93 protein-coding genes, 2 tRNA genes and 1 riboswitch (2 of these 96 cut by a window edge) are annotated in these 115,343 nt (G+C 62.3%); of the genes, 70 read left to right on the forward strand and 25 right to left on the reverse strand.

The genetic code is table 11. The features are described from left to right. The 3 genes from NTD80_RS07915 to aceE all read right to left on the reverse strand — a co-directional run. Nucleotides 1-2,042: the 5' portion of a putative bifunctional diguanylate cyclase/phosphodiesterase gene (locus tag NTD80_RS07915; protein WP_065900016.1), read on the reverse strand. The gene continues 652 nt to the left of window position 1, outside the view; only the first 2,042 of its 2,694 coding nucleotides appear in the window; the start codon lies at nt 2,040-2,042; the stop codon falls past the left edge of the window. Nucleotides 2,043-2,359: 317 nt separating this feature from the next. Beyond that, complete coding sequence (aceF, locus tag NTD80_RS07920) at nt 2,360-4,012, reverse strand: dihydrolipoyllysine-residue acetyltransferase (RefSeq protein ID WP_262133030.1); 1,653 nt, start codon at nt 4,010-4,012, stop codon at nt 2,360-2,362. 11 nt (nt 4,013-4,023) lie between these two features. After that, nucleotides 4,024-6,669, reverse strand: a complete 2,646-nt coding sequence (gene aceE / locus NTD80_RS07925) for a pyruvate dehydrogenase (acetyl-transferring), homodimeric type (protein WP_065900019.1) — start codon at nt 6,667-6,669, stop codon at nt 4,024-4,026. Nucleotides 6,670-7,052: 383 nt separating this feature from the next. On the opposite strand from aceE, the gene glnE reads away from it, so the two are divergent. The 12 genes from glnE (at nt 7,053) to NTD80_RS07985 (ending at nt 22,118) form a co-directional block, all read left to right on the forward strand. Beyond that, nucleotides 7,053-9,992, forward strand: a complete 2,940-nt coding sequence (glnE, locus tag NTD80_RS07930; protein WP_262133031.1) for a bifunctional [glutamate--ammonia ligase]-adenylyl-L-tyrosine phosphorylase/[glutamate--ammonia-ligase] adenylyltransferase — start codon at nt 7,053-7,055, stop codon at nt 9,990-9,992. 188 nt (nt 9,993-10,180) lie between these two features. After that, nucleotides 10,181-11,215 (forward strand): lipopolysaccharide heptosyltransferase II, encoded by a 1,035-nt coding sequence (gene waaF, locus NTD80_RS07935; RefSeq protein ID WP_065900023.1) that lies wholly within the window; start codon nt 10,181-10,183, stop codon nt 11,213-11,215. Between the two features lies 1 nt (nt 11,216). Beyond that, nucleotides 11,217-12,278, forward strand: coding sequence for a lipopolysaccharide heptosyltransferase I (gene waaC, locus NTD80_RS07940; protein WP_065900026.1), 1,062 nt, complete (start codon nt 11,217-11,219; stop codon nt 12,276-12,278). Then, a complete protein-coding gene (locus tag NTD80_RS07945) occupies nt 12,278-13,402 on the forward strand; it encodes a glycosyltransferase family 4 protein (protein ID WP_065900028.1) in 1,125 nt (374 codons plus the stop codon). Before waaC ends, NTD80_RS07945 begins: the two co-directional genes overlap by 1 nt. Then, a complete protein-coding gene (gene rfaP / locus NTD80_RS07950) occupies nt 13,399-14,205 on the forward strand; it encodes a lipopolysaccharide core heptose(I) kinase RfaP (protein ID WP_262133032.1) in 807 nt (268 codons plus the stop codon). The genes NTD80_RS07945 and rfaP overlap by 4 nt, the downstream gene beginning before the upstream one ends. Then, nucleotides 14,205-14,939, forward strand: coding sequence for a lipopolysaccharide kinase InaA family protein (locus NTD80_RS07955; RefSeq protein WP_065900030.1), 735 nt, complete (start codon nt 14,205-14,207; stop codon nt 14,937-14,939). The genes rfaP and NTD80_RS07955 overlap by 1 nt, the downstream gene beginning before the upstream one ends. Then, entirely contained in the window at nt 14,936-15,688 is a 753-nt protein-coding gene (locus NTD80_RS07960) for a lipopolysaccharide kinase InaA family protein (RefSeq protein ID WP_262133033.1), read from the forward strand. The genes NTD80_RS07955 and NTD80_RS07960 overlap by 4 nt, the downstream gene beginning before the upstream one ends. Further along, nucleotides 15,688-17,124, forward strand: coding sequence for a lipopolysaccharide kinase InaA family protein (locus tag NTD80_RS07965; protein ID WP_262133035.1), 1,437 nt, complete (start codon nt 15,688-15,690; stop codon nt 17,122-17,124). The genes NTD80_RS07960 and NTD80_RS07965 overlap by 1 nt, the downstream gene beginning before the upstream one ends. A 588-nt stretch (nt 17,125-17,712) precedes the next feature. Next, nucleotides 17,713-18,693, forward strand: coding sequence for a sugar ABC transporter substrate-binding protein (locus NTD80_RS07970; protein ID WP_262133038.1), 981 nt, complete (start codon nt 17,713-17,715; stop codon nt 18,691-18,693). Next, nucleotides 18,693-20,216 carry a sugar ABC transporter ATP-binding protein gene (locus tag NTD80_RS07975; protein WP_262133039.1) on the forward strand — a complete coding sequence of 508 codons (1,524 nt, stop codon included), beginning with the start codon at nt 18,693-18,695 and terminating at the stop codon, nt 20,214-20,216. The genes NTD80_RS07970 and NTD80_RS07975 overlap by 1 nt, the downstream gene beginning before the upstream one ends. Beyond that, a complete protein-coding gene (locus NTD80_RS07980) occupies nt 20,209-21,195 on the forward strand; it encodes an ABC transporter permease (protein ID WP_262133040.1) in 987 nt (328 codons plus the stop codon). Before NTD80_RS07975 ends, NTD80_RS07980 begins: the two co-directional genes overlap by 8 nt. Beyond that, on the forward strand, nt 21,192-22,118 hold the full coding sequence (locus NTD80_RS07985; RefSeq protein ID WP_262133041.1) for an ABC transporter permease: 927 nt from the start codon (nt 21,192-21,194) through the stop codon (nt 22,116-22,118). Before NTD80_RS07980 ends, NTD80_RS07985 begins: the two co-directional genes overlap by 4 nt. A gap of 151 nt (nt 22,119-22,269) precedes the next feature. Here NTD80_RS07985 and NTD80_RS07990 read toward each other — a convergent pair whose 3' ends face one another. Continuing rightward, nucleotides 22,270-24,354, reverse strand: coding sequence for a TonB-dependent receptor family protein (locus NTD80_RS07990; protein ID WP_262133042.1), 2,085 nt, complete (start codon nt 24,352-24,354; stop codon nt 22,270-22,272). 175 nt (nt 24,355-24,529) lie between these two features. Here NTD80_RS07990 and NTD80_RS07995 point away from each other — a divergent pair, with 175 nt between their 5' ends. The 8 genes from NTD80_RS07995 (at nt 24,530) to NTD80_RS08030 (ending at nt 33,123) form a co-directional block, all read left to right on the forward strand. Beyond that, on the forward strand, nt 24,530-24,907 hold the full coding sequence (locus tag NTD80_RS07995) for a YceK/YidQ family lipoprotein (RefSeq protein WP_410017408.1): 378 nt from the start codon (nt 24,530-24,532) through the stop codon (nt 24,905-24,907). Between the two features lie 142 nt (nt 24,908-25,049). Beyond that, nucleotides 25,050-26,807: a carbamoyltransferase gene (locus NTD80_RS08000; protein WP_065900046.1), complete on the forward strand. Its 1,758-nt coding sequence runs from the start codon at nt 25,050-25,052 to the stop codon at nt 26,805-26,807. Then, nucleotides 26,791-27,921, forward strand: a complete 1,131-nt coding sequence (locus tag NTD80_RS08005; RefSeq protein ID WP_262133046.1) for a glycosyltransferase — start codon at nt 26,791-26,793, stop codon at nt 27,919-27,921. Before NTD80_RS08000 ends, NTD80_RS08005 begins: the two co-directional genes overlap by 17 nt. Continuing rightward, a complete protein-coding gene (locus NTD80_RS08010) occupies nt 27,921-28,817 on the forward strand; it encodes an antimicrobial resistance protein Mig-14 (protein WP_120447476.1) in 897 nt (298 codons plus the stop codon). The genes NTD80_RS08005 and NTD80_RS08010 overlap by 1 nt, the downstream gene beginning before the upstream one ends. Continuing rightward, nucleotides 28,814-30,211 carry a PIG-L deacetylase family protein gene (locus NTD80_RS08015; protein ID WP_262133049.1) on the forward strand — a complete coding sequence of 466 codons (1,398 nt, stop codon included), beginning with the start codon at nt 28,814-28,816 and terminating at the stop codon, nt 30,209-30,211. Before NTD80_RS08010 ends, NTD80_RS08015 begins: the two co-directional genes overlap by 4 nt. Before the next feature lie 11 nt (nt 30,212-30,222). Further along, on the forward strand, nt 30,223-31,179 hold the full coding sequence (locus NTD80_RS08020; RefSeq protein ID WP_262133051.1) for a glycosyltransferase: 957 nt from the start codon (nt 30,223-30,225) through the stop codon (nt 31,177-31,179). Nucleotides 31,180-31,230: 51 nt separating this feature from the next. Next, entirely contained in the window at nt 31,231-31,995 is a 765-nt protein-coding gene (locus tag NTD80_RS08025) for a glycosyltransferase family 2 protein (RefSeq protein ID WP_262133052.1), read from the forward strand. A 42-nt stretch (nt 31,996-32,037) separates the two neighbouring features. Next, entirely contained in the window at nt 32,038-33,123 is a 1,086-nt protein-coding gene (locus NTD80_RS08030; protein ID WP_262133053.1) for a glycosyltransferase, read from the forward strand. Here the strand turns inward: NTD80_RS08030 and NTD80_RS08035 are convergent. Continuing rightward, nucleotides 33,112-33,678 carry a toluene tolerance protein gene (locus tag NTD80_RS08035; protein ID WP_177343918.1) on the reverse strand — a complete coding sequence of 189 codons (567 nt, stop codon included), beginning with the start codon at nt 33,676-33,678 and terminating at the stop codon, nt 33,112-33,114. The two genes, NTD80_RS08030 and NTD80_RS08035, sit on opposite strands and share 12 nt — an antisense overlap. A 149-nt stretch (nt 33,679-33,827) precedes the next feature. On the opposite strand from NTD80_RS08035, the gene NTD80_RS08040 reads away from it, so the two are divergent. The 6 genes from NTD80_RS08040 to NTD80_RS08065 all read left to right on the forward strand — a co-directional run bounded on the left by NTD80_RS08040 (nt 33,828) and on the right by NTD80_RS08065 (nt 40,738). Next, on the forward strand, nt 33,828-35,006 hold the full coding sequence (locus NTD80_RS08040; protein ID WP_262133054.1) for an O-antigen ligase family protein: 1,179 nt from the start codon (nt 33,828-33,830) through the stop codon (nt 35,004-35,006). 9 nt (nt 35,007-35,015) lie between these two features. Beyond that, nucleotides 35,016-36,824, forward strand: coding sequence for a lipid A export permease/ATP-binding protein MsbA (gene msbA, locus NTD80_RS08045; RefSeq protein ID WP_065900061.1), 1,809 nt, complete (start codon nt 35,016-35,018; stop codon nt 36,822-36,824). Nucleotides 36,825-36,976: 152 nt separating this feature from the next. Next, nucleotides 36,977-37,681, forward strand: a complete 705-nt coding sequence (locus NTD80_RS08050) for a sulfotransferase family protein (protein ID WP_262133055.1) — start codon at nt 36,977-36,979, stop codon at nt 37,679-37,681. Next, nucleotides 37,674-38,282: an adenylyl-sulfate kinase gene (gene cysC, locus NTD80_RS08055; protein ID WP_065900065.1), complete on the forward strand. Its 609-nt coding sequence runs from the start codon at nt 37,674-37,676 to the stop codon at nt 38,280-38,282. The genes NTD80_RS08050 and cysC overlap by 8 nt, the downstream gene beginning before the upstream one ends. Nucleotides 38,283-38,385: 103 nt before the next feature. Continuing rightward, the gene (gene hldE, locus NTD80_RS08060; protein ID WP_262133057.1) at nt 38,386-39,810 is read left to right on the forward strand and encodes a bifunctional D-glycero-beta-D-manno-heptose-7-phosphate kinase/D-glycero-beta-D-manno-heptose 1-phosphate adenylyltransferase HldE; all 1,425 of its coding nucleotides are present in this window, start codon (nt 38,386-38,388) and stop codon (nt 39,808-39,810) included. After that, entirely contained in the window at nt 39,803-40,738 is a 936-nt protein-coding gene (locus NTD80_RS08065; RefSeq protein WP_262133059.1) for an NAD-dependent epimerase/dehydratase family protein, read from the forward strand. Before hldE ends, NTD80_RS08065 begins: the two co-directional genes overlap by 8 nt. A 108-nt stretch (nt 40,739-40,846) precedes the next feature. On the opposite strand, the gene NTD80_RS08070 is transcribed toward NTD80_RS08065, so the two are convergent. From NTD80_RS08070 to NTD80_RS08085, 4 genes are all read right to left on the reverse strand, one after another. Further along, the gene (locus NTD80_RS08070) at nt 40,847-41,806 is read right to left on the reverse strand and encodes a metal ABC transporter ATPase (RefSeq protein WP_065900069.1); all 960 of its coding nucleotides are present in this window, start codon (nt 41,804-41,806) and stop codon (nt 40,847-40,849) included. Between the two features lie 41 nt (nt 41,807-41,847). Then, the gene (locus NTD80_RS08075) at nt 41,848-42,660 is read right to left on the reverse strand and encodes an aldo/keto reductase (RefSeq protein WP_065900070.1); all 813 of its coding nucleotides are present in this window, start codon (nt 42,658-42,660) and stop codon (nt 41,848-41,850) included. Beyond that, nucleotides 42,657-43,832, reverse strand: a complete 1,176-nt coding sequence (locus NTD80_RS08080) for an NAD(P)/FAD-dependent oxidoreductase (protein ID WP_262133060.1) — start codon at nt 43,830-43,832, stop codon at nt 42,657-42,659. Before NTD80_RS08080 ends, NTD80_RS08075 begins: the two co-directional genes overlap by 4 nt. 66 nt (nt 43,833-43,898) lie before the next feature. Next, on the reverse strand, nt 43,899-44,234 hold the full coding sequence (locus NTD80_RS08085; RefSeq protein ID WP_065900074.1) for a DMT family transporter: 336 nt from the start codon (nt 44,232-44,234) through the stop codon (nt 43,899-43,901). Nucleotides 44,235-44,356: 122 nt separating this feature from the next. Between NTD80_RS08085 and NTD80_RS08090 the strand changes: the two genes are divergently transcribed. Then, nucleotides 44,357-45,247, forward strand: coding sequence for a LysR family transcriptional regulator (locus NTD80_RS08090; protein WP_065900076.1), 891 nt, complete (start codon nt 44,357-44,359; stop codon nt 45,245-45,247). Nucleotides 45,248-45,270: 23 nt separating this feature from the next. Next, nucleotides 45,271-46,548: a lipid IV(A) 3-deoxy-D-manno-octulosonic acid transferase gene (gene waaA / locus NTD80_RS08095; RefSeq protein WP_262133063.1), complete on the forward strand. Its 1,278-nt coding sequence runs from the start codon at nt 45,271-45,273 to the stop codon at nt 46,546-46,548. Between the two features lie 59 nt (nt 46,549-46,607). Here waaA and NTD80_RS08100 read toward each other — a convergent pair whose 3' ends face one another. Continuing rightward, complete coding sequence (locus tag NTD80_RS08100) at nt 46,608-48,047, reverse strand: TolC family outer membrane protein (protein ID WP_065900078.1); 1,440 nt, start codon at nt 48,045-48,047, stop codon at nt 46,608-46,610. Nucleotides 48,048-48,243: 196 nt separating this feature from the next. Then, nucleotides 48,244-48,349, forward strand: a riboswitch (TPP riboswitch). 148 nt (nt 48,350-48,497) lie between these two features. Here NTD80_RS08100 and thiC point away from each other — a divergent pair. After that, on the forward strand, nt 48,498-50,402 hold the full coding sequence (gene thiC, locus NTD80_RS08105) for a phosphomethylpyrimidine synthase ThiC (protein WP_065900079.1): 1,905 nt from the start codon (nt 48,498-48,500) through the stop codon (nt 50,400-50,402). 150 nt (nt 50,403-50,552) lie between these two features. Beyond that, nucleotides 50,553-51,842, forward strand: a complete 1,290-nt coding sequence (cytX, locus tag NTD80_RS08110; protein WP_262133065.1) for a putative hydroxymethylpyrimidine transporter CytX — start codon at nt 50,553-50,555, stop codon at nt 51,840-51,842. Here the strand turns inward: cytX and NTD80_RS08115 are convergent. After that, on the reverse strand, nt 51,811-52,557 hold the full coding sequence (locus tag NTD80_RS08115; protein ID WP_065900081.1) for an RsiV family protein: 747 nt from the start codon (nt 52,555-52,557) through the stop codon (nt 51,811-51,813). The two genes, cytX and NTD80_RS08115, sit on opposite strands and share 32 nt — an antisense overlap. A 193-nt stretch (nt 52,558-52,750) precedes the next feature. On the opposite strand from NTD80_RS08115, the gene NTD80_RS08120 reads away from it, so the two are divergent. From NTD80_RS08120 to NTD80_RS08155, 8 genes are all read left to right on the forward strand, one after another. Beyond that, nucleotides 52,751-53,368, forward strand: a complete 618-nt coding sequence (locus tag NTD80_RS08120; RefSeq protein WP_262133068.1) for an NUDIX domain-containing protein — start codon at nt 52,751-52,753, stop codon at nt 53,366-53,368. Further along, nucleotides 53,359-53,808 carry a DUF1249 domain-containing protein gene (locus NTD80_RS08125; protein WP_017526444.1) on the forward strand — a complete coding sequence of 150 codons (450 nt, stop codon included), beginning with the start codon at nt 53,359-53,361 and terminating at the stop codon, nt 53,806-53,808. The genes NTD80_RS08120 and NTD80_RS08125 overlap by 10 nt, the downstream gene beginning before the upstream one ends. A gap of 98 nt (nt 53,809-53,906) precedes the next feature. Next, nucleotides 53,907-54,722, forward strand: a complete 816-nt coding sequence (gene cpdA, locus NTD80_RS08130) for a 3',5'-cyclic-AMP phosphodiesterase (protein WP_262133071.1) — start codon at nt 53,907-53,909, stop codon at nt 54,720-54,722. 135 nt (nt 54,723-54,857) lie between these two features. After that, nucleotides 54,858-55,466 carry a YqiA/YcfP family alpha/beta fold hydrolase gene (locus tag NTD80_RS08135; protein WP_065900087.1) on the forward strand — a complete coding sequence of 203 codons (609 nt, stop codon included), beginning with the start codon at nt 54,858-54,860 and terminating at the stop codon, nt 55,464-55,466. A 44-nt stretch (nt 55,467-55,510) separates the two neighbouring features. Beyond that, nucleotides 55,511-57,418, forward strand: coding sequence for a DNA topoisomerase IV subunit B (gene parE / locus NTD80_RS08140; protein ID WP_065900089.1), 1,908 nt, complete (start codon nt 55,511-55,513; stop codon nt 57,416-57,418). Then, nucleotides 57,418-58,413 (forward strand): esterase-like activity of phytase family protein, encoded by a 996-nt coding sequence (locus NTD80_RS08145; RefSeq protein WP_262133073.1) that lies wholly within the window; start codon nt 57,418-57,420, stop codon nt 58,411-58,413. Before parE ends, NTD80_RS08145 begins: the two co-directional genes overlap by 1 nt. Nucleotides 58,414-58,486: 73 nt before the next feature. Further along, the gene (gene parC, locus NTD80_RS08150; RefSeq protein ID WP_106805323.1) at nt 58,487-60,751 is read left to right on the forward strand and encodes a DNA topoisomerase IV subunit A; all 2,265 of its coding nucleotides are present in this window, start codon (nt 58,487-58,489) and stop codon (nt 60,749-60,751) included. 177 nt (nt 60,752-60,928) lie between these two features. Continuing rightward, nucleotides 60,929-61,636, forward strand: a complete 708-nt coding sequence (locus NTD80_RS08155) for a membrane integrity-associated transporter subunit PqiC (RefSeq protein WP_065900095.1) — start codon at nt 60,929-60,931, stop codon at nt 61,634-61,636. A 205-nt stretch (nt 61,637-61,841) separates the two neighbouring features. Here the strand turns inward: NTD80_RS08155 and NTD80_RS08160 are convergent, their stop codons facing one another. Continuing rightward, nucleotides 61,842-63,368: an AhpA/YtjB family protein gene (locus NTD80_RS08160; protein ID WP_262133075.1), complete on the reverse strand. Its 1,527-nt coding sequence runs from the start codon at nt 63,366-63,368 to the stop codon at nt 61,842-61,844. A 133-nt stretch (nt 63,369-63,501) separates the two neighbouring features. Between NTD80_RS08160 and serB the strand changes: the two genes are divergently transcribed. Beyond that, a complete protein-coding gene (gene serB / locus NTD80_RS08165) occupies nt 63,502-64,716 on the forward strand; it encodes a phosphoserine phosphatase SerB (protein WP_262133076.1) in 1,215 nt (404 codons plus the stop codon). A 142-nt stretch (nt 64,717-64,858) separates the two neighbouring features. Here serB and asd read toward each other — a convergent pair whose 3' ends face one another. The 3 genes from asd to NTD80_RS08180 are packed head-to-tail and all read right to left on the reverse strand — an operon-like array spanning nt 64,859 to nt 68,144. Next, nucleotides 64,859-65,719, reverse strand: coding sequence for an archaetidylserine decarboxylase (gene asd, locus NTD80_RS08170; RefSeq protein WP_065900098.1), 861 nt, complete (start codon nt 65,717-65,719; stop codon nt 64,859-64,861). Between the two features lie 16 nt (nt 65,720-65,735). After that, on the reverse strand, nt 65,736-66,551 hold the full coding sequence (locus NTD80_RS08175; protein ID WP_262133079.1) for a rhodanese-like domain-containing protein: 816 nt from the start codon (nt 66,549-66,551) through the stop codon (nt 65,736-65,738). A 57-nt stretch (nt 66,552-66,608) separates the two neighbouring features. Beyond that, nucleotides 66,609-68,144, reverse strand: coding sequence for an HDOD domain-containing protein (locus tag NTD80_RS08180; protein ID WP_262133081.1), 1,536 nt, complete (start codon nt 68,142-68,144; stop codon nt 66,609-66,611). Between the two features lie 167 nt (nt 68,145-68,311). Here NTD80_RS08180 and motA point away from each other — a divergent pair, with 167 nt between their 5' ends. Continuing rightward, entirely contained in the window at nt 68,312-69,163 is an 852-nt protein-coding gene (gene motA, locus NTD80_RS08185; protein ID WP_065900103.1) for a flagellar motor stator protein MotA, read from the forward strand. Nucleotides 69,164-69,166: 3 nt separating this feature from the next. Continuing rightward, on the forward strand, nt 69,167-70,189 hold the full coding sequence (gene motB, locus NTD80_RS08190) for a flagellar motor protein MotB (protein ID WP_262133082.1): 1,023 nt from the start codon (nt 69,167-69,169) through the stop codon (nt 70,187-70,189). 584 nt (nt 70,190-70,773) lie between these two features. Here the strand turns inward: motB and rsgA are convergent. Further along, on the reverse strand, nt 70,774-71,805 hold the full coding sequence (rsgA, locus tag NTD80_RS08195) for a small ribosomal subunit biogenesis GTPase RsgA (RefSeq protein WP_025858074.1): 1,032 nt from the start codon (nt 71,803-71,805) through the stop codon (nt 70,774-70,776). Nucleotides 71,806-71,913: 108 nt separating this feature from the next. Between rsgA and orn the strand changes: the two genes are divergently transcribed. Then, nucleotides 71,914-72,456, forward strand: a complete 543-nt coding sequence (orn, locus tag NTD80_RS08200) for an oligoribonuclease (protein WP_010213620.1) — start codon at nt 71,914-71,916, stop codon at nt 72,454-72,456. A gap of 191 nt (nt 72,457-72,647) precedes the next feature. Beyond that, nucleotides 72,648-73,265, forward strand: coding sequence for a trimeric intracellular cation channel family protein (locus tag NTD80_RS08205; protein ID WP_174555870.1), 618 nt, complete (start codon nt 72,648-72,650; stop codon nt 73,263-73,265). Here NTD80_RS08205 and queG read toward each other — a convergent pair. After that, on the reverse strand, nt 73,262-74,326 hold the full coding sequence (queG, locus tag NTD80_RS08210) for a tRNA epoxyqueuosine(34) reductase QueG (protein ID WP_065900109.1): 1,065 nt from the start codon (nt 74,324-74,326) through the stop codon (nt 73,262-73,264). The two genes, NTD80_RS08205 and queG, sit on opposite strands and share 4 nt — an antisense overlap. A gap of 63 nt (nt 74,327-74,389) precedes the next feature. Between queG and NTD80_RS08215 the strand changes: the two genes are divergently transcribed. The 12 genes from NTD80_RS08215 to NTD80_RS08270 all read left to right on the forward strand — a co-directional run bounded on the left by NTD80_RS08215 (nt 74,390) and on the right by NTD80_RS08270 (nt 88,739). Continuing rightward, nucleotides 74,390-75,250 (forward strand): NAD(P)H-hydrate dehydratase, encoded by an 861-nt coding sequence (locus NTD80_RS08215; protein ID WP_262133084.1) that lies wholly within the window; start codon nt 74,390-74,392, stop codon nt 75,248-75,250. Continuing rightward, nucleotides 75,238-75,708 (forward strand): tRNA (adenosine(37)-N6)-threonylcarbamoyltransferase complex ATPase subunit type 1 TsaE, encoded by a 471-nt coding sequence (gene tsaE / locus NTD80_RS08220; RefSeq protein WP_065900112.1) that lies wholly within the window; start codon nt 75,238-75,240, stop codon nt 75,706-75,708. Before NTD80_RS08215 ends, tsaE begins: the two co-directional genes overlap by 13 nt. 3 nt (nt 75,709-75,711) lie before the next feature. Beyond that, nucleotides 75,712-77,145 carry an N-acetylmuramoyl-L-alanine amidase gene (locus NTD80_RS08225; RefSeq protein ID WP_201143427.1) on the forward strand — a complete coding sequence of 478 codons (1,434 nt, stop codon included), beginning with the start codon at nt 75,712-75,714 and terminating at the stop codon, nt 77,143-77,145. Further along, nucleotides 77,145-79,052, forward strand: a complete 1,908-nt coding sequence (gene mutL, locus NTD80_RS08230) for a DNA mismatch repair endonuclease MutL (RefSeq protein WP_410017409.1) — start codon at nt 77,145-77,147, stop codon at nt 79,050-79,052. Before NTD80_RS08225 ends, mutL begins: the two co-directional genes overlap by 1 nt. Continuing rightward, nucleotides 79,052-80,023 carry a tRNA (adenosine(37)-N6)-dimethylallyltransferase MiaA gene (gene miaA / locus NTD80_RS08235; RefSeq protein WP_065900118.1) on the forward strand — a complete coding sequence of 324 codons (972 nt, stop codon included), beginning with the start codon at nt 79,052-79,054 and terminating at the stop codon, nt 80,021-80,023. The genes mutL and miaA overlap by 1 nt, the downstream gene beginning before the upstream one ends. Before the next feature lie 93 nt (nt 80,024-80,116). Further along, a complete protein-coding gene (gene hfq / locus NTD80_RS08240) occupies nt 80,117-80,377 on the forward strand; it encodes an RNA chaperone Hfq (protein WP_003188059.1) in 261 nt (86 codons plus the stop codon). A 12-nt stretch (nt 80,378-80,389) separates the two neighbouring features. Further along, nucleotides 80,390-81,691 carry a ribosome rescue GTPase HflX gene (hflX, locus tag NTD80_RS08245; RefSeq protein ID WP_065900120.1) on the forward strand — a complete coding sequence of 434 codons (1,302 nt, stop codon included), beginning with the start codon at nt 80,390-80,392 and terminating at the stop codon, nt 81,689-81,691. 96 nt (nt 81,692-81,787) lie between these two features. Next, nucleotides 81,788-82,963, forward strand: coding sequence for an FtsH protease activity modulator HflK (gene hflK, locus NTD80_RS08250; RefSeq protein ID WP_028615515.1), 1,176 nt, complete (start codon nt 81,788-81,790; stop codon nt 82,961-82,963). Next, the gene (gene hflC / locus NTD80_RS08255) at nt 82,963-83,829 is read left to right on the forward strand and encodes a protease modulator HflC (RefSeq protein ID WP_065900122.1); all 867 of its coding nucleotides are present in this window, start codon (nt 82,963-82,965) and stop codon (nt 83,827-83,829) included. The genes hflK and hflC overlap by 1 nt, the downstream gene beginning before the upstream one ends. Nucleotides 83,830-84,132: 303 nt before the next feature. Continuing rightward, a complete protein-coding gene (locus tag NTD80_RS08260) occupies nt 84,133-85,320 on the forward strand; it encodes an ATP phosphoribosyltransferase regulatory subunit (protein WP_262133089.1) in 1,188 nt (395 codons plus the stop codon). Between the two features lie 54 nt (nt 85,321-85,374). Further along, nucleotides 85,375-86,664 carry an adenylosuccinate synthase gene (locus NTD80_RS08265; protein ID WP_120447494.1) on the forward strand — a complete coding sequence of 430 codons (1,290 nt, stop codon included), beginning with the start codon at nt 85,375-85,377 and terminating at the stop codon, nt 86,662-86,664. Nucleotides 86,665-86,804: 140 nt separating this feature from the next. Then, nucleotides 86,805-88,739: a methyl-accepting chemotaxis protein gene (locus NTD80_RS08270; protein ID WP_262133091.1), complete on the forward strand. Its 1,935-nt coding sequence runs from the start codon at nt 86,805-86,807 to the stop codon at nt 88,737-88,739. Nucleotides 88,740-88,847: 108 nt separating this feature from the next. Here the strand turns inward: NTD80_RS08270 and NTD80_RS08275 are convergent, their stop codons facing one another. From NTD80_RS08275 to NTD80_RS08290, 4 genes are all read right to left on the reverse strand, one after another. Continuing rightward, nucleotides 88,848-90,413 (reverse strand): ABC transporter permease, encoded by a 1,566-nt coding sequence (locus NTD80_RS08275; protein WP_262133093.1) that lies wholly within the window; start codon nt 90,411-90,413, stop codon nt 88,848-88,850. After that, the gene (locus NTD80_RS08280; RefSeq protein ID WP_065900132.1) at nt 90,413-91,438 is read right to left on the reverse strand and encodes an iron ABC transporter substrate-binding protein; all 1,026 of its coding nucleotides are present in this window, start codon (nt 91,436-91,438) and stop codon (nt 90,413-90,415) included. The genes NTD80_RS08275 and NTD80_RS08280 overlap by 1 nt, the downstream gene beginning before the upstream one ends. 159 nt (nt 91,439-91,597) lie before the next feature. Continuing rightward, nucleotides 91,598-91,684: transfer RNA gene (locus NTD80_RS08285), tRNA-Leu, on the reverse strand. Nucleotides 91,685-91,837: 153 nt separating this feature from the next. Then, nucleotides 91,838-91,924, reverse strand: a tRNA-Leu gene (locus NTD80_RS08290). A 225-nt stretch (nt 91,925-92,149) separates the two neighbouring features. Here NTD80_RS08290 and rnr point away from each other — a divergent pair. The 13 genes from rnr (at nt 92,150) to NTD80_RS08355 (ending at nt 110,521) form a co-directional block, all read left to right on the forward strand. After that, nucleotides 92,150-94,783, forward strand: coding sequence for a ribonuclease R (rnr, locus tag NTD80_RS08295; RefSeq protein WP_262133094.1), 2,634 nt, complete (start codon nt 92,150-92,152; stop codon nt 94,781-94,783). Then, complete coding sequence (rlmB, locus tag NTD80_RS08300) at nt 94,780-95,535, forward strand: 23S rRNA (guanosine(2251)-2'-O)-methyltransferase RlmB (RefSeq protein ID WP_065900136.1); 756 nt, start codon at nt 94,780-94,782, stop codon at nt 95,533-95,535. Before rnr ends, rlmB begins: the two co-directional genes overlap by 4 nt. 306 nt (nt 95,536-95,841) lie before the next feature. Then, nucleotides 95,842-96,264: a 30S ribosomal protein S6 gene (rpsF, locus tag NTD80_RS08305; protein WP_003236224.1), complete on the forward strand. Its 423-nt coding sequence runs from the start codon at nt 95,842-95,844 to the stop codon at nt 96,262-96,264. Between the two features lie 28 nt (nt 96,265-96,292). Further along, nucleotides 96,293-96,523: a 30S ribosomal protein S18 gene (gene rpsR / locus NTD80_RS08310; protein WP_002551829.1), complete on the forward strand. Its 231-nt coding sequence runs from the start codon at nt 96,293-96,295 to the stop codon at nt 96,521-96,523. Nucleotides 96,524-96,559: 36 nt separating this feature from the next. Then, nucleotides 96,560-97,453: a hypothetical protein gene (locus NTD80_RS08315; RefSeq protein ID WP_065900138.1), complete on the forward strand. Its 894-nt coding sequence runs from the start codon at nt 96,560-96,562 to the stop codon at nt 97,451-97,453. An 18-nt stretch (nt 97,454-97,471) separates the two neighbouring features. Beyond that, the gene (gene rplI, locus NTD80_RS08320) at nt 97,472-97,918 is read left to right on the forward strand and encodes a 50S ribosomal protein L9 (protein ID WP_003171376.1); all 447 of its coding nucleotides are present in this window, start codon (nt 97,472-97,474) and stop codon (nt 97,916-97,918) included. Nucleotides 97,919-98,028: 110 nt separating this feature from the next. Beyond that, complete coding sequence (gene dnaB / locus NTD80_RS08325; protein WP_065900140.1) at nt 98,029-99,426, forward strand: replicative DNA helicase; 1,398 nt, start codon at nt 98,029-98,031, stop codon at nt 99,424-99,426. Between the two features lie 189 nt (nt 99,427-99,615). Continuing rightward, on the forward strand, nt 99,616-101,919 hold the full coding sequence (locus NTD80_RS08330) for a YgiQ family radical SAM protein (protein ID WP_065900141.1): 2,304 nt from the start codon (nt 99,616-99,618) through the stop codon (nt 101,917-101,919). 220 nt (nt 101,920-102,139) lie between these two features. Then, the gene (locus NTD80_RS08335) at nt 102,140-103,060 is read left to right on the forward strand and encodes an NAD synthetase (RefSeq protein ID WP_065900142.1); all 921 of its coding nucleotides are present in this window, start codon (nt 102,140-102,142) and stop codon (nt 103,058-103,060) included. After that, nucleotides 103,057-103,506, forward strand: coding sequence for a hypothetical protein (locus NTD80_RS08340; protein ID WP_262133095.1), 450 nt, complete (start codon nt 103,057-103,059; stop codon nt 103,504-103,506). The genes NTD80_RS08335 and NTD80_RS08340 overlap by 4 nt, the downstream gene beginning before the upstream one ends. A 187-nt stretch (nt 103,507-103,693) precedes the next feature. Then, nucleotides 103,694-106,984 (forward strand): DUF2126 domain-containing protein, encoded by a 3,291-nt coding sequence (locus NTD80_RS08345; protein ID WP_262133096.1) that lies wholly within the window; start codon nt 103,694-103,696, stop codon nt 106,982-106,984. Nucleotides 106,985-107,144: 160 nt separating this feature from the next. Next, nucleotides 107,145-109,631 carry a circularly permuted type 2 ATP-grasp protein gene (locus tag NTD80_RS08350; protein ID WP_201143432.1) on the forward strand — a complete coding sequence of 829 codons (2,487 nt, stop codon included), beginning with the start codon at nt 107,145-107,147 and terminating at the stop codon, nt 109,629-109,631. Continuing rightward, on the forward strand, nt 109,631-110,521 hold the full coding sequence (locus tag NTD80_RS08355) for a transglutaminase N-terminal domain-containing protein (RefSeq protein WP_065900151.1): 891 nt from the start codon (nt 109,631-109,633) through the stop codon (nt 110,519-110,521). Before NTD80_RS08350 ends, NTD80_RS08355 begins: the two co-directional genes overlap by 1 nt. A 219-nt stretch (nt 110,522-110,740) precedes the next feature. Here the strand turns inward: NTD80_RS08355 and NTD80_RS08360 are convergent, their stop codons facing one another. Beyond that, nucleotides 110,741-110,923 carry a hypothetical protein gene (locus NTD80_RS08360; RefSeq protein WP_065900153.1) on the reverse strand — a complete coding sequence of 61 codons (183 nt, stop codon included), beginning with the start codon at nt 110,921-110,923 and terminating at the stop codon, nt 110,741-110,743. Nucleotides 110,924-111,255: 332 nt separating this feature from the next. Between NTD80_RS08360 and azu the strand changes: the two genes are divergently transcribed. Beyond that, nucleotides 111,256-111,702 (forward strand): azurin, encoded by a 447-nt coding sequence (gene azu, locus NTD80_RS08365; protein WP_120447501.1) that lies wholly within the window; start codon nt 111,256-111,258, stop codon nt 111,700-111,702. Between the two features lie 214 nt (nt 111,703-111,916). On the opposite strand, the gene nadE is transcribed toward azu, so the two are convergent. From nadE to NTD80_RS08380, 3 genes are all read right to left on the reverse strand, one after another. Continuing rightward, nucleotides 111,917-112,744, reverse strand: coding sequence for an ammonia-dependent NAD(+) synthetase (gene nadE, locus NTD80_RS08370; RefSeq protein ID WP_065900157.1), 828 nt, complete (start codon nt 112,742-112,744; stop codon nt 111,917-111,919). Between the two features lie 3 nt (nt 112,745-112,747). Then, complete coding sequence (gene pncB / locus NTD80_RS08375) at nt 112,748-113,962, reverse strand: nicotinate phosphoribosyltransferase (RefSeq protein WP_065900159.1); 1,215 nt, start codon at nt 113,960-113,962, stop codon at nt 112,748-112,750. Between the two features lie 207 nt (nt 113,963-114,169). Then, nucleotides 114,170-115,060: a LysR family transcriptional regulator gene (locus tag NTD80_RS08380; protein ID WP_262133098.1), complete on the reverse strand. Its 891-nt coding sequence runs from the start codon at nt 115,058-115,060 to the stop codon at nt 114,170-114,172. 154 nt (nt 115,061-115,214) lie between these two features. Between NTD80_RS08380 and NTD80_RS08385 the strand changes: the two genes are divergently transcribed. Next, on the forward strand, nt 115,215-115,343 hold the beginning of the coding sequence (locus NTD80_RS08385; RefSeq protein WP_262133099.1) for an aldehyde dehydrogenase family protein. The gene runs 1,362 nt beyond the window's last position; the window shows 129 of its 1,491 coding nt (coding positions 1-129); it begins with the start codon at nt 115,215-115,217; the stop codon falls past the right edge of the window.

Here is a 115,343-nt window from a genome sequence, read left to right on the forward strand (position 1 = left end):
GGGTGGTTCCAGCGCAGCAGCGCTTCCATGCCCAGCAAACGGCCACTGCGCAGGCACAGCTTGGGCTGGTAGAACACGTCCAGCTCGTTCTGGGTGAGGGCACGGCGCAGGTTGTTTTCCACGAACAGCTTGTAGCTCGCCTCGGCGTTCAGCGCTTCGGTAAAGACTTGCACCTGGTGTTTACCGTTGGCCTTGGCCTTGTGCAGGGCCAGCCCGGCGTTGCGCATCAATGTCTGTGGATCGCGGCCGTGCAGCGGCGCGCAGGCCAGGCCCACGGAGCCGGTGACGCTGATCAACTGGTTGTCGACGAACATCGGCTTGTCGAGGGTCGCGAGCAGTTGGCTGGCGACCTGCTGGCCGCTCTCCAGGTCCGTGTCGTCGAGCAGCACCGCAAACTCGTTACTGGCAAACCGCGCCAGGCTGCCGCCGGCACTCAGGCTGTTGCGCAGGCGCCGTGCCAGGCTGATCAGCAGCTTGTCGCCGGTCTGGTGGCCGAGGCTGTCGTTGATCCGCTTGAAGTTGTCGATGTCCACCAGCAACAGGCTGATCGGGCTGTCGCTGTCGCGGGCAAAGCGCTCGTCGAGGTTGCGGATGAAGGCCGGGCGGTTGCCCAGGTTGGTCAGGTTGTCGGTGTAGGCCAGGCGCTCGATGCGCTGCTGCGCGAGTTTGGTCTGGGTGATGTCTTCGTAGATGCCGATGTAGTGAGTCAGCTCACGATTATCGCCATACACCTTGGAAATCGACAGCTGGCCCCAGTAGGGTTCGAGGTTTTTGCGCCGGCTCTTGAACTCGCCCTGCCAACTATTGCTTTTGGCCAGGCTCGAGGGCGCATCGAACAGCAGTTCGCTGAGGTTCTCCAGGGCCGGCAGTTGGGCCAGGCGGTGGCCGTGGACCTCTTCGGCGCTGTACTGGGTGATCGCCGTAAAGCTCGGGTTGACGTATTCCACCACGCCATCGCAGTTGACCAGCAGGAAGGCGTTGGCGCTTTGTTCCACGGCGCGCTGGAACAGGTGCAGGGCGCTGGTGGCGGTGCGGCGGTTGTGGTTGTTGATGACTTGCGCGAACTGGTCGGCCAGTTCACCGGCGAAGGCAATTTCATCGGCCTGCCAGGCGCGCGGGCTGCCGCCCTGTTCCAGGCACAAGACGCCGATCACTTGGCCATCGACGCGGATGCTCGCGTCGAGCATCGCGTAGATGTCCTTGGCCCGCAGGTTTTCGGCCATCTCGCGGGTGCGCGGGTCGCGCATGGCGTTGGTGGCGTCGATGGCGCGGCTGGTGTGCAGGGCTTCCAGGTAGTCGGGAAAGCCGCTCGCGTCGATCGCCTCGGGCATATGGTGGCGTTGGTCCGCGCGGTGGTACGCCGAAATCGGCACCAGGCGCTGGCCTTCGAGGTTCCAGATGCTGGCGCAGTCGATCTGGTAGATATCGCAGGCGCTGCGGGTGATCAGTTCGGCGGCTTCTTGCAGCGAATTGTTAGTGGTGTAGCGCTGGCGGGCCAGCAACAGGATCAGCTCCTGCTGGGCGCGCACCCGTTCCAGGTGCTGCAGTTGTTCCTGCTGGGCGCGCTGGTTGAGCTCCAGGGCGATCTGCAGGCGGCTGTTCTGGCTCTCCAGCTCCGCCGTGGGGGCGGGGGAAGGCACTTCGCTGAACAAGCCGTCGACCACCATCAGGTAGCCACGCAGCAGATGGCGATTGTGCTGTTTGTAGGCTTCGCCCATTTCCAGCAGGCTCAGTGGGCCGTCGCTGGTGTGCAGGGTGTAGCGCACCAGATAGTGAGGGCTCTGGGTCAGTTGCTGCTGGATGGTGTCGTGCAGTTGATAGCGCGCCTGGGGCTCCATCAGGCTGGCGTAGGGGGTGCCTATCAGCGCGCACAGCTCGACCGCCGGCAGGCCGAATTGGCGCTCGCAGTTGGGGTCGAGGTAGAGCAGGGCCCAGCTTGCCTCATTAAGCCGCTCGAAACGCAGCATACCGAGGCGCGAAGGCACCGGTAACTGCGTCACTACCTCGGCCGCCATACGGGCGACATCGGGTTGGCTTTTCATGGGGGGAGACTCACTTGAAATAACGCGCACGGCGCCGGGCTCACGCCCTCTTTTCTGCTGCCTGCGGCAAGGTTGCATCATGCGGCGCGGGCTGACAAGAGAGGATGAAGGCTAAGTGCTATAAGGGGGTTATCGGCCGCGCGAGGGGTTTCTTCAATCGATGTGACGGAAGGTGTACAAACCTGTTTGCCTTGTTCAATTTTTACCCGGTACGCAGGCAAAAAAAGCCCCGCCAAGTGGCGGGGTTGAGGTACGAGCGTGGCGCTCGGAAATCGGTGCGGCAAGGGCCTCCCCGCTGAAGAGGAGGCCGCTGCGGCTTACAGCAGGATGGTGCGGATGTCGTTCAGCAGTTGGCTCAGGCGCTGCGTGAAGCGTGCAGCGGCGGCGCCGTTGATCACACGGTGATCGTAGGACAGCGACAGCGGCAGCATCAGCTTTGGCTGGAACGCTTTACCGTCCCACACAGGCTGGATAGTTGCCTTGGACACACCCAGGATCGCCACTTCCGGCGCGTTGACGATCGGCGTGAAGCCGGTGCCGCCAATGTGGCCGAGGCTGGAGATGGTGAAGCACGCGCCCTGCATGTCGTCCGGGGTGAGCTTCTTGTCACGGGCCTTGGCAGCCAGTGCAGCAGCCTCAGCGGCAAGCTGCAGCAGGCTCTTCTGGTCGACGTTCTTGATGACCGGTACCAGCAGGCCATCCGGGGTGTCGACCGCAAAACCTACGTTCACGTACTTCTTGCGAATGATCGCCTTGCCGCTTGGCGCCAGCGAGCTGTTGAAGTCCGGCAGTTCCTTGAGCAGGTGTGCACAGGCCTTGAGCAGCAGTGGCAACACGGTCAGTTTCACGCCGGCCTTCTCGGCCACGGCTTTCTGCGCAACGCGGAAAGCTTCCAGGTCGGTGATGTCGGCCTGGTCGAACTGAGTCACGTGCGGGATGTTCAGCCAGCTGGCGTGCAGACCGGCCGCGCCGATTTGCATCAGGCGGGTCATCGGCACTTCTTCGGTTTCGCCGAAGCGGCTGAAGTCCACGGTGCGGATCGGCGGAATGCCCGAACCACCGGTAGCGCCGCCAGCAGCTGGCGCTTCCTTGGCTTTGTGCATCATGGCCTTGACGTAGACCTGCACGTCTTCCTTCAGCACGCGACCGTGAGGGCCAGTGGCCGACACGGCGCTCAGCTCAACGCCGAACTCACGGGCCAGCTGACGCACGGCAGGGCCGGCGTGCACCTTGGCACCGCTTGGCGCTGGAGCGGCAGCAGCAGGGGCCGCAGCGGCCTCGGCTTTGGCAGCAGGCGCAGGGGCGGCAGCAGCCGGAGCCGGAGCCGATTCAGCCTTGGCAGCCGGAGCGGCCGCTGGTGCTGGAGCGGCAGCCGGCGCTGCGCCTTGAACTTTGAGCTTGAGGATGAAATCGCCAGTGCCGACTTCGTCTTCCAGCTTGACCGCGATGCTTTCCACCACGCCGGCAGCCGGCGAAGGGATTTCCATGGAGGCCTTGTCGGACTCCAGGGTGATCAGCGACTGGTCGGCTTCGACGGTGTCGCCGACCTTGACCAGCAGCTCGATGATCTTGGCCTTGCCTGACGAGCCGATGTCCGGGACGTGAATGTCCTGGACGCTGGCGGCGGCAGGTGCAGCAGCCGGGGCCGGAGCGGCCTCGGCAGCAGCAGGCTTTTCAGCAGCAGGTGCTGGCGCAGCAGCGGCAGCCGGGGCCGCCGCAGGGGCCGCATCAGCGGCACCTTCGATTTCCAGTTCCAGCAGTTCGTCGCCTTCTTTCAGGCGATCGCCCAGCTTCACTTTCAGGCTCTTGACCACGCCGGCCTTGGGAGCAGGGATTTCCATGCTCGCCTTGTCCGATTCCAGGGTCAGGATGCTCTGGTCGGCTTCGACGGTGTCGCCGACCTTCACAAACAGCTCGATTACTTCACCTTCACCGCTGCCGATGTCAGGTACGCGAATGAGTTCGCTCACAAAAAATCTCCTCAGCAGTCCAGTGGGTTGCGTTTTTCCGGGTTGATCCCGAACTTGACGATAGCGTCAGCCACTACCTTAGGCTCGATCTCACCACGGTCAGCCAAGGCTTCCAGGGCTGCCAACACCACGAAGTGACGGTCGACTTCGAAGAAGTGACGCAGCTTCTTGCGGCTGTCACTGCGGCCGAAACCGTCGGTGCCCAGGACTTTGAATTCCTTGGACGGGACCCACTGGCGAATTTGTTCAGCAAACAGTTTCATGTAGTCGGTCGAAGCGATCACCGGGCCTTTACGGCCGGTCAGGCACTCTTCCACGAAGGTGCGCTGTGGCTTCTGGCCAGGGTGCAGGCGGTTGTGACGCTCTACGGCCAGGCCATCGCGACGCAGTTCGTTGAAGCTGGTAACGCTCCAGACGTCAGCGCCGACGTTGAACTCGTCACGCAGGATCTTAGCCGCTTCACGCACTTCACGCAGGATGGTGCCGGAGCCCATCAGCTGCACGTGGTGCGCCGCTTCCTTGGTGTCTTCTTCGAGCAGGTACATGCCCTTGATGATGCCTTCCTCGACACCGGCCGGCATGGCTGGCTGCTGGTAGGACTCGTTCATCACGGTGATGTAGTAGAAAACGTCCTGCTGCTCTTCGGTCATCTTCTTCATGCCGTCCTGGATGATCACCGCCAGCTCATAGCCGTAGGTTGGATCAAAGGTGCGGCAGTTCGGGATGGTGGCAGCCAGGATGTGGCTGTGACCGTCTTCGTGTTGCAGGCCTTCGCCGTTCAGCGTGGTACGGCCGGCGGTGCCGCCGATCAGGAAGCCACGGGTACGGCTGTCGCCTGCTGCCCAAGCCAGGTCGCCGATACGCTGGAAACCGAACATCGAGTAGAAGATGTAGAACGGCAGCATCGGCTGGTTGTGGCTGGAGTACGAGGTACCGGCAGCGATGAAGGAGCTCATGGCGCCCGCTTCGTTGATGCCTTCTTCGAGGATCTGGCCCTTCTTGTCTTCCTTGTAGAACATCACCTGGTCTTTATCGACTGGCTCGTAGAGCTGGCCGACGGAGGAGTAGATGCCCAACTGACGGAACATGCCTTCCATACCGAAGGTACGGGCTTCGTCCGGGATGATCGGGACGATGCGCGAACCGATTTCCTTGTCCTTGACCAGCTGCGCGAGGATCCGCACGAAGGCCATGGTGGTGGAGATTTCACGGTCGCCCGAGCCGTCCAGGATAGCCTTGAGGGTATCGAGTGGCGGTGTAGGGATGTCGAAGGACTTGGCGCGACGCTGTGGCACGAAACCGCCCAGTGCGGCACGACGCTCGCTCAGGTAACGGGCTTCGGCGCTGTTCGGCTCCGGCTTGAAGAACGGCAGGTTCTCCAGCTCTTCGTCCTTGACCGGGATGTCGAAACGATCGCGAAACAACTTCAGGCTGTCGACATCGACTTTCTTGGTGTTGTGCGCAGTGTTTTTCGCTTCGCCGGCACCGGTGCCATAACCCTTGATGGTCTTGGCCAGGATGACGGTCGGTTGTTCTTTGTGGTTGACCGCTTCGTGGTACGCCGCGTAGACCTTGTACGGGTCGTGGCCGCCACGGTTGAGTTTCCAGATCTCGTCGTCGGACAGGTCGGCAACCATCGCCTTGAGTTCAGGCGTGTTGAAGAAGTGTTCACGTACGAACGCGCCGTCTTTGGCTTTGTAGTTCTGGTACTCGCCGTCGATGACTTCGTCCATCCGGCGTTGCAGGATACCGTCGACGTCCTTGGCCAGCAGTGGGTCCCAGAAACGGCCCCAGATGACTTTGGTCACGTTCCACTGAGCACCGCGGAACACGCCTTCGAGTTCCTGGATGATCTTGCCGTTGCCGCGAACCGGGCCGTCGAGGCGCTGCAGGTTGCAGTTGATGACGAAGATCAGGTTGTCCAGCTTCTCGCGGCCAGCCAGGGAGATGGCGCCCAGGGATTCCGGCTCGTCGCACTCGCCGTCGCCCAGGAAGCACCAGACTTTCTGCTTGCCTTCCGGGATGAAGCCGCGCGCTTCCAGGTACTTCATGAAGCGTGCCTGGTAGATCGCCTGGATCGGGCCAAGGCCCATGGATACAGTCGGGAACTGCCAGAAATCAGGCATCAGCCAAGGGTGCGGGTACGACGACAGGCCGTTACCGTCCACTTCCTGGCGGAAGTTGTTCATGTGTTCTTCGGTGATGCGGCCTTCCATGAACGCACGGGCGTAGACGCCTGGCGAGGTGTGGCCCTGGAAGTAGATCAGGTCGCCGCCATGTTCGTCGGTCGGGGCCTGGAAGAAGTAGTTGAAGCCGATGTCGTACAGGGTTGCGCTGGAAGCGAAGCTGGAGATGTGACCGCCCAGGTCAGAATCTTTCAAGTTCGTGCGCATTACCATCGCCATGGCGTTCCAACGTACCAGCGAGCGAATGCGGCGTTCCATGAACAGGTCGCCAGGCATGCGTGCTTCGTGGGTAACGGGGATGGTGTTGCGGTACGGCGTGGTGATGGCGTAGGGCAGTTGCGAGCCGCTGCGGGTCGCGAGTTCGCCCATACGGGTCATCAGGTAGTGAGCACGGTCTTCGCCTTCTTTGTCGAGAACCGATTCCAGGGCGTCCAGCCATTCCTGGGTTTCGACGGGATCGAGGTCTTGCATGGCTTGCTCCAGGGCGGAAAGGCTACCAGAATCGGTTGCCTGAAGTTTGCGACTGGCCTTGTGGGCAGACGACATAAATTCTTGGATGGCCGAAGGTTGCTTCGGCGTCCTGTAGTTTTACTACAAATCGTCGGCCATTTCAGCCTTTCGAATGTATATACGAGTAGTAAAACTACACAAGACTGAGCGGATTGCTCGGTCTGGCTGGTGAGCATAATCGTTATTGTTGATCTTTTGCGAACAAGAAAAGGTAGAAGTTTAATGTTGCCTGCCAAAATTAATGAATTTTCAGCTATTTCTAACTTTTGTTCGACAGTCCTTCATCGAGCGTGGTTCTTGCGTTCACAGCTACAAGCCATTTACGCGCCGATCAAGGATAGACCATGAGCCTGCCAACACTGGCCGAATTACCCGCCATTCTCTTGCCTTACGCCAGCCGGGCCGAGCAGTCATTTCGTGACGCAGTGGCCGCGCTGGACGACGATCATGGCCTTTCTGCGTGGACGCCGCAACGGTGGGCCGACTTCGCCCGCGTGTGCGCCGCCAGTGATTTCGTGATTGAACAGAGTGTTCGTGACCCTTTGATGTTGCTCGAGCTGGTGGCCTGGGGCGAGCTGGACCGCGGCTTTGCGCCGGGCGAGCTGTGCGGCCAGATCGCCGGCGCCGTGCAACAGGCCGAAACAGAAGATGAGCTGGGCCGCGTGCTGCGTCGCCAGCGCACGCGCCAGCAAGTGCGCATCATCTGGCGCGACCTGACCCGCCAGGCGGACTTGGTGCAAACCTGCCGCGACCTCTCCGACATGGCCGACGCCAGCATCGACCAGGCCTACCAGTGGCTGTACCAGCGCCATTGCGTGCAGTTCGGCACGCCGACTGGCCGGCGCAGCGGCGAAGCGCAGCACATGGTGATCCTCGGCATGGGCAAGCTCGGTGCGGTGGAGCTGAACCTGTCGTCGGATATCGACCTGATCTTTGCCTACCCCGAGGGCGGGGAGACGGTGGGCGTCAAGCGTTCCCTGGATAATCAGGAGTTCTTCATTCGGTTTGGTCAAAAATTGATCAAAGCCCTCGATCCGATGACTGTCGACGGCTTTGTGTTCCGTGTCGACATGCGCCTGCGCCCCTACGGCTCGGCTGGCGCGCTGGTGCTCAGCTTCAACGCGCTGGAGCAGTACTACCAGGACCAGGGTCGCGACTGGGAACGCTACGCCATGATCAAGGCGCGTGTGGTCGCCGGCGACCAGGTCGCCGGTGCGCAGTTGCTCGATATGCTGCGCCCCTTCGTGTACCGCCGTTACCTGGACTTTTCCGCCATCGAAGCGCTGCGCACCATGAAGCAGCTGATCCAGCAGGAAGTGCGGCGCAAGGGCATGGCCGAAAACATCAAGCTGGGCTCGGGCGGCATTCGCGAGGTGGAGTTCATCGCCCAGGCCTTCCAGTTGATCCACGGTGGTCGCGACCTCAGCCTGCAGCAGCGGCCGCTGCTCAAAGTGCTCGGCACCCTCGAAGGCCAGGGCTACCTGCCGCCGGCGGTGATCGCCGAGTTGCGCAATGGCTATGAATTCCTGCGCTACACCGAGCACGCGATCCAGGCGATTGCCGATCGCCAGACGCAAATGCTCCCGGACAGCCCGGAGGACCAGGCGCGCATTGCCTTTATGCTCGGTTTTGCCGATTGGGCCGCGTTCCATGAGCGCCTGATGTACTGGCGTGGCCGGGTGGATTGGCATTTCCGCCAGGTCATCGCGGATCCGGATGAAGAGGAAGGCGAAGAGGGCGAACTGGTCGTGGGCGGAGAGTGGCTGCCGCTGTGGGAAGAGTCCCAGGACGAAGAGGCTGCGTGTCGCCAGCTCGCGGAAGGCGGCTTCACTGATGCGCCCAAGGCCCTCAAGGCCCTGGCCGGCCTGCGCAGCAGCCCGCAATTGCGCGCCATGCAGCGCCTCGGTCGCGAGCGATTGGACGCGTTTATCCCGCGCCTGCTGGCCCAGGCCGTCGAACACGCCAACCCGGACCTGGTGCTCGAACGTGTATTGCCGCTGGTGGAGGCCGTCGCGCGGCGCTCTGCCTATCTGGTGCTGCTCACGGAAAACCCCGACGCCCTGCGCCGCCTGCTGACCCTGTGCGCCGCCAGCCCGTGGATTGCCGAGCAGATCACGCGTTTCCCGCTGCTGCTCGACGAGTTGCTCAACGAAGGCCGCCTGTTCAAGCCACCATTGGCGCCGGAACTTGCCGCCGAGTTGCGCGAGCGGCTCACGCGCATCCCCGAGGATGACCTGGAGCAGCAGATGGAGGCCCTGCGGCACTTCAAGCTGGCTCACCGCCTGCGCGTGGCGGCCTCGGAAATCGCCGGCAGCCTGCCGTTGATGAAAGTCAGCGACTACTTGACCTGGCTCGCCGAAGCCATCCTCGAACAGGTGCTGGCCCTGGCCTGGCGCCAGACCGTGGCGCGCCACGGCTCGCCGCAACGGCTGGACGGCACCTTGTGTGATCCCGGGTTCATCATTGTCGGTTATGGGAAAGTCGGCGGCATCGAACTGGGGCATGGTTCGGACCTGGACCTGGTGTTTATCCACGATGGCGACCCGCAGGCCGAGACCGACGGCGCCAAGCCGATTGATGGCGCGCAGTTCTTCACGCGCCTGGGCCAGCGGATCATCCATCTGCTGACCACCCAGACCAACTCCGGCCAGCTGTATGAGGTGGACATGCGCCTGCGACCTTCGGGCGCGTCCGGGCTGTTGGTGAGTTCGCTCGGCGCGTTTGATCGCTATCAACAAAATGAAGCCTGGACTTGGGAACATCAGGCCCTGATCCGCGCGCGCGTGCTGGTCGGCAGCCAGGATGTGGGCCAGGCGTTCGAGCAGGTCCGGGCCAAGGTGCTGGGGCGTGAGCGCGATCTGGCGAAGCTGCGCCAGGAGGTCAGCGAGATGCGCGCCAAGATGCGTGACAACCTGGGCACCAAGGGCACGGCGGCCGGCACCGGCGCCAATGCCTTCGAAGCCACGGCGCTGTTCGACCTCAAGCAGGACGCCGGAGGTATCGTCGATATTGAATTTATGGTGCAATACGCGGCTTTGGCGTGGTCTGCGCAGCATCCATCGTTGCTGCGCTATACCGACAATATCCGCATTCTGGAAGGCCTGGAGCAGGTGGGGTTGATGCCCGCCGCCGATGCTCATCTGCTGCGCGAGGTGTATAAAGCCTACCGCTCCGCCGCGCACCGCCAGGCCCTGCAGAATGAGGCTGGTACGGTAGCCGGGGATCAGTTCGCCGACGAACGGCGCCAGGTGATGCGAATCTGGCAGGAACTGGGGTTAAGCTGAAGCTCGAATAAAGGTGGGAGTGGGCTTGCTCGCGAAAGCGGTATTTCAGTCACTCGATGGGGCGGCTGACAGATCGCTTTCGCGAGCAAGACCGCTCCCACACAAAGCTGTTACCGGGCCAACCGTGACCTACAGTAATTTTCGAGGCGGGGAGGCATAAGCCTCCCCGCATCGTTTGTGGAAACTACATGAATATTCTGATCGTTGGGCCCAGTTGGGTCGGTGACATGGTGATGGCACAGACACTGTTCCAGTGCCTGCGCCAGCGCTATCCGGACTGCCAGATCGACGTGCTTGCCCCTGAGTGGAGCCGGCCGATCCTCGAGCGCATGCCCGAAGTGCGCAAGGCCCTGAGCTTTCCGCTCGGCCACGGTGCCCTGGAACTGGCGACCCGCCGGCGTATCGGCAAATCCCTGGCCGGCCAGTACGACCAGGCGATCCTGCTGCCCAACTCGATGAAGTCGGCGCTGGTGCCTTTTTTCGCCGGTATCCCCAAGCGCACCGGCTGGCGTGGCGAGTTTCGCTATGGCCTGCTCAATGACGTGCGCAAGCTGGACAAGGCGCGCTACCCGCTGATGATCGAGCGTTTCATGGCGTTGGCCTACGCCCCCGGCGCCGAATTGCCGACGCCGTACCCGCGCCCGAGCCTGCAGATCGACCCAGTCACCCGCGATGCAGCGCTGGCCAAGTTCGGCCTGCAACTCGATCGCCCGGTGCTGGCGCTGTGCCCGGGTGCCGAGTTTGGCGAGTCCAAGCGCTGGCCGTCGGAGCATTACGCCAAAGTCGCCGAGACCAAGATCCGCGAAGGTTGGCAGGTGTGGCTGTTTGGATCGAAAAAGGATCACCCGGTCGGCGAGGACATTCGCCAGCGCCTGATTCCCGGCCTGCGCGAAGAAGCTGTGAACCTCAGTGGCGATACGTCACTGGCCGAGGCCATCGACTTGCTGTCCTGCGCCGACTCGGTGGTGTCCAACGACTCGGGCCTGATGCACGTGGCGGCTGCGCTGAACCGCCCGCTGGTGGCGGTCTACGGCTCCACCTCGCCGGGCTTCACTCCGCCGTTGGCCGACCAGGTCGAAGTGGTGCGCCTGGGACTCGATTGCAGCCCCTGTTTTGATCGCACCTGCCGTTTCGGCCATTACAACTGCATGCGCCAATTGCTGCCGCAGCCGGTGAACGAAGCCTTGCAGCGGTTGCAGGGCTCTGCGGTCGAGGTCCGATAGTTTGCGCGTACTGGTAATCAAGACCTCATCCCTGGGCGACGTGATCCACGCGTTGCCGGCACTTACCGACGCCGCGCGGGCGATCCCGGGCATTCAATTCGACTGGGTGGTGGAAGAAGGCTTTGCCGAAATCCCCACCTGGCACCCGGCGGTGGACAAGGTGATCCCGGTGGCGATCCGCCGCTGGCGCAAAAACCTTTGGCAGACCTTCAAGAGTGGCGAGTGGCGACGCTTCAAGCAGCGCATTCAGTCGACCAAATATGACCTGGTAATCGATGCCCAGGGTCTGCTCAAAAGTGCCTGGTTGACCCGTTACGTGCGGGCCCCGGTGGCGGGTTTTGACCAGCAGTCGGCCCGTGAGCCAATCGCCGCGCGCTTCTATTCGCGCCGCCTGGCCGTGGCCCGTGGGCAGCATGCGGTGGAGCGTTTGCGCCAGCTGTTTGCCGTGGCCCTCGGTTATGACTTGCCCAAAGGCCTGGGCGACTATGGCCTGAGCGTCGACAAGTTGCTCGGCCTGCCGCCGAAAAAGCCCTTCGTGCTGCTGCTGCACGGCACCACCTGGGACACCAAACACTGGCCCGAAGCCTACTGGCGCGAGCTGGCCGAACGCATGGGCCGCCTGGGGGTGGACGTGAAACTGCCGTGGGGCAACCCGGTCGAAAAGGCCCGGGCCGAGCGCCTGGCCCAGGGCCTGCCGAATGCCGAGGTCCTGCCCAAGTTGAACCTCGCCGGCGTCGCCCGCGTATTGGCCGGTGCCCGCGCCTGTGTGGCGGTGGACACCGGCCTGGGCCACCTGGCGGCGGCGCTGGATGTGCCGACCATTTCCCTGTTCGGCCCGACCAACCCCGGCCTGACCGGCGCCTACGGCAAGGGCCAGATTCACCTGGCCAGCGATTGGTCATGCGCGCCGTGCCTGCAAAAGAACTGTACCTATCAACCGACGGCGGATGACCTGCGTCGGTTCGACATCAAGCGCGAGTCGCCCCTGTGCTTCACGCGCCTGAACCCTGAGCGTGTGGCGAGCCGGCTGAGCACGTTGTTACTGGCTGAGGAACTGCACTGATGCAACTGGCTTTTGTTCTGTACAAATACTTCCCCTTCGGCGGCCTGCAGCGTGACTTCATGCGCATCGCCCTGGAGTGCCAGCAGCGCGGCCATCAGATTCGTGTCTACACGCTGATCTGGGAAGGTGACATCCCGCCGGGCTTCGAAGTGCTGGTGGCGCCGGTCAAGGCGTTCTTCAACCATCGGCGCAACGAGAAGCTCAGCGCCTGGATGGCCGAGGACCTGGCCAAGCGCCCGGTCGACCGCCTGATCGGATTCAACAAGATGCCTGGCCTGGACGTGTACTACGCCGCCGATGGCTGCTTCGAAGACAAGGCGCAAAACCTGCGCCATTCGCTGTACCGCAATTTTGGTCGCTATCGCCACTTTGCCGAGTACGAGCGCGCGGTGTTCGCCAAGGATGCCAAGACCGAGATCCTGATGATCTCCGAAGTGCAGCAGCCGTTGTTCATCAAGCATTACGACACGCCGCTGCAACGCTTCCACCTGCTGCCGCCAGGCATTGCCCAGGACCGTCGCGCGCCGCCGAATGCGGCCGAGATTCGCCAGGGTTTCCGCCAGGAATTCAACCTGGCCGACGACGATTTGCTGCTGGTGCAAATCGGCTCCGGCTTCAAGACCAAAGGCGTCGACCGCAGCTTGAAAGCCGTGGCCGCACTGCCGACGGAACTGAAAAAACGCACGCGCCTGTTTGTAATCGGCCAGGACGACCCCAAGGTATTCCAGCTGCAAAGCGCGACCCTGGGCCTGGGCGACAATGTGCAGTTCCTCAAGGGCCGCAGTGATATCCCGCGTTTCCTGCTGGGCGCCGATGTGTTGATCCACCCGGCGTACAACGAAAACACCGGCACCGTATTGCTCGAAGCCCTGGTGGCCGGGTTGCCGGTGCTGGTCTCGGCCGTGTGTGGTTACGCCCACTACATCGCCGAAGCCGACAGTGGCCTGGTGCTGGATGAGCCGTTCGAACAGAGCCAGCTCAACCAGTACCTGGCCCGTATGCTCACCGACACTGCACAGCGCGCGGCCTGGGGCCGCAATGGGTTGGCCTTCGCCGAGACGGCCGACCTCTACAGCATGCCGCAGCACGCTGCGGATGTGATTCTGGCGGAGCCAAAACGATGAAGTTGATTCTTGCCGAACCGTTCAAGACTTTATGGGCCGGGCGCGATGCCTTCGCCGAAGTCGAGCAACTGCAAGGCCAGGTATTCCGTGAACTGGCGGCACGTCGCACCCTGCGCACAGAGGTGGAGGGCCGTCCGTATTTCGTCAAAATCCACCGGGGTATCGGCTGGGGTGAAATCTTCAAGAACCTGATCACCGCCAAGCTGCCGGTGCTCGGCGCCGGCCTTGAGTGGGCGGCGATTCATCGCTTGCAGGAACTCGGCGTGCCGACCATGACCGGCGTGGCCTTCGGTGAAAAGGGCAGCAACCCGGCGGACCAGCACTCGTTCATCATCACCGAAGAACTGGCGCCGACCCTCAGCCTCGAAGACCTCAGCGTCAACTGGGTCGCTGAACCGCCTGCACCCGCGCTGCGCCATGCGCTCACACACGAACTGGCACGCATGGTGGGCGACATGCACCGTGGTGGCGTCAATCACCGTGACTGCTACCTCTGCCACTTCTTGCTGGACACTTCCAGGCCCATCGACGCGAACAACATCAAGCTCTCGGTGATCGACCTGCACCGCGCTCAGTTGCGTGCCCATCTGCCGCTGCGCTGGCGCGACAAGGACTTGTCCGCGCTGTACTACTCGGCGCTGGACATCGGCCTGACCCGCCGCGACAAACTGCGCTTCCTCAAGGGCTACTTCCGCCAGCCACTGCGCCAGATCCTGGCGGAGCAATCGGCATCGTTGAGCCTGATGCAGCGCAAGGCCGACAAGCTGTACGCGCGCAAGCAACGTTATGGGGATGCGATCTGATGGCGGGTTGGAACCTGGAACCTGCCTACGCCCACCTGGCGGATGATTTTGGAAGCCTCGACGCCGTGTTCGCCCTGCAAGGCGAACGCCTGACCCGCGATCCCTTGTCGGAAGTGATCCGCGTGGAGCGCGGCGGGGTCAATTACTACGTCAAGCGCTACACCGGCGCCGGCAAGGGTTTGCGGCGCTACCTGGGCAAGCCGCGCGTGAAGTCCGAATGGCAGAACCTCAAGCGCTTCGCCAAGTGGGGCATCCCCACCGCCGACGTGGTCGCCTGGGGCCTGGCGCGCAAGGGCCTGGCCTACGACCGTGGGGCGATGATCACCCGCGAATTGCCGAGGACCGAAGACCTCTCGGTGCTGGCCGAGCGTAACGATGCGCGCCTGCGCGACCCCAAATGGGTCGACGCGGTCAGCCGCCAGCTCGCCGAATACACGCGAACCATGCACGACCATCGGTTTACCCATAACGATTTGAAGTGGCGCAACCTGCTGATCGACGACCAGTCGACCCTGTACCTGATCGACTGCCCCAATGGCGATTTCTGGCGCGGCTTCTGGCTCAAGTACCGCATCACCAAGGACCTGGCGTGCCTGGACAAGGTGGCCAAGTATCACCTGTCAGCCACCCAGCGCCTGCGTTTCTACATGCAGTACCGTCAGCGCCGGCACCTGAGTGCATCGGACAAACAGCGTATTCGCCATGTGGTGAAGTTTTTCGAGGGACGCGAATGAGTGATTTCCTGGCGGCCGAAGACCGCGCCCTGTTGGAGCGCCACGGCCTCGCGACATTCGACGCGCTGTGGGCCAAGCAACTGGACGCGGTAGACGAGCCGAACACCAGCCGTGGCGGCTGGAGCAGTGTGTTTCGCCTGGAGCTGGACGGCCACGGCTATTACCTCAAGCGCCAGAGCAACTACCTCACGCGCAGCTTGCACCGGCCGTTGGGCGAGCCCAGTTTCTCGCGCGAATTTCGCAATATCAGCCGTTACCGCAAGCTCGGTATCCCGGCGCTGCAGGCGGCGTTCTATGGCGAGCGCAAGGTCGCCGGCGAACACCGCGCGATGCTGCTGACCCGCGCCCTGGACGGCTGGAATGACCTGGACTCGCTGCTGGAACAATGGGCGCACCTGAGCGACGCCCAGCACCACGCGATCCTGTTGGCCTGCGGCCTGTTGGCGCGCCGGCTGCACGGCGTTGGCCAGGTGCATGGCTGTTTCTACCCCAAGCATATTTTCCTGCAGGCCACCGGTGACGGTTACGCCGCGCAGTTGATCGACCTGGAGAAAACCCGCCCGCTGCTGTTCGGCTGGCGTGACCGGGTCAAGGACCTGGAGCCGTTGTTGCGCCGTGCGCCGCAATGGTCGGATGCGCAGGTGCGCCAGTTGCTGGCGGCCTACCTCGATCAGCCTGAGGGCAGTGCATTGGTCGGCACCTGGCTGCAGCGCCTGACGAAACGGCGTAGCCACAAGGAGAACCGCTGATGCGTCTGTCCGAGCTGAAAAACGCCGGTCGCACACCGAGCCTGCCCCTCACTCTGGATCTCGCCGATGCCGCCGGCCCCGGCCAGTTGCAACTGCTGAGCCTGTTGCGCGTGTTGCCGGGCGAGCGCTACGTGGGCGCGGCGGTGTGGCGCGGGCGTCCGGTGCTGGCCAAGTTGTTGGTGGGCAGCAAGGCGGCGCGGCATTTTCAGCGTGAACTGCGCGGCGTGCGCCTGCTCGCCGAGCAAGGCCTGACCACCCCGTTGCTGCTCGCCGATGGCTTGCAGGAAGGTGAGGGCGGTTGGCTGCTGTTCGAATTTATCGAGGGCGCCGAGAGCCTGGCTGATGCCTGGCACGCCGTCGAAGGCCTGCCGCCGTTGGCCGACGAGCAGACAGCGGTGCTGGCCGAGGCGCTGGGTGCGGTCGCGCAGATGCACGCCAAAGGGCTGTGGCAGGAAGACCTGCACCTGGACAACCTGCTGCGCCAGGACGGCAAGCTGTACCTGATCGATGGCGCCGGGATTCGCGTCGAAGAAGCCGGTAAGCCGCTGTCACGTAACCGTGTGCTGGAAAACCTCGGGGTGTTTTTCGCCCAGTTGCCAAAAAATCTCGAGCCGTTTACCGAAGAACTGCTGGTCTACTACCTGCTGGGCAACAGCGAGCACGCCCTGCCGCTGGAAGCCTTGGAGAAACAGGTGCGCAAGGTCAGTGCCTGGCGCTTGAAGGACTTTCTGCACAAGGTCGGCCGCGAATGCACGCTGTTCAGCGTGGTGCGAGGGGCCTTTGCCTTGCGCGCGATTCGTCGCGAGGAAGAGCCGGCGATGCTCTCGGTACTGGAGCAGGCGGATGCATTGCTCGACCAGGGCCACCTGTACAAGACCGGCGGTGCCGCCAGCGTGGCCAAGGTCGAGGTGGCCGGTCGGCCGCTGGTGATCAAGCGCTACAACATCAAGGGTTTTGCCCACTGGCTCAAGCGCTTCTGGCGCCCCAGTCGCGCCTGGCATTCCTGGCGCGAAGGCAACCGCCTGGCCTTCCTCGGCATCGCCACGCCCAAGCCGCTGGCCGTGCTGGAAAAGCGTTTTCTCTGGCTGCGCAGCCGCGCGTACCTGGTCACCGAATACCTGCCGGGTCCGGACATCATCGAGCGCTTCGCGCCGTACGTTGAAAACGGCGAGGCGCCGGAAAACGAACTGCAGGCGCTGGATCAACTGTTCGCCGAGCTGATCCGCGAACGCATCAGCCATGGTGACTTCAAGGGCCATAACCTGTTCTGGGACAAGGACCGCTGGTCGCTGATCGACCTCGACGCCATGTGCCAACACAGCTCAATCGCGAGCTTCACCCCGGCGTATGCCAGGGATCGCGCGCGGTTCATGCGCAACTGGTCGCAGAGCAGCGCGTTGTACCAACTGATCGATCAGCGACTGCCCAAACTGTAGGAGCCGGCTTGCCGGCGATGGTGGCCCGCCAAATCCATGTCGGTTTACGGGCACACCGAGCGTTGGGGCAAGAGCGCTTTGGTTGCTTTCGCGCTTTTCGAAAGTGACCCGCTGCAAGAGCGGAACCCGTAGCCGCGGTTGCCGCAGAAATGGATAGATACTCAGTCTGATCCAACATCCTGGACAGTTGTCAGGTCGCCTTCGCGGGCAAGCCCGCTCCCGCATTCGAATGGGGGGGGGCAGATAAAATTCGTTTCAGGCAATTCCGCATCCCAGCAAGCGAAAAGCCCCGATGAAACTCACCGAGGCTAGATCGCCGACCGGGATCCCCAGTCCCTTTGCGCCAGGTTCTATGCCTGCGATTCCAGCGTGTCAACGCAGGCGTCTTAGTCGAAATGCGCAAGCTGGGGGGCGAACACCCCGTGGCAGGTGTTGCGTGGGCAACAGTGATTGGGCAGTTGTGTTCAAGAACGACATCACGCTTTCGCTTTGGGTTTTTATCTTGCTGATTTAACTCATTAAAAATCCTGGCACGGGCTCTGCAATAGCACCTGGTGAACCCTTTCACCGTTTGCAGCGGAGCCCTGTATGCCTTCCAGCCTTTCCTCGCTTTCCCGTTTGATCTGCCTTGGCGCCGCCCTGCTGCTGGGTGGCGTGGCCCATGCTGCAGAAGGTGATGATGCCGTGCCGTCCCTGGCCGGCAAGCGCATTGCGGTGAGCATGACCGGCACCAGTCACTATTTCGATATCAAGGCGTTCCAGGCGCAGGTCGATGAGATCAAGCGCCTGGGCGGTACACCGATCACCCTGGATGCCGGGCGTAACGACAAAAACCTGGTGACCCAGCTGCAGACCGTGGTCACCCAGAAGCCGGATGCGGTGATCCAGACCCTCGGTACCCTCAGCGTGATCGACCCCTGGCTCAAGCGCATCAGCAAGGCTGGCATTCCGCTGTTCACCATCGATGCGCCCTCGCAATACAGCCTCAACAACACCACCTCGGACAACGTCGCCACCGGCAAGGCGCTGGCCGATCAGTTGATCAAGGACGCTGGCGGCAAGGGCAAGATCCTGGTGTTCAATGGTTTCTACGGCGTGCCGGTGTGCGCGATCCGTTATGACCAGTTGAAGCTGGCGCTCAAGGATTACCCACAGCTGGAGATTATCCAGCCGGAACTGCGTGATGTGATCCCCAATACCGTGCAGGACGCGTATTCCCAAGTGTCGGCACTGCTCAACAAATACCCGGCGGGCAGCGTCTCGGCGATCTGGTCGGCGTGGGACATCCCGCAACTGGGCGCGAGCAAGGCATTGATCGATGCCAAGCGCACCGAGATCAAGACCTACGGCGTCGACGGCACCCCGGAAGTACTGGCGCTACTCGGCCAGGCGAACTCGCCGGTGGGCGCGGTGGTGGCGCAGCAGCCGGCGCTGATCGGCAAGACCGCCGTGCAGAACGTGGCGCGTTACCTGGCCGGCCAACGTGACCTGCCCAAGGAAACCCATGTGCCCACGCTGCTGACCACCGCCGCCAACCTGGCGCAGGTCCAGCAATTGCGGGGTGACTGATGGCAGCATTGCACCTGCAGCACTTGCGCAAACGCTTCGGTGCCACCCAGGCGCTGGAGGATGCGAGCCTGAAGGTCGAGCGTGGCAGCATTCACGGGCTGGTGGGCGAGAACGGCGCGGGCAAGTCGACCTTGATCAAGATCCTTGCCGGCCTTCACAAGGCTGATGCGGGACAGGTCAGTATCGACGGCCAATCCTATGACTCCTTGTCGCCGCGCCAGGTGGATGCGCTGGGCGTGCAGTTCATCCATCAGGAGCGCCTGCTGCCGGCCAGTTTCACTGTCGGCGAGGCGCTGTTTTTCGGCCATGAATTGCGCCGCGGGCCGTTCGTGGATCGGCGCCGCCAGCAGCGTGAAGCCAAGCGCTTGCTGGCTGAATATTTTGATCTGCAACTGCCGGCAGGCGCCTTGGTCGGCGAGCTGAACAGCGCCGAGCGCCAAGTGCTGCAAATTACCCGGGCATTGATCCGCCAGCCGAAAATCCTCGTATTCGACGAGCCCAGCGTGGCGTTGGTCAAGCGTGAAGTCGACCAACTGCTGCGCATCGTCAAGCGCCTGCGTGACCAGGGGTTGTCGATTCTGTACATCTCCCATTACCTGCAGGAAATCGACAGCCTGTGTGATGAAGTCACAGTGTTGCGCAATGGCCGCGACGTGGCGGTGGTGCAGCCACGACACACCTCCAGCGCCGAGATTGCGCGGCTGATGGTCAACCGCGAGGTGCAGGAGATGTACCCCAAGGCCAAGGTCGAATTGGGCCCGCCGTTGTTGCAGGTGCGCGGGCTGAGCCTGGCGCGGCGTTATCGGCAGATTGACCTGCAGGTGCGCCGCGGAGAAATCCTCGGCCTGACCGGGCTGGTCGGCTCAGGTGCCAAAGAGTTGTTCAAGACCTTGTTCGGCGTGGAACGCGCCGACAGCGGCAGCGTGCACCTGGACGGGCGCCTGTTGCGCCTGCGCTCGCCGGGCCAGGCGATTGCCGCGGGCATCGCCCTGGTGCCGGAAGAGCGGCGGAGCCAGGGTGTTTCGCCGCTGCTGTCGGTGTTGGAAAACCTCACGCTGGCGGGGCTGGGAAGGTTCAGTCGCTGGGGGCTGCTGAGTCGGCGCCAGGAGCACGCGGAGAGCGTGCGCTTGATCGATGAATTGGCGATCAAGGCGCCCGGCCCACACGCGGCGGTCAGTCAACTGAGCGGCGGCAATCAGCAAAAAGTCGCGTTGGGCAAATGGCTGAGTCGGCGCTCGGCCGTGTACCTGCTGGATGAGCCCTGCGTGGGTGTGGATGTGGGCGCCAAAGTGGAGATCTATCGCGTGATCGGACGCCTGGTGGAAGCGGGCGCGGCGGTGCTGGTGCTGTCTTCGGACTTGCCGGAATTGCTCGGGATCAGTGATCGGATTGTGGTGCTGCATCGCGGCGAGATCGCCGGTGAATTCCATGCCGGCGAGGCTGACAGCGATCAGTTGCTGGCCTGTGCGACGGGGGCCGTGCCCGCTGCAGCGCTGCCGGCGCGGGAGGTCGAACATGCTTGATGTCGCGACGCCTGGGTTCTCGCAACGCGTGTGGGTGCTGGTGCTGCGCCGGGGTTCGGTGGGGGTGTTCCTGGCGATCCTGTTGGGGTTTGCCGTGGCCGCGCCGAATTTTTTGTCGGTGGGTAACCTGGCCAATGTGTTCAGCCAGTCGGCGATCCTCGGCGTGCTGGCCTTCGGGCTGACCTGCGTGATTATCGGCGGCGGCTCGAATGTGGTGGCCGGCGGGCTCGACCTGTCGTTGGCGGCCAATCTCGGGCTGTGCGCGGCGGTGTTCAGCCGGCTCAACAATGCCGGCCTGGAGCTTTGGCTCAGCCTGCTGTTGACCCTGGGCTGTGGCCTGGCGGTCGGCGTGCTGAACGGCCTGGCGGTGGTGCTGTTGCGCTTGCCACCGTTGCTGGCGACGCTGGCGAGCATGAACGTACTGGCCGGGTTGGAGCTGGTGCTGACGGAAAACACCGTGGTCTCTACCGATTCGCCGCTGCTCGACCTGCTCAGCGGCGGCAACTGGCTGGCGGTGCCGGCACTGGCGTGGGTGCTGCTGGTGACGGCGGGCGTGCTGACCTTGCTGATCCAGCATTCGGCCTACGGGCTGCGCCTGCATGCGGTCGGCGAATACCCACAGGCGGCGCAGGCAGCCGGGATTCGGGTGCCGGCCTATGTGCTCTCGAGCTACCTGCTGTCGGGGTTGTGCGCCGCCGTGGCCGCGCTGTGTTCGGCGGCATTTTTCAGCGGCAGTACCACCGGTTCCGGCGACATGTTGCTGTCGGTGGTGGCGATCGCTTTTCTTGGCGTGGTGTTTTCCAGGCGACTGGTGGCGAGTATCCCGGGCACTTTGCTCGCTGCGCTGTTGATCGGTTTTCTGATCAATGGCTTCCAGTTGCTCAACGTGTCGAGCTTCTGGGTCAATGGCGTGCAAGGCGTGCTGATCTTGCTGGTGGTCGCCGCCTCCAGCGCCTTGAACCGAGGAACCCACCCATGAACCTGCGCGCCTTGTTGCCGCTGACCTTGCCGCTGGTGTTTGCGCTGATCGTCGGGGTGTTCGCCGTGCAGGCGCCAGGGTTCCTGAGCGCCGGCAACCTGCACAGCCTGCTGCTGAACAACTTCGTGTTGCTGGCGATTGTCGCCATCGGCATGACTTACGCCGTGGCCGCCGGCGGTATCGACCTGTCGGTGGGCACCGCGCTGGATTTCGCCAGTTTCAGCTTCGTCGTCCTGCTCAATGGTGGGCATGGCTGGGCGGTAGCTGCCACGGGGGCGCTGGTCGCTGCGTTGCTGGTCGGGGTGTTCAATGCCGGCTTGATCGCCGGGCTGCGTATCAGCCCTTTCCTGGCGACCCTGGGGACGTTGTTTATCGGCACCAGCGCCCAGCAGTTGCTGTCGGACGGCGGTCAGCCGATCTATATCGCCCAGGGCGTGAAGCCTGAACTGACCGGCCTGATCCCGCTGCTGATCGTCCTTGGGCTGGCACTGTTCTACGGCCTGGCACTTGCGCGCGGGCGCCTGGGCCGTGAGTTGTTGGCCCAAGGCACCCAGCCGCTGCTGGCGTATTACTCGGGGTTGTCAGTGCGGCGCATCGTGACCGTCGTGGCGCTGGCCACCGCGTTGGCCTGCGGGGTGGCGGGGGTGTTGCTCAGCTCGACGGTCAGCGCCTACGTGCCGCTGTCCGGCAATGCGTTTTTGCTCAATGCGATTGGCGCGGTGTTCATCGGCACGACGTTGAGCCGACAGGGCCGGGCGAATATTCCCGGCACCTTGCTGGGGGTGCTGTTTATCAACGTGATCGCCAACGGCCTGCTGCTGATCGGCTGGAATTTCTACTGGCAGCAGGTGGCGACCGGCGTGCTGATTTTTGTGGTGCTGACCTTCAGCTTTGCCAGTCGCCGTGTGCTGGAGCGCAACTAGCCGGGTTTATTCAGCCTTGACCCGGATGATGCGGGGTGTGTAGGTGCCGTTTTCCACACGTGACGCGATGCGCTTCATGGGCATCGCTTGCTGAAAGAGGCGTGCAAACGCTTTTGGCTCAGCGGCAGGCTGCTTGAGTTCGGTGCGCACATCAGAACTGGTACTGCGCGCCGGCTCCCGCATACCAGGAGCGTCCGGGCGCCGCTTCGTAGTAGCGGTCATTGCCGTCGCCGACGATCACCGAGCCGACGTACTGGCGGTCGAGCAGGTTATCCAGGCGCAGGGTCTGGTGGAAGGTCCAGTGCTCGACTTTCTGCTCGAAACGGGCGCGCCAGTTGAACACGCTGTAGCCGGGTGCGACGTGTTGCTGGTTGGTGTCTTCGACGTAGACCTTGCTGCGGTACATGCCTTCGACAGCCGTGCTGACCCAGTCCCGTGGCTTCCAGTTCAGTTCGGCGAACAGGGTGGTTTGCGGCACGCCGGGGAGGTAGTTGCCTTTGTCGACGGGCTTGCCGCCGCCGATGAAGTCGCTGTCATAGGTGGCTTGCAGGCGGGTGTAGGCGAGGCTGGTGCTCCAGTGTTCGGCCAACTGGCTCTCGATGCCCAGTTCGAAACCGCGCCGCAGGGTGCGGCCGGCGTTCTGGTAGCTGGTGCGCCCGCCCAGGGACTGGTCGACTACCAGTTCGTCCTCGGTGGTGATCTGGAACACCGCCGCGTTGATCCGCGTGTCGTTCAGTTGGGCCTTCAGGCCCACTTCATATTGGGTACTTTCGGACGGTTTCAGGCCGAAGTTGAAGCCCTCGACATTACCTGGCGCGTAGGCCAATTCGGCCTGGGTTGGGGTTTCGAAACCTTTGCCAGCACTGAAGTAGCCGTGCAACTCGGGCGTGAACGCGTACATCACGCTCATCGACGGGGTGTTTTTCTGGTAGGTCTTGCTGCCGCTGGCGTCGCCATTGCTCAGGAATTGATCGTCGACGTCCAACTGCATGGTGCTGTGGCGGATGCCGGCTTGCAGGGTCCAGCGGTCGAGGGCCCAGTTGGCCTGGAGGTAGGGATCGAGGCTGCGCGCCGTGTCGATTTCATCGCGGCGTAGCTGGCCCTTTACGCCAAGGGTGGTGCCGCTGTAGTTCTGGTAGCCGTGGCGGCTGTCTTCGCTCTGGTCGAAGTCCAGGCCGGTGATGATCGTCAGCTCACCCGGCGCGCTGTCGATGGGCTGCATCCAGCGTACGCTGCCGCCGTAGAACTTGCGGTCGAATTGCACCACGCCGCCGCCGCGTTCGTTGGGCGGGGTGCCTTTGGGGATCGACAGATACTGAATCACACTCCTGCGCCCCGTATACGCATTCACCTGCAACGTCGCATCGCCGATGTAGCGCTCGTAATTCATCCCCAATTGCTGATGGTCGATGCTTTTGCGCGTGTTGTACTGCAACGCGGCGGGGTCCACGGAGCGAGGGTCTGCCTTATACGCCTGCCATTTCTGCCCCAGCGGGTCCTGCGTCCCGTTCTGCTCCAGGCTGCTGTAGATGAGCGCCAGCTTGCTGTCGTCATCGGGCTGGAAATTGAGCTTGGCGAAGGTCTGGTCGCGGCGCGCGCTGCTGTGGTCGCGATAACCGTTGGTGTCCATGCGCGAGGCGTCGAGGACGAAGCCCGCACCATTGGCGGCGCCTTCGGCGCTCAAGTGGTTTTTGTTCAGGCCGTCGCTGCCCACCAGGGTTTCGGCGCCGATGCGCGGCGGGCCTTCACCGTCGCGGGAAAACATCTGGATCACGCCGCCGGCGTTGCTGCCATACAGCGTCGCGGCAGGCCCGCGCAGCACTTCGATGCGTTCGGCAGTGTCGAGGTTGAAGGTCGCGGCCTGGCCCTGGCCGTCCGGAGTGCTGGCGGGAATGCCGTCGGCAAGCAGCTTGATGCCACGCACGCCGAACGCCGAGCGCGCGCCGAAGCCGCGGGACGAAATCTGCAGGTCCTGCGCATAGTTCTGGCGGTTTTGCACTACCAGGCCTGGCACGCGGGACAGGGCTTCAGAGGCATTGATGCCCAATTGCCCGTCGCTGATCTGCTCGCGGCTGATGCCGTCCACCGAGTACGGCAGGTCGAACGTCGGGCTGGCGCTGCGTGAGCCGGTGACGACGCTGGGGTCGAGGATCAGGGTGGTGTCGTCTGCACGGGCGGTGTCGCACAGGGCGAGCAGGCCGGGCAGCAGCAGGGTGAAGCGAGTGAGCGGGGTCATGGTTCAGCCGGAATCCGTGGCGCTTAGGGTGTAAACGCGCAAAAGGGCGCGAGTTTAGTGACTCGGGCGATTTATTTCATTTAGGAATCGGCCTACGGAACCCATCGGCGTGTTGGCGTTGGGCTCGCACACGGCTCGATGTTAGCGTGCCCGGTACTACCCTTGACAATGGCCGATGGGTCAAAAGGAGCTGTACGTGAGGAGTACGTCGATAGTCGCGTGCCTGGCAGCGGTGCTGGCGCTGGCCGGTTGCGGAACGATCAATACCGTGTTCCGCCCGGACGCCGTGGCCAGCCAGAACCTCAAGGATTCGCGCAGCCACTGCGAGAGCGTGCCGCGCATCTACAGCGGGGTGATCTACGGGTTTTGTTCGCTCAATGGCGAGCCCAAGCCTGAAAAAAGCCTCAAGGACCAAAGCGTGTCCGGCGCCGCCGGCAATGCCTTCCCGGTCTTCGCCATCGATTTCGTCGCCTCCGGCGTACTGGACACGTTGGTGCTGCCCTATACGATCTACCGCCAGAACAAGGACGGCAGCATCGAGATCTTCCGCTAGTCCCTCTTGCCGCTCGCCGCTAACAGCTTCCTACTGCTTTTGAGCTATAATCCCGCCCTTTAGCTGTTTCCTGCCCAGGTGGGAAGCACACTTTTTTCAGGCGCAACCCGCCTGCATGCAGACTAAAAGAGGCTAGACCCCTGTGGCATTGACGATTCTTGGCCTGTCCGGCGCCCTTAGCCATGATCCTTCCGCAGCCTTGTATATCGACGGCAAGCTGATCGCGGCCGCCGAAGAAGAGCGCTTCGTACGCGACAAACATGCAAAGAACCGCATGCCCTACGAATCGGCGAAATTCTGCCTGGAACAGGCCGGCATCAAGCCTTCCGACGTTGATGTGGTGGCGATCCCGTTCGCCCCGATCAGCCTGTTCGGCGAGGCGCGCTGGCACTATGCCAAGCGTTACTGGTATGCCCCGGATCGCGCGCTCGACGCGATCCTGATGGGCAACCGTCGCTACAAGCGCTATCGCAACAAGATCGTCTGGTGTCTGGAGCAACTGGGCTTCGATCCGAAGAAAATCAAGATCGAACCGGTTGAACACCACCTGGCCCACGCCTCCAGCGCCTACCACTGCTCGGGCTTCCAGGAGAAGACCGCGATCCTCGGGATCGACGGCAAGGGCGAGTACGCCACCACCTTCTTCGGCTACGGCGAAAACGGCAAGATCCACAAGATCAAGGAATTCTACGATCCGGACTCCCTCGGCGGCCTGTACGGCGCGATCACCGAGTTCCTCGGTTTCGAGATGCTCGACGGCGAGTTCAAGGTCATGGGCATGGCGCCGTATGGCGACGCCAGCAAGTACGATTTCTCGCGCCTGGCCTCCTTCGAGAACGGCGAGCTGGTGATCAACACCGACTACGCCAACGTCATCGGCCTGCGCCGCTATAAAGAGAAGGGCAAGGGCTTCTACTTCTCGCCGAAACTGATCGAGTGGCTGGGTCCCAAGCGCGAAGGCGACATCGCCGACGAGCCGTACATCCACTACGCCGCCAGCATGCAGGCACTGTTCGAGAAGCTGGCCCTGCAGATGATCGACCACTACCTGGGCGACATCCTCAAAGACACCGGCAAGCTGGCCTTCGCCGGCGGCTGTGCGCTGAACGTCAAGCTGAACCAGAAGATCATCGCCCGTGACGACGTCAAGGAGCTGTTCGTGCAGCCGGCGTCGGGCGATGCCGGCACAGCCGTCGGTGCGGCGGCCTACGTGTCCCATGCCCGTGGTGTACCGGTGGAGAAGATGGAACACGTCTACCTCGGCCCGTCCTACAGCAACGAAGACGTGATCGCCGCGTGTGCCAGGCACGAGAGCAAGCCGAACTGGCGCAAGATCGAGAACATGCCGCAGCGCATCGCCAAGATCATGGTCGACGGCAACCCGGTGGCCTGGTTCCAGGGCCGCATGGAGTTTGGCCCGCGTGCCCTCGGTGGTCGTTCGATCATCGGCTGCCCAAGCGCCACCGGCGTGGCGGACCGCATCAACCACCAGATCAAGTTCCGCGAGCGCTGGAGGCCTTTCTGCCCGTCGATGCTCGACACCGTGGCTCCGCAGATGATCAAGGTCGATCACCCTGCGCCGTTCATGACCTTCACCTTTGAAGTGGCGGAAGAGTGGAAGACCCGCGTGCCCGAAGTGGTCCATGAAGATGGGACCTCCCGCGCCCAGGTGCTCAAGCGCGAGTACAACCCGCGCTACTACGACATGATGAAAGAGCTGGAAGTACTGACCGGTAACGGCGTATCGCTGAACACCTCGCTCAACCGTCGTGGCGAAGCGATGATCTGCTCGCCGACCGACGCGTTGAACATGTTCTTCGGCTCGGACCTGCAGTACCTGATCATGGAAGACATCCTGGTCGTCAAAGACGGCGTGGACCCTTATGACGCGCTCGGCTGAACGCCACGTCCTGCAGTTCTGCCACGGCTATGACGGGCCGTTCCTGGACTGCGCCCGACAGTACGCCAGTCTGTTCGCAGGCTCTGGCTACAAGGTGACCACGGTGTTCCTCACCGGGGTCGCCGACCCCGAGGTGGCCGCCGGGTGTGCCAGCGATGAAGTGTTGTTCATGGAGTTCAGCTCCAAGGCCGTGCGCGGCCTGAAGCTGGCGGCCATTGCGCAGTTGCGCAAGATTGCCGCCTCGCGCAGTTTCAGTTTCTGTATTGCCCACCGTTTCAAGCCGATCTACGTGGCCTTGCTGGCGACGCGGCTGCCGGTGATTGGCGTGCATCACGCCTTTGGTGACTACCAGCGTCGCAGCCGCAAGCTGTTTGCCGGGTGTTTCCGCAAGCGCCTGAGCCTGCTCGGGGTGTCCGACGCCGTGCGTGACGACATGCGCCGCTGCCTGCCAGCCTGGCCTGCTGCACGTATCCAGACTTTGTACAACCGTATCGATGTCGACGCCTTGCAGGCTATTCAGGTGCCGGTGCATGAGGCCCGTGATGCGCTGGGGTTATCGCCGGACGAATGGGTGATCGGCAATGTCGGTCGCCTGCACCCGGACAAGGATCAGGCCACGCTGCTCAAGGGTTTTGCCCTGGCACTGGCGCACTTGCCCGTCGAGAGCCGCCTGGCGATCCTCGGCAGCGGGCGCCTGGAGCAAGACCTCAAGGAGCTTGCCCGGGAGCTGGGGATTGCCGACAAGGTACTGTTCCTCGGCCAGGTGCCCGATGCGCGCCGGTATTTCCGCGCATTCGATGTGTTTGCGCTGAGCTCCGATCACGAACCCTTCGGGATGGTACTGCTGGAGGCCATGGCGGCCGGCGTACCGTTGCTGGCCACGGCCTGTGGGGGGGCGAAGGAAGTGGTCGAGGGGGTCGGGATCCTGTTTCCCTTCGGCGATGCCGAACACCTCGCGCAGGGGCTGCGGCACCTGGCCGCGATGGATCAACACCAGCAACGGCAGTGCGCCGAGATGATGCTGGAGCGTCTGCGCGAGCGTTTCTCGGATCAGGCGGTACGCGCTACCTTCTGGCAACTGCCGCACGTTATTGAACTGACCGCGGGGGCCTGATGCTCAATCGATTCCAAGGCTGGCGCGAGCGGGGCTGGTCCGTCGTCGACGCGCCTGTCTACAGCGACGCCTGGCAGCGTTTTGGCGGCAGTGTCGCCACTCATCCGCAGGTGATCGAGCGCCTGGCCGGCCTGGCTGACATCCCGGTGCGCTATTTGGCCTGGGAGCAGGGCGGCAAATTGCAGGCGTGCATCGCCACCTGGGGGCGCGACCTGGCCTTGTCCAAGGACGTGCTCAAGCAGCGCGGCAAAAAGGGCCTGTTCGACCTGGGCAACGCCGAGCTGATCCTGCCAGCCGCGCCTGACACCCAGGCCCCCTTGCGCCACCGCGCGCGCTACCTGTCGGCGCTGAACGAAGGCCGCTTCAGTGGGCTCAAGCCACAGGCCGAGCAATTGGCCATGGCCCGCACGCCCGAGGAACTGTCGAAGAAATTTCGCTACAACCAGCGCCGCGAGCTGCGCCTGCTGGAAGAGGCCGGTGGTGTCGTGCGGCCGGTGAGCGAGTTTTCCAGCCAGGAACTGGCTGCGATCTACTGCGATTTGTTTCTGCGGCGCTGGGGCTTTGTCGCCACGGGTGCCGAGCGCATGGCCGAGGTGATCGAGCTGCTGCGCGAATGGCTGATCGGCTCGGTGATTTTCCTCAACGACGCGCCGATTGCGGTCCAGTTGGTGTATCGGGTCGAGTCGCCCGAGTGGATCAGCGTGGAGTACGTCAACGGCGGGGTCGATCCGCAAACCCGCGCTTTCAGCCCGGGCAGTGTGCTCAGTTTCCTCAACACCCAGAGTGCCTGGGAGCACGCCCGTGAAGCCGGCAAGCCGCTGCGGTTTTCGTTCGGGCGGGCCGACCGGGAATACAAGGATCGTTGGTGCAACCCTGTGCCGGTGCTGACCGTATGAGCCGCAAACAGCAATTGCTCAAGCGCCATCGGCGCAACAAACGCATCGGCGTGCTGATCGGCCTGGTGCTGCTGGTGGCCATCGGTGTCGGCGTCGCCTGGTGGCTGCCGCTGGTACTGGGCGTGCTGGGCTGGGCGGCTCATGAAGGCTGGTTTGCCGACCATTTGTTCTATGCGCCCAACGAAGATTACCAGTACCGTTTTTCGGCGGACGCCGAGGTGGCGAGGGTTAGTTTCGAGGGTGGCCGGCTGCGGGTGGATGGGCCGCTGGAAGCCGATGCGACGCTGGTGTTGGCCATCAAGGTCAAGAGCGGCTGGCTGGGGCGTTTTCTCGACCCGGCGATTGAGATTTGCGGTGCTGACAGCGTCGACCGGCAAGCCTTCGAACGCGGTGTGAATGGCCTGCGTTATCTGAATCTGAGTGGTTTGGCCCCCGCCTTGATGGCCGGTGAGCTGCGCCTGCGCGGGCGCTTTTGCACGCTGCAGGGCGCCCCCCGCCTGTGGGCCTGGGCTACGCCGGACTACTCGGCGCAACGCGTGATGGTCATCGCGCCGCATGCCGACGATGCCGAGCTGGCCGCCTTCGGGCTGTACAGCCAGGCCGAGAACCCATGGATCGTGACCCTCACGGCGGGTGAAATCGAAGCCGAGCACTATCAGCAGATGGGCCTGGACCCGGCTGAAGCCTCACGGATCAAGGGGCGTTTGCGCGCCTGGGACAGCATCGCCGTGCCGCGTTGGGCCGGTGTGCCAGAGGCGCATTGCGTGCAGTTGGGCTATTTCTGCCTGCAATTGCCGGCGATGCGCGCCACGCCCGATCAACCTGTCGCTTCGCGCGAGGCCGAGCTGGACGATATCCGCCTGTTTCGCCAGTTCAACGCGTTCCCGCTGCCGGCGGACCAGGACGGCTTGCCGACCTGGAATAATTTGCTGGCTGATCTGCGCCAGTTGCTTCTGACCGCACGTCCGCAAGTGCTCGTGCTGCCTCACCCTGTCCTCGACCCGCACCCGGATCACATCTGCGCGCAGCAAGCGGTACTCGAGGCCCTGCAAGGCCTGGAGTGGCAGCCGACCACCGTGCTGGGCTACGCCAATCACCTGCACGACAACGACCGCTGGCCCATGGGTGACGCGGGTGCCGGGATTGCACTGCCGCCGCTGTTCGATGACGCGCTGCAGTTGTGGCCGTGCAGCCTGTCGCTGTCGCTGTCGCAGCAGCGCGACAAGGCCATGGCGCTGGGCATGATGCATGACCTGCAGCCGGCGCCGCCGTTCAAGCGCCGGGTGCGACGCTGGTTGCAACGTGTGTTGGCGGGCCGTGCGCGGTCGCCGTATGGTGAGAACGAATTTTTCCGCAAGGCCGTACGACGGCATGAGTTGTTCTGGCGTTTGTGAAAGGGAAAGTCATGAAAGTTTTGTTTCTGGTGCAGAAAGAGCAGCGCGCTATCCTCGACCGTCTTTACGAGGGCGTGGCCGAGCACTGCGAGTGTGATATCCGTTGGCTGAGCAGCGATGAGCAGCGCAACCTGCGTGGTTATTTCCGCCGCGAAGTCGATGTGACCCGTTACGATCGCATCGTGTTCTTCCTGCGCTTCAAGCAGGAAATCCGCCAGGCCGGGTTTATCCGCACGATCCCCAACCTGGTGATCCTTGAGCACGACGCCTACCAGAACTACATTCCCTGCAAATATACCGGCAAGTTCAGCGCCCACTACCGCCGCCTGCCGTGGGCGCGGGTGATCAGTTCCGGGCATATGGTCACTGAGCGCCTGCGTGCGGAAGGCTTTGACGCCGTGTTTGTGCCAAAGGGCTATGATCAGGCGCTGTTGCAGGCGCAAGGGCGCGAACGCGACATCGAGCTGGCGTTTGTCGGCAGTACCAACAGTGTGGCCTACAGCGGCCGCAAGGCATTGCTGGATGAACTGGCGCGGGTTGAACCTTTGGTGGTGACGCGCACCAAATCTGGTGAGGAATACTGCGCGACCCTCAACCGCATTCGTTTTTTCGTCAGTGCCGACGTCGGCATGGGCGAGTACATGATCAAGAATTTCGAGGCCATGGCCTGTGGTTGCGTACTGCTGGCATTTGATCAGGGCGCCGAGGAAAACCAGGCGCTTGGTTTCAAGGACATGGTCAATGTGGTGTTCTACAAGGACATCCCGCAGTTGCAGGAAAAACTCGCCGTCTTGCGGGCCGACCCGCAGCTGGCGGCAGACATTGCGCGCAACGGTCAGGACCTGGCTGTCAGTCAGTTCAGTTTCGCTCGGATCGGCCAGCGCATTGTCGAAGCACTCCAGCCACCCCTGCGGCCACGTGCGCCGCTGAATTTGCTGGAGAGGTTGCGTCTGAGGCTGGGCGTTTGAAAGTGGCCAAATAGCCACAAATGATGGCTATATGATACTATCGAGGCTTGAATGCAATTCTCCGATCAAAGCGACATAACGCTTGTAGTGACCAGTTGCGGTCGCTTCGATTTGTTGAGGCGCACGCTGGAGAGCTTCGATCTGTTCAATACGGCGGATATCCGCGAAGTCTTCATCACCGAAGACTCCGGTGACGAAGCCGTACGCCAGGCGATTCCCGAACATTGGCGCAGTCGTTGCACATTCTTGATCAATCGCCCGAAGCTTGGGCAGTTGGCATCCATCGACCTGGCCTACGCGTCGGTCAAGACCCCCTATATATTCCATTGCGAGGATGATTGGGCGTTTTATCGACCTGGGTTTGTCGAGGATTCCAAGGTGGTACTGGAGCAGCGCCCGGACATTCTTCAAGTCTGGTTGCGCAACTATGTCTACGATTTGCAGGTGCACAGCCCCTATATCCACCTGGGGGCGCGTGAAGTGATTGGCGGGGTACCGTGTTATCCCTTGCTGTCCGATAAGCCCGAGTGGCAAGGGTTTTCGCTGAACCCGGGCCTGCGTCGACTCAAGGAGTACCAGTTGTGCGCACCCTTTGCAGGGTTCGAAGGCGAGAAGGGGCTGTCCAGGCGATATGCAGAATTGAATCTGCCGGCGGTTACCCTCGAGGGCGATGCAGTCCTGCACACCGGTTTCGGTTTGCACGTGGCAACGGCGGGAGAGCGCTTGACCAAGGCGAAGCGCAAGCGGCGAGAGCGGATCAAGCTGGCTCTCATGCTGATACTGGGTGTCGGTATCGGTTGGTTGATCAATAGTTAAGTGCAACAAGCCACCACTACGCCGCAGAAGGTCTTTTTTTCGATGAGTATCCTCAACATCATGTGGGCCGGTGGCTCTGCATTTGCCTCAGTGCAGAAGGTTCATCAACAGATACTGTCGCACGCGCTCAGCCGCGCACCGATTGACACCTGGCTGCTTCAAGGCAGTGCAGAAGGCGGTGAGCCGGCCCGCGAGTGGAAGCTTTCCTCCGCCCGGCTCAAAGGGCGGCATGTGTGGAAGCTCATGATGCCCTGGATGCGCGCGCGCTTTGAGAAGGCCGTGCCCGACGGGGTAGAGGTGGTGCTGCTGGATGGGATCGGCGTGGCCCGGGTGATGTTGCCTGTGCTCAAGCGTCTGCCGCAGGTGCGTGCAGTCGTGGTGTTTCATGGCGCCACGCGCCTGCGACGGGCTGACCAGCAACTGTTCGAGCAATTCCCGGCCACGCAATTGACGCTGGCGGCGGTGTCGCAAACCCTGGCGGACTCGCTTGAGCGCTATCTGCAGCGGCCGGTGGCGGTGTTGCGCAGTGCTTTTGACCCGGTTGCTTTCCGCGCTGCCGCGCTTTCCCGGGAAGAGGCGCGGTCGCGCCTGGGCTTGCCGTTGGAAGACGCGCCGGTATTGGGTGCGGTAGGCCGGCTGGTGGACGGCAAAGGCTTTGGCTGTTTGCTGGAGGCATTTGCCAACGTGTCGGCCACGCAGCCTGGCGCGCGCCTGGTGATCCTCGGCGAGGGCCCGGCCCGGCCGGCCCTTGAAGCCCGTATCGAGCAGCTTGGCTTGCAGGGCAAAGTGTCACTGCCAGGGCATCTGCCTGACGCGGCGACGCTTTACCGTGCGTTCGACTGGGTGGCTATTCCCTCTACCCAGGAAGGCCTCGGGTTGATCCTGCAAGAGGCTGTGATGGCCGGTGTGCCGGTGTTGACCAGCGAGCTGGCGGTGTTCCGCGAGCAGTTGGCAGATGCCGGCTGGTATGCACCTTCGGAAGATGCAGAGGCCTGGGCCGGCCTGATGGCGCGGGCATTCGCGGCCTCTGCCACGGCGGTGGTCGAGGCTCAGTCGCAGGCGCTGGCGCCCGAGCAAGCCTGGAAAGACTTCAGTGAAACCTCCCAGCGGTTGTTCTCATGCCGCTAGCAGCGCTTGCTCCAGTGCATGCATTGGAAAGCAATCGTTCAGCTTCTCGCGTGCAATATAGCGCGCGAAGTGTTGCAAGTTGCGTCGCGCGAGTTCCGGGTTCAGCGGGGCGCGCAAGAAGCGCATGTCGGCTACGTCGATAAGCCCCATTTCATTCTCCGGCGTCACTACGATATTGCCCAGGTGCAGGGAGCGGAAGTAGATGCCGGCAGCGTGCAGGCGGCGGATCAGTGCCACCAGCGGATCGAGATTCGATTGCCAGTCAAAACCTTCTTTATTGGAAATCTGCCGCAGTGTTTCCCCCGGCAACGGGCGATACAGCACGGCGGTCATGCCGGGCGCGGCCAGTTGGAAGTACGCCAGCACGGTCAAGGTCGGGATGCCGCGCTGCTGCAATTGCGCCACGTTGTCGATGAAACGCTTGGAGTACGGCCGAAACAGTGCGGATGAAAACAGGCGTTTGCGACGAAACAGTTTAAGGATATTTCCGTCAGACAGCAGGTAGACTTTGGGCCCGTAGCTGTCCTTCTCCAGGACTCTGGCGCCTTCAATCATCGTGTTTAAATCGGCTTGGGCAAGCCTTGAACATTGCATCGTTGGAAAGCCTTGTGGGGAGTCGCGGGCACAGTGATCGGTAATAATGCCGAAAGTTTTGGGTTTTAACCATGCCGGTTTGGCAGGTTGAACGTATTCAGGAGCGGGTGATGCAGGCAAGTCGTTGGGCGCAGGTATGGATGATTTTCGGGTTGCTTTGGTTTCTGCTGGCGATTGCCTTTGCGCCAACCAACAAGATTTACCAACAAGGATTGACGCTGTTTCTCTGGTTGCCGGCCATGGTGTTCGCCTGGTCGGCGCGTGAGCATCTCAAGGAGGTCTGGCGCGAGCAGCGCTGGATGTGCCTGATGATCGCGGCGCTGGCCATCTGGGGCGCGATCAGCCTGACGTGGACCAATGCCGAGGACCCTTCGCGCGAGGCCAAGCGCCTGCTGTATATCGGCGTGTTCCTGCTGTTTTTCCCGGTGCTGGCCTGTGGTCAGAGCGATCGCATCATTCGCGTGATGCAGTGGGGCGGTTTCGGACTGGCGGTGTCGTCGCTGGTGGCGATCATCAAGTTTTATGGGGTCGAGCATAACGCCTGGTCTGCCCGCCTCGAAGGGCTGGGGCAATTGGCTCACCCGATCCTGGGCGCCTACGTGATCGGCCTGGCGGCGATCTGGTTGCTGCACTGGCTGCCGCGTGGCCGCTGGATGCAAGTGGCGTGGGTGCTGTCCATCGGATTGCTGGGGCTCTTCGTGGTGTTGAGCCAGAGCCGTGGCGCGGCTTTGGCGCTGTTGCTGACCGTGGTCGCCATGCCGGCCTGGTGCCGTGACCGACGTAGCACCGTGATTGCTATCGCTGCGGTCGTGGCAGCGGTGGCGGTGTTCTTCGCCATGGAGTCGCTGATGCTGGCCCGTGGTGTTTCCTATCGGCCGCAGATCTTCATGGCCTCTTTGCACATGATCGGCGAGCATCCGTGGACCGGTCTGGGCCTGGGTGGGGACTACAAGGTCTTTGCCGATAATCTCTATTTCGATCACGCCCACAACCTGTTCACGCATGTCACCATCGAGCTGGGCCTGCCGGGCCTGCTGCTCTGGTGCGGGCTGTGGTTCGGCGTGTTGTGGCAAGCCTGGAAGGCCCGCGACACGCTCTACGGCAAGGGCATCATCGGCATGTGGGTATTTTCGTTCCTGGCCATGCAGTTCGATGCTGCGAGCCTGACGGGCACGCCCCGCGCCGAGTGGTTCATCTCGTGGCTGCCGATTGCGCTGGCCAGTGTATTGGTCTGGGCTCGGGCCAAACCCGACGCTTGTGATAAAGTTCGCGTCCTACCCAATCAGTGAGCTCGACACATGAGTGACGCACCGCCCAAAGCGGACCAGGAATCCAGCCTGAAAATTTATTTCAGGCTGCTGGGCTATGTGAAACCGTACCTGGGCATGTTCCTGCTGAGTATCGTGGGCTTCGTGATCTTTGCGTCCACCCAGCCCATGCTCGCCGGGATCCTCAAGTACTTCGTGGATGGCCTGAGCAACCCCGACGTGGTGTTCCTGCCCAAGATCCCTTTGTTCAAGGACTTGAAGCTGCTGATGGCCGTGCCGCTGCTGATCATTCTGATCGCGGCGTGGCAAGGCCTCGGCTCGTTCCTGGGCAACTACTATCTGGCCAAGGTTTCCCTGGGGCTGGTGCATGACTTGCGCGTCCAGCTGTTCAACAAGCTGCTGGTGCTGCCCAACCGTTATTTCGACACGCACAACTCCGGGCACCTGATTTCGCGTATCACCTTCAACGTGACCATGGTCACCGGGGCTGCCACGGATGCGATCAAAGTCGTGATCCGCGAAGGCCTGACGGTGGTGTTCCTGTTCGGTTACCTGCTGTGGATGAACTGGAAGCTGACCCTGGTGATGCTGGCGATCCTGCCGCTGATTGCCGTCATGGTCGGCAGCACCAGCAAGAAATTCCGCAAGCAGAGCAAGAAGATCCAGGTGGCGATGGGCGACGTGACGCACGTGGCCTCCGAAACCATCCAGGGCTACCGCGTGGTGCGCAGCTTCGGTGGCGAAAGCTACGAGGAGCGCCGCTTTGCCGCCGCCAGCCAGGGCAACACCGACAAGCAACTGCGCATGAACAAGACCGGCGCGGTCTATACGCCGATGCTGCAATTGGTGATCTACACCGCCATGGCTGCGCTGATGTTCCTGGTCCTGTTGCTGCGCGGTGACGCCACGGCAGGTGACCTGGTGGCCTACATTACCGCCGCGGGCCTGCTGCCCAAGCCGATCCGCCAGCTGTCGGAAGTCAGCTCGACGATCCAGAAGGGAGTGGCAGGTGCCGAGAGCATCTTCGAGCAACTGGATGAAGTGCCTGAAGTCGACAGCGGTACCGTGGAGCGTGACCGTGTCAGCGGTCGCCTGGACGTGCGCAACCTGAGCTTCACGTACCCCGGTACCGATCGCGAAGTGCTGAAGAACATCAGCTTCAGTGCCGCGCCGGGGCAGATGATTGCACTGGTGGGGCGCTCGGGCAGTGGCAAGTCGACCCTGGCGAGCCTGATCCCGCGCTTCTACCATCACGAGACCGGCGAGATCCTGCTGGACGAGGTGGAGATCGAAGATTACCGCCTGCGCAACCTGCGCCGACATGTCGCCCAGGTGACCCAGCACGTGACGCTGTTCAACGACACCGTGGCCAATAACATTGCCTACGGCGACCTGGCGGATGCGCCGCGCGAAGACATTGAAAAAGCAGCGGCGGATGCCTACGCCATGGACTTTATCTCCGAGCTGCCAAAAGGCCTGGACACCGAAGTCGGGGAAAACGGCGTGTTGCTTTCCGGTGGCCAGCGTCAACGCCTGGCAATCGCTCGGGCCCTGCTGAAAAACGCCCCGTTGCTGATTCTGGATGAAGCGACATCGGCGCTGGATACCGAGTCGGAGCGCCATATCCAGGCGGCGCTGGACAAGGTCATGAAAGGCCGCACCACCCTGGTCATCGCGCACCGCTTGTCCACCATCGAGAAAGCCGACCTGATTCTGGTGATGGACCACGGTGAAATTGTCGAGCGTGGTACGCATGTCGAACTGCTGGCCATGGGCGGCTATTACTCGCGCCTGCACGCCATGGGCCTGGACGAGCCGGCGACGGCGAACATCACCTGACACACCGGGGCGCGCAATGCGCCCCGTTTTTTGTATCAAGCCCCATACACGCTTGACCAAAGCCAAATAATTCGCTGCCTATCGTTTGTTATGTTGGCCTTCTCGATTCGAATGACGAACGAGAGGGCTAACCTTCTTGCGTGGGTAATGGAATGTTGCAACGTCTGTTGTGGAAACTGCTTCCCAAGCCCCAGCGGGCGTTTCTGCTGGGGCGTTTGTCGGTGGTGGATCGCCAGGCAGTGAACAAATCCCTGTCGGCGGTGACCGTCCTTCCCGCTGCCTTCGAGCGACACAACTGCGTGTTTATCCACGTGCCCAAATGCGCCGGCAGCAGCGTCTGCTCGGCGCTGCTGGATGGGCGCTGGCCGGGGCATTTGCCGTATTACTGGTACCAGCAGCAATTTCCCGAGCACTGCGAGCGCAGTTTCAAGTTCGCCTTCGTGCGTGACCCGCTGGAGCGCGCCTACTCGGCCTATACCTATTTGCGCAGCAATCACATGGGCGCGCGTGATCTGCAGGCCCAGGCGCTGGTGTCCAGCTACCGCGACTTCGACCATTTCATTGCCGGCTGGCTGCACCCGGACAACCTGCGTCGCCAACTGCATTTCGCGCCCCAGACCGACTTCCTGGTCGATCACATGGGGCAAATGGCGATGGACTTTCTCGGGCGTCAGGAGTCGCTGGAGCAAGACTTCCAGCACCTGTGCGAACACCTCGGCGTGGCGACCTCGCTGCCCCATCTGAATGTTTCACTCGGGCGGCGCAGCGAGCCGGTCAGGGAGTTCTGCTCCTTGCGCACGCGCCGCCTGGTCCGGCGCGCCTATCAACGTGATTACGAGGTCCTGGGTTATGAATAGCCAGTCGCTGTCCCATGGTTCTGCATCGATCCGCCCCTTTGCCTTGTCGCTGTCGGTGGCCGCACGGGCGGCGCTCAAGCACCAGCAGCCTTGTTGCGTATGGCTGACCGGGTTGTCCGGCTCGGGCAAGTCGACCCTGGCGAATGCTTTGGAGGTCCAGCTCAACGAGCAGGGGCGACACACCTTTGTGCTCGATGGCGATAATTTGCGCACTGGCCTGTGCAACGACCTGGGCATGAGTGATGCGGCCCGCAAGGAAAACATCCGGCGCATCGGTGAGGTGGCGCGGTTGATGGTGGATGCGGGGTTGATCGTGATCGTCTCGGCGATTTCGCCGTTCAGCGCCGACCGGGCCGCCGCTAAGGCACTGTTCGGGCCGGGGCAGTTTTTTGAGGTGTATATCAGCACGCCATTCGCTGTGTGCGCGCGGCGCGATCCCAAAGGCCTCTACCGCGCGGCGCTGGAAGGGCGGATCAAGGCGTTCACCGGCCTGGACAGCCCCTATGAAGCGCCGCGTGCCGCCGACTGCGAAATCAATACCGATGAGGTCGAGTTGGCTGACGCCGTGGAGCAGGTTCTCGCGGCTTTGTTCAAAAAATGATCAGTTTTCGCGCATGATGCATTGCCGATAAAGCTCTCGAACTAGGCGGCGCTCACCCTGTGCTAATATCGCGCCCCTGTTCATTTTGTATGTGGGTTGCTCCATGAAGTTGTCCATGCCGCGATTCGATCAAGCCCCTGTCTTGGTGGTCGGCGATGTCATGCTCGACCGTTACTGGCATGGCGGTACCTCACGGATTTCCCCTGAGGCGCCGGTACCGGTAGTCAAGGTCGAGCAAATCGAAGACCGCCCGGGTGGCGCTGCCAACGTTGCCCTTAACATTGCCGCGCTCGGCGCCCCGGCCTCCCTGGTGGGTGTGACCGGCGACGACGAAGCCGCCGACAGCCTGGCCAACAGCCTGCGTGGTGCCGGCGTGCGTGCGCAGTTCCAGCGCATTGCCCACCAGCCGACCATCGTCAAGCTGCGGGTCATGAGCCGGCACCAGCAATTGCTGCGTATCGATTTCGAAGAACCCTTCGCCACCGACGCCCTGGCCTTGAGTGGCCAGGTCGACGAGTTGCTCGAAGGCATCAAGGTGCTGGTGTTGTCCGACTACGGCAAAGGTGCGTTGAAGAACCACCAGATGCTGATCCAGGCCGCCAAGGCGCGCAATATCCCGGTACTGGCTGATCCCAAGGGCAAGGACTTCTCGATTTATCGCGGAGCCAGCCTGATCACGCCGAACCTCAGCGAGTTCGAAGCCATCGTTGGCGGTTGCGTCGATGAGCACGACCTCGTGACCAAGGGCGCGGCGCTGATGGCTGATCTCGACCTCGGCGCCTTGCTGGTGACCCGTGGCGAGCACGGCATGACCTTGCTGCGTCCTGGCCACCCGGCGATGCACCTGCCGGCGCGGGCCCGTGAAGTGTTCGACGTCACCGGCGCCGGTGACACCGTGATTTCCACCCTGGCCGCCTCCATCGCCGCCGGCGAAGAGCTGCCCCACGCGGTGGCACTTGCCAACCTGGCGGCGGGCATCGTGGTCGGCAAGCTGGGTACGGCTGCCATCAGCGCGCCCGAGCTGCGCCGCGCGATCCAGCGTTCCGAAGGCTCCGAACGTGGCGTGCTGACCATCGAGCAATTGCTGCTGGCGATTGACGATGCACGCGCCCACAACGAAAGCATTGTGTTCACCAACGGTTGCTTCGACATCCTCCACGCTGGCCATGTGACCTACCTGGAGCAGGCTCGCGCCCAGGGTGATCGCCTGATTGTCGCGGTCAACGATGACGCGTCGGTCAGCCGCCTCAAGGGCCCGGGCCGCCCGATCAACAGTGTCGACCGGCGCATGGCGGTATTGGCCGGCCTGGGCGCGGTGGACTGGGTGATCAGCTTCCCTGAAGGCACCCCGGAAAACCTGCTGGCCCAGGTCAAGCCGGACGTGCTGGTCAAGGGCGGCGATTACTCCGTCGGCCAGGTTGTGGGCGCCGATATCGTCAGCGCCTACGGCGGCAAGGTCAAAGTGCTTGGCTTGGTCGAGAACAGCTCGACCACGGCGATTGTCGAGAAGATCCGCAACAATGAGTAACGCTGATAAGCGGGTCCTGATCACCGGCGGCGCCGGTTTCATTGGCTCGCATCTGGTCGATGCGCTGCTTGCCAAGGGTTATGCAGTGCGGGTGCTGGATGACCTGTCCACCGGCAAGCGCAGCAACCTGCCGCTGGACAACCCGCGCGTCGAGCTGCTGGAAGGCGACGTCGCCGATGCTGCGCTGGTGGCGCGTGCCGCCATCGGCACCACGGCGGTGGTGCACCTGGCCGCGGTAGCGTCGGTGCAGGCTTCGGTGGATGACCCGGTCAGCACGCACCAGAGCAACTTTGTCGGCAGCCTGAATGTCTGCGAAGCGATGCGCCAGGCGGGCGTGAAGCGTGTGGTCTTCGCTTCCAGCGCGGCGGTGTATGGCAACAACGGCGAGGGTGCTTCGATCGACGAAGAGACCACCAAGGCGCCGTTGACGCCCTACGCGTCCGACAAGCTGGCCGGCGAGCATTACTTTGATTTCTACCGTCGCCAGCATGGCCTGGAGCCGGTGATTTTTCGCTTCTTCAATATCTTCGGGCCGCGCCAGGACCCATCGTCGCCGTATTCCGGCGTCATCAGTATCTTCAGCGAGCGTGTCCAGCAGGGCTTGCCGATTGCCGTGTTCGGCGACGGTGAGCAAACCCGAGATTTCATGTACGTGGGAGACCTGGTGGACGTGCTGGTGCAGGCCATCGAAGCCCCGGACGCGCCCTTGGGTGCGATCAACGTGGGCTGGAATCGCACCACCACCCTCAAGCAAGTGCTGCAGGCGCTGGAAGAAGCGGTGGGCAAGCTGCCCGTCGTGACTTACGGACCGGCGCGATCAGGCGACATTCGGCACTCGCGGGCAAATAACCAGCGTTTGCTGGCCAGTTTCAAACTGCCCGAGCCGACCCCGTTGAAGGTTGGGTTGGAGCGCTTGCTCCACGGCTGAATGCAATCAATGTGGACGCCGGCTTTTCGGCGATGCAGGCGCCTGGGGACATCATGTGCACCGAGGTGATGCCATCGCAGGCAAGCCGGCGCCTGCATTGGGTTTGCGTTAACCCTTGGCTTTTTTCTTTGGCACGATCTTGCGCAGCACGCGCCGTGCCAGGCGCTTCAATTTCGACTCCTTCTCCGGCTCCGCCAGGCCCTGCTGCCTGAGCCAATCCTTCCAGCGAATCCGCTCCTCGCGCACCAGCCAGCCTTCCTGCTGGGCGAAGCTTTCGGCCAGGTACAAACCACGGGTGCTGGCGGGGTACAGCTGATCTTTCTTGACGGTGTACAGCTCGGCGAGCGGCTGGCCGTCCTTTAAAGGCATCAGGTACAAATCCGGGCGCTGGCGGTCCAGGCGTGCCACCAACTGGTCGCCTTCGAGGCGCTCATCCACATGGAACAGGCTCAGGGACTTGGCTTCTTTGGGCACTTCCAGGCGCAAGTCGTAAATCAACTGCAGCGACGCGGTCGGCAAGTGCACATAGGCCCGTGGGCGCTCGATCAGTTGGGTTGTCGCACACCGCACCGGGCGCGCGGCGCCGGACAGGGGGCTCAAGCGAAACGGCAGCGCCTCGCGATAATGCAGCGCGGCAGAGTAGGGCGCCGGCAGCCAGGTGTCGTTGAAGCGCCCGCTGAGCCAGCCTTCGGGTGTTTCCAGCAGGCACTCTTCGGCAATTTCCTGGATGGCGGTGTGCAGCGGCAGGTTCAGTTCATGGGCGGGGACATAGCCGGAGATCAGCTTGAGCACGACGTCGCCCCGGTCCTGGCGGCGCTGGCGCACCAGCACCCAGTAATCCTTGTTTTGCCAGTGCAGGGTCAGGCGCACCGACACGCCGAGGTTGGCCAGCTCAAGGGCGAAACGCTCGGCGTCCGGAACGTCTACCGGCTTGCGGCGTTGCAGGGTCTGGGCAAAGTTGAGCGGCATGCCCACGCTCTGGTAGCTCAGGCCTTCGGGTGTGGCTTCGACGTGCAGCGGCAGTGTTTTGAAGTTGCTGGGGTTTTTTCTTATGAGCGTTCGCGGCATGTCGGCTCCTTCTTGCGACGGGGTCGGCCGCGTCGGCGGCATCAGAGTTGACGAATGACTTGGGCAGCGGTCGCCACGTTATGGGCCAGGTGCAGCGGATTGATGGTCCCGACAATAGCACTGGCGACGCCCGTTTGCGCAAACAACAACGTGAAACTCGCCCGAATTGGATCCACTCCAGGTTCCAGGCACACGTGGCCGCTGGCCAGGGCTTTTTTCACCAGGATGCCTTTGCCATGGGCCGCCGCATAATCAATGACGGCTTTCTCGGCCTGTTCGTTCAGATTGTAGGTGACCATCGCGCAATCACCTTGTTCCAGAGCCTTTACGCCGCCCTCGACGGTTTTGCCGGAGAACCCGAATCCGCGGATCTTGCCTTCTTTTTTCAACGCCGCCAGGGTCTGGTAGACCTCGCAGTCATTGAGGATATGCAGGTCATTGCCGTCGGAATGCACCAGCACCAGGTCGATAAAATCCGTTTCAAGTCTTTTCAAGCTGCGCTCGATCGACATCCGCGTATGGGCGGCGCTGAAGTCGTGATGGGACACGCCCTCGGCAAACTCTTCACCGACTTTGCTGACGATCACCCAGTCCTTGCGCTGGCCGCGCAGCAGCGGCCCCAGGCGTTCTTCGCTGCGCCCGTAGGCCGGCGCGGTATCGATGAGGTTGATGCCCAGCTGGCGGGCCTGGCGCAGCAGCATCCGCGCAGCGTCATCATCGGGAATCGTGAACCCGCTGGGGTACTTCACCCCTTGGTCGCGGCCGAGCTTGACGGTGCCCAGGCCCAGTGGCGAAACCAACAGGCCGGTGCTGCCGAGAGGGCGATGGAGGTCGTGCAGGGTCGGCAGGCTCATGGCAACAGTTGCTCCCAGGCGGGTACGCCGATGGCGGGTTTAGGCAGCTCAGGCAGGGGTTCGGAGGCGCTTGGGTGGATGCCGTCGCGTTCGAGGCTGTTGATCACCCGATCGGCGAAGTCCGGCGCCAGCGCCAGCTTGGTCGGCCAGCCCACCAGCAGGCGGCCCTGTTCGGCGACGAAGGCATTGTCGGGGCGTGTCAGGCCTGATTGCAGCGGCTCGGCACGGTCGACACGGAGGGTCGCCCAGCGGGTCTGGCGCATGTCGATCCATGGCAGCAATTGCGCGAGTTCTTTTTGCGCAGTGGAGATCTGCTCTTCAGGTGTGCGCGCCACTCCATCGGCTTCGGCAATATCGCCGCCCATGTACCACACCCAGTTGCCGTCGGCAGCGGGGTGAGTGGTGACGGTGATGCGCGGCTTGGTGCCGCCGCCCAGGCAGTGGGCATACAGCGGCTTCAAGCCGGGGCCTTTGGCGATGATCATGTGCAGTGGACGTGTCTGCATGGCCGGTTGGCTCAGGCCGAGGGCGGCCAGCAGGTCGGCGGTGCCTTTGCCTGCGCTCAGCACGATGCGCTGGGCGCGGATCTCGCGGCCATCGACCTTCAGGCCCACCAGGGTGTCGCCTTCCAGCAGTGGCTCGATGTGTTGCCCGGCGAGCAAGCCGTCACCGGCCAGTTGCGCCAGGCGTTCGATCAGGCTCGGGACGTCGATGACCAGCTCGGCCAGGCGATAGACCTTGCCCTTGAAGCGGCGGTCCTGCAGGGCCGGCGGCAGCTCATCACCCTTGACCTGGTCGACACGGCCGCGCACGGCCTTGCTGGCGAAGAAGCTGGTGAGGTTGCCGGCGATCGTGCCGGGGGACCACAGATAATGCGCTTCGGACAGCAGGCGCACGCCGGACAGGTCCAGCTCACCGCTGCCGGCCAAGGCCTCGCGCCAGCGGCGCGGCATATCGGCAATCGCTTCGGAGGCGCCGGTGAGGGCGCCGTGCAGGGCGTATTTAGCCCCGCCGTGGATGATTCCCTGGGACTTCACGCTTTGTCCGCCACCCAAGGTGGCGCTTTCCACCAGCACCGTGGAAAACCCCTGGCGGCGCAGGCGCGCATTCAGCCAGAGGCCGGCAACTCCGGCGCCGACAATCAGCACGTCGGTGGAAATAACGGATGGCATGGGCGACCTCAGTGTTCAAGACAAGAGGCGCAGTATACAGGGATCGAAATGCGGCGATGATGGGTGTCAGTGCCCGGCGGTTTTCGAGAACAGCTGAATCACCACCACGCCCAGCACAATCAGGCCCATCCCCAGCATGGCTGGAACGTCGAGCTTCTGCCCGTAGATAAACAGCGCCGCGACACTGACCATCACGATGCCCATGCCTGCCCACACCGCATAAGCCACGCCTACCGGTACGGTGCGCACCACCAGGGTCAGCATCCAGAATGCGATGCCGTAGCCGACGATCACCAGTGCCAGCGGCAGGGGGGTGCTCCAACCCTTGACGGCTTTCATGGAGACGGTCGCGATCACTTCCGAGCAGATGGCAATAGCCAGGTAGAGGTAGGCGGCATTCATGGGGGTATTCCTCGGAGATGAGTTCTGATGTGTAGGAGTCCGGCTTCTACAGTGCTGGCATTCTAGACGCCTGGCAGATGGGGTAAAGTCATTACCTATCCGAAATAAAGATGGGTTGAGCCATGAGCGTGCAGTGGAATCTGGAGCAGATGCGCCTATTTGTCAGTGTCGCCGAACAGCGCTCGTTTTCGGCCGTGGCGCGCGACCAGCGCAAGGCGCAATCGGCGGTGAGCAACGCGATTGCCTTGCTGGAGGCGGACCTGGGCCTGAGCCTGTTTGAGCGTAGCAGTGGCCGTCAGCCACGCCTGACCGAGGCGGGCAGTGTGTTGCTGGAGGAAGCGCGTGAAGTCTTGCGCCAGTGTGAGCGGCTCAATGGCCGTGCGCTGTCGTTGACCCGTGGGGAAGAAGCCTGCCTGCGCCTGGCCCAGGACGAAGCCATGTTGTTCCAGCCGATACTCGATAGCCTCGAGGCGCTGGCAGGGCAGTACCCGCTGCTGGAGGTGCAATTGTCCAGCGCCGCCCAGGGCGATGTGGCGCGCAAGTTGGTAGAGCGCAAGGCCGACCTGGGCCTGTTGTTCTATCACGACCAGATCCCCGAGGCGCTGGAGCGGCGTGTGGTCGGCAGTGTGGAAATGGTCACCGTGTGCGGCGTGAACCACCCGCTGGCCGCGGAGAACTACGTGACATGCCAGCGCCTGGCGCAGTTTCGCCAGTTGCTGATGTCGACCCAGACCAGCGTTTACCCCGGCAGCGAAGCCGCCAGCCCGCTGGTGTGGCGCGCCGACAGCTTTTACGTATTGGCCGAGTGGCTGATGAGTGGCCTGGGCTGGGCCTGGCTGCCCCGACATATCGTGCAATACCCGACCTATCAGCAGCAGATGGTGGAACTGCACAGCGAATGGACGCCGCCGGCGCTGGTGGTGGAGCTGGTCTGGCGTCGCGATGAGCACCTGGGGCCCGCTGCGCGCTTCCTCGCCGAACGTTTTGCCGAGCGCTTGCAGGCGATCGACTGAAAAAGCCGATAAACTCCGCCGCCATGAATAGAACTCTCTACAGCTGTCTGTTTTACCTGGCGCTGCCGTTGGTGGCTTTACGTCTGTGGCTGCGTGCGCGCAAGGCGCCTGCCTATGCCAAGCGCATCGGCGAGCGGTTTTCCTATGGCTTGCCGGTGCTGCAGCCGGGCGGGATCTGGGTACATGCCGTGTCGGTGGGCGAAAGTATTGCCGCCGCGCCGATGGTGCGCGGGCTGCTGGCGCGTTATCCGACCCTGCCGATCACCGTCACCTGCATGACGCCGACCGGTTCCGAGCGTATCCAGGCGCTGTTCGCCAATGAGCCGCGTGTGCAGCACTGCTACCTGCCCTATGACTTGCCGTGCGCGGCCAAGCGTTTCCTTGACCGGGTGCAGCCGAAGCTGGCGGTGATCATGGAAACCGAACTGTGGCCCAATCATATTCATGCCTGCGCCCAGCGCGGGATCCCGGTGGCGTTGGCGAATGCGCGGTTGTCGGCACGTTCGGCCAAGGGCTATGCAAAATTTGCCAAGCTGACGGCGCCGATGCTGTCGCAAATGAGCTTGTTTGCGGTGCAGACCGAGACCGAGGCCCAGCGCTTCCTGAGCCTCGGCGCGCGGCCGGACACCGTCGAAGTCACCGGCTCGATCAAGTTCGACCTGACCATCGACCCCCAGCTGCCGCTGCGTGCTGCTGCGCTGCGCGAGCAATGGGGCGCCAGCGAGCGGCCGGTGTGGATCGCGGCCAGCACCCATGAAGGCGAAGATGAAGTGGTGCTGGCTGCCCATCGCCAGTTGCTCGACAGCTATCCCAATGCGCTGCTGATCCTGGTGCCGCGCCATCAGGAGCGCTTCGGACCGATGTTCGAGCTGTGTGAGCAGCAGGGCTTCGCCACGGTGCGCCGTTCCAGCGGCGCGCCGGTGACCGCGCAGACTTCGGTATTGCTTGGCGATACCATGGGTGAGTTGTTGTTCCTCTATGCCCTGGCCGACAGCGCGTTTGTCGGCGGCAGCCTGGTCGCGACCGGTGGACACAACCCGCTGGAGCCAGCGGCATTGGCCAAGCCGGTGATCATGGGGCCACATGTGTTCAACTTCCTCGAAATCACCGCAATGATGCGCGAAGCCGGGGCGTTGCGAGAGGTGGATGACGCCGAAGGCCTGGCCGAAGCCGTGCGCCAGTTGTTCGAACTGCCGCAGGATGCCCGCAAGATGGCGCAGGCTGGACTCAAGGTGATGCAAGCCAACCAGGGCGCGCTGCAGCGCTTGCTGGATGGCTTGGGCAAACTCCTGAACCACTGACCACACAACTCAAATGCAGGCGCAGCCAAGCCAGCGCCTGCATGGGTTATGCGGTGTGCTTAATAGCCAGGGCGGGCCTTGAGCTGTTCGGCGGCGGCCTTGGCCAGGTCCGGTGGCAGGAAGTCGCGATCGGGGTTGTAGTCAGCCTTGAGGTAGCGCGCCAGGTCCTGCAGATCCCCGGGGTTCAAGGTGCCCGCCGCCTGCTTCAGGCGCAGGTTGTCGAGGATGTAGTCGTAGCGGCTGTTGTTGTAGTTGCGCACCGACGAATACAGCTGGCGCTGTGAATCCAGCACATCGACGATGTTGCGCGTGCCCACCTGGTAACCGATTTCCGTGGCTTCCACCGCGCTCTGGTTGGAGATGATCGACTGGCGGCGCGCCTGCACCTGTTCGACATCGGTATTCACCGCGCGGTGCAGGTTGCGCGTGTTTTCCACCACCTGGCGGCGCAGGCCTTCGCGTTGCTGCTCGGTCTGGCCCAGGCGCGAGTAGGACTCACGCACTTGCGAGCTGGTCAGGCCGCCGCTGTAGATCGGGATGTTCAGGCGCAGGCCGATGGTGCGCTGCTCCACATCGCCACGGTACGGCGTGCCGAAGGCATTCGGGTTGCTGAAACCGAGGGCGTCGTTGTCGCCTTTCTCGTACTGGGCCACGGCGTCCAGGGTCGGCGCATGGCCGGCCTTGCGCTGCTTGAGGGTTTCTTCGGCGGCGGTGACCGCGTAGTTGCTGGCCAGCAGGTTCAGGTTCTGGCGACCGGCCGTTTCCACCCACGACTTGGCGTCATTCGGCAGCGGCGGCAGCACGGGCAAGGTGTGGACAATGCCCTGGATCGAGTTGTACTGGCGATTGGTCAGGGTGATCAGTGCTTCGAATGCATCGTCCACCTGGCGCTGCGCCACAATCCGGTTGGCCCGTGCAGTGTCGTAGCTGGCCTGGGATTGCAGTACGTCGGTCTTGTCCGAGAGGCCGACATCGAAGCGTTCGTTGGATTGATCCAGCTGGCGCTTGAAGGCGTTTTCCTCGGCTTTGGTCGAGGCCAGGTTGTCCTGGGCGCGCAGCACCGCGAAATAACTTTCGGCACTTTGCAGGATCAGGTTCTGTTCGGTGGCCGACAGTTGCAGGGCGGCCTGTTCATTCGTGGCCTCGGCCGCTTGCAGCTGGAACCAGCGGTCGGCGCGGAACAGCGGCTGGCTCAGGGTCGCGCGCCAGGAGTGCGCGTCGCGGTTGGCGGTGGCGGCGGGCGTGTCGATCTGGGTGCGCACGTTATTGATATCGGCACCGCCCGACAGGTTCGGCAGCAAGCCTGCGCGTGCCTGGGGCACGACTTCTTTTTGCGCGCCGTATTGGGCGCGGGCGGCGGCCAGGTCGGCGTTGTTATCCACGGCTTCCTGGTAGACGCTGACCAGATCGGTTTTGGCGGACAAGGGCGCTTCAGCTGCCCAGACCATTCCGTTGGTCGCACAAGACACGGCGAGAGCCAGTGAGAGTTTGCGCAGCATGAGGCGATCCCTAGAATAAATATTACGGTGATAATTTAGCGCCCAAGGCTAAGGCTGGCCATTCCTGGCGTCAAGCACTGTGGCGGCAATCGAGTGTAGTGGGGGTGACACGGCGCAACAATCCCGCAATCACGCCATTCATCACGCTGAATGCACCGCTATTGGCAATTTGCCCACGGCATGGTCTAGACTGGCCGCGTTCTTGTCGGGGTGCCTTGTTGGAAGGCTGAGATCGGTAAATACCGGATCCCGTTGAACCTGATCAGGTTAACGCCTGCGTAGGGAACAAGATTTCTCGTCACCCGGCGAGTCCTCTTGTGCTTCGTCCGGGATGTTGTTCGACAATCGAACAGCTCTTGTGCGCCAAGCACAGCACTGGTTTCAGTGCGTCCATCCGTCACAGGTTCGCTCCGACAAAAATCCACCACCTGGATAGTTGGAGAGCCCGTGATGAGCACAGAAATAAAAAGTACAAAACTGAAAAATACCGTGCACTTGAGTGAATCGGCCAAGGTCGACTCCGGCTCCGTGCAGCCGTTTACCCGCTCGAAGAAAATCTACGTGCAAGGCACCCGCCCGGACATTCGTGTGCCGATGCGTGAAATCAGCCTGGACGTGACCCCCACCGATTTCGGCGGTGAAATCAACGCGCCCGTGGTGGTGTACGACACGTCCGGACCCTACACCGACCCCAATGTCATCATCGACGTGCGCAAAGGCCTGGGCGATGTGCGTTCGCCGTGGATCGAAGTGCGTGGCGACACCGAGCGCCTGTCTGGTCTCAGCTCGCACTTCGGCCAACAGCGCCTCAGCGATGCCGAACTGACCGCGCTGCGCTTTGCCCACGTGAAGAACCCGCGCCGCGCCAAGGCCGGCGCCAACGTCACCCAGATGCACTACGCGCGCAAAGGCATCATCACTGCCGAGATGGAATACGTCGCCATCCGCGAAAACATGAAGCTCGAAGAGGCCCGCGCCAGCGGCCTGCTCGACCAGCAACACGCCGGCCACAGCTTCGGCGCCAGCGTGCCGAAAATCATCACCCCGGAATTTGTGCGCGAAGAAATCGCCCGTGGCCGCGCGATCATCCCGGCCAACATCAACCACACCGAACTGGAACCGATGATCATCGGCCGTAACTTCCTGGTGAAGATCAACGGCAACATCGGCAACAGCGCGCTGGGTTCGTCCATCGAAGAAGAAGTGGCGAAACTCACCTGGGGCATTCGCTGGGGCTCGGACACGGTGATGGACCTGTCCACCGGCAAGCACATCCACGAAACCCGCGAGTGGATCATCCGCAACTCGCCGGTGCCGATCGGTACCGTGCCGATCTACCAGGCCCTGGAGAAAGTCGGCGGCGCCGCCGAAGACCTGACCTGGGAGCTGTTCCGCGACACCTTGATCGAACAGGCCGAGCAGGGCGTGGACTACTTCACCATCCACGCCGGCGTACTGCTGCGCTATGTGCCGCTGACCGCCAAGCGCGTCACCGGGATTGTCTCGCGTGGCGGCTCGATCATGGCCAAGTGGTGCCTGGCGCACCACAAAGAGAACTTCACCTACACGCATTTCGACGAAATCTGCGAAATCATGAAGGCCTATGACGTCAGCTTCTCCCTCGGCGATGGCCTGCGCCCCGGTTCTATTGCCGACGCCAACGACGCCGCGCAATTCGGCGAGCTGGAAACCCTCGGCGAGCTGACCAAGACCGCCTGGAAACACGACGTGCAAACCATGATCGAAGGCCCCGGCCACGTGCCGATGCAACTGATCAAGGAGAACATGGACAAGCAGCTGGAGTGCTGCGACGAGGCGCCGTTCTACACCCTCGGCCCGCTGACCACCGATATTGCGCCCGGCTATGACCACATCACCTCGGGCATCGGTGCGGCGATGATCGGCTGGTTCGGCTGCGCCATGCTCTGCTACGTCACGCCCAAGGAGCACCTGGGCCTGCCGAACAAGGACGACGTGAAAACCGGGATCATCACCTACAAGATCGCTGCGCATGCGGCCGACCTCGCGAAAGGCCACCCCGGCGCGCAGATCCGCGACAACGCCTTGAGCAAGGCGCGCTTCGAGTTCCGTTGGGAAGACCAGTTCAACCTCGGCCTCGACCCGGACACCGCACGGTCGTATCACGATGAAACCCTGCCGAAGGACTCGGCCAAGGTCGCGCATTTCTGCTCGATGTGCGGGCCGAAGTTCTGCTCGATGAAAATCACCCAGGAAGTGCGTGAGTACGCTGCCAACCAGCGCATCGAAGCGGTGGATGTGGACGTGGCCAAAGGCTTGGCCGAGCAGGCGGAGCGGTTCAAGCAGGAAGGCAGTCAGCTTTACAAAAAGGTCTGATCCGAGGCGGCGGTGCCTGCACCGCCGTCATCGCGGGCAAGCCCGGCTCCCACAGTCGATCGCGGTGTCCACAGCCGGTCCCGTGTGGGAGCCGGGCTTGCCCGCGATAGCGATCCCCCAAACAACAAATACTCCTCAGAGATCACCCCCTTGAGTATTCAACCCAGCACCTACTCCCCCGACATTGCAGTGCCTGCTGACAAACGCGTCTTCGGCGCCCGCGACCTGTTCTCCCTGTGGTTCTCCCTCGGCATCGGCCTGATGGTCCTGCAGACCGGCGCGTTGCTCGCACCCGGCCTGGGCTTGTCCGGCTCGTTGCTGGCGATTTTCCTCGGTACCCTGGTCGGCGTGCTGTTGCTGGCCGCCGTCGGCGTGATCGGCAGCGACACCGGCCTGTCGGCAATGGCTGCGCTCAAGCTCAGCCTGGGGGCCAAGGGCGCCAGCCTGCCGGCGCTGCTTAACCTGCTGCAATTGATCGGCTGGGGTTCGTTCGAAATCATTGTGATGCGCGATGCCGCCAGCCTGTTGGGCGCGCGGGCGTTCAGCGACGGCAGCCTGTTGGCCAGCCCGTTGCTGTGGACGCTGTTTTTCGGTGGTTTGGCGACTTTGCTCGCGGTCAGCGGGCCGCTGACGTTCGTACGGCAGATCCTGCGCAAGTGGGGCATCTGGCTGCTGCTCGCCGCCTGCCTGTGGCTGACCTGGAACCTGTTCGCCAAGGCCGACCTCGCCACACTCTGGGCCCAGGCTGGCGACGGGTCGATGCCGTTTGCAGTGGGTTTTGATATTGCGATCGCCATGCCGTTGTCGTGGTTGCCGCTGATTGCCGACTACTCGCGATTCGGCAAGCGGGCAAAAAGCGTATTCGGCGGCACGGCCCTGGGTTTCTTTATCGGCAACTTCTGGCTGATGAGCCTGGGCGTGGCCTACACCCTGGCGTTTGCGCCGAGCGGCGAAGTGAATGCGCTGTTGCTGGCATTGGCCGGTGCTGGGCTGGGGATTCCGCTGCTGCTGATCCTGTTGGACGAGTCGGAAAACGCCTTCGCCGATATCCATTCGGCGGCGGTGTCCAGCGGGATGCTGCTGCGTGTGAAGGTCGAGCACCTGGCGCTGACCATCGGTGTGATCTGCACCCTGATCGCCTGTTTTGCGCCGTTGGCCCAGTACCAGAACTTCCTGTTGCTGATCGGCTCGGTGTTCGCGCCGCTGTTCGGCGTGGTGCTGGTGGATCACTTCATCCTGCGCCGTCGTGGCCAGGGTGCGCTGGCCAACCTGCGCTGGCCGGCGTTGTTGGCCTGGCTTGGCGGCATTGCGACCTACCACGTGCTGGCCAACCTTTACCCGGACATCGGCGCGACCCTGCCGGCACTGGTGCTGGCAGGGCTGTTGCAGTTTATTTTGGGCCGGGCCTTCAGTGGCGCACAGGCACCAGCTCAGGCTTGATGATGCCGTCCAGGCGCGAGTACGGAATCTGCAACTCGACGTGGCCAAGGGCATACGGCGCAATGGTGTTGGTCGGGTACTTGAGGATCACGCCACCGTAGGTCAGCGCCACGTTCGGGGTTTTCTGGAAGGGGTAGGTTTTCACATACTCCGGCTCCAGGCTCAGGCGGGTGCTGATCAGCCAGCTGTTGTGCGCGACCTGGGCGGCTTTCCAGAAAGCCTCTTCCTTGCCGGGCAGCAGCATGTCGGTCAGCGCCAGCGCTTTTTGCTGCTGGCGCGAGTAGTTGATGAACGCGCGGCCGGGCTCGCCGTGAGTCGCGCCCTGATCCAGGTAGCTGGACAGTTCGATGATCACCAAGCCGTCATGCTGTTCGCGTACCTTGGCCTGCAAGTACATGCTGTTGCGTGGCGCGGCGGTCTTGAGGAACTGCTCGCGATACGTTTCCAGGCTGGTCGGCAGCGGGTCGCTCGGGGTGGTGCGGGTCATTTCCAGCAGGCGTTGTTCGATCAACGCGTCCAGCTTGGGTTCCTTGGCAAAGTGCACGGTGTCGATATTCACCAGCGGGCAGTCGGTGCTGGCGCAGCCTGGCTTGCTTTGCTCGGTGGCGTCGCGAGTGGCTTCCAGGGGGGCACGATAGCTGGGTTGGAACAGGCTTTGGCAGGCACCAAGGGTCAATGCGATGCAGGCCACGGAGGCGATTTTTAAAAGCGACATGGATGTCCTTCGTCTATCGATAAGAGCGAAATTTGTGGAGCTTCGACTACCGGCGGGGCAGTCAGTTCGCCACTAAGCTGATTAGAGTGTGTTTGACGCTCGCCGTCTATCCCGGCAACCGGAAAGGGGCTGCACCAACGGGCATGAGCGCGTTAGGATGGCGCCAATTGCGCAGGCTTAACGAGGATGGGACATGACGGACTTTGCAAAATCGAAGCCGAGCAAAATCGAAATTGTTCAGCACGATAATCTCCACAAGGGCTTCTACAAGCTCGATCACATGCAACTGCGCCACGAGAAGTTCGACGGCAGCATGAGCCGGGTGATCAACCGCGAAGTCTTCGTTCGCCACGACGCCGTGTGTGTGCTGCCCTACGATCCACAGCGCGACGAAGTGGTGCTGAACGAGCAGTTTCGCGTCGGCGCCCTGGGTCGTACCGACAACCCGTGGCTGATCGAGATGGTCGCCGGCTTGATCGACAAGGACGAGCAACCCGAGGAGGTTGCGCACCGCGAGGGCGAGGAGGAAGCTGGGCTGACATTCTCGGCGTTGTGGCCGATCACGCGATATTTCCCGTCGCCCGGCGGCAGTACTGAATATGTGCACTTGTTCCTGGGCCGCTGCGACAGCGCCGGTGTAGGTGGCGTCCATGGATTGGAAGAAGAAGCTGAAGACATCCGCGTCACCACCTGGGCCTTGGAAGATGCCCTGCAGGCGGTGCGCGACGGCAGAATTTCCAATGCAGCCAGCATCATTGCCCTGCAGTGGCTTGCGCTTAATCGCGCGGAAGTGAGGGGGTTATGGCAGTAAAGGCACGTGAACGCTATCGAGTCGACCTGATCGGGTTGCAAGCCGCCTGCGAGGCTAATTACGCGCGGCTGATGCGCCTGCTTCCCGACATGCGCCACACGCCAGAGGCGCGGCGCATCGGTGTCACCCATGGGGACCAGATGCTCGGCGTGCTGGCGCTGGAAGTCATCGTCAACTGTCCGTACACCACCACCCTGCGGGTGCGCCAGGAGCACAGCCTGCCCTGGCTGCCGGTGCCACAGCTGGAAGTGCAGGTGTACCACGACGCGCGAATGGCCGAAGTGATCAGCGCGGAACATGCGCGACGCTTTCGCAGCATCTATCCTTACCCCAACGTGTTCATGCACCAGCCCGATGAGAAAGCACAACTGAATGTGTTCCTCGGCGAATGGTTGAGCCACTGCCTGGCCCTGGGCCATGAGTTTGAAGTTGTGCGGTAGATGTGAACTGCGTCAGCTTCCTTAGGTTTCCTCTTTGCGTCCTGCCCCAGCATAATCACGCCAACCCTCCATTCCTGTGATTGCCTTGGGAGAGCGCCTTGCCGAGCGTATCCACCTTGAACCCTGATGCGCCGGCGTTGCTGGTGCAACTGTCCGACAGCCACCTGTTTGCCGAGGCCGACGGTACGCTGCTGGGCATGAACACCCGTGAAAGCCTGCAACGGGTGATCGAGTTGGTGCGCCAGCAGCAGCCGCAGATCGATTTGCTGCTGGCCACCGGTGACCTGTCCCAGGACGGCACACTGGAGTCTTACCAGCAGTTTCGCGACCTCAGCGAGCAGATCAGCGCCCCGGCGCGCTGGATTCCGGGCAATCACGATGAGCCGCAGATCATGGCTCAGGCGACCACTGGCAGCGCGCTGCTGGAGCCGGTAGTGGATGTCGGCCACTGGCGCATCACCTTGCTGGACTCCGCGGTACCTGGCTCTGTGCCGGGTTACCTGCAGGACCAGCAGCTGCAACTGCTGGCTCAGGCCTTGAGCGAAGCCCCGAACCGCCATCACCTGGTGTGCTTTCACCATCACCCGGTGTCCATCGGTTGCGCGTGGATGGAGCCCATTGGCTTGCGCAACCCCGAGGCTTTGTTTGCCGTGCTCGACCGTTTCCCGCAGGTGAGGGCGGTGCTCTGGGGCCACGTGCACCAGGAGATCGACCGCGAGCGCAATGGCGTGCGCCTGCTGGCCTCACCGTCGACCTGCATCCAGTTCGCGCCGGGCAGTGAAGATTTCAAGGTCAGCGAGCAGGCGCCGGGCTACCGCTGGCTGCGCCTGCATGCCGACGGACGGTTGGAGACCGGGGTAGAGCGCGTCGAAGGCTTCGCCTTTACCATCGATTACGGCAGCAACGGCTATTAACGGCGGTAAACACCGCCATCACTGGCAAGCCAGCGCCCGTAGTGGATCTTCTGTGTCCTTCAGATAGAGGGACTCACATGCCACCCCGATCCCTGTAAACTGCGCCTTTTTTGGCGCAAGCATGGAGAGCCCGGCATGTCCGCTTCGATCCTGTATATCCACGGTTTCAACAGCGCGCCCGCATCCAACAAGGCCCGCCAGTTGGTGACCGTGATGGACAACCTTGGCCTGGGCGACCAGCTGCGTGTGCCGGCCCTGCATCACCATCCCCGTCAGGCAATTCCTCAATTGGAGGAAGCCATTGCCCTGCTGGGGCGGCCACTGCTGGTCGGCAGCTCACTCGGCGGCTACTATGCAACCCATCTTGCCGAACGCCATGGCCTGAAGGCGCTGCTGGTCAACCCGGCGGTCAGCCCCCACCGGATGTTCGACGGTTACCTGGGCACCCAGAAGAACCTATACACCGATGAAACCTGGGAACTGACCCATGACCACGTCGCGGCGCTGGCCGAGCTGGAAGTACCGGCGCCCCAGGATGCCGCGCGGTATCAGGTGTGGTTGCAGACCGGCGATGAAACACTGGATTATCGCCTCGCCCAGCAGTATTACCGAGCCTGTGCCTTGCGCATCCAGGCCGGTGGCGACCATGGTTACCAGGGCTTCGCCCAGCAATTGCCGGCGCTGCTCAGCTTTGCCGGCATTGGCGCAGATCAGTATCAATCCTTCGACTTTGCAGCACTGTAAAGTCGCAGGTCACTTTTTAATCGAACGACTCACGACGAGACCCCATGGCCACTCCCAGCGCTAGCTCTTATAACGCCGACGCCATCGAAGTCCTCTCGGGCCTCGACCCGGTGCGCAAACGCCCCGGCATGTACACCGACACCAGTCGGCCGAACCACCTTGCCCAGGAAGTCATCGACAACAGCGTCGACGAAGCCTTGGCCGGCCACGCCAAGTCGGTGCATGTCATTCTCCATGCTGACCACTCCCTGGAAGTGTCCGACGATGGTCGCGGCATGCCCGTGGATATTCACCCGGAAGAGGGCGTCTCGGGCGTCGAGCTGATCCTCACCAAGCTGCACGCCGGCGGCAAGTTCTCCAACAAGAACTACCAGTTCTCCGGTGGCTTGCACGGTGTGGGTATTTCGGTGGTCAACGCCCTGTCTACCCTGGTGCGGGTCAAGGTCAAGCGCGACGGCAACGAATACGAAATGACCTTCGCCGATGGCTATAAAGCCACCGACCTGGCTGTGATCGGCACCGTGGGCAAGCGCAACACCGGTACCAGCGTGTACTTCGCCCCGGACCCGAAATACTTCGATTCGCCAAAATTCTCCATCAGCCGCCTCAAGCACGTGCTCAAGGCCAAGGCCGTGCTGTGCCCGGGCCTGCTGGTCACCTTTGAAGACAAAGGCACCGGCGAGAAGGTCGAGTGGCACTACGAAGACGGTCTGCGCTCCTACCTGGAAGATTCCGTCAGCGAGTTCGAACGCCTGCCCAACGAGCCGTTCTGCGGCAGCCTGGCCGGTAATAAAGAAGCCGTCGACTGGGCGCTGCTGTGGTTGCCGGAAGGCGGCGACAGCGTGCAGGAAAGCTATGTCAACCTGATCCCGACCGCCCAGGGCGGCACCCACGTCAACGGTTTGCGCCAGGGCCTGCTGGATGCCATGCGCGAGTTCTGCGAATACCGCAGCCTGTTGCCGCGCGGCGTGAAGCTGGCGCCGGAAGACGTGTGGGAGCGCATCGCGTTCGTGCTGTCGATGAAGATGCAGGAGCCGCAGTTCTCCGGCCAGACCAAAGAGCGGCTGTCGTCCCGCGAGGCGGCGGCGTTTGTCTCCGGCGTGGTCAAGGACGCCTTCAGCCTGTGGCTCAACGAACACCCGGAACTGGGCCTGGCCCTGGCCGAACTGGCGATCAACAACGCCGGCCGCCGTCTGAAGGCCAGCAAGAAGGTCGAGCGCAAGCGCATCACCCAAGGCCCGGCGCTGCCTGGCAAGCTCGCCGATTGCGCCGGGCAGGACCCGATGCGGTCCGAACTGTTCCTGGTCGAGGGTGACTCCGCCGGTGGTTCCGCCAAGCAAGCGCGGGACAAGGAGTTCCAGGCGATCCTGCCGTTGCGCGGCAAGATCCTCAACACCTGGGAAGTCGATGGCAGCGAAGTGCTGGCCAGCCAGGAAGTGCACAACATTGCCGTCGCGATCGGCGTCGATCCGGGCGCTGCAGACATGAGCCAGCTGCGCTACGGCAAGATCTGCATCCTCGCCGACGCCGACTCCGACGGCTTGCACATTGCGACCTTGCTGTGCGCGCTGTTCGTGCAGCACTTCCGCCCGTTGGTCGACGCCGGTCACGTCTACGTCGCCATGCCGCCGCTTTACCGTATCGACCTGGGCAAGGAAATCTACTACGCCCTCGACGAGGCCGAGCGCGATGGCATCCTCGACCGCCTGGTCGCCGAGAAGAAACGCGGCAAGCCACAGGTCACGCGATTCAAAGGCCTGGGTGAAATGAACCCACCGCAATTGCGCGAAACCACCATGGACCCGAACACCCGGCGCCTGGTGCAGTTGACGCTGGGCGAAGACTTCGCCGAAACCTCGGAAATGATGGACATGCTGCTGGCGAAGAAACGTGCGCCGGACCGCAAGTCCTGGCTGGAATCCAAAGGCAACCTGGCCGAGGTTCTGGGCTGATGCGCACAGGTTTCGCCCTGGCGAGCCTGATGTTGAGCGGGTTGGCGGCCACTCCGGTGATCGCCGCGCCCGTGGCAGAGCTGAAACTGGTGTCCGAACACGCGGTGGACGGCATGCGCGGCGGTAACCTGTCGGGGTTGACGCTGTGTGGCAAGGCGCTGTGGACGGTGTCCGACCGCGACGACGACCAGATCTACCGCCTGGATATCAGCGCGCCGACCTGGCAGGCCGAAACCGTCAAGATCGAGGTGCCCCCGGTGCCGGAGTCCGGGTTGCCCTGGGGCTTGCGTTCGCGCACCAAGGCCGCTTCGTTCATTCGTGGTGGCGACCTGGATTTTGAAGGCATCAGCTGCGATGCCGCGGGCAACCGCTACATTGTCAGCGAAGCCCATGCCGCTGTGCTGCAAGTGCCGGTGGACGGTGCGCCTGAGTGGCTGAAAATTGCCCCGGGCATGGTCCGTGAAGCCCGCGCCAGTGGCATGCTGCTGCACTTCAATGCCTTGTTTGAAGGCTTGGCGGTGAACCCCGAGGGCAACCAGATCTGGCTGGCTGCCGAGCGTGAGCGGCGCGGCCTGATTTCCATCAAGCGCCCGCAAAGCCTGTGGGACTGTGATGGCCCTTGTGTGCTGTTGAGCGAGGCCGGGCAGGAAGTGCAGCCGGCGCAGTTCACCAATGCCAAGGCTGTCTCGAAGGATTTTGCCGACCTGGCCCTGTTCAACGGCAAGCTGTTTACCCTGGAGCGCAACGCGTTCCAGATTTGCCGGCGCGATGCGGTCACAGCCAAAGTCGAGCTGTGCTGGTCGTTCGCCGACGAGACCCTGACGCCCGAGCGCCGCTATGCCCAGCCTTACGGCCTGGCCGAAGCCCTGGTGGTGGACGCGGACGGTGCGTGGATCGGCATCGACAACAATTTCGGCCCTCGCGCCGATGGTGAAAAGCGCCCGGTGGTCTATCGTTTTGCCGCCCCGGCCGGTGGCTGGAGCGCCCAGCCATGAGCCACGCCCTTTTTGAATCGAATCAGCGCAGCGGCAGTTCCGCTGCGCCTTACCCAATAATGATGAGGCCCGCATGAGTGACATCCTCGCAGACAGCTTAGATGGCGTAGAACGCCGGTCGCTGGCTGACTTCACCGAAAATGCCTACCTCAACTACTCCATGTACGTGATCATGGACCGTGCCTTGCCGCATATCGGCGATGGCCTGAAGCCAGTACAGCGGCGCATCATCTACGCCATGAGTGAGTTGGGCCTGGACGCCGATTCCAAGCACAAGAAGTCGGCGCGTACCGTCGGTGACGTGCTCGGTAAATTCCACCCCCACGGCGACTCGGCGTGCTACGAAGCCATGGTGCTGATGGCCCAGCCATTCAGCTATCGCTACACGCTGGTGGACGGCCAGGGTAACTGGGGTGCGCCGGATGATCCGAAATCCTTTGCGGCCATGCGTTACACCGAAGCGCGCCTGTCGCGTTATTCGGAAGTGCTGCTCAGCGAGCTGGGCCAGGGTACCGCGAACTGGGGCCCGAACTTCGACGGCACACTCGACGAGCCACTGGTGTTGCCGGCACGTTTGCCGAATATCCTGCTCAATGGCACCACCGGTATTGCGGTCGGCATGGCCACCGACGTGCCGCCGCATAACCTGCGCGAAGTCGCCACCGCCTGCGTCCGTTTGCTGGATGAGCCCAAGGCTACCGTGGAGCAGCTCTGCGAGCATATCCAGGGTCCGGACTACCCGACCGAAGCGGAAATCATCACCCCTCGCGCCGACTTGCTGAAGATGTACGAGACCGGCAAGGGCTCGGTGCGCATGCGCGCGGTGTACCACATCGAAGATGGCGACATTATTGTCACCGCGCTGCCGCACCAGGTGTCCGGCGCCAAGGTGCTGGAGCAGATCGCCGCGCTGATGCAGGCCAAGCCGTCGAAATTGCCGCAGGTCGCCGACCTGCGTGACGAGTCCGACCACGAAAACCCCTGCCGCATCGTGATCATCCCGACCAACAGCCGGGTCGACCACGAAGTGCTGATGCAGCACCTGTTCGCCAGCACTGACCTGGAGTCCAGCTACCGGGTCAACGTCAACATCATTGGCCTGGACGGCAAGCCGCAGCTGAAAAACCTGCGCAACCTGCTGGTGGAGTGGCTGGAGTTCCGTATCCAGACCGTGCGTCGCCGCCTGCAATTCCGCCTGGACAAGGTCGAGCGCCGCCTGCACCTGTTGGACGGTTTGCTGATTGCCTACCTCAACCTGGATGAAGTGATCCACATCATCCGCACCGCCGAGCACCCGAAAGCCGAGCTGATCGCGCGTTTCGAGCTGAGCGAGATCCAGGCTGACTACATCCTCGATACCCGCCTGCGTCAGTTGGCGCGGCTGGAAGAAATGAAGCTGCGCGACGAACAGGACGCGCTGCTCAAGGAACAAGCCAAGCTGCAGGCCCTGCTGGGCAGCGAAGCCAAGCTCAAAAAACTGGTGCGCAGCGAGCTGATCAAGGACGCCGAAACCTATGGCGACGACCGCCGCTCGCCGATTGTCGAGCGCGCTGAGGCCAAGGCCCTGACCGAAACAGAGCTGCTGCCGAACGAGAAAATTACCGTCGTTCTGTCGGAAAAGGGTTGGGTTCGCTCCGCCAAAGGGCATGATATTGACGCCACTGGCTTGTCGTACAAGGCCGGCGATGGCTTCAAGACCGCCGCTGCCGGGCGTTCCAACCAGTTTGCGGTGTTTATCGACTCCACCGGGCGCAGTTACTCGGTGCCGGCCCACACCTTGCCATCGGCGCGCGGACAGGGCGAGCCGTTGACCGGCCGGCTGACGCCGCCGCCAGGGGCGAATTTCGAGTGTGTGCTGCTGCCGGACGACGATGCGCTGTATGTGATCGCCTCCGACGCGGGTTATGGCTTCGTGGTCAAGGGTGAAGACCTGCAGGCCAAGAACAAGGCGGGCAAGGCGCTGTTGAGCCTGCCGAACAACGCCAAGGTGATCCTGCCGCGGCCGGTGGACGATCGCGAGAGCAATTGGCTGGCGTCGGTGACCACCGAAGGGCGCCTGCTGGTGTTCAAGATCAGCGATCTGCCGCAGTTGGGCAAAGGCAAGGGCAACAAGATCATTGGTATTCCCGGCGAGCGGGTGGCCAGTCGCGAAGAGTACGTGACCGACATCGCGGTGATCCCGGAAGGTGCCACCCTGGTTCTCCAGGCCGGCAAGCGCACATTGTCATTGCGCCCAGACGACCTCGAGCACTACAAGGGCGAGCGTGGCCGTCGTGGCAACAAACTGCCGCGTGGCTTCCAGCGGGTGGATGCTTTGTTGGTGGAAACACCTGTTTAAGGTGGTTTAGAGCCCTCGATCTACGATTTAACGCGTAGATCGACGCTTTGGCGCTGGAGTCATGGCGCATATTCACGGATGATATGGCCTTTCCAGCGCCGGCGTGGCCGAGCGTGTTTAGGTTATTTTTAAGTATTACATTGTGGTTCGCCTTGTGGCAGCCACCTGGATGGGATGATGACTGCTCCACGCCTTCCTTTTATTTTCATGCTCGCTGGCCTTTTGGGGCTGGCGGGTTGCAGCACACACCAGCCGGTGTCGCTGTACCAGCTGGACAGCGGAAGTCCGGCGCAGCCAGCGCAAACCGCTGGCATGGCGGTTTTGCTGGGTCCGGTGGTCGTGGCTGACTACCTGCAACGTGAAACCCTGCTGCAACGTCAGAACGACGGCAGCCTGCAAGGTTCCACCGATGGTCGTTGGGCGGGCAGTTTGTCCTCGGATATCAACCAGCTGATGTTGCGCCAGGTCGCGGGTCACCTGGACAGCCAGCGTGTGGTGCTCGCGCCCGCGCCAACCGGCTTTACCCCGGATGTGCAGGTCCTGCTGACCATCACCCGGCTCGACTCCGGCGCTTCGCAGCCGGCGATCCTCGATGCGCAATGGCGCTTGATCGACCGTCGTGGCCAGGTGCGCGATAACCGCATCGTGCACCTGCAGGAAGAGCACACCGGCACCACTGCGTCCCAGGTCCAGGCCCAGGGCGTGTTGCTGCAGCATCTGGCACAGCAGTTGTCGGTGGCCCTCAAGCCATTGGCCAACCAGCCGCCGATTGCCGAGGCCCCGCGCAAGCAAGCCCCGGTACAGGCCAAGCCGGCAGCGCCGGAAAAACCGAAGATGCCGATGGCTACGCCGATTCGTACGGATATGGAAGTGTTCAGGTTCTGATCTGAACCGCAGACAAAAAAAGGCCCGCTGATTCAGCGGGCCTTTTTTTGTCTGCGATTTGAGTCACGCCGTGGGCTCAATGTGGGAGCGGGCTTGCTCGCGAAAGCGGTGTGTCAGTCAACGGATTCATTGACTGATCCTGCGCATTCGCGAGCAAGCCCGCTCCCACACAACCCCGATCCTTCAGTCGGCCAAGCGGCATTCTTCAGCCCTTCGCGCGGGTCTCATGCATCCGCGCCAACTGCCGCTCCAGCATCGACGGATACGGCTCCATCAAGCGCTCCACACAGCTCGCCCCTTCAGGGCTGGCAATCGGACGGATGCGCGCGCGCTGGCGGATCAGCGTGTCTTCGCTGATCTTGCGCTCCACCAGCAGCAGGTTGCGGCTGTGCTGGGACAGGGCCAGGGCGTCCTGGGCGATTTCTGTCAGCAGCAGGTCGATCTGGCTCATGCCGAACAGATCATCGCCGACAGTCAGGCCCAGCTGCAGTTGCAGGGTGATGCCGCTGTCAGCCACTTCGATCTGCAACTCATGGCCCAGGGCGCGCAGCAGCTCGCCGCAGCAAATGGCGTTGGTCAGGTAGTCCTCGCCGCTGTCTTCGCTGTGGAACAACATCAGCGTGCTGCCGTCGTTCAGGGTGTGCAGTTCGCTCTGGTACAGCGAGGCGGCCTGGTCCAGGCAGTCGCGGTAGCGTTCCAGCAGCTCGGTCAGGCGAGCGCGGGGGAGGCGACGCAGTTGGTCCTGGGCGCCCAGTTGCACGGCCAGGACGGCACTGTATTGGGGTTCGCTGCTGCGCACCGGCGCCGGTTTGGGCGCGGTGTTGGCCGAGGTGGTATCGCGCAGGTCGGCGAACGGGTCTTCGTCGTCCAGTTCGTCTTCTTCGGCCTTGAAGGCCTGGCGCGTCGCCGGTTTCAACCCCGCTACCGGGGCGCTTTCGTCAAAGCCCGGGTCACGCAGGTCGCGCACTTCGAACTCGGGTTCGTCGTCGTAGTCGGTGTCGTCGTATTCCGGCTCGGGCTCGGGCTCGGGTATCACCGGTTCCGGGGCGAAGCTTGCGTGCAGTTGGCGGGCGAGGTCGCCGATTTCGTCCTGGCGGTCGGTGGCCGGGGTGTGTTCGTCGATATCCCGCAGCCAGATGCGCAGTTGCATCAGCGGCGTGGAGATATGCCGACCCAGGCGCAGGCTCAAGGCCAGGGCCAATGCCAGCAGGATCGCGCTGAGGATGCCCATGCTCTGCAGGCTGATGGTCATCGGCTGCTGGAACTGTTGCATGTCGAGGCTGATGCGCAGTTGGCCGGCCTTCACATCTTGAAAGGTAATATTGCTCTGGTACAAGCCTTCCGCTTCACCCAGCAGGCCGTTCTTCGGGCGTTGCCCGGCTTCGGCCATGATCCGGTTGTCCACGCTGTAGATGGCGGCGTGGGCCACCAGCGGGTTCTTGGTCAGGTTGTTGAGCAGCACGTTGAGGCTGAGGATGTCGTTGGACACCAGCAGCTCAGTCGCCGAGGTGGCGGTCTGGGTGGTCAAGCTTTCGCCCAGGGCGTCGGCTTGCTCGTGCATGGCCTGCTTGAACTGCAAACCCATCACGCAGGCGTAGATCACCAGGGCCAGAGCGACCAGGATCACGTTATGGCTGGCGATGCGTAATGCGATCGGTACACGGCGGTGGCGCAGTGCCCGGAAGATCAGCAGGAAGAAGTTGTCGGTTTTTACTGGCGTGGGCCGGTTCACTTGAGCTCGGCTCTTGGTCCGTGAAGTTGACGCGCAGTATAGCGACAGGCCCAAGACCGGCAAAGCGCTGGCTGTGCCCGATGGTCACTGAAAGTGGGTAGAATGCGGTTTTTTTCCAGCCTGGGGGTGCGCCTTGCGCGAAATTGTCCTGATAAACATCACCGGTGAAGACCGACCGGGTCTCACCGCAGCCATTACCGGTGTTCTGGCCCAGGGTGGTGTAAACATTCTCGACATCGGCCAGGCGGTGATCCACGACACTTTGTCGTTCGGCATCCTGGTGGAGATCCCGAGCAATGAACAGGCGTCCTCGGTGCTCAAGGACATCCTGTTTACGGCCTATAAGCTCGATCAGCAGGTGCGTTTTACCCCGGTGTCCGAAGCCGATTACCAGCACTGGGTGGCCGGCCAGGGCAAGAAACGCCACATCGTTACCCTGCTGACCCGCAAGGTCACGGCCGAGCAATTGCAGCGTGTCAGCTCCATCACCGCGCAGTACGGCTTGAATATCGACCATATCGACCGTCTGTCGGGTCGCATGCCATTGGACACCCCGGCCGACCAGGGCAAGGGCTGCATCGAGTTCTCCGTGCGCGGTGAGCCGGCCGATACGCAGGCCCTGCGCGCCGAATTTCTCAGCGTCGCCCAGGAGCTGAATGTCGATATCGCCTTCCAGGAAGACTCGCTGTTCCGGCGCAACCGTCGCCTGGCGGTGTTCGACATGGATTCCACGCTGATCGAAGCTGAAGTCATCGACGAACTGGCCAAGGCGGCCGGCGTCGGCGAGCAAGTATCCGCGATCACCGAGCGCGCCATGGCCGGCGAGCTGGATTTTCGTGCCAGCTTCAAGGAGCGCCTGGCGCTGCTCAAGGGCCTGGATGTGAGCGTGCTGGACGCCATCGGTGCATCGCTGCGCCTGACTGAAGGCGCCGAAACCCTGTTCGCCGAGCTCAAGCGCCTGGGCTACAAAACCGCGATCCTGTCCGGCGGCTTCACCTACTTCGCCAAGCAATTGCAGGCCAAGCTGGGCATCGACTATGTGTTCGCCAACGAGCTGGAAGTGGTGGATGGCAAGGTGACTGGCGTGGCGGTGGAGCCGATTGTCGACGCGCAGCGCAAGGCCGATCTGCTGAAGGAATTGGCCCACAAGGAAGGTTTGCGCCTGGAGCAGACCATTGCGGTCGGCGACGGCGCCAATGACTTGCCGATGCTGGCAATTGCTGGCCTGGGTGTGGCGTTCCGGGCCAAGCCGTTGGTCAAGCAATCGGCCAAGCAGGCGATCTCGACGCTGGGGCTGGACGGGGTGCTGTACCTGTTGGGTTTCCGTGATCGCGACGGTCAGCTATAAGCTGATTCAACTGCAGGAATGCAGTCACTGTGGGAGCCGGGCTTGCCCGCGATGGCAGTACTTCAGTCACAGATGGGTTGACTGAAACACCGCCATCGCGGGCAAGCCCGGCTCCTGCATATTGATTTTCGTCAGCTTCAGATCAGGCTTTCGGCAGTGCGATGCCCTGGCCCATTTGCACCGGCGAACCTGCCACCAGTTCTTCTGCCCACTTCACCTGATCCGGCCCGAACAGCACGATCGCGGTGGAACCCAGCTTGAAGCGACCCAATTCCGCACCTTTTTCCAGGTGGATCGGCGCCCGTGCGGCTTCGTCGTAGCGGAAGGTTTTCAGCTCGCGCTTCGGCGGCGTGACCAGGCCGGCCCACACAGTTTCAATCGATGCCACGATCATCGCGCCCACCAGTACCACGGCCATCGGGCCACGCTCGGTATCGAACAGGCAGACAACGCGCTCGTTGCGCGCAAACAGCTCCGGCACGTTTTCGGCGGTGGTCTGGTTGACCGAGAAAATCCGCCCCGGCACGTAGACCATCTCCCGCAGGGTGCCGGCCAGTGGCATGTGCACGCGGTGGTAGTCTTTCGGCGAGAGGTAGATGGTGGCGAAATCACCGCCCATGAACGGCGCCGCCACGGCGGCATCGCCGCCCAGCAGTTCCAGCACGCTGAAGCTGTGGCCCTTGGCCTGGAACACTCGACCGTGCTCAATCGGACCCAGCTGGCTGACCGCGCCATCGGCAGGGCTCAGCACTGCGCCTGGGGTTTGATCCAGCGGGCGCGCGCCGTCTTTCAAGGCGCGGGTGAAGAAGGCGTTGAAATGCTCATAAGCAGTCACGTCTTCCACCAGGGCCTGGGACATGTCCACTTGATAGCGCTTGGCGAACCAACGGGTGAAGGCATTCTTGAACCAGCGCACGCGGCATTCGGCGATGCAACCGGCCAACCGCGACAGCAGGTGGTGCGGCAGCAGGTACTGGCTGAGGATAAACAACTGCTTTTTCATTAACTGTCCTTAACTCTTAAATCTCGACGGGGGTGTCGGGGTGGTTGCCCCATTCGCCCCAGGAACCGGCATAACCTTTGACTCGCGGATAACCGAGCGCCTTGGCCACCAGGTAGGTGAAGCCAGAGCGGTGGTGAGTCTGGCAATGGGTGATGATCTCTTTATCTCTGGTCAGCCCGAGGTCTTCGAGGATCTGCGGCATGTCGCGGCGGATACGCAGGTTGCGCGCCTTGTCCATGCCGGCCGTCCATTCGAAATTCACCGCGCCGGGGATGTGCCCGCCTTTGGCCGCGAGCACTTTTTCACCAGAGTACTCCAGCGGGCCGCGCGCATCCCAGATCCCCAGGTCGGCCGCACCGAGGCGGCTTTGCAGGTATTCGCGGGTGGCGGTGGGGCCCTCGTGCAGCGTGAGGCTGACCGGGCCGCCGACCGGTGGCGGGACCTCGGTCGACAGCGGGTGTTGTCCCGCCAGCCACGCCAGCAGGCCGCCGTCCAGATAGTGGTATTTCTGATGGCCGATCACGTCGAGCATCCAGATAAAGCGTCCGGCCCAACCGCCGCCTTCGTCGTCATAGACCACGTAGGTGGCGTCCGGGGTGTGGCCCAGTTCGCCGAAGAGTTTTTCCAGGTCGGCCTTGTGGGGCAGCAGGCCGGGCGCCGGCGGCTGGCCCAGTTGGGTGCGCTTGGGGTCAACGAAATGCGCGCCGGGGATGTGCCCTTCGGCGTGGCGGGCGGCACTGGTGAGGTCCACCAGAATCAGCTGTTCGGCATTCAGTCGACCGAGCAGGTCGCTGGACTCGATCACCAGCGGCAAGCCAGAGAAGTCAGGCATGTGAGGTCTCCTGGGCACAAATGTTGGCGATAAAAGAAGGCGATTGTAGCGCAAGCATCAGGCGCTGCGGTTGGTAAAGCTGTGCAGCGCTTTCTCGATGCATTGGGCGGTTTTGCCGAAGGCCTGCACGGTGGTTTCCGAGAACGGCCCGCCGCCCTGGTCGGCGACCATCAGCATCACGACCTTGCCGTTGCAGCTCAGGGAGCGCAGCAGCAGGTGCTCGCCGGTGAACAGGCGTCGCAGGATCGGCGGCAGCAGCGCCGAGAATTGCGCGTGGTTGTCAGGCGTGAGGCGCACCTGCGCGGACTTTTCCAGCAAGCGCTGCAGCAGCGTGCTGTGGACCACATCCAGGCTCAGGTTGGCGGCGTCCTTGGGCAGGCCGTCGACCTGGTGTACACGCAAGGTGCTCTGGGCGCGGTCGGTCATCAGCAGCATGACCCGCTGCATGCCGCTGGCCGACAGGGCCTCCTTGGCGCAGGTGGTCAGGTGCATGGCGTTAGCGAAGCGGCTCGGCTCCACCAGCAATTCGGTGCAGCGTTTGCGCCACACCGCCAGGGCCTCGGCGGTGGGCGGCGGGGCAGGCAGCAGGCCGCGGTGGATCTTCTGCACATGCCATGGCCAGATCAGCGACAGCGCCGGGTGCCAGAGGTCCGGCATCAAGGTGGTGCGCGCACTGGTGACGGCTTGCTGGTGCACCTGTTGCTGCACATCGCCCAAAGGCTGTTGCAGGTACAGCGCGGTCAGGTATTGCCAGCGCTGGGTGTGCGGACAGGTCCAGGACTCCTGGGCCGACATCGCCAGGCCGTTGGCCAGCAATACCGTGTTGGCCGGCTGATTCAGCCAGCGCCGCAGGTTGGGGTCGGCATCCAGCAATTGCTGGTGGCGCAACGGGTCATCTTCGCGGGCGATATGCAGCGCCTTGACCAGCAGGCGTTGTTCGTTCCGCAGCAGCGTATAGCCTTGAGATACCCAGATCGGCAGGTGCCACGTTTCGGTCAGGCCGAGGCACAGGTCCAGCAGGCGCACGCCGAACAATTCCTGCTCGACTGCACGCGCCGATTGGCCTTTGTGGATAACCCGCAGTTCCCACTCTTCGAGGAGCTTGGGGTAGGCCACCGCCATCGGCCACAGTGGCGACAGGAATAGCAGGCTGCCCCAGTGAATGTCTTGCCACAACCGCGCCAGGCGGCTGCCGAACATGCCGTTGGCTTGCTGCGAGGCATGCTGGCTGACCAGCAGCAATTGGCGCAAGGCCACCGGAATCTCTTGGGCGGGGACCGAGGGCAGGCGTGCCAGCAACTCTTCGGCGCGCTTGAGGCCCAGGCGATTGAGCGCCACTTCAAGGTTTTCCGCCGGTGCCGTCATGCTGCCATGCGTGTGGCTATTGGCCTCGCGCATCACGCTGAGCACGAGGGCCGGGCTGTTCTGCATCAGTTCGGCAATATCTCGCAACGAACTGCGGCTATCGCGGATGGCTTTGCACACGCGTTCGTGGCTGGCCTGGGGAACAGGCAGCAGCACGTCGTCCAGGCGCTTGATCCAAGCAGCGAGGGAGTTGGGTTTTGCAGTTGGGACTGTCGTTTCATTAGCCATGATTGGGGCGCGATCATCACTTGCGGTCAACACGCCCGGAACGGGCCGAACTGGCTTTTCGCCTTAACGGGCTATAGTCTGGCGCAGTTTTGCCGATAAGTAGAACAAGAGTTTTTCAGTTCCTCCAAATATGTCCATGAACCTGACGGCGCAAGTACTCATCTCCTATGGCTAAAATTATCGGCATCATCGTCGTCATCGCAAGTGTGCTCGGCGGGTACGTCCTCTCCCACGGTAAAATTGCCGCGCTGATCCAGCCTTTCGAAGTGCTGATTATCGGCGGTGCAGCGTTTGGCGCCTTCCTGCAGGCCAACCCCGGCTATATGACGCTGCACGTGATCAAGAAGTCGCTGGGCATGTTCGGCTCGCGCTTCACCCACTCTTTCTATCTGGACGTGCTGGGCCTGGTCTACGAGATCCTCAACAAGAGCCGCCGCGAAGGCATGATGGCCATCGAAGCCGACATCGAAGACGCTGCGGCCAGCCCGATTTTCGCCAAGTACCCGGCCGTGCTCAAAGACGAGCGCATGACCGCCTACATCTGCGATTACCTGCGCATCATGTCCTCCGGCAACATGGCACCCCACGAGCTGGAAGGCCTGTTCGACATGGAGCTGTTCAGCCTCAAGGAAGAGCTGGAGCATCCGTCCCACGCCGTGACCGGCATCGCCGACGGCATGCCCGGTTTCGGTATTGTCGCGGCGGTACTCGGTATCGTGGTGACCATGGCGTCCCTCGGCGAAGGCGACCAGAAGGCCATCGGCATGCACGTGGGTGCGGCCCTGGTCGGTACCTTCTTCGGTATTCTCGCGGCCTACGGTTTCTTCGGCCCGCTGGCTACCTCCCTGGCCCACGATGCCAAGGAAGAGGTGAACCTCTACGAAGCGATCAAGGCGTGCCTGGTGGCTTCGGCGTCGGGCATGCCGCCATCGTTGGCGGTGGAGTTCGGTCGCAAGGTGCTGTACCCGAAACATCGCCCAAGTTTCGCCGAGCTGGAACAAGCGGTTCGCGGTCGCTAAGCCATGGAAAACAACCAGCCGATAATCATCAAGCGCGTCAAGCGCTTCGCTGCGGGGCACCATGGCGGCGCCTGGAAAATCGCCTTCGCCGACTTCGCGACGGCGATGATGGCGTTCTTCCTGGTGCTGTGGCTGATGTCCACCGCCACGCCCGAACAGAAGATCGCCATCGCCGGCTACTTCAAGGACCCCATTGGTTTCTCGGAAAGCGGTACGCCCTTCGTGATCGACCTGGGCGGTTCGCCGCAGTTGGCGCCGGAGCGCACCATCAACCCGGAAATCAAGACCGAATCGCCTCAGGAAAAAATCCCGATCGAGCGCGATACCGTCGAGGCCATGGCTGAGCAAGTCGAGCAGGAGCGCCTTGAGCTGTTGCTGCAAGAACTGCAGACCAAGGTCGAGGAAAACCCGCAGCTGCTCAAATTCAAGGATCAGATTTCGTTCGAGATCACGCCGGACGGTTTGCGCATCCAGATCACCGACGCGGCCAATCGGCCGATGTTCGACTCGGGCAGCGCGCGGTTGAAGCCGTACTTTGAAGACATCCTGCTGGCGATGGCCGACACCATCAAGGCGGTACCGAACAAGATCAGCATCAGCGGTCATACCGACGCCAAGCCGTACGCGGGCCAGGGTGACTTCGGCAACTGGGAACTCTCGGCCAACCGTGCCAACGCGGCGCGGCGCGCCCTGGTCGCCGGCAGCTATCCGGACCCGCAAGTGGCGCGCGTCGTGGGGTTTGCCTCCTCGCAGCTGTTTGATCCCAAGGACCCGTTCAACCCGATCAATCGCCGCATCGACATCGTCGTGCTGACCAAGAAGGCCCAGCGTGCTATCGAAGGCGACCAGCACGCCGCGCCACCGGTTCCGACCCCAGGCGACGGTGCGCCCGGCGAAGTGCCGGCCGACCCGAGCGCCATCCCGCCCGGCCAGGAGCCATTGCCGGCGCATGAGCTGCGCCAGAAGTTGAACCTGTTCGATGATGGCGGGGTGAAGGATCCTACGGCGCCTGCAACGGGCTCATAAGCTGCAAGCAGCCCACCTCAACAATGAAAACGCCCCGGTTGATCGGGGCGTTTTTCATTTCTCATCAAAGAGGCAGATAGGCTTTGACTCCACTGATAACACCTCGCATGTCGTTGGTGTCCAGCCGGGGCGCGAAATATTCTCGACCTTTTGCCCGAGTCTTTCTGTGGAGCTTATCCAGGCGCTCGAAGCTGATGGCGTAAATCATGTCGCACTTCACCCACAGCTCTTTGTAGCATTTCAGGGGCAACGAAGCCTCGTGTGAAATCGCAAAGAAGAACGTCGCCTTGTTTGGGGTGATATAAATGCCCCACAAAAAGCAAAGCCGCCCGAAGGCGGCTTCATTCGACGCGCAGTGGAGCTTGCTTCGCCCCTTCTGCGCCGCTGGATCAACCCCGAAAAGGATCCAGACTCCTGTCAGCTTGCGCTGGTGACGGAGCGATCATGGGTATCAGGAATTTCGAATTCAAGCTGGCTTGCATCGATTGGCCACCCAGTTGCACGGATTCTTGATGCCAGCACCCTTTAAATCAATGGGCCAGGGTGCTTGGTGTTGCCATTTATAGGTATCAAGAAATGGCCCCTCAATAACTGCTCTCGGGCAGGCTCGCAATAATCGACCGATAGCTGTTCATTCGTTGCTGCTGCACACGCCCATCTTCCAGGGCCTTGAGCAGGGCGCAACCCGGCTCGCGGTCGTGCTTGCAATCGCGGAAGCGGCAAGTGCCGATCAGGTCGTTGAATTCAATAAAGCCCGCTTCCACATCGCTGCGGCTGACGTGGCCGAGGCCGAATTCACGGATGCCGGGGGAGTCGATCAGTTCGCCGCCGCCGGGGAAGTGGAACAATCGCGCGGTGGTGGTGGTGTGGGTGCCTTGGCCGGAAAGCTCCGACAGTGGGCCGACGCGGGTGTCGACTTCCGGCAGCAGGCTGTTGACCAGCGACGATTTGCCCACGCCCGACTGGCCGACGAACACGCTGATGCGGCCGTCCAGCTGCTGTTGCAGCTGTTCCATGCCATTGCCGTGATGCGCCGACACTTCCAGCACCGGATAACCCAGGGTGCGGTAGACCGCCAGCAGCGCATTGAGCGCAGGCGCGTTCTGCTCGTCGATCAGGTCGAACTTGTTCAACAGCAACAGCGGGCGAATGCCGGCGTGTTCGGCGGCGACCAGATAACGGTCGATCAGGTTGGCATGGGGCTCGGGCAGCGGCGCGAACACGATGACGATCATGTCGACGTTGGCCGCCACCGGCTTGAGCTGGCCACGGCTGTCAGGGCGACGTAGCTCGGTGGTACGCGGCAACTGGGCGACGATCACGCCGATGCCCTGGTTGCCGGCACGCCACACGACCTGGTCGCCGGTCACCAGCGCAGGCAGGTTGGCGCGCAAGTGGCAACGGAACACCTGGCCGGCGAGTTCGCCTTCCAGCGCCTCGACTTCGACCTGCACGCCAAAGTGCGCGATCACCAGGCCTGTCTGTTCGGGGCCCAGGTCGCCGCCCTCGAGCGCTTCCACGGCGGAGGATTCACGTTTGGCGGCGCGGGCGGCGCGTTCGCCTTGAATCTTTTCGATGCGCCAGTTTTGGCGACGATTGAGCTGGCGTTTGGCCATTGGTGTTCCGTGTCGATAATGCAAAGGTTGGGTAAAACGGTCGCGAGTCTAGCACGCCCCTGCCTGCTAAACTGCGCAGCTACGCCAAGGTGCCAAGAGAATCAAGCCATGCAAAACCCACAGAACCTGATTTGGATCGATCTGGAAATGACCGGTCTGAACCCCGACACCGACGTCATCATCGAGATGGCCACCATTGTCACCGACAGCAACCTCAACACCTTGGCCGAGGGTCCGGTGATCGCCATCCACCACAGCGATGCCGTGCTCGCCACCATGGATGAATGGAACACCCGCACCCACGGCAACTCCGGCCTGACCCAGCGCGTGCGCGACAGCCGCATCAGCATGGCCGAGGCCGAGGCCGAAACCATCGCCTTCCTGGAAAAATGGGTGCCCAAGGGCAAGTCGCCGATCTGCGGTAACAGCATCTGCCAGGATCGTCGCTTCCTGTATACCCACATGAAGGCGCTGGAAAGCTACTTCCACTACCGCAACCTGGACGTGTCGACCCTGAAAGAGTTGGCCGCACGCTGGGCGCCGGAAGTCAAAGACAGCTTCCACAAAGGCAGCACGCACCTGGCGCTGGACGATATCCGCGAGTCGATCGCCGAGCTGCAGCATTACCGCAAGCACTTCATCAAGGCCTGAATCTGTGGCGCCTGGCCCGGCGCCTTCGCGAGCAAGCCCGCTCCCACATTCGACTGCATTCCAAAGGTGGAACTCGGTTAAATGTGGGAGCGGGCTTGCTCGCGAAGGGCGCGACGCGGTCTTTCGCCACGCGCCCTCTTTTGGTGCCATCAGCAAATGATTAGACTGCCGGCCTCTCTGCAAGGATCGCCATCATGCTGCTGATGCTCTACCTCATCGCCATCACCGCTGAAGCCATGACCGGTGCGCTGTCTGCCGGTCGGCGCGGCATGGACTGGTTTGGCGTGGTGTTGATCGCATGCGTGACGGCGTTGGGCGGCGGCTCGGTGCGCGATGTGCTGCTCGGCCACTACCCGCTGACCTGGGTCAAGCATCCCGAATACCTGGTGCTGACCTCCGTCGCCGCACTGGTGACGATCTTTATCGCGCCGCTGATGCGCCACCTGCGCTCGCTGTTCCTGGCGCTGGATGCCGTCGGCCTGGTGGCCTTTACCCTGATTGGCTGCATGACCGCCCTGGAAATGGGCCACGGCATGCTAGTGGCGTCGGTCAGCGGGGTGATCACCGGCGTGTTCGGCGGCATCCTGCGGGATATCTTCTGCAACGACATCCCGCTGATCTTCCGCCGGGAGCTGTACGCCAGCGTGTCGTTCCTCGCCGCCTGGTTCTACATGCTCTGCCTCTACCTGGAGCTGCCGAGCGAGCAGGCGATTCTGCTGACCCTGTTCAGCGGCTTTCTATTGCGCCTGCTGGCGATCCGTTTTCATTGGGAAATGCCCAAGTTCGTCTACAACGACGACGTGCACTAGCGCTCGGCGTGCTGCTTGAGCGCCCATTCCACGTGTTCGCGCACCAGGTCCGAGGGGTAGTCACGGCGCGCCTTCAGGGCTTCCAGTACCGGAATGCTCGACGGTGCGTTGCCCAGGCCGACGGCCAGGTTGCGCAGCCAGCGTTCGTAACCGGCGCGGCGTAGCGGCGAGCCTTCGGTGCTGCTGAGGAATTTATCTTCATCCCACATAAACAGCTCGGCCAGCTCGGCGTTGTCCAGGTTGTGCCGTGGCTTGAAATCACTTTCGGCGGTGGAGCGGGCGAAACGATTCCATGGGCAAACGATCTGACAGTCATCGCAGCCGAATACCCGGTTGCCGATCAGCGGGCGCAGGTCCTCAGGGATCGCGCTCTTGAGTTCGATGGTCAGGTAGGAAATGCACCGCCGGGCGTCCAGCACATAGGGCCCGACGAAGGCATTGGTGGGGCAGATGTCCAGGCACGCCGTGCAGCGCCCGCAGTGTTCGGTGCTGTGCGGCGGGTCCACGGGGAGCGGCAGATCGACAAACAGTTCGCTCAGGAAGAAATAGCTGCCGGCCTTGCGGTTGAGTACCAGGGTGTTCTTACCGATCCAGCCGAGGCCGGCCTTCTCGGCGATGGCTTTTTCCAGCACCGGCGCGCTGTCGACAAAAGCGCGAAAGCCGAACGGGCCGATCTGCGCCTGAATGCGGTCGGCCAGTTGCTGCACGCGTTTGCGGATCAGCTTGTGGTAGTCGCGGCCCAGGGCGTAGCGCGAGATGTAGGCTTTTTCCGGCTTGGCCAACAGTTGCGCCATCTGGGTGTCGCCGGGCAGGTAATCCATGCGCAGCGACACCACGCGCAAGGTGCCGGGCACCAGTTCATCGGGGTGGGAGCGTTTGCTGCCATGGGCGGCCATGTACTCCATCTCGCCGTGATAGCCCGCGTCGAGCCAGCGTTGCAGGTGCTGCTCATGCTCGGCCAGGTCCAGGCCGCTGATGCCGACTTGTTGAAAGCCCAGCTCGCGGCCCCAGTCTTTGATCGATTGGGCGAGGGCGGGCAGATCGGAGGTAATAGCAGGCATGAGACACGGGAAACCACGGGTTAGATGGGTATAATTCTGCCAGACATCGGAGCTTGAAGACGCATGCCGCAGACAAAACACGAAATAACCGACGTTCAGCCGCTGTTGCACGGCCAATTGCCGCAACTGGCTGCACGTTCCCCTGACGCCCATAAAGGCCAGTTCGGTCACCTGCTGATGATCGGTGGCGACCGCGGTTTTGGCGGCGCTGCCTTGCTGAGCGCCGAAAGTGCCCTGCGCAGCGGCGCGGGCATGGTGTCCCTGGCGACTCGCCTGGAGCACGTGCCCGCCGCACTGGCCCGCTTGCCGGAAGTCATGACCGTCGGCGTCAGTTCGGCCAACCAATTGATGGGCTTGCTGGAAAAAATCTCGGTGATCGTCATTGGGCCGGGGCTGGGCGAAGGGTCCTGGGGCAAAAGCCTGTTGTCAGTCGCGGCGAATGCCCGGCTGCCGCAGGTCTGGGACGCCGATGCGCTCAATCAGCTGGCCACCGGCAGCGTCAGCCTGCCGGTCAACTGCGTGATCACTCCACACCCTGGCGAAGCGGCCCGCTTGATGGGGATTTCGACAGCCGAGGTTCAGGCCGATCGTCTTAAGGTGGCGCGCGCGTTGAGCCAGAAATTCAATGCAGTGGCTATCCTCAAGGGGGCTGGCAGTTTGATCGCCAGTCCGGACGGGCGTGTGTCGCGCTGCGATCAAGGTCACCCGGCCATGGCGACGGCGGGCCTGGGGGATGTGCTCGCCGGCCTGGTCGGCGCTCTGCTGGCCCAAGGCATGCCGGCTTATGAAGCCAGCTGCCTGGCCGTGTGGCTGCACGCCACGGCGGGGGATCGCCAGGGCACCTTTGGTCGGGGGCTGGCTGCCAGTGACCTGATCCCTGCCATTCGTCAATTGCTGGAGGAACAGTCGCCGTGTCTGAAGTAATCCTTTTCCTGGCCGATGAAGAGGCCATGGTTGCTTTCGGTCAGCGCATAGCCCAGGTCACGGCCGGGGCCGGGTTGATCTTTCTCGAAGGCGACCTGGGGGCGGGCAAGACTACCTTGTCGCGTGGGATTATTCGTGGCCTGGGCCACACGGGCGCGGTCAAGAGCCCGACATTCACCCTGGTCGAGCCTTACGAGATCGGCGCGATTCGCGCGTTCCACTTCGATCTCTATCGCCTGGTGGACCCCGAAGAGCTGGAGTACATGGGTATCCGTGATTACTTCGATGAAGATGCGTTGTGCCTGATCGAGTGGCCAGATAAAGGCACAGGCTTTTTGCCAAAGCCGGACCTGACCATTACCATTACGCCGCATGAGCATGGACGTCAGCTGAAGTTGTTGCCCCAGAGCGCGCGCGGCCAGTCGTGGTGCGCCGCTTTGGCATTGGAATTCAAATAATTGATGGGGTTAGGTATGCGCTTTCGCGCGTTGGTTAGTGTCGTAGGGGTGTTGCTTGCGGCAATGACTGTCAATGCTCTGGCGGCTTCACAGGTGAAAAGTGTGCGCCTGTGGCGAGCGCCGGATAACACGCGACTGGTGTTCGACCTGTCTGGCCCGGTCCAGCACAGTGTCTTTACCCTGACGTCGCCTGATCGCCTGGTGATCGATATCAACGGAGCGACCCTGGCCGCGCCGCTGAAAGTCTCCACCGCCAATACCCCGATTACCGCCATGCGCTCGGCTCAACGCACGCCGACCGACCTGCGCGTGGTCATCGACCTGAAAAAAGTCGTGACGCCTAAGAGTTTCTCCCTGGCCCCGAATGCCCAGTACGGCAACCGACTGGTGGTCGACCTGTTCGACAACGCCGCCGATGCTGCGCCTCCACCGGCGCCGACGCCAAGCGTGGCCACGGTGCCGGCGGTGCCGGTAAATCCGTCGCAACCGCAGGTCAAGCTGCCACCACCGCCGCCAGCCCCGGCTGGCAAGCGTGACATTATCGTGGTGATCGACGCCGGCCACGGCGGCGAAGACCCGGGCGCTTCCGGCTCGCGCGGCCAGCATGAAAAAGACGTGGTACTCGCCATCGCCCGTGAGCTGCAGCGCCAGATCAACGGCATGAAAGGCTATCGCGCTGAATTGACCCGTACCGGCGACTACTTCATCCCGTTGCGCGGCCGTACTGAAATCGCACGCAAGAAGGGCGCCGACCTGTTCGTCTCGATCCACGCCGACGCCGCCCCTTCAGCGGCGGCCTTCGGCGCGTCGGTGTTTGCCTTGTCGGATCGCGGCGCTACGTCCGAGACCGCGCGTTGGCTGGCCGACAGCGAAAACCGTTCCGACTTGATCGGCGGGGCCGGCAACGTGTCTCTCGACGACAAGGACAAGATGCTCGCTGGCGTGCTGCTCGACCTGTCGATGACCGCCTCGCTGACCTCCAGCCTGAACGTCGGGCAGAAGGTCTTGAGCAATATCGGCCGGGTGACCTCGTTGCACAAACAGCGCGTGGAACAGGCCGGGTTCATGGTGTTGAAGTCGCCGGATATCCCGTCGATCCTGGTGGAAACCGGGTTTATCTCCAACTCCAACGAGGCGTCGAAGCTGGCCAGTGCCAGCCACCAGCAGGCACTGGCGCGTTCGATCAGCGCCGGCGTGCGCCAATTCTTCCAGCAGAACCCGCCGCCGGGCACGTATATCGCCTGGCTGCGCGACTCCGGGAAAATCGCCCAGGGTCCGCGTGATCATCGCGTGCAGCCTGGCGACACGCTGGCCATGCTGGCCGTGCGCTTCCAGGTGTCGGCAGCGACCTTGCGCAGCGCCAACAACCTGAAGACCGACGAGCTGAAAGTCGGCCAGGTGTTGACCATCCCCGGCACTGAACTGGCGGCACAGTAATGAGCGAATCAGTCTTGAACAGTGGTTCGCGCATCGAGCTGCTCAGCCCGCGCCTTGCCAACCAGATTGCGGCGGGCGAGGTGGTTGAGCGCCCGGCCTCGGTGATCAAGGAGTTGCTGGAAAACAGTATCGACTCCGGCGCCAAGCGCATTGATGTCGACGTGGAACAGGGCGGCGTCAAGCTGCTGCGCGTGCGTGACGATGGCAGCGGCATCTCCTCGGATGACCTGCCGCTGGCCCTGGCCCGTCACGCCACCAGCAAGATCCGCGACCTGGAAGACCTCGAACGAGTCATGAGCCTGGGGTTTCGGGGTGAGGCCCTGGCTTCCATCAGCTCGGTGGCCCGCCTGACCCTGACCTCACGCACGCGCGGCGCCGAGCAGGCCTGGCAGGTTGAAACCGAAGGCCGCGACATGGCGCCGCGGGTCCAGCCGGCTGCGCACCCGGTGGGCACTTCGGTAGAAGTGCGTGACCTTTTCTTCAACACCCCGGCGCGGCGCAAATTCCTCAAGGCCGAGAAAACCGAATTCGATCACCTGCAAGAAGTCATCAAGCGCTTGGCTTTAGCGCGTTTTGATGTGGCGTTCCACTTGCGCCACAACGGCAAGACCATCCTCAGCCTGCACGAAGCCAATGACGACGCCGCACGCGCTCGGCGGGTGTCGGCGGTGTGTGGTGGCGGGTTCCTGGAGCAGGCGCTGCCGATCGAAGTCGAGCGCAATGGCTTGCGCCTGTGGGGCTGGGTCGGTCTGCCGACCTTCTCCCGCAGCCAGGCGGACTTGCAGTACTTCTTTGTGAACGGCCGCGCGGTACGCGACAAACTGGTGGCACACGCGGTGCGCCAGGCGTATCGCGATGTGTTGTTCAACGGTCGTCATCCGACGTTTGTGCTGTTTTTCGAGGTCGACCCGTCGGTGGTCGACGTCAATGTGCACCCGACCAAGCACGAAGTGCGTTTTCGCGATGGGCGCATGGTGCATGACTTCCTCTACGGCACCCTGCACCGCGCCTTGGGCGATGTACGCCCGGACGACCAGCTGTCCGCGCCAATTGTGACCGCTTTAGTACGGCCAAGCGGACCTGAAGCCGGGGAATTCGGCCCTCAGGGCGAGATGAGCCTGGCCGGCAACCTGCTGCAATCGTCGCAACCGCAGCCGAGCTACACCGCGCCGGGCGCGGGGTCGGGTTATCAGTATCAATACACGCCGCGTCCGCAATCCGCGGTGCCGGTGGCCGAGGCACAGGCGGCCTATCGCGAATTTTTCGCGCCGCTGCCGGGTGCCGAGCCAGGCGCCGTTACCCTGCCGGAAGGGGGAGGGGATATCCCGCCGCTGGGCTACGCATTGGCACAGCTCAAGGGTATCTACATCCTCGCGGAAAACGCCCATGGCCTGGTGCTGGTGGACATGCACGCCGCTCACGAGCGGATCATGTACGAACGCCTGAAGATCGCCATGGCCAGCGAAGGCCTCAGCGGCCAGCCGTTGCTGGTGCCGGAATCCCTGGCCGTGAGCCAGCGCGAGGCCGATTGCGCCGAAGAGCACCACGCGGTGTTCCAGAAGCTGGGCTTCGAACTGCAACGCCTGGGCCCGGAAACCCTGGCGATCCGCCAGATTCCCGCACTGCTCAAGCAGGCCGAGGCCAATCGCCTGGTTGCCGATGTACTCGCTGACCTGATGGAGTACGGCACCAGCGACCGCATCCAGGCACACATCAACGAGTTGCTCGGCACCATGGCCTGCCACGGTGCCATTCGCGCCAATCGCCGCCTGGCCCTGCCGGAAATGAACGGTTTGCTGCGCGACATGGAAAACACCGAGCGCAGCGGGCAATGCAACCATGGCCGGCCGACCTGGACCCAAATGGGCCTGGACGACCTGGACAAACTGTTCTTGCGCGGCCGTTGATGAGTGCCTTGCCTCCCGCCATCTTCCTGATGGGTCCTACTGCAGCCGGCAAGACCGACCTGGCCATCGAGCTGACCAAGGTGCTGCCGTGCGAGCTGATCAGTGTCGACTCTGCCCTGGTTTACCGGGACATGGACATTGGTACGGCCAAACCTTCAAAGGCGCTGTTGGCACAGTATCCGCATCGGTTGATCGACATTATTGACCCGGCGATGAGCTATTCGGCGGCGGATTTCCGTACCGACGCGCTGGCGGCCATGGCCGAGATCACCGCGCGGGGCAATATTCCGCTGCTGGTGGGCGGTACGATGCTCTACTACAAGGCTTTGCAGGAAGGCCTGGCCGATATGCCGCCCGCCGACGCCCAGGTCCGCGCCGAGCTTGAAGACGAGGCTGCACGCCACGGCTGGCAAGCCCTGCACGACCAATTGGCGGCGGTGGATCCGGTGTCGGCGGCGCGCATTCATCCGAATGACCCCCAGCGGCTCACTCGCGCGCTGGAAGTCTGGAGGGTCAGCGGCCAGACCATGACTGAACATCGGCTGAAACAAACTGCGCAAAGTGCTGATGCAGGCGCATCTGGTCAGTCACAATTGCCCTATACTGTGGCGAATCTGGCCATCGCTCCGGCAAATCGCCAGGTGCTGCATGAACGAATTGCACAAAGATTCACAATTATGTTGGAACAGGGGTTTGTAGAGGAGGTCGTAGCACTGCGTTCCAGAGGTGACCTGCATCCGGGGTTACCTTCGATACGTGCTGTAGGCTACCGCCAAGTCTGGGATCATCTGGATGGAAAGCTGACGTCAGCCGAAATGCAGGAGCGCGGCATCATTGCCACGCGGCAATTGGCGAAGCGCCAGTTCACCTGGCTGCGCAGCTGGAGCGATTTGCACTGGTTGGACAGCCTGGACAGCGACAATCTGTCACGCGCCTTGAAATACTTGGGAACGGTCTCCATATTGAGCTGAGTCCTTGCAATTGCCGTCTATCCTTGGGGGTGTGACGGCCATGAGCTATCTATTTTCCGATTTTTATTATTGATCCTTAAAGGAGTGCGGCACATGTCAAAAGGGCATTCGCTACAAGACCCTTACTTGAATACTTTACGTAAAGAGAAAGTGGGGGTTTCCATCTACCTGGTCAACGGTATCAAGCTGCAAGGCACGATCGAGTCGTTCGACCAGTTCGTGATCCTGCTGAAGAACACCGTCAGCCAGATGGTTTACAAACACGCTATCTCGACAGTAGTGCCAGTACGTCCGATCCGCCTGCCTAGCGCAGCGGGTGACGAACAGGGTGACGCTGAGCCAGGTAACGCCTGATAGGAGTCTCCTTTGTTCTTTGAGCGCCACGGTGGTGGTGAACGGGTAATCCTCGTTCACTTGGATGGACAGGACCCTGAGGCGCGCGAAGATCCGCAGGAGTTTCAGGAGTTGGCAAATTCGGCCGGCGCCGAGACCGTTGCGTTTTTTAACGTACCGCGTCATCGGCCAACCGCCAAATTCCTGATTGGCAGCGGCAAGGTCGAGGAGTTGCGCGACCTGGTTCACGCCGAAGAAGCCGATCTGGTGATCTTCAATCACACCCTCACGCCCAGTCAGGAACGTAACCTCGAACGTGTCTTCGAGTGTCGCGTGATCGACCGCACCGGTCTGATTCTCGATATTTTCGCCCAACGCGCCCGTACCCATGAAGGCAAGCTCCAGGTCGAACTGGCCCAGCTTGACCACATGAGCACCCGCCTGGTGCGTGGCTGGACTCACCTTGAGCGTCAAGGGGGTGGTATCGGCATGCGTGGCCCGGGTGAAACCCAGTTGGAAACCGACCGACGCCTGTTGCGGGTACGCCTGCGCCAGATCAAGGGGCGTCTCGAGAAAGTTCGTAGCCAGCGCGAGCAATCGCGTCGTGGCCGTTCGCGCGCGGATATCCCCACCGTGTCCCTGGTGGGCTATACCAACGCCGGCAAATCCACGCTGTTCAACAACGTGACCAAGTCGGACGTGTACGCCGCTGACCAACTGTTCGCCACCCTCGACCCGACCTTGCGCCGTCTGGATCTGGATGACCTGGGGCCGATTGTCCTGGCCGACACCGTGGGGTTCATTCGTCACTTGCCCCACAAGCTGGTCGAGGCATTTCGGTCTACGCTCGAAGAGTCGAGCAATTCCGACCTGTTGTTGCACGTGATCGATGCGGCTGAACCGGATCGCATGCTGCAGATTGAACAGGTGATGGTGGTGCTGGGCGAGATTGGTGCCCAGGACTTGCCGATCCTTGAGGTCTATAACAAACTCGATTTGCTTGAAGGCGTAGAGCCACAAATCCAGCGCGACGAGAACGGCAAACCCCAGCGGGTCTGGCTGTCGGCGCGAGATGGCACGGGGCTGGAGCTGCTTGAACAAGCGATTGCCGAACTGCTCGGCAGCGATTTGTTCGTCGGCACCTTGCGCTTGCCTCAGCGTTTTGCTCGACTGCGTGCACAGTTTTTCGAGTTGGGCGCGGTACAGAAAGAAGAACACGACGAAGAAGGTGTCAGCTTGCTGGCCGTTCGATTGCCGCGCTCGGAGCTGAACCGGCTGGTCAGTCGGGAAGGTGTTGTACCGACAGAGTTCATCGAACAACACACTTTGCAATAAAAGCCTCCGAAAGCGGTTGTGCCGCAGTAGCAGGCATTCTGTAGCATTGGTCGGCGCGCCGTGGGTGCGTCTTTGCTTTATCAGATGGAGAGCGCTATGGCTTGGAATGAGCCGGGTGGCAACTCGAATAATCAGGATCCTTGGGGTGGTAAGCGCCGCAATAATGGCGACCGCAAGGGGCCACCAGATCTCGACGAGGCCTTCCGAAAGCTGCAGGAAAGCCTGAATGGGTTGTTCGGTGGTGGAAAAAAACGTGGTGGTGACGACGGCGGTCGCACAAGCAAGGGCGGTGGCTATGGCCTGCTGGGCCTGGGTCTTGTCGTGCTGGCGGCCGTATGGCTGTACAGCGCCGTGTACGTGGTGGACGAGCAGGAGCAGGCCGTGGTGCTGCGCTTCGGCAAGTACTACGAGACAGTCGGCCCTGGCCTGAACATCTACTTCCCGCCGATCGACAAGAAGTACATGGAGAACGTCACGCGTGAGCGTGCCTATACCAAGCAGGGCCAGATGCTGACCGAAGACGAGAACATCGTCGAAGTGCCGCTGACCGTGCAGTACAAGATCAGCAACCTGCAGGACTTCGTGCTGAACGTTGATCAGCCGGAAATCAGCCTGCAGCACGCGACCGAAAGCGCCCTGCGCCACGTGGTGGGTTCCACCGCAATGGACCAGGTGCTGACCGAAGGTCGTGAATTGATGGCCAGCGAAATCAAGGAACGCCTGCAACGCTTCCTCGACACGTATCGCACCGGTATCACTGTCACCCAGGTGAACGTACAGAGCGCAGCAGCACCGCGTGAAGTGCAGGAAGCCTTCGACGACGTGATCCGCGCCCGTGAAGACGAGCAGCGTTCGCGCAACCAGGCTGAAACCTACGCCAACGGCGTCGTGCCGGAAGCCCGTGGTCAGGCCCAGCGCATCCTCGAGGATGCCAACGGTTACCGCGACGAAGTGGTCTCGCGTGCCAAGGGTGAGGCGGATCGCTTTACCAAGCTGGTCGCCGAGTATCGCAAGGCCCCCGAAGTGACCCGCGAGCGTCTGTACCTTGACACCATGCAGGAAGTCTTCAGCAACACCAGCAAGGTGCTCGTGACCGGCAGCAAAGGTGGGCAGAACAACCTGCTGTACCTGCCGCTGGACAAGATGATCGAAGGTGGTCGTAGCAGCACCAGCGCACCATCCACCGGTTCCAATGCCGCTGCCAACGAAGCGAGCGCCCGTGCGGCCGCTGACTTGCTGCAACAGCAAACACGTACCAGGGAGAGTCGTTGATGAGCAATAAATCGCTGACCGCCCTGATTGTGGGCGTCGTCGTGGTCATCGCTGCCTGGAACTGCTTCTATATCGTGTCTCAGACCGAGCGCGCGGTGTTGCTGCAATTCGGTCGCGTGGTCCAGGCGGATGTCCAGCCGGGCCTGCATGTGAAAGTCCCCTACGTCAACCAGGTGCGCAAGTTCGACGGCCGCCTGATGACCCTGGATGCACCGACACAACGCTTCCTGACCCTGGAAAAGAAAGCTGTGATGGTTGACGCCTACGCCAAGTGGCGCGTCAAGGATGCCGAGCGCTTCTACACCGCGACCTCCGGCCTCAAGCAGATTGCCGACGAGCGTTTGTCGCGTCGTCTGGAGTCGGGCCTGCGTGACCAGTTTGGTAAGCGCACCCTGCACGAGGTGGTATCCGGTGAACGTGATGCGCTGATGGCTGACATCACGCGTTCGTTGAACGCGATGGCGGAAAAAGAGCTGGGCATCGAAGTGATCGATGTGCGGGTCAAGGCCATCGACCTGCCGAAGGAAGTGAACCGCAGCGTGTTCGAGCGTATGAGCACCGAGCGTGAGCGTGAAGCGCGTGAGCATCGCGCCAAAGGTAACGAGCTGGCTGAGGGTATCCGTGCGGATGCCGACCGTCAGCGCCGTGTACTGCTGGCCGAAGCCTACCGCGAGTCTGAAGAGGCGCGTGGTGATGGTGATGCTCAAGCCGCGGCGATCTACGCCAAGGCCTACGGCCAGGACCAGGAGTTCTACGCGTTCTATCGTAGCCTGCGCGCCTACCGTGAAAGCTTCGCGAACAAAACCGACGTCATGGTGCTGGACCCAAGCAGCGACTTCTTCCGCTACCTGGAAAAGTCCAAGTAACCAGCCGGTGATTCTGTAGGGGTGACTCCGTCGGGCGGCTAAAACGCCTGGCGGGGTGATCCTTTCAGAAAACGGGTGTATGATGCGGCAGCCGGGAAATTCCCGGCTTTTTTGCGTCTGCATGTTTGATTGTTGTTTGGCCGCGCAGACGCCACAGTTTTTCGAGGAAAGTGCCCGACGAGGCCGTTTGCAGGCCGTTCGTCACGTCGTTCTTGCGCGTTGTTTATGCAGGGGCCGGGTATTTTCTGCTTCACTCAAGGCTCGGCCGAGGGCTGGCCGCCCGGATCATAGGGGAATGGCGTAATGGCAACGGTAGACCGCTGGCTGCTGCCAGATGGCATCGAAGAAGTACTGCCACCAGAAGCTGCGCGCATTGAAGTAGCGCGTCGCCAGGTGTTGGATCTGTTCCAGAGCTGGGGTTACGAGTTCGTCGTGACCCCCCATATCGAGTACCTGGAATCCCTGCTGACCGGCGCGGGCCAGGACCTGGATCTGCGCACCTTCAAGGTCATCGACCCGCAGTCGGGTCGGCAAATGGGTTTCCGTGCCGACATCACGCCGCAAGTGGCGCGCATCGATGCGCACACCCTGCGTCGCGAAGGCCCGAGTCGCCTGTGCTACGCCGGTAGCGTGCTGCATGCTCAACCGCGCGCCTTGTCGTCTTCGCGCAGCCCGATCCAGTTGGGCGCCGAGTTGTACGGCGATGCCAGCCCGAGCAGCGACGTCGAAGTGATCAGCCTGATGCTGGCCATGCTGCAACTGGCCGATGTGCCGGATGTCCACATGGATCTCGGCCACGTCGGTATCTACCGTGGCCTGGCCCGTGCGGCCGGTCTGTCCGGAGAAGTGGAACAACAGTTGTTCGATGCCCTGCAACGCAAGGCCATCGATGAAGTCATCGCCCTGACCGAAGGCGTGCCTGCGGATTTGGCCGGCATGCTGCGCGCGCTGGTCAACCTGTGCGGCGGCCGTGAAGTGCTGGCGGCGGCGCGTGAGCGCCTGGCCAATGCGCCGGCGCCGGTATTGGCTGCCCTGGATGATGTGTTTGCGATCGCCGAGCAGTTGTCGGCGCGCTTCCCCGACTTGCCGCTGTATTTCGACCTGGGTGAGTTGCGTGGCTACCACTACCACACGGGCGTGGTGTTCGCGGTGTTTGTACCGGGTGTTGGCCAAGCCATCGCCCAGGGTGGTCGTTACGACGATATCGGCGCCGACTTCGGTCGTGCGCGTCCGGCCACCGGCTTTTCCACCGATTTGAAAACCCTGGTGACCCTGGGGCGTGCTGAGGTCGAGCTGCCGTCTGGTGGCATCTGGATGCCCGACAGTACGGACGCAGCACTCTGGCAGCAGGTTTGCCAGTTGCGCAGTGAGGGTCAGCGTGTTGTCCAGGCCTTGCCTGGGCAGCCATTGGCCGCCGCCCGTGAAGCGGACTGCGACCGGCAATTGATTCTGCAGAACGGGCTTTGGCAAGTATCGCCACTGGCTTCTTGAGTTTTCCTGCCGGCCATCGCCGGCACCAAGTTTGCGCGAATGAGGACAAGTGTTATGGGTAAGAATGTCGTAGTCCTGGGCACCCAATGGGGTGATGAGGGCAAAGGCAAGATCGTTGATCTGCTGACCGAACATGCTGCCGCCGTAGTGCGCTACCAAGGTGGCCACAACGCTGGCCACACCCTGGTCATCGATGGCGAAAAAACCGTCTTGCACCTGATCCCGTCGGGTGTACTGCGCGAAGGCGTGCAGTGCCTGATCGGCAACGGCGTGGTGGTCGCACCTGACGCCCTGCTGCGCGAGATCACCAAGCTGGAAGAGAAAGGCGTACCGGTGCGCGAGCGCCTGCGTATCAGCCCGTCCTGCCCGCTGATCCTGTCCTTCCACGTTGCGCTGGACCAGGCCCGTGAAAAGGCCCGTGGCGAGCTGAAGATCGGTACTACCGGTCGCGGCATCGGCCCGGCGTACGAAGACAAGGTTGCACGTCGTGGCCTGCGTGTGGGCGACCTGCTCAACATGCCGCGCTTTGAAGACAAGCTGCGTGAGTTGGTGGACTACCACAACTTCATGCTGGTCGGTTACTACAAAGAGCCAGCCATCGAATTTGAAAAGACCCTGGCTGAGTGCAAGGAATACGCCGAGCTGCTCAAGCCGCTGATGCTGGATGTGACTGCCGAGCTGCACGACCTGCGTCGCGCTGGCAAAGACATCATGTTCGAAGGCGCCCAAGGTTCGTTGCTCGACATCGACCACGGTACCTACCCGTACGTGACCAGTTCCAACACCACCGCGGGTGGCGTTGCGACCGGTTCGGGCGTTGGCCCGATGTTCCTGGACTACATCCTGGGCATCACCAAGGCTTACACCACGCGCGTAGGTTCGGGTCCATTCCCGACTGAACTGTTCGACGAAGTCGGTGCACACCTGGCCAAGCAGGGTCACGAGTTCGGCGCAACTACCGGTCGTGCCCGTCGTTGTGGTTGGTTCGACGCCGTTATCCTGCGTCGCGCTATCGATGTGAACAGCATCTCGGGCATCTGCCTGACCAAGCTGGACGTACTCGACGGTCTGGAAACCATCAACATCTGCATCGGTTACAAAGATGCGGAAGGCAACGACGTTGCCCCGACTGACGCGGACAGCTACGTGGGCCTGCAGCCTGTGTACGAAGAAGTGCCGGGCTGGACCGAATCGACCGTGGGCGCCAAGACCCTGGAAGAGCTGCCAGCCAATGCGCGCGCGTACATCAAGCGCGTTGAAACGCTGATCGGTGCTCCGATCGACATTATTTCGACGGGCCCGGACCGCAACGAAACCATCGTTCTGCGTCACCCGTTCGCGTAATAAGCTGTTGATGTAAAAAGCAAAGGGCTCCTTCGGGAGCCCTTTGTCGTTTCTGCCGGGCAAACGGCACGACCCTTGCTTTGGTTCTCTCTTTCGCGGTGCTATCAAATTAATGGCACCCGTGGTGGAGGGATTCCCAGATGTCTGCCGTTCTCTCATTGTTACAAAGCCGTCTGTTGCGGCCGGTGTTCGTTACCCTAGGTATCGCTCTTTTGGTGCAAGTGCTGGTGGCGGTCGCTCTGACCCGGAGCACAGTCACGGCGCTGGAAGCCGATTTGGGCAATCGCCTGGGTATCGACAGCCAGAAACTCTCCGGCGAATTGGCCCAGGCTGGCAAAGAGGTGACTTCCAGCCTCGACAGCTTGTCGTCCAGTACTCGCCAGCGCCTTACCGCCGGGTTGTCCACGCGTCTGCAGGAAGAGCAGAAGCAACTGCGTGCGACCCTGGAAAAAGACCTGCAGGACTCCGCTAACGATATGGCTCAACTGCTGGCCTCGGTGGCGCCGCGCGCCATGTGGGACAGCGACGTACCGACGCTGTCGGAGTTTGCCCGCCGTGCCCAGCGCAATCCCAACGTGTTGTTTGTGGTGTACGACGATGCGGCGGGTGAGCACCTCACGCGCTACCTGAATCGAGAAAACCCGATCAACCAGGCGCTGCTGGAAAAGGGCCAGGGCGAACGCGCGTTGGACAAAGTGTTGAATGCGGCCAAGACCGATCCGTCGGTGTATTACGTCGAGGCGTCCATCAGCCCTAATGGCGTCGAGATCGGCAAAGTCATCATGGGCGTTTCGACCGCTTCGGTAGAAGCGGACCTGCAAGCCCTGGATAAGCGTTTTGCTGCATTGATCGCCAGCGGCGACCAACTGGTCGGCGACAGCCTCAAGGGCGCTGCCGCCGATAGCGCGGCCGCCATGGGCGCGCGGTTGCAGTCGGCGCAAGCCACTGCGACCCAGATGACGGCCAACACCTCCAACGCTGTCCAGGAGGCTGCCGGCACCTTGCGCTGGCGCATCGGCATGGGGCTCGCGTTGGTTGGCTTTGGCGTGTTGCTGCTGATCGCGATCGTGCTTGGGCGGCGCGTGGTCAATCGCCTGAAGCTGTTGATTGCGGCCATGGATGACCTGGCGGCGGGCGAGGGCGACCTCACCAAGCGTGTGCAGATCAGCAGCAAGGACGAAATCGGCGACATGGCCTCGGCGGTCAATCGCTTTGTGGATAAGTTGCAGCCCATCGTGCGTGAGGCCGGTGATGTGGCGCAGCGTACCGGTGTGGAAATCGGCGCTATGACCTTGCGCAATGCGGGTGCCGATGCCGCCGCCGGCCTGCAGCGTGATGAAGTCGCCGAAAGCCTGCGCGCGCTGTCGCAAATGGCCGACGAAGCCCAGGCCGAAAGTCATGCCATGCAGGCCGCGTTGCAGCAGGTGGTGGATATTCGCCAGGCGACCGATGAGAACTCGCGCACCTCGGCCGAAGTCGGCAGCCTGATCGAAGCGCTGGCTGGGCAGGTGCAAGCCGGTTCGCAGGTGATTGAGCGCCTGGCGCAGCAAAGCGAGCAGATCGAAGTGGTGTTGACGGTGATCCATGGTATTGCCGAACAGACCAACCTGTTGGCGCTTAACGCGGCCATTGAAGCGGCGCGCGCCGGCGAGACCGGGCGTGGTTTTGCAGTAGTGGCGGACGAAGTGCGTGCGCTGGCCAGCAAGACCCAAAGCTCTACTGGCGACATTCAGGCGCATATCGCGGCCCTGCAGCAGGGCGCGCGCGAGGCGGTGGAAACCATCGGCAAGGCCGGACGCCAGGCCAACGAAGGCTTATTGGTGCTGCGCGATAGCGTGCGCTTGCAGCAAACGGTGCAGGCTTCGGTGGAGCAAGTGCACGCGGCCATCGGCCTCGCCACGCGCGCGGCCGAGCATCAGGCGCAGGGCGCGCATGCGGTGCGTGGGCGGGTCGAGGTGATCCATGCCCAGGCCGAGCGCGCGGCGCAGGCGGTGGTGGAGACCACGGCCAGTGGCAAGGTACTGGATGGGTTGGCTGCACAGTTGAAGGCGAGCCTGGGGCAGTTCCGGGCTTGATGTCGCCTGTTTCGGCCTCATCGCAGGCAAGCCAGCTCCCACACTCGACCGCGTTACAACATTGGAATACGGTCAAGTGTGGGAGCTGGCTTGCCTGCGATGGCGGCTTCAGCGGCTCAAGTACATCCGCGTCGTAAGCAAATACACCGGCAGTCCCGACACCAAAATCAACAATGCCGCATAGGGCGCCGCCGCCGCGAATTCCACATTCGAGGTATGCGCCCACACCGCCGTGGCCAAGGTGTTCAGCCCGGTCGGGCTGAGCAGCAGCGTCGCCGTCAATTCCTTCATCGCATCCAGGAACACCAGCGCAAACGCCGCGCCCAATGCCGGGAAAATAATCGGCAAGGTCACTCGGCAAAACGCGCTGAACGACGACGCGCCCAGCGTACGTGCGGCCTCTTCCAGCTGCGGCGCCGCCTTGTTCAGGGCGGTACGGATCGGCGCCTGTGCCAGCGGCAGAAATAGCAGCGCGTAAGCAATCAACAGCAATGCCGAGGTCTGGTACAGCGCCGGCACGTAATGCAGGGCGAAATACACCAGCGTCAGCGCAATCACCAGGCCGGGCAGGGCGTGCAGCAGGTACGGCAGGCGTTCGGCCCAGAGCGCCAGTTGGCCTTTGTAGCGCACCACCAGCAGCCCCACCGGCACTGCCAGTACCAGGCACAGCGCGGCGCCGCCCAGCGAGAGTGCCAGGGAAGACAGCAGCGCCTCGCCAATCTCGGCCGCTGGAAACGCCGCCGACGAACCAACTGCCAGCCAATACCCGAGCATGCCCAGGGGAATGCCGCTGCCGATGATCGCCAGCAGCAAGCAATACACTTGGCCCAGTGGCGCCCATTTACCCAGTCGGACCTGCTCCGCGTGCCGCGCCGCGCCCTGGCCGATCCGCACGTGCCGGCCCTTGCCGCGCACGCGCAACTCCAGCCACAGGAGCGTCAGGCATATCACCAGCAGCACCGCCGAGAGCATCGCGGCATTCGCATTGCTGAATTCCAGTTCGAACTGTTGGTAGATCGCGGTGGTGAAGGTCTGCAATCCGATGATCGACAGCGCACCGAATTCCACCAGCATGTGCAGGGCAATCAACAGGGCCCCGGCCAGCAACGATGGCCACAGCAGCGGCAATGTCACCCGAAAGAATATGCCCCAGCGGTTGAGTCCCAGGGTGCGTGCCGACTCTTCCAGCGAGGGGTCAAGATTGCGCAGGGTCGCCGCCACCGGCAAGAACACCAGCGGGTATTTGGACAGGCTCATCACCAGGATCGCCCCGCCGAGCCCTTCGAATTGGGCGCTCAGCGACACCCAGGTAAAGCTGCTGACAAACGCCGGCACCGCAAACGGCAGGCACAGGATCACGCCCCAGATGCGCCGTCCCGGCAGGTTGCTGCGCTCCAGCAGCCACGCCAGGGACAGGCCGATCACGGCGCACGCGACCGTCACCCCGATCATCAGCGCCAGGGTGTTGCGCAGCAGTCCAAACACGTAAGGCCGCCACAGCAAGTGGACCGCCTCCGCCCAGCCCGCCTGCCAGGCCTTCAGCCCGACATACACCAGCGGCAGCAGGCTCAGGCCCACCAGGAGCAGGACGGGAAGCAACAACCAGATCGAGGGACGCTTGCGTCGCGGGGTGAAACCCCCGCGCAGGGCGGGGGCGGGTAGCGATGGGTTCATCAGTTCAAGCCAACGTCACGTTCCAGGTCCAGGGCCTCTTCGGCGTTACCCAGGTCGGCAGGCGTGACTTTCGGCGGTTGCAGCTCGCTGAAGGGCTTGAGGCCACGGTTGGATTCCATGCCCTTGCGCAGCGGGTATTCGGCTGAGGTGTTGGTGATCACGCGCTGGCCTTCTTCACTGGCCATGAACGCCAGCAGCTGCTGTGCTTCCTGGGGGTGTTTGCTGGATTTCAGTGCCGCTGCCGAAGACACGGTGATCAGGCCGCCGGCATCGCCATTGGTGAAGTAATGCAGCTGGGAATCCAGGTTGGTTTTTTCCTTCTTCAGGGCAAACCAGTAGTAGTTGTTTACCAGCACGGTAGCCACTTCGCCATTTTCCACGGCTTTGAGGGCGACCATGTTGTTGCTGTACACCTTGCCGAAGGCGCGCAGGCCGGTCAGCCATTCTTCGGCGGCTTCGCGGCCGTGCAGCTTGATGATCGCCACGGCCTGTTCCTGGAACGCGCCGCTGGTGGGCACGAAGCCGACCTTGCCTTGCCACTCGGGACCGGCGAAATCCAGTACCGACTTGGGCAGGTCTTTTTCGGCGATCAGTTTGGGGTTGAACGCCACGACGCGGGTACGCGCGGTCACGCCCATCCAGTCGCCGTTGCTGCCGACGTAGTCCTTGGGCAACACCGCGAGCGTGCTGGCATCGATCTTCGCCAGCAGGCCTTGCTCGCCGAGCTTGTTCAGGGGCGGTGACTCTTCGGTGTAGATCACGTCGGCAGGGGAGCGCTCGCCTTCTTCCACGACCTGGCTGGCCAGCTGGTTGCTGCTGCCTTTGCGCACATTGACGTGGATGCCGGTCTTGGCTTCGAAGGCCTTGGCGAGTTCATCGCCGACTTCTTTGTGTTGGCCGTTGTACAAGGTCAGGGAAACCTTGTCGGCGGAATAGGCGCTGGGCGAGAGCAGGGTCAGGCCGAGCAGAGTGATGGTCAGGCCACGCAGAAGGGATGTCTTGAGACGGGTATCGCGGATCATCATCCGGGGTTTTCCTCACTTGAGTGCAACAAATCATTGCAAGGATAAACGATAAAGTTTCTCAGGTGCGGACGGGAGGGTAAATCGGGCGGGAAAGTTTCCAGGCTGATGTTTTCAAGCCCCGGAAACGAAAAAACCCGCTTTCGCGGGTTGATCTGAATTTGGTGCCCAGGAGAAGACTCGAACTTCCACGACCTTGCGATCACCAGCACCTGAAGCTGGCGTGTCTACCAATTTCACCACCTGGGCATTATCAACAACGCTTGCGCCGTTGATGGAGCGAACTATACGGAGGGCTTTTTGATCTGTAAACCCCTGATATCAAAAATATAAATCGGGATTCACGTTAAAAATCAAAGGCCTGAAACGAAAAAACCCGCTTTCGCGGGTTTGATCTGAATTTGGTGCCCAGGAGAAGACTCGAACTTCCACGACCTTGCGATCACCAGCACCTGAAGCTGGCGTGTCTACCAATTTCACCACCTGGGCATTATCTGACAACGTTGCCGTCGTCGATGGCGCGCACTATACGCAGCGCTATTTTGGCTGTAAAGCCCTGCTATCAAAAAAACCTGGAAAATTTCGCCAGTGGTCGTGCAAGGTGCGTTCCGAGGGCTGCAAAGGCCTTTAAAACGCTTGTTGATGCCTGAAATTTCCCGTTTCAATACGCGTATGCCAAACTAACCCGCATATAGACAAGGTGAAAACTCTCTAATGGCCGATTGGCAGTCCCTCGATCCCGAGGCCGCTCGTGAAGCGGAAAAATATGAAAACCCTATTCCTAGCCGCGAACTGATCCTGGCGCATCTCGCCGATCGGGGTTCGCCTGCTAGCCGCGAGCAGTTGGTCGAAGAATTCGGTCTGACCACCGAAGACCAGCTCGAAGCCCTGCGCCGCCGCCTGCGCGCCATGGAGCGCGACGCTCAACTGATCTACACCCGCCGTGGCACCTATGCACCCGTGGACAAGCTCGACCTGATCCTTGGCCGCATTGCCGGCCACCGTGACGGCTTCGGCTTCCTGATCCCGGATGACGGCAGTGACGACCTGTTCATGAGCCCGGCGCAGATGCGCCTGGTGTTCGATGGCGACCGTGCCCTGGCACGCGTTTCCGGCCTCGACCGTCGCGGCCGCCGTGAAGGCGTGATCGTCGAAGTGGTGTCCCGTGGTCACGAGACCATCGTCGGCCGTTACTTCGAAGAAGGCGGCATCGGCTTTGTGGTGCCGGATAACCCCAAGGTGCAGCAGGAAGTGCTGATCACCCCGGGCCGCAACGCCAATGCCAAGATCGGCCAGTTCGTCGAGGTGAAGATCACCCACTGGCCAACCCCGCGCTTCCAGCCGCAGGGCGACGTGATCGAAGTAGTCGGCAACTACATGGCGCCGGGCATGGAAATCGATGTCGCGCTGCGCACCTACGATATCCCTCACGTATGGCCTGAAGCCGTCGTGAAAGAAGCCCGCAAGCTCAAGCCCGAAGTGGAAGAGAAGGACAAAGAGAAGCGCATCGACTTGCGCCATCTGCCGTTCGTCACCATCGACGGCGAAGACGCCCGCGACTTCGACGACGCGGTCTACTGTGAAGCCAAGCCTGGCAAGTTGCGCCTGTTCTCCGGCGGCTGGAAGTTGTACGTGGCGATTGCCGACGTTTCCAGCTACGTGAAAATCGGCTCGGCACTGGACAACGAAGCCCAGGTGCGCGGCAACTCGGTGTACTTCCCCGAGCGCGTGATCCCGATGCTGCCGGAAGAATTGTCCAACGGCCTGTGCTCGCTGAACCCGAAAGTCGACCGTTTGGCCATGGTATGCGAGATGACTATCTCGAAAACCGGCGAAATGACCGATTACCAGTTCTACGAAGCGGTGATCCATTCCCAGGCACGCCTGACCTACAACAAGGTCAGCACCATCCTGGAAACGCCGAAGACCAGCGAAGCCAAGGCCCTGCGTACTGAATACGCCGGCGTCGTGCCGCACCTCAAGCAGCTGTATGCGTTGTACAAGGTGTTGCTGGGCGCACGTCACGTCCGTGGCGCGATCGATTTTGAAACCCAGGAAACCCGGATTGTCTTCGGTTCCGAGCGCAAGATCGCCGCGATCACCCCGACCACCCGCAACGACGCGCACAAGCTGATCGAGGAATGCATGCTGGCGGCCAACGTGGCCACTGCTGAATTCCTGAAAAAGCACGAAATCCCTGCGTTGTACCGTGTGCACGACGGCCCGCCGCCGGAGCGCCTGGAAAAACTGCGCGCGTTCCTCGGCGAGCTCGGCCTGTCCCTGCACAAAGGCAAGGACGGCCCGACGCCGAAGGACTACCAGGCTCTGCTCGCGAGCATCAAGGACCGTCCGGATTACCACGTGATCCAGACCGTGATGCTGCGCTCCCTGAGCCAGGCGGTGTACAGCGCCGACAATCAGGGCCACTTCGGCCTGAATTACGAGGCGTACACCCACTTCACTTCGCCGATCCGTCGTTACCCGGACTTGCTCACGCACCGGGCGATCCGCAGCGTGATCCACTCCAAGCAGAACACCCCGCACGTCAAGCGCGCCGGTGCCATGACCATTCCGAAGGCGCGGATCTATCCGTACGACGAAGCGGCCCTGGAACAGTTGGGCGAGCAGTGCTCCATGAGCGAGCGCCGCGCCGACGAAGCCACCCGCGACGTGGTGAACTGGCTCAAGTGCGAGTTCATGAAAGACCGCGTGGGCGAGTCGTTCCCGGGTGTGATCACTGCCGTGACCGGCTTTGGCCTGTTCGTCGAGCTGACCGACATCTACGTCGAGGGCCTGGTGCACGTCACCGCCTTGCCGGGCGACTACTACCACTTCGATCCTGTGCATCACCGCCTGGCGGGCGAGCGCACCGGTCGCAGCTTCCGCTTGGGCGATACGGTGGAAGTGCAGGTCATGCGCGTCGATCTCGACGAGCGCAAGATCGACTTCGGCATGCCTGACAAACCGGCCGAACCGACTGGCCGGAAAAAACGTGGCAGCGACACCGCAGCCCCGGCCGCCAAGGGCAAGGGGGCTCCTGCGAAAGCGGCGGCCACCGAGCCTGCGCCGGCCAAGGCGGGTCGTCGTTCGTCTGTCAAGGACAAGGCCCCCGAAGCCTATCGCCCAAGTGACGCAGCGGCGAAAAACGCCGAACTGCGCAAGAGCCGTGAGTTGAAGCAGCAGTTGCTCAACGAAGCCAAAAGCGGTGGTAAAGCGGCGTCTGGGGGAAAGTCCCACGGGGCGGAAAAGCCGTCGAGCAAGCCGAGTAAACACCGTAAAGGCCCGCCAAAAGCGGGTTCGGCCCCCGCGAAAAGCGGCGGGTCGCGCAAACCTAAGGCCAAGTCATGAGTCTGGAAAAAATCTACGGCGTACACGCCGTAGAAGCATTGCTGCGTCACCATCCCAAGCGCGTCAAGCAAGTCTGGTTGGCCGAAGGTCGCAGCGAGCCGCGCGTGCAAGCGCTGGTCGAGCTGGCCACCGCCAACAAAGTCGCGATCGGCCAGGCCGAGCGGCGTGAAATGGATGTGTGGGTGGAAGGTGTCCACCAGGGCGTGGTCGCGGACGTGAGCCCGAGCCAGGTCTGGGGCGAAGCCATGCTTGACGAGCTGCTCGACCGTACCGAAGGTGCGCCGCTGCTGTTGGTGCTGGACGGCGTGACCGACCCGCACAACCTCGGTGCCTGCCTGCGTTCGGCGGATGCCGCCGGCGCGCTGGCAGTGATCGTGCCCAAGGACAAGTCGGCGACCTTGACGCCGGTTGTACGTAAAGTCGCCTGTGGCGCGGCGGAAGTGATTCCGCTGGTGGCCGTGACCAACCTGGCGCGTACCCTGGAGAAACTCCAGCAGCGCGGCCTGTGGGTCGTGGGCACGGCGGGAGAGGCCGAGGTCAGCATCTATGACCAGGACCTCACCGGCCCGACCATCCTGATCATGGGCGCCGAAGGCAAAGGCATGCGTCGCCTGACCCGTGAGCATTGTGATTACCTGGTGCACCTGCCGATGGCCGGCAGCGTCAGCAGTCTCAACGTATCGGTCGCAACGGGCGTCTGCCTGTTCGAAGCCCAGCGCCAGCGCGGCGCCAAGGCTAAAGCCAAGAAGTAACCAAGTCTGGCGCAGGTCAAAATGTGGGAGGGGGCTTGCTCCCGAATACGGTGTATCAGCCAGTGCATTGGGTGACTGGCACACCGCTTTCGGGAGCAAGCCCCCTCCCACATTGTTTTTGTGGTGTATGGGCGCTGTTCAAATAATCACCAATCACCTTGCACCCTTTCTCCCCCTTCTCTACAATTGCGCCCCTTGCCTTCCTGGCAGGCACCGATGTGCCTCCCTGCGGCAAGATCCATAAGTGTCATTCACTCCTTGTCTGACCGTTTTTGAGCGGCAGGCTACAACCCGTAAGGAGCATTCATGCGTCATTACGAAATCATCTTTTTGGTCCACCCGGATCAAAGCGAGCAAGTCGGCGGCATGGTTGAGCGTTACACCAAGCTGATCGAAGAAGACGGCGGCAAAATCCACCGTCTGGAAGATTGGGGCCGTCGTCAACTGGCCTACGCAATCAACAATGTTCACAAGGCTCACTACGTGATGCTGAACGTTGAGTGCACTGGCAAGGCCCTGGCCGAGCTGGAAGACAACTTCCGCTACAACGATGCAGTGATCCGTAACCTGGTCATCCGTCGCGAAGAAGCCGTTACCGGCCAATCCGAGATGCTCAAGGCTGAAGAAAACCGCAGTGAGCGCCGTGAGCGTCGCGACCGTCCTGAGCACGAAGGCGCTGATAGCGCTGACAGTGATGACAGCGACAACAGCGATAACGCTGACGAGTAATCCACGGACCTTTTAAGGAGCCTATCAAATGGCACGTTTCTTCCGTCGTCGTAAATTCTGCCGCTTCACCGCTGAAGACGTGAAAGAGATCGATTACAAAGATCTCAACACTCTGAAAGCCTACGTATCCGAGACCGGCAAAATCGTTCCAAGCCGTATCACCGGTACCAAAGCACGTTATCAGCGTCAGCTGGCCACCGCTATCAAGCGCGCCCGCTTCCTGGCCCTGCTGGCCTACACCGACAGCCACGGCCGCTGAGACCGGGCAGTCGACAAGTAGTAAGGGATTGAATGCATGCGCGCCTTAGCTGAGTTCATCATGCGCGGTCGTGTGCAGGCCACTCTGGTAGTGGCTGGATGTGCGGCATTGCCGTTGCTTTATTGGTTGGGTGCTGCCGCAGGTTGCCTTGTGCTCCTGCGGCGCGGTTTGAAGGACGCCCTTGGCGTTCTTGCCCTGGGACTGCTGCCGGCCTTGGTCTGGTGGCTGCAATTCGACGATCCACGCGTGCTTCTGGTACTGCTGGGGTCATCGAGCCTTGCGTTGGTTTTACGCGCAAGCGAGTCCTGGGTCCGCACGCTGCTGGTCAGCGTGGCATTGGGGTTGGTGTACTCAGTAATGCTTGGCGCGGCTTTCCGCCCGCATATCGAGGCGCTGGCGCAGGAGATCGTCAAGATCTTGCCGCTGGCCCTCGGGGATCTCTACCAGCAGTTGACGGTAGATGAGCGAGCGCGCCTTGCGGCACTGATTGCACCGGTCCTGACCGGCCTGATAGCGGCACTGTTGCAGATCGTCAGCGTGCTGAGCCTGATTCTTGGGCGTTATTGGCAGGCGTTGTTGTACAACCCGGGTGGTTTTGGTCGCGAATTTCGCAGTATCAGAATCCCAGCGGGGCCGGCGATGTTGCTGCTGGCGTGCATGGTTGTCGGACCGAACTTCGGTCCACAGATGGCCTTGCTGGCGCCGATTTGCAGCGTACCGCTGGTGTTTGCCGGACTGGCCCTGATTCACGGGCTGGTTGCGCGAAAGCGCCTGGCCAAGTTCTGGCTGGTGGGGTTGTACGTCACGCTGTTGCTGTTCATGCAGCTGATCTATCCGTTACTCGTGGTCTTGGCCATTGTCGACGGCCTGATTGATTTTCGCGGTCGTCTCGCGTCGAAAGACGCCGATAACGCGAACGGTGAAGGTTAAAAGTTAGAGGATTTTCACATGCAACTGATCCTTCTGGAAAAAGTCGCCAACCTGGGCAACCTGGGCGACAAAGTGAACGTTAAGGCCGGCTACGGTCGTAACTACCTGCTGCCATACGGCAAAGCCACCGCTGCAACCGCTGCCAACCTGGCTGCGTTTGAAGAGCGTCGTGCTGAGCTGGAAAAAGCCGCAGCAGACAAAAAAGCATCGGCCGAAACTCGCGCTGCCCAACTGGCTGAGCTGGAAGTGACTATCACTGCCACCGCCGGTGACGAAGGCAAGCTGTTCGGTTCGATCGGCACCCACGACATCGCTGATGCACTGACCGCCTCCGGCGTTGAAGTGCAGAAGAGCGAAGTTCGTCTGCCGAACGGCACCATCCGCAACGTAGGCGAATTCGACGTAGCCGTGCACCTGCACGCTGAAGTTGAAGCCACCGTACGCGTTGTCGTGGTAGCAGCTTAAGCAGCACCTAACTGACTGGCACCTCGCGTGCCAGGCGGTTAACATCGGGCACGATCCTGTTTACAGGTCGTGCCTTTTGTTTTTCTACAAACCCCTAATTCCAAGTGGCCATGAACGATATTTCAGCTCCTGAGCAATACGATCTGCAAACCGCTGCCCTGAAGGTGCCGCCGCATTCCATCGAGGCCGAACAGGCCGTGCTCGGTGGCCTGATGCTGGACAACAACGCCTGGGAACGCGTGCTGGATCAAGTCTCGGACGGTGATTTCTATCGGCATGACCATCGCCTGATCTTCCGTGCCATTGCCAAGCTGGCCGACCAGAACTCGCCGATCGACGTGGTGACCCTGGCCGAACAGCTGGACAAGGAAGGCCAGACCTCCCAGGTCGGCGGCCTGGGTTATCTCGGCGAGCTGGCGAAAAACACGCCGTCCGTCGCCAACATCAAGGCGTATGCGCAGATCGTTCGCGAGCGCGCGACGCTGCGCCAACTGATCGGCATCAGCACCGAGATCGCCGACAGTGCCTTCAACCCCGAAGGCCGTACCGCCGCCGAGATTCTCGACGAAGCCGAGCGCCAGATCTTCCAGATCGCCGAAGCGCGTCCCAAGACCGGCGGCCCGGTAGGCGTCAACGAGCTGTTGACCAAGGCCATCGACCGTATCGACACGTTGTTCAACACCGACAACGCGATCACCGGTATTTCCACCGGCTACACCGACCTCGACGAGAAAACCAGTGGCCTGCAGCCGGCTGACTTGATCATCGTCGCCGGCCGTCCATCCATGGGTAAAACCACCTTTGCGATGAACCTGGTGGAAAACGCGGTGTTGCGCAGCGATAAGACGGTACTGGTGTACTCCCTCGAGATGCCAGGCGAATCGCTGGTCATGCGTATGCTTTCCTCGCTCGGCCGTATCGACCAGACCAAGGTGCGTGCCGGTCGCCTGGAAGACGACGATTGGCCGCGCCTGACCTCGGCGGTCAACCTGCTCAACGACCGCAAGTTGTTCATCGATGACACTGCCGGTATCAGCCCGTCCGAGATGCGGGCACGTACCCGCCGCCTGGTGCGCGAGCACGGCGACATCGCCCTGATCATGATCGACTACCTGCAGTTGATGCAGATCCCGGGCTCCAGCGGCGACAACCGGACCAACGAGATTTCCGAAATCTCGCGGTCCCTGAAGGCCCTGGCCAAGGAATTCAACTGCCCGGTGGTGGCGCTGTCCCAGCTCAACCGTTCCCTGGAACAACGTCCCAACAAGCGCCCGGTGAACTCCGACTTGCGTGAATCCGGAGCGATCGAGCAGGACGCCGACGTCATCATGTTCGTGTACCGCGACGAGGTGTACCACCCCGAAACCGAGCACAAGGGCATTGCCGAGATCATCATCGGCAAGCAGCGGAACGGGCCGATCGGCTTTATCCGCCTGGCGTTCATCGGCAAGTACACGCGTTTCGAGAACCTGGCTCCGGGCAGTTACAACTTCGACGACGACGAGTAAGCCCCAGCGCCTTCAAGGGCCTCATCGCCGGCACGCCAGCGGCCACATCTGGATGTATTCACTATTCAGTGTGGGAGCGGGCTTGCCCGCGATGGCGTCAGCACAATTCCGACTATTGCCGTCGGAATTGGTCAAAATTTGTGCTATATTCCGCGCCCGCGATTTTTCATCTCAACACCGGTCACCGTCATGCAAACAGCCAAGCCGTTATTTGACTATCCCAAGTACTGGGCCGAATGTTTCGGTCCTGCGCCATTCCTGCCAATGAGCAGGGAGGAGATGGATCAGCTTGGCTGGGATTCCTGCGACATCATCATCGTCACCGGTGATGCGTACGTGGACCACCCATCGTTCGGCATGGCCATCATCGGCCGGCTGCTGGAGTCCCAGGGCTTTCGCGTCGGGATCATTGCCCAGCCGAACTGGCAGTCCAAAGACGACTTCATGAAGCTTGGCGAGCCGAACCTGTTCTTCGGCGTCGCGGCCGGCAACATGGACTCGATGATCAACCGCTACACCGCCGACAAGAAAATTCGTTCCGACGACGCCTACACCCCTGGCGGCATGGCCGGCAAACGCCCGGACCGCGCGAGCCTGGTGTACAGCCAGCGGTGCAAGGAAGCCTACAAGAACGTGCCGATCGTGCTCGGTGGTATCGAGGCCTCCCTGCGCCGCATCGCCCACTACGACTACTGGCAGGACCGTGTGCGCAACTCGATCCTGATCGACGCCACCGCCGATATCCTGCTGTACGGCAACGCCGAGCGCGCCATCGTCGAAGTGGCCCAGCGCCTGTCGTGGGGTCACAAGATCGAAGACATCACCGACGTGCGCGGCACCGCGTTCATTCGTCGTGATACGCCGGCAGGCTGGTACGAAGTGGACTCCACGCGGATCGACCGTCCGGGCAAGATCGACAAGATCATCAACCCGTACGTGAACACCCAGGACACCCAGGCCTGCGCCATCGAGCAGGAAAAAGGCCCGCAGGACGATCCGGAAGAAGCCAAGGTCGTGCAGATCCTGGCCAGCCCGAAGATGACCCGCGACAAGACCGTGATCCGCCTGCCATCGGTGGAAAAGGTCCGTGGCGACGCGGTGCTGTATGCACACGCCAACCGCGTGCTGCACTTGGAAACCAACCCGGGCAACGCCCGCGCGCTGGTGCAGAAGCACGGTGAAGTGGACGTGTGGTTCAATCCGCCGCCGATTCCGATGACCACCGAAGAAATGGACTACGTGTTTGGCATGCCTTACGCCCGCGTTCCGCACCCGGTGTACGGCAAGGAAAAGATCCCGGCCTACGACATGATCCGTTTCTCGGTGAACATCATGCGTGGCTGCTTCGGCGGCTGCACCTTCTGCTCGATCACCGAGCACGAAGGTCGCATCATCCAGAACCGTTCCGAAGAGTCGATCATCCGCGAAATCGAAGAGATCCGCGACAAAGTGCCGGGTTTCACCGGCGTGATCTCCGACCTCGGCGGCCCGACCGCGAACATGTACCGCATCGCCTGCAAGAGCCCGGAAATCGAATCCGCGTGCCGCAAGCCGTCGTGCGTGTTCCCGGGTATCTGCCCGAACCTGAACACCGACCACTCCTCCTTGATCCAGCTGTACCGCAGCGCCCGTGCGTTGCCGGGGGTCAAGAAGATTTTGATCGCTTCCGGCCTGCGCTACGACCTCGCGGTCGAGTCGCCGGAGTACGTCAAGGAGCTGGTCACCCACCACGTCGGTGGTTACCTCAAGATCGCCCCGGAACACACCGAGGAAGGTCCACTCAACCAGATGATGAAGCCGGGCATTGGCAGCTATGACAAGTTCAAGCGCATGTTCGAGAAGTACACCAAGGAAGCGGGCAAGGAGCAGTACCTGATCCCGTACTTCATCGCCGCCCACCCGGGCACCACCGATGAAGACATGATGAACCTGGCCTTGTGGCTCAAGGGCAACGGCTTCCGCGCCGACCAGGTGCAGGCGTTCTACCCGTCGCCGATGGCCACCGCCACCGCGATGTACCATTCGGGCAAGAACCCGCTGCGCAAGGTCACCTACAAGAGCGACGCGGTAACCATCGTCAAGAGCGAAGAGCAGCGCCGCCTGCACAAGGCCTTCTTGCGCTACCACGACCCGAAAGGCTGGCCGATGCTGCGTGAAGCGCTGACCCGCATGGGCCGTGCCGATTTGATCGGCCCGGGCAAAGACCAACTGATCCCGCTGCATCAGCCGAGCACCGACAGCTACCAGAGCGCGCGTCGCAAGAACTCGACGCCGGCCGGCAGCCACAAGGTCGCCAAGGAAACCACCACCCGGATCCTCACCCAGCACACCGGCCTGCCACCGCGTGGCAGCGACGGCAGCAACCCGTGGGACAAGCGCGAGCAAGCCAAGGCCGCCGCCCAGGCGCGCAACAAGCAGGCAGCCAAGGAACGCGCGGATGCGGCCAAGGGCAAGGGCGGCAAGCCTGCGCGTAAGCCGGTCGTGCCGCGCTGATCGCAACCTGAATATGCAAAACGCCAGCCTCGTGCTGGCGTTTTGCTTTCTATTCGCTGGCGTGCCTGTTTGTTAAGGTGGCGCCCATTGAATCGCCTTCGCGAGCAAGCCCGCTCCCACATTTGTCCGAGTTCCAGCATGAGAATGCGCTCGAATGTGGGAGCGGGCTTGCTCGCGAAGGCGTCAGTTCAGGCACCCTTCATTTCAAGGAAGAACACCCATGAGCAACCCCCTGCTCAACATTGGCATGGACTCCAACCGCTCCCAATTCATGGCGCGCCAGCGCATCGAAAGCCAGATCAACCTGCCGCGCCTGTTCGCTGCCATCGATGCCGATCCCGCCATTGTTGGTGCCGGTGTTGTGTATATCGATGCCGAGTTCAACGTCGTCACTCTGCGCGAATTCCAGCCTATCTGCAGCATCGCACCCAAGCGGTTGATCCTGCGTGAGGCGCAGAAGTACATCGCGCCAACGCAATTCGCCCAACAGGTGCAAGACAACCCGCGAGAGTCCCGGCTGGTGGGCGAAGCGGTCAATACCACGCTGTCGTGTGCCGGCGCGGTCATCGGTTGGATTGTGGTGCTCAGTGGTTCCGTCGCGGTCCCGTTTTCGGCAGGCGCCAGTTCGGTGGTCGTGGCGCTCGGCTACACGGCTGCGGCGGCCAGTTCCGTGCAGTGTTTTGCCAGCGGCTATCGCACGGTCAATGAGATCCGTAACCCCGCGCGCAATGATCAGCTCGACAGTGAGGAGTGGTACCAATACACCATGATTGCCCTGGATGCGGCGTCGTTGGTCGGGGTCGGTTCATCGGCGCTGGCAACGGTCAAGCTGGTGCGGCTGAATAAGGCCGCCACCGGAAAAAGTGTGAGGGAGGTGCTCAGGGGCCTGAACCGACAGGAGCGCGCCAAGTTGACCAAAGAGCTGTTGAGCATCAACGATCCACGCCTGACGTCCAAGATGATCAAGCTGAAGCAGTTGTCGGGCGAGTTGCCTAAGCGGTTCACGCCCACCGAGGTCAAACATGCAACGGTCACGCAGATCAAGGATGCCTTGGGCGCCGTCATTGGTTTTACCGGCAGCGCGGTGTCGGGGAACGTGCGCACAATTGCCGTAGGGCTGTATGAGGAGGCCGAGCAATGAACGAACTGCCCAGCATTCGCAGTTTTCTGTCGACGTATTTCCCGGTCTTCATGGGGGCGATATTTGCCTCGATTTTCACCCTCGTGTTTACGGTTCCGGTGTTCTTCGACAGCTATATGCCCAGCCTGTCCATGGCAGATAACGCCAAGTACGCCTTCGTGGTGGGTATCGCGCTCACGCTAATCATCGTGCACTGCAATTTCATGATCGCCCGCGGGCATCCCCAATGGACGTGGCCGGTCGTGGTGCTTTTGGGGGTGTGCTTTCTGAGTGTATTGCCAACCCTCAATGATCAACCGAATGCGCTGATGTATGCCCTGAGCCTGTTGTTCCCATTGCTTGGGCTATTGCTGTTCAACAGCAAGCGTCACCGTGAAATGCGCCAGAAACTGGTCGAAGTTCGCCTCCTGCGCGAAGCCATCAGCGCCCGCCAAAAAGCTCGCTGACTGGGTAGATTCACCACCCCCGCTCACATGACCGCCACATAAATGTGCAACCCTCGCACCATTACCGCAGCCACGGCGCCGTTTTGGTGCTGTACTGCACCGGGTCCCACGATAAAGCGCAATGACCGCCGCTCTGGCATAAGTCTTGCGCGCGTTGTGTCCATGCCCTGGCTCGCAGGAGGCCGCCGTGTCGATTCATGTCGCGTTGCACCACGTTACGCATTACCGCTATGACCGCGCTGTCGAACTCGGCCCACAGATCGTGCGTTTGCGCCCGGCGGCCCATAGCCGCACGCGGATTTTGTCCTACGCGCTGAAAGTGCTGCCCGAGCAGCACTTCATCAATTGGCAGCAGGACCCCCAGGGCAATTACCTAGCGCGCCTGGTGTTTCCGGAAAAGACCGACGAGTTGCGCATCGAAGTCGACCTGGTCGCCGAGATGGCGGTGTTCAACCCATTCGACTTTTTCCTCGAGCCCTACGCCGAAAAAATCCCGTTCACCTACGCCGCCGATGAGCAGCGCGAGCTGGCGCCGTACCTGGAAACCCTGCCGCTGACGCCGAGATTTGCCGCCTACCTTGCCGGCATCGACCGTACGCCGCTGCCGGCCGTGGATTTCCTGGTCGGCCTCAACCAGCGCCTGGCGGCCGATATCGGTTACCTGATCCGCATGGAGCCGGGCGTGCAGACCCCGGAATTTACCCTGGAAAACGCCTCCGGTTCCTGCCGCGATTCGGCCTGGCTGCTGGTGCAATTGTTGCGCAACCTGGGTTTGGCGGCGCGGTTTGTGTCCGGCTATCTGATCCAGCTCACCGCCGACGTCAAAGCCCTCGACGGCCCGTCCGGCACGGAGGTGGACTTCACCGACCTGCACGCCTGGTGTGAGGTGTATCTGCCCGGTGCCGGCTGGATTGGTCTGGATGCCACCTCCGGACTGTTCGCCGGTGAAGGGCATATCCCGCTCGCTTGTAGTCCCGATCCATCATCTGCCGCGCCAATCAGTGGGTTGGTGGAACCCTGCGAGTGCGAATTTACCCACGAGATGTCGGTTGAGCGCATTTGGGAAGCGCCACGCGTCACCAAGCCCTACACCGAAGAGCAATGGCTGGCGATCCAGGCCTTGGGCCGGCAGATTGACGGCGACCTGCTCAAGGATGACGTGCGCCTGACCATGGGCGGCGAGCCGACCTTTGTGTCCATCGACGACCCCGACGGCGCCGAGTGGAACACCGCCGCCCTCGGGCCGGACAAGCGACGGCTGTCTGCCGAGCTGTTCCAGCGCATGCGCAAGCACTACGCGCCCAAAGGCCTGGTGCACTTCGGCCAGGGCAAGTGGTACCCCGGCGAGCAACTGCCGCGTTGGTCGCTCAATTGTTACTGGCGCCGCGACGGCGTGCCGATCTGGCACAACAGCGCGCTGATCGCCGATGAACAACAGGACTACGGTGCCGATGGCGCGCTGGCCGGGCGTTTTCTGGCCAGCGTCGCCGAGCGTCTGAAGCTGCCGGCGCGTTTCGTATTCCCGGCCTTCGAAGACAATTTCTATTACCTGTGGCGCGAAGGCGCGCTGCCGCAAAACGTCACCGCCCAAGACCCGCGCCTGAGTGATGACCTTGAGCGCGAACGCCTGCGCAAAGTGTTCAGCCAGGGCCTGGATAAAGTCATCGGCCAGGTGCTGCCGCTGGCGCGCACCGCCGCCAATGATCGCTGGCAGAGCGGGCGCTGGTACCTGCGCGATAACCACTGCCGGCTGGTACCGGGGGATTCGCCGCTGGGCTATCGCCTGCCCTTGGCCTCGCAACCGTGGGTGACGGCGGCGGAATATCCCTTTGTGCATCCCACCGACCCGAACCAGGATCAGCCGGGGCTGCCGACAACCGCGCAACTGCAGAGCCACGGTGAACCTGCGGCGAGCGACGAGCGCGTGCCGAAGGTAGACGAGTCAGCCGACTGGCTGACCCGTACCGCCCTGTGCGCCGAGGCCAGGGAAGGGCGCCTGTACCTGTTTATGCCGCCGCTGGAGCGCGTCGAGGATTACCTGGAGCTGGTGGCCGCCATCGAAGCCACCGCCGAAGAGCTGCATTGCCCGGTGCTGCTCGAAGGCTACGAGCCGCCGGCGGATACGCGCCTGAGCAACTTCCGCGTCACGCCGGACCCCGGTGTGATCGAGGTCAACGTGCAGCCGTCCGCCACCTGGGACGAGTTGGTGGAGCGCACCGAATTCCTCTACGAAGAGGCTCGCCAAACCCGGTTGACCACTGAGAAATTCATGATCGACGGCCGTCACACCGGCACCGGCGGCGGTAACCACTTTGTGCTCGGCGGCGCGACGCCCAAGGATTCGCCGTTCCTGCGCAGGCCGGATTTGCTGCGCAGTTTGATCAGCTACTGGCATAACCATCCTTCGCTGTCGTACCTGTTTTCCGGGCTGTTCATCGGCCCGACTTCCCAGGCGCCACGGGTCGACGAAGCACGCAACGATGCGCTGTACGAGCTGGAAATCGCCTTCGCGCAAATGCCCGAACCGGGCGAGGAATGCCCTCCGTGGTTGGTGGACCGCTTGCTGCGCAACTTGCTGATCGACGTAACCGGCAGCACCCACCGCGCCGAGTTCTGCATCGACAAACTCTACTCACCGGATGGCGCCACCGGCCGCCTGGGCCTGCTGGAATTGCGCGCCTTTGAAATGCCGCCCCACGCGCGCATGAGCTTGACCCAGCAGCTGTTGCTGCGCGCGTTGGTCGCGCGCTTCTGGCGTGAGCCCTATGCACCGCCAAAACTGGCGCGCTGGGGCACCGAACTGCACGACCGTTTCCTGCTTCCGCACGTTATCGAGCAGGACTTTGCCGATGTGATCGTCGAACTCAATGCCGCCGGTTACCCACTGCGCGCCGAATGGTTTGCCGCGCACCTGGAATTCCGTTTTCCCAAGGTCGGCGACTACGCAGTCAGCGGCATCGAACTGGAACTGCGCCAGGCCCTGGAGCCCTGGCATGTACTCGGTGAAGAGGGCGCGGTGGGCGGCACGGTGCGTTATGTCGATTCATCGCTGGAGCGCTTGCAGGTGAAGTTGAGCGGCTTGCCGCCGCAGCGTTATCTGCTGACGTGCAATGGCATCCCGGTGCCGCTGCAACCCACCGGGCGCGTCGGCGAGTTCGTTGCCGGCGTGCGTTACCGCGCCTGGCAACCGGCCAACTGTCTGCAACCGACCATCGCGGTGCATGCGCCGTTGGTATTCGATCTGCTCGACACCTGGATGCAGCGCTCCCTGGGCGGCTGCCAGTACCACGTGGCCCATCCGGGCGGGCGCAACTACGACAGCTTGCCGGTGAATGCCAATGAAGCCGAGAGCCGGCGGATGGCGCGGTTTTTCAGGTTGGGGCATACGCCTGGGAAGCTGCAGGTACCGACGATGATCATCAACGATGAGCTACCGATGACCCTGGATTTACGGCGTTTCCCCAATAAAAATGACTGAACGCGGTTCGAAAATGTGGGAGCTGGCTTGCCTGCGATAGCGGTGTATCAGCCAGCCAATAAGATGACCGGAAAACCGCTGTCGCAGGTAAGCCAGCTCCCACATTGGATCGCAGTAAATTTGAGTTAATCTGACTTCCCTTGCCTCTGCCGAGCGTTCCATGCCCGACTTGCTCGACCGTTACCCGCTGACTGCGGGCACTTATCACGAACTGCTCGACGACAGCGGCGCGGTGCGTGCCCATTGGCGGCGCCTGCTCGATCACCTGCAGCGCAGCACTCCCGCGCAACTGGCCCAGCGCCAGGCGCTACTGACCCGGCAGATCCAGGAAAACGGCGTGACCTACAACGTCTACGCCGACCCCAAGGGCGCCGACCGTCCGTGGGAATTGGACCTGTTGCCGCACGTACTGGCTGCCGATGAGTGGCAGCAGCTGGCAGCGGGTATCGCCCAGCGGGCGCGCCTGCTCAATGCGGTGCTGGCTGACCTGTACGGGCCGCAACGCTTGATCACCGAGGGCTTGCTGCCCGCCGAGCTGGTGTTCGGGCACAACAACTTCCTGTGGCCGTGCCAGGGTATCCAGCCGCCGGACGGCGCGTTCCTGCACCTGTATGCGGTGGATCTGGCGCGCACCCCGGATGGCCGTTGGTGGGTGACGGCCGACCGCACGCAAGCGCCGTCGGGTGCGGGTTATGCCCTGGAAAACCGTACCATCGTGTCGCGGGCGTTTCCGGACCTGTACCGCGACCTGCAGGTGCAGCACCTCACCGGTTTCTTCCGTACGCTCCAGGAAACCCTGGCCCGCCAGGCGCCCGGCGATGACCAGCCGCCGTTGATCGTGCTGCTCACACCCGGGCGTTTCAACGAGAGCTATTTCGAACACCTCTACCTCGCGCGCCAGCTCGGCTACCCGCTGGTGGAGGGCGGCGACCTCACCGTGCGCGACAGCACCGTCTTCCTGAAGACCCTCAGCGGCCTGCGCCGGGTGCACGCCATCATGCGGCGCCTGGATGACGACTTCTGCGACCCGCTGGAGCTGCGTACCGACTCGGCGCTCGGCGTGCCCGGCCTGCTCGACGCCGTGCGCCAGGGCAATGTGCTGGTGGCCAATGCCCTGGGCAGCGGCGTGCTGGAGTCGCCGGGGTTGCTCGGTTTCCTGCCGAAGATCAACCAGTTCCTGTTTGGCGAAGAGCTGATCCTGCCGTCCATCGCCACCTGGTGGTGCGGTGAAGCGCCGGTGCTGGCCGAAGCCCTGGAAAAATTGCCGGAGCTGCTGATCAAGCCGGCGTTTCCGTCGCAAAGCTTCACCCCGGTATTTGGCCGCGACTTGAATGACGAGCAGCGCCAGGCCCTCGCCGAACGCATGCGCGCGCGGCCTTACGCGTATGTCGCCCAAGAGTTGGCGCAGCTGTCCCAGGCGCCGGTGTGGCACACCGTGGATGATCACCTGCAACACCGCGCCATTGGCATGCGTGTGTATGCAGTGGCCAGCGAGGATGGCTACCGCGTGCTGCCCGGCGGCCTGACCCGCGTGGCGGCCGAAGCCGATGCCGAGGTGGTGTCGATGCAACGCGGTGGCGCCAGCAAGGACACCTGGGTCCTCGGTGAGCGAGCTGCCGGTGGCGAGCACTGGCGCGCGCAACGGGCGATTGGCGCGCATGATCTGGTGCGCCGCGACCCGTATCTACCGTCACGGGTGGTGGAAAACCTGTTCTGGTTCGGGCGTTATTGCGAGCGCTGCGATGACAGTGCGCGCTGGCTGCGCATTGTGCTCGCGCGCTACGTCGATGGCGACGATCCGTTGGCGCTGCAGGCCGCGGTCGAGCTGGGTGAGAACCTGCGTTTGTTGCCGGAGGAAGGCGAGTTGCCCGAGCGCCTGCTCGCGGCGTTGCTCGGCGATGACTGGCCGTCGAGCCTGCGTGCCAACCTGCAGCGCCTGCAGTGGGCGGCGTCGCAGGTGCGCGGCAAGTTGTCCCGCGAGAACTGGCAGGCCTTGGTCGAGCTGCAGCGCGAAGCCTTGGAGCTGGAAAGCGAAAGCCCGGATTTTGGCGAGTTGCTGGATTTTCTCAACCGCCTGGTGATGTCCCTGGCGGCGCTGTCCGGCTTTGCGCTGGACGACATGACCCGCGATGAAGGCTGGCGCTTTTTGATGATGGGCCGGCGCATCGAGCGCCTGCAATTTCTCAGCAGCAGCCTGGCGGCATTCCTGCGCGGCGTGGCGGTGTTCGACCAGGCGGGGCTGGAGTGGTTGCTGGAGTTGGGCAACAGCAGCATCACCTATCGCTCGCGCTACCTGGCGGTGCCGCAACTGATCCCGGTGCTGGACTTGTTGCTGCTGGATGAGCAGAACCCCCACGCCGTGCTGTTCCAGCTGAAACTGGTGAGCCGCACTTTGCGTCGCCTCAACGACGACTTCGGTGTGCCGCGCGAAACCGGCCTGGCGCCGTTGGTCGAGCGCCTCGCGCGTTTCGACCTGGGCTGCCTGGAAAACCCGCTGTTTGGTGAGTCCAGCGTGCGCGCCGCGCTGGAGGGGCTGGCCGACCTGTTGCAGGCGGTCGCCGATGAAAGCGGGCAAGTGTCGGACCGCCTGGCGTTGCGTCACTTTGCCCATGTGGATGATGTCAGTCAGCAAACGGTGTCGGTGTGATGAGTGCGCGCTACCAGATTTTCCACGATACCCACTACCACTACGACAGCCCGGTGTCCCTGGCCCAGCAGCTGGCGCACCTGTGGCCGCGCCCCTGCGCCTGGCAGCGCTGCAGCGCGCAGCAGCTGGAGATCAGCCCGCCGCCGTCTTCGCGTCGCGATGAACTGGACGTGTTCGGCAACCCGATCACACGGCTGGCGTTCGAGCGGCCCCATGATGAATTGCTGGTGAATGCCGGGCTCACCGTCGAAGTGCTGGCGCGCCCGACGCTGGATTTCCAGCAGTCACCGCCTTGGGATCAGACCCGTGACAGCCTGACCTACAGCAGCCAGCCGCTGTCGCCACAGCTGGTCGAAGCGTGCCGCTATCGCTTCGAATCGCCCTATGTGCACCTGAAGAAAACCTTCGTCGAGTTTTCCGAAAGCTGTTTCCCTCCCGGCAAGCCGTTGCTGTTGGGCGTGCAGGCCTTGATGGAAAAGATCTTCAGCGAATTCACCTTCGATGCCGAAGCCACCCAGGTCGCCACGCCGCTGGTGGAAGTACTGGAGCGCCGGCGCGGCGTGTGCCAGGACTTCGCCCACCTGATGCTCGCGTGCCTGCGCTCGCGGGGCCTGGCGGCGCGGTACATCAGCGGCTACCTGTTGACCCAGCCACCGCCCGGCCAGCCACGGCTGATCGGCGCCGATGCGTCACATGCGTGGGTTTCGGTGTATTGCCCGGTTGCGGGGTGGGTGGATTTTGATCCGACGAACAATGTACAGCCGGCACTGGAACACATCACCCTGGCCTGGGGCCGGGACTTTTCCGATGTATCGCCGTTGCGCGGGGTGATCCTGGGGGGAGGCAGCCATGACCCGGAAGTGCGGGTGACGGTGATGCCGCTGGAGTGAGGATCGGACTTCTTATTGGTGGCGAGCGGGCTTGCCCCGCGTTGGGCTGCGCAGCAGCCCTGAAGCCTGAAACTGCGGTCTATCTGATCTGACGGGGGATATATTGGGGCCGCTTCGCAGCCCAACGCGGGGCAAGCCCGCTCGCCACAACAAGCCCGCTTGCCACGGCAAGTTCGATAGCCACGACAAGCCCGCTTGCGACCTGGCGCAAAAGATCAATTATTCAGCCGGGTCTTTCGGTGTCTCGGTGTCGTCAGTCGCTACTTCGCCTTCGGCATCAGGGTTCAGTGCGCCGGCTTCTTCATCTGCAGCGGCTTTCTTGCGTTGCAGCTTTTCCTCTTTCTTCTGCTCCTTGGCCAAGTCTCTCTGACGTTTGGCGAAGGAGTAATTAGGTTTGGCCATGGGCGATCCTCTAGGGTCGAAGGTGAGGGTGGGCGGCGCGCAGCTGCCTTGGGCCGTCATGGTAGCAGCTTCAAGGGGCGCTTGGCCTTCACTTACCGCAGGCGTACGCGGCCAGCAGGCCGTTGAACAGGTGATTGAGGCGCATGGTTCGGACTCCAAAGGGTGATGGGCCGATCATAGGCAGGTGTCGCTACTTTAGCTGGTAGATTGTGTTGATAAGTCTGATAGCCTAAAGTTGTATACAATCTGTTGATTCAGATCATAAGAATTTACGCCTGCATGAGGCACCCTTGTCGCAATACGCGTTTTTTAACCCTGCCTTGGAGATTCACATGTTTGCCAAACTCGTTGCTGTTTCCCTGCTGACTCTGGCGAGCGGCCAGTTGCTTGCTGCAGAGTGCAAGGTCACCGTCGACTCCACTGATCAAATGTCCTTCAACACCAAGGCCATTGAAATCGACAAAAGCTGCAAGACATTCACCGTCGAGCTGACTCACTCCGGCAACCTGCCGAAAAACGTCATGGGCCACAACTGGGTGCTGAGCTCCGCCGCCGATATGCCTGGCGTCGCCAGCGACGGCATGGCTGCCGGCATCGACAAGAACTACCTGAAAGACGGCGACACCCGCATCATCGCCCACACCAAGATCATCGGTGCTGGCGAGAAAGATTCCGTGACCTTCGATGTGTCGAAACTGGCCGCCGGTACGGATTACGCGTTCTTCTGCTCGTTCCCAGGCCACATCTCGATGATGAAAGGCACTGTTGTCGTGAAATAAGCCGACTCCGGTCGAAAAAAAGCGCCTTTTCAGGCGCTTTTTTTGTGGGCGGCGAAAACCTGTGGCGAGCGGGCTTGCCCCGCGTTGGGCTGCGAAGCGGCCCCAAAAACTGCCACATGGCTTGTGTGAATGACCGCGTTCAACTCACTGGGGCCGCTGCGCGGCCCAACGCGGGGCAAGCCCGCTCGCCACAGCGGCCCATTCACCACAGTGTTCACGGCGCGAACGGCATGACCCGCTTGTGCTCGGTCTTGCGGTAGGTGTCGCAGATGATCTTGAACGCTTCCTCACGCACCGGCTCGCCGTGCAGGAACGCATCGATCTCGGCGTAGGTCACCCCATGGGAGGCTTCGTCAGGCTTGCCTGGGGACAGGTCTTCGAGGTCGGCAGTCGGGATTTTCTCGACCAGCGACTCCGGCGCACCAAAGTGCCGCGCAATCGCGCGGACCTGATTCTTCACCAGGCCACTCAGGGGGGCGAGGTCGCAGGCGCCGTCACCAAACTTGGTGAAAAAGCCCATCACCGCTTCCGCCGCATGGTCGGTGCCGATCACCAGGCCACCGGCCGCGCCGGCGATGGTGTACTGCGCCACCATGCGCATGCGCGCCTTGGTGTTGCCCAGCACGAAATCGCGGGACACCGCGGCCTTGCCTTCGAATGCCGCGACTTCATTGGCCAGCGATTTCACCGCCGGGCCGATGTTGACGGTATGGCGCTCGTCCGGCTCGATAAAGTCCACCGATGCCTGGGCGTCGATTTCATCGAACTGGGTTTCGTAGGGCAGGCGCACCGCGATAAACCGGTAGGCTTCATCCCCGGTGCGGGTGCGCAGTTCCTGCATCGCGCGTTGGGCCAACAGGCCGGCGGTCAGGGAGTCGACGCCGCCGCTGATGCCCAGCACCAATGTCTTGAGCCCGGAATTGCGCAGGCAGTCCTGGATAAATGCCACACGCCTCGCAACTTCGGCTTCAAGGGCCGCCTGGTCTTTGAACGGTGCTTGGACCTTGAGCTGCTGCGCAATCTCACGCTGTACGGCTTGCATGATTCACTCCTTGCTGGAAAGGGCAGGTACTTTGAAAACGTGACGCAAATAGGCGACGAAATTCGGATCGGTGCAGTGGGTCTTGCCCGCTTCATCGGAGATTTTCGCGACGGGCTGGCCATTGCAGGCGGTCATTTTAAGCACGATGCTCATCGGTTCCACCCCTGGAATGTCACAGGTCAGGTTAGTGCCGATGCCGAAGCTCACATTGATCCGACCGCGCAGCGCACGGAAAATCTCCAGCGCCTTGGGCAACGACAGGCTGTCGGAGAACACCAGGGTCTTGCTCATCGGCTCGATGCCGAGCTTGTGGTAGTGGGCGATGGCTTTTTCTGCCCACTGCACCGGGTCACCGGAATCGTGGCGCAGGCCGTCGAAGAGCTTGGCGAAGTACAAGTCGAAGTCGCCGAGGAACGCGTCGGTGGTGATGCAATCGGTCAAGGCGATGCCCAGCAGGCCACGGTATTCGCGGACCCAGCAGTCGAGGGCGGCGATCTGGCTGTCGATCAGGCGCGGGCCCAGTTGCTGGTGGGCCATGATCCATTCATGGGCCATGGTGCCAAGCGGCTTCATGTCGAACTCGCGGGCCAGGTGCACATTGCTGGTGCCGACAAAACGCCCGGGGAAGTCATGCTTGAGCACGCTGACCACTTCTTCCTGGACCCGGTACGAAAAGCGCCGGCGCGTGCCGAAGTCGGCCACTTGCAGCTCAGACAGCTCGTCGCTGCTGGCGTTGGCGGTCAGCCAGTCGAACTTGCGGTACAGCTGCTCGCGGGCCTGTTCGAGGATCACGGTCTGGTAGCGGTAGCGGTTGCGCACTTCGCTGACGATGGCCAGCATCGGCACTTCAAACAGGATCACATGCAGCCACGGGCCGCGCAGGCGGATAAACAGCTCGCCATTCTCGATACCGGTCTGCACGTAGCGCAGGTTGAAGCGGAACAGCCCGAGGAAGCGCAGGAAATCCGGCTTCATGAAGCTGATGCGCTCCAGGAAGCCCAGTTGATCCGGGCTCAAGCTCAACTCGGCAAGGCGCTCGATCTGGTAGCGGATCTCCGCCAGGTACGGGCGCAAGTCTTCGCTGTTACGGCAACGAAATTCCCATTCAACTTCCACGTTCGGGTAGTTGTGCAGCACCGCCTGCATCATGGTCAGCTTGTAGAAGTCGGTGTCGAGCAGGTTCTGCACGATGCGATCGGCAAACACACTCTCGCTCATAACGGGAATCTCCAGACGGGTCGGCGATGGGCGCCGACCTTTACGCACAATTAAGGAAGGGGGCTAGTGGCGCATAGGCGAGGGGTGGTTTGCCAGTGATTTTTTTGGAATGGCTGCAGACGCCATCGCGGGCAAGCCCGGCTCCCACAGGTGAAATGCATTCCAAATGTGGGAGCTGGCTTGCCTGCGATGGCGTTATTCCAGGCACTAAATCACTTGCTCCATCATCCATTTCACAAACTCACGCACCTTGGGCACCTCCGCCGAATGCTCCGGATAGGCCAGGTAATACGCATCCTGGCTGGGCAGCGCATGTTGCCAAGGGATCACCAGCTTGCCCTCGGCCAACTCCTCCTCCACCAGAAACCGCGGCAGCAACGCCACGCCACAGCCCACCTGCGCAGCGCGGATGCACATATAGAACGTGTCGAAACGCGGCCCGTGGTAGCTGTGCTCGGTGTGGAAACCTTGGCTCGCGAACCAGTCATGCCAGCCCTGGGGCCGCGAGGCGTTCTGCAGCAACACCAGCTCGCTGAGTTGGGTCGGGTCGGTGAACGGCTGCGAGGGCAGGCTCTCCGGCGCGCACACCGGTACCAGTTCTTCGCTGAACAGCTTCAGGCTCTCGGTGCCAGGGCGTGAGCCCTGGCCGAAGTAGAAGGCCATGTCGGCCTTGCCTTGCAGCAACTCGTCCGGCTCCTGTTCGTTGCACAGGTCCAGGTGGATCTGCGGGTGACGCAGGCGCCAGCCCTTGAGGCGCGGCACCAGCCAGCGGGCGCCGAAGGTGTACGGCGTGGACACGCGCAGCACTTCGGTCTCGCCGCCGTAGGAGCGCAGGTAGTGCGTGGACATCTCCACCTGCGTGAGGATCTTGCGCACTTCCACCAGGTACAGGTCGCCCGCCGGGGTCATCTGCAAGCGGCGGCGCACGCGGCGAAACAGCAGGTGCTGCAGCAGTTCTTCGAGCTGCGCCACTTGTTTGCTCACCGCGCTTTGCGTGAGGTTCAGTTCCTCGGCGGCACGGGTGAAGCTCAGGTGACGGGTGGCGGCTTCGAAACACTGCAGGGCGGTGATCGAGGGCAAATGTCTTTTGTTCAGCACGGCACGCCTCTTTTTATTCTTTGCATGAATAAACGGAATGATATCTCGCCTAATCGTCGTTTGTTGGCAAGTCTTGGGCCAGCTACAAATAAGCCCAGGATCGCCGTGTGGGCCGCGGCGCAATTTTTCTGTCTGCAGATTGAAGGAGTGACCCATGGTTGCTGCATTGCTTGATCGTCTCGGGGTAAACCCGGCGCTGTACCAGGCGGGTAAACAACCCGTGCATTCGCCGATTGATGGCAGCCGTATCGGCAGTGTGCACTGGGAGGGCGCCGCCGAGGTG

Source organism: Pseudomonas sp. 13B_2.1_Bac1, assembly GCF_025466155.1.
Taxonomy (GTDB): Bacteria; Pseudomonadota; Gammaproteobacteria; order Pseudomonadales; family Pseudomonadaceae; genus Aquipseudomonas; species Aquipseudomonas aylmerensis.

What these genes read in the sequence shown, in the direction of transcription:
- aceE (WP_065900019.1), bottom strand. Translation starts at nt 6,669, where the DNA reads ATGCAAGACCTCGATCCCGTCGAAACCCAGGAATGGCTGGACGCCCTG.
- glnE (WP_262133031.1), top strand. Translation starts at nt 7,053, where the DNA reads ATGAGCCTGCCAACACTGGCCGAATTACCCGCCATTCTCTTGCCTTAC.
- waaF (WP_065900023.1), top strand. Translation starts at nt 10,181, where the DNA reads ATGAATATTCTGATCGTTGGGCCCAGTTGGGTCGGTGACATGGTGATG.
- NTD80_RS07945 (WP_065900028.1), top strand. Translation starts at nt 12,278, where the DNA reads ATGCAACTGGCTTTTGTTCTGTACAAATACTTCCCCTTCGGCGGCCTG.
- rfaP (WP_262133032.1), top strand. Translation starts at nt 13,399, where the DNA reads ATGAAGTTGATTCTTGCCGAACCGTTCAAGACTTTATGGGCCGGGCGC.
- NTD80_RS07955 (WP_065900030.1), top strand. Translation starts at nt 14,205, where the DNA reads ATGGCGGGTTGGAACCTGGAACCTGCCTACGCCCACCTGGCGGATGAT.
- NTD80_RS07960 (WP_262133033.1), top strand. Translation starts at nt 14,936, where the DNA reads ATGAGTGATTTCCTGGCGGCCGAAGACCGCGCCCTGTTGGAGCGCCAC.
- NTD80_RS07965 (WP_262133035.1), top strand. Translation starts at nt 15,688, where the DNA reads ATGCGTCTGTCCGAGCTGAAAAACGCCGGTCGCACACCGAGCCTGCCC.
- NTD80_RS07970 (WP_262133038.1), top strand. Translation starts at nt 17,713, where the DNA reads ATGCCTTCCAGCCTTTCCTCGCTTTCCCGTTTGATCTGCCTTGGCGCC.
- NTD80_RS07975 (WP_262133039.1), top strand. Translation starts at nt 18,693, where the DNA reads ATGGCAGCATTGCACCTGCAGCACTTGCGCAAACGCTTCGGTGCCACC.
- NTD80_RS07980 (WP_262133040.1), top strand. Translation starts at nt 20,209, where the DNA reads ATGCTTGATGTCGCGACGCCTGGGTTCTCGCAACGCGTGTGGGTGCTG.
- NTD80_RS07985 (WP_262133041.1), top strand. Translation starts at nt 21,192, where the DNA reads ATGAACCTGCGCGCCTTGTTGCCGCTGACCTTGCCGCTGGTGTTTGCG.
- NTD80_RS07990 (WP_262133042.1), bottom strand. Translation starts at nt 24,354, where the DNA reads ATGACCCCGCTCACTCGCTTCACCCTGCTGCTGCCCGGCCTGCTCGCC.
- NTD80_RS07995 (WP_410017408.1), top strand. Translation starts at nt 24,530, where the DNA reads ATGGGTCAAAAGGAGCTGTACGTGAGGAGTACGTCGATAGTCGCGTGC.
- NTD80_RS08005 (WP_262133046.1), top strand. Translation starts at nt 26,791, where the DNA reads ATGACGCGCTCGGCTGAACGCCACGTCCTGCAGTTCTGCCACGGCTAT.
- NTD80_RS08010 (WP_120447476.1), top strand. Translation starts at nt 27,921, where the DNA reads ATGCTCAATCGATTCCAAGGCTGGCGCGAGCGGGGCTGGTCCGTCGTC.
- NTD80_RS08015 (WP_262133049.1), top strand. Translation starts at nt 28,814, where the DNA reads ATGAGCCGCAAACAGCAATTGCTCAAGCGCCATCGGCGCAACAAACGC.
- NTD80_RS08020 (WP_262133051.1), top strand. Translation starts at nt 30,223, where the DNA reads ATGAAAGTTTTGTTTCTGGTGCAGAAAGAGCAGCGCGCTATCCTCGAC.
- NTD80_RS08025 (WP_262133052.1), top strand. Translation starts at nt 31,231, where the DNA reads ATGCAATTCTCCGATCAAAGCGACATAACGCTTGTAGTGACCAGTTGC.
- NTD80_RS08030 (WP_262133053.1), top strand. Translation starts at nt 32,038, where the DNA reads ATGAGTATCCTCAACATCATGTGGGCCGGTGGCTCTGCATTTGCCTCA.
- NTD80_RS08035 (WP_177343918.1), bottom strand. Translation starts at nt 33,678, where the DNA reads ATGATTGAAGGCGCCAGAGTCCTGGAGAAGGACAGCTACGGGCCCAAA.
- NTD80_RS08040 (WP_262133054.1), top strand. Translation starts at nt 33,828, where the DNA reads ATGCAGGCAAGTCGTTGGGCGCAGGTATGGATGATTTTCGGGTTGCTT.
- msbA (WP_065900061.1), top strand. Translation starts at nt 35,016, where the DNA reads ATGAGTGACGCACCGCCCAAAGCGGACCAGGAATCCAGCCTGAAAATT.
- NTD80_RS08050 (WP_262133055.1), top strand. Translation starts at nt 36,977, where the DNA reads ATGTTGCAACGTCTGTTGTGGAAACTGCTTCCCAAGCCCCAGCGGGCG.
- cysC (WP_065900065.1), top strand. Translation starts at nt 37,674, where the DNA reads ATGAATAGCCAGTCGCTGTCCCATGGTTCTGCATCGATCCGCCCCTTT.
- hldE (WP_262133057.1), top strand. Translation starts at nt 38,386, where the DNA reads ATGAAGTTGTCCATGCCGCGATTCGATCAAGCCCCTGTCTTGGTGGTC.
- NTD80_RS08065 (WP_262133059.1), top strand. Translation starts at nt 39,803, where the DNA reads ATGAGTAACGCTGATAAGCGGGTCCTGATCACCGGCGGCGCCGGTTTC.
- NTD80_RS08070 (WP_065900069.1), bottom strand. Translation starts at nt 41,806, where the DNA reads ATGCCGCGAACGCTCATAAGAAAAAACCCCAGCAACTTCAAAACACTG.
- NTD80_RS08075 (WP_065900070.1), bottom strand. Translation starts at nt 42,660, where the DNA reads ATGAGCCTGCCGACCCTGCACGACCTCCATCGCCCTCTCGGCAGCACC.
- NTD80_RS08080 (WP_262133060.1), bottom strand. Translation starts at nt 43,832, where the DNA reads ATGCCATCCGTTATTTCCACCGACGTGCTGATTGTCGGCGCCGGAGTT.
- NTD80_RS08085 (WP_065900074.1), bottom strand. Translation starts at nt 44,234, where the DNA reads ATGAATGCCGCCTACCTCTACCTGGCTATTGCCATCTGCTCGGAAGTG.
- NTD80_RS08090 (WP_065900076.1), top strand. Translation starts at nt 44,357, where the DNA reads ATGAGCGTGCAGTGGAATCTGGAGCAGATGCGCCTATTTGTCAGTGTC.
- waaA (WP_262133063.1), top strand. Translation starts at nt 45,271, where the DNA reads ATGAATAGAACTCTCTACAGCTGTCTGTTTTACCTGGCGCTGCCGTTG.
- NTD80_RS08100 (WP_065900078.1), bottom strand. Translation starts at nt 48,047, where the DNA reads ATGCTGCGCAAACTCTCACTGGCTCTCGCCGTGTCTTGTGCGACCAAC.
- thiC (WP_065900079.1), top strand. Translation starts at nt 48,498, where the DNA reads ATGAGCACAGAAATAAAAAGTACAAAACTGAAAAATACCGTGCACTTG.
- NTD80_RS08115 (WP_065900081.1), bottom strand. Translation starts at nt 52,557, where the DNA reads ATGTCGCTTTTAAAAATCGCCTCCGTGGCCTGCATCGCATTGACCCTT.
- NTD80_RS08120 (WP_262133068.1), top strand. Translation starts at nt 52,751, where the DNA reads ATGACGGACTTTGCAAAATCGAAGCCGAGCAAAATCGAAATTGTTCAG.
- NTD80_RS08125 (WP_017526444.1), top strand. Translation starts at nt 53,359, where the DNA reads ATGGCAGTAAAGGCACGTGAACGCTATCGAGTCGACCTGATCGGGTTG.
- NTD80_RS08135 (WP_065900087.1), top strand. Translation starts at nt 54,858, where the DNA reads ATGTCCGCTTCGATCCTGTATATCCACGGTTTCAACAGCGCGCCCGCA.
- parE (WP_065900089.1), top strand. Translation starts at nt 55,511, where the DNA reads ATGGCCACTCCCAGCGCTAGCTCTTATAACGCCGACGCCATCGAAGTC.
- NTD80_RS08145 (WP_262133073.1), top strand. Translation starts at nt 57,418, where the DNA reads ATGCGCACAGGTTTCGCCCTGGCGAGCCTGATGTTGAGCGGGTTGGCG.
- parC (WP_106805323.1), top strand. Translation starts at nt 58,487, where the DNA reads ATGAGTGACATCCTCGCAGACAGCTTAGATGGCGTAGAACGCCGGTCG.
- NTD80_RS08155 (WP_065900095.1), top strand. Translation starts at nt 60,929, where the DNA reads ATGACTGCTCCACGCCTTCCTTTTATTTTCATGCTCGCTGGCCTTTTG.
- asd (WP_065900098.1), bottom strand. Translation starts at nt 65,719, where the DNA reads ATGAAAAAGCAGTTGTTTATCCTCAGCCAGTACCTGCTGCCGCACCAC.
- NTD80_RS08175 (WP_262133079.1), bottom strand. Translation starts at nt 66,551, where the DNA reads ATGCCTGACTTCTCTGGCTTGCCGCTGGTGATCGAGTCCAGCGACCTG.
- NTD80_RS08180 (WP_262133081.1), bottom strand. Translation starts at nt 68,144, where the DNA reads ATGGCTAATGAAACGACAGTCCCAACTGCAAAACCCAACTCCCTCGCT.
- motA (WP_065900103.1), top strand. Translation starts at nt 68,312, where the DNA reads ATGGCTAAAATTATCGGCATCATCGTCGTCATCGCAAGTGTGCTCGGC.
- motB (WP_262133082.1), top strand. Translation starts at nt 69,167, where the DNA reads ATGGAAAACAACCAGCCGATAATCATCAAGCGCGTCAAGCGCTTCGCT.
- rsgA (WP_025858074.1), bottom strand. Translation starts at nt 71,805, where the DNA reads ATGGCCAAACGCCAGCTCAATCGTCGCCAAAACTGGCGCATCGAAAAG.
- orn (WP_010213620.1), top strand. Translation starts at nt 71,914, where the DNA reads ATGCAAAACCCACAGAACCTGATTTGGATCGATCTGGAAATGACCGGT.
- queG (WP_065900109.1), bottom strand. Translation starts at nt 74,326, where the DNA reads ATGCCTGCTATTACCTCCGATCTGCCCGCCCTCGCCCAATCGATCAAA.
- NTD80_RS08215 (WP_262133084.1), top strand. Translation starts at nt 74,390, where the DNA reads ATGCCGCAGACAAAACACGAAATAACCGACGTTCAGCCGCTGTTGCAC.
- NTD80_RS08225 (WP_201143427.1), top strand. Translation starts at nt 75,712, where the DNA reads ATGGGGTTAGGTATGCGCTTTCGCGCGTTGGTTAGTGTCGTAGGGGTG.
- mutL (WP_410017409.1), top strand. Translation starts at nt 77,145, where the DNA reads ATGAGCGAATCAGTCTTGAACAGTGGTTCGCGCATCGAGCTGCTCAGC.
- miaA (WP_065900118.1), top strand. Translation starts at nt 79,052, where the DNA reads ATGAGTGCCTTGCCTCCCGCCATCTTCCTGATGGGTCCTACTGCAGCC.
- hfq (WP_003188059.1), top strand. Translation starts at nt 80,117, where the DNA reads ATGTCAAAAGGGCATTCGCTACAAGACCCTTACTTGAATACTTTACGT.
- hflK (WP_028615515.1), top strand. Translation starts at nt 81,788, where the DNA reads ATGGCTTGGAATGAGCCGGGTGGCAACTCGAATAATCAGGATCCTTGG.
- hflC (WP_065900122.1), top strand. Translation starts at nt 82,963, where the DNA reads ATGAGCAATAAATCGCTGACCGCCCTGATTGTGGGCGTCGTCGTGGTC.
- NTD80_RS08260 (WP_262133089.1), top strand. Translation starts at nt 84,133, where the DNA reads ATGGCAACGGTAGACCGCTGGCTGCTGCCAGATGGCATCGAAGAAGTA.
- NTD80_RS08265 (WP_120447494.1), top strand. Translation starts at nt 85,375, where the DNA reads ATGGGTAAGAATGTCGTAGTCCTGGGCACCCAATGGGGTGATGAGGGC.
- NTD80_RS08270 (WP_262133091.1), top strand. Translation starts at nt 86,805, where the DNA reads ATGTCTGCCGTTCTCTCATTGTTACAAAGCCGTCTGTTGCGGCCGGTG.
- NTD80_RS08275 (WP_262133093.1), bottom strand. Translation starts at nt 90,413, where the DNA reads ATGAACCCATCGCTACCCGCCCCCGCCCTGCGCGGGGGTTTCACCCCG.
- NTD80_RS08280 (WP_065900132.1), bottom strand. Translation starts at nt 91,438, where the DNA reads ATGATGATCCGCGATACCCGTCTCAAGACATCCCTTCTGCGTGGCCTG.
- rnr (WP_262133094.1), top strand. Translation starts at nt 92,150, where the DNA reads ATGGCCGATTGGCAGTCCCTCGATCCCGAGGCCGCTCGTGAAGCGGAA.
- rlmB (WP_065900136.1), top strand. Translation starts at nt 94,780, where the DNA reads ATGAGTCTGGAAAAAATCTACGGCGTACACGCCGTAGAAGCATTGCTG.
- rpsF (WP_003236224.1), top strand. Translation starts at nt 95,842, where the DNA reads ATGCGTCATTACGAAATCATCTTTTTGGTCCACCCGGATCAAAGCGAG.
- rpsR (WP_002551829.1), top strand. Translation starts at nt 96,293, where the DNA reads ATGGCACGTTTCTTCCGTCGTCGTAAATTCTGCCGCTTCACCGCTGAA.
- NTD80_RS08315 (WP_065900138.1), top strand. Translation starts at nt 96,560, where the DNA reads ATGCGCGCCTTAGCTGAGTTCATCATGCGCGGTCGTGTGCAGGCCACT.
- rplI (WP_003171376.1), top strand. Translation starts at nt 97,472, where the DNA reads ATGCAACTGATCCTTCTGGAAAAAGTCGCCAACCTGGGCAACCTGGGC.
- dnaB (WP_065900140.1), top strand. Translation starts at nt 98,029, where the DNA reads ATGAACGATATTTCAGCTCCTGAGCAATACGATCTGCAAACCGCTGCC.
- NTD80_RS08330 (WP_065900141.1), top strand. Translation starts at nt 99,616, where the DNA reads ATGCAAACAGCCAAGCCGTTATTTGACTATCCCAAGTACTGGGCCGAA.
- NTD80_RS08335 (WP_065900142.1), top strand. Translation starts at nt 102,140, where the DNA reads ATGAGCAACCCCCTGCTCAACATTGGCATGGACTCCAACCGCTCCCAA.
- NTD80_RS08340 (WP_262133095.1), top strand. Translation starts at nt 103,057, where the DNA reads ATGAACGAACTGCCCAGCATTCGCAGTTTTCTGTCGACGTATTTCCCG.
- NTD80_RS08350 (WP_201143432.1), top strand. Translation starts at nt 107,145, where the DNA reads ATGCCCGACTTGCTCGACCGTTACCCGCTGACTGCGGGCACTTATCAC.
- NTD80_RS08355 (WP_065900151.1), top strand. Translation starts at nt 109,631, where the DNA reads ATGAGTGCGCGCTACCAGATTTTCCACGATACCCACTACCACTACGAC.
- NTD80_RS08360 (WP_065900153.1), bottom strand. Translation starts at nt 110,923, where the DNA reads ATGGCCAAACCTAATTACTCCTTCGCCAAACGTCAGAGAGACTTGGCC.
- azu (WP_120447501.1), top strand. Translation starts at nt 111,256, where the DNA reads ATGTTTGCCAAACTCGTTGCTGTTTCCCTGCTGACTCTGGCGAGCGGC.
- nadE (WP_065900157.1), bottom strand. Translation starts at nt 112,744, where the DNA reads ATGCAAGCCGTACAGCGTGAGATTGCGCAGCAGCTCAAGGTCCAAGCA.
- pncB (WP_065900159.1), bottom strand. Translation starts at nt 113,962, where the DNA reads ATGAGCGAGAGTGTGTTTGCCGATCGCATCGTGCAGAACCTGCTCGAC.